Here is a 115343-nt window from a genome sequence, read left to right on the forward strand (position 1 = left end):
CATTAACGGAATATAATAGGCTCATCAAAGCCCAATATTTACTTGATTATATTGATGATGCAAGTCTGCGCCAATATGTTCAACGAGCACTGAACCGAGGCGAAGCCTGGCATTTCCTCAGGCGAGCCATTGCATCGGTCAATCGTGACCAGTTCCGCGGAAAAAACGAATCAGAAATAGTCGTTTGGAACGAGTGTGCCCGTTTGACGGCAAATGCAATTATTTACTTTAACTCGATGATCCTAAGTCATCTACTACTGCACTTTGAAGACGTTGGTGACGAGGAAAAAGCTGCAATAACTCGACAAGTATCACCCGTTGCATGGCAGAATATTAATCTAAGCGGCACTTATCAGTTCGCTAGTAACCGCAAACTACCTGATTTACAGGAAATAACTAGGCCTATTGTTCAAAATGAAGTCTAAAATGAAAGGTAACCCAGCTCCACAAGCCACTAACTGCTTGGGTTATGGCGATTTATGTTACTTTAGAGGGGAAAATCCCTAGAACCCCATCATGGTGTTAACAATCATTCTTAAATGCTCAACAACTACCCCCTCAAACTTATAACCCCTTTATTAACTAACTCTGATACTAAGCTCGCCCACTGGTCTATGGGGTAAAAATCTGTCTCCATTACATCCCAGTCTTTAGCCCAGGCAACACCTTTAATAAGATGAAGTGGTACTTTCTTAATAAAAACAACTTCGCCCTCTCCTTGATGAAGATAATAAGGTGAAAAGTAATCGTTTACAGATATCGAATTATGTGATGAAATTTTATAAACCCAACGACCGGGGTGTTGGCAAGCAAATTCGCGAGCTATTTGCATGTTGGTAGTTGCACTTATATAAATGCTTTTTATCGTTGATTCCTGGTGTTTCATTAAGTTTGTCTCACCAGAATTATAATAAAACCCATTCGCTCTTATCACTTGCTCAGGATTAATCCCGCAGCCTCTATATACATGTTTAGGTAAAACACTTTTAGAACTTGGCTCTGGTAATATATAAATCCCTCTAAAAACAGATCCTAAAATATAGTCGTCTTTTTGACCTGGTATTGACTGGCCATCGCTTTCAAGATATTGCCCCAAAGATGGTCTTACAAAGCCGCTGAATGCTTTTTTAAATGCTAAAACGCCCTTGTTTCCAAGGTTGTTTATTTGCTGGATAAGGGCGGCTAGTGAAACATCGAAAAACTCCTCCCCTTCGTTTGACGATCTTAATTTTTCTAAACTTTCTAACATTCTATCTAAATCAGAATTTACCATTAACACATTCCTATATTGTTAAACTATTTAATTTTATATTGTTGGAAATAATGGCATAGCTCTATCCGTCACAGAAAAGAAATTCAAATCGGCATCTACGCAGCGCCAATCGTCAACTGCTAAAATCCAATCATTATCCCCTTCGACATTAACAAACTCGAACCGCTCCTGATTGTGTGAAGGCTTATTAAATTCGCCATAACTAAGATTATCTTCAATAGCCAATTTTTTTACTGAGTTATACCTAGCTGACGTACATTTAACTTCACCATTCAATTCTAAATATTCATGAATCAAGTTCAGGTAATGCTCCTTTTCATAATCATCAGCTGCTGGAACGCCAACCAGACCACCAAATTCGCTGTTATACAAACTAATAAATGCTGTGTATTCAGACGCAACGATTTTTTCATCTCTAATCATTGAGTATGTCAGTCGTCGCAATGGCCGTTCTTTCGGATTTTCCGTCAATACTTTGTAAACATTTGCGTAGGTAACACCACTACTGTCCATAACATTGTTCATATACCAAGGTACAAATTTGTCGGCACTGTAAAACACGGCTAAACCGCTAGCTAATAACAACAAATATCTTTTCATCTTGTATTCCAACCTAATCTGTATCAATTTTAATGACAGGTGCATCAGGGTATTTTTGAACATATTTCTTATATTCATCTACCGAAAAAACACATTGCATGCGACAACAAAGCGGGACAAATCATATTCCTTGGTTATGACTGGTTCAATGGGCTAGGAAAACCAAGGCATTTATGAATTCCTGTATTTAGCTCTTTTAAGAATAATAAGTTTGCACTTAGATTTTGATCTTCCGCTTTAGATTCCAAGTATCGCCATTCTTCAAATGTTCTTGACGAATTTTTGAGTGTTGCTTCAAACTCAGTGGACGTTATATTTTTTTTAATCCTATCTTGAGTATCAGCGTCTAGCTCAGTAAATAGTTTAAATAAATCATGAGTTTTTTTAGGTTGCTTATTGCTTTTTAGTAGGAGAGATTTCAACCCCGCTTCGCAACTAAAAGAAATCAGCACCACCAAAGGCGTCACAAGCCAGCCATAACTTACATTATTTTTTGACAGCTCTTGATTCAATTTATCTTCTATGACTTTTCCGGCCACACCAAACCAATATGAAGTGCCGCTTCTACGATCTTCTTCGGTTTGCATTCTGTGATTATTAATTTCTGTATTGGACATATACCTTCTGCCCCTTATTCCAACCGTTATTTATAGTGAATAGCAAGCTAAATTTAATAATTGTAAAAATATATTCCAAGGCCACAGAGCCCCCACAATATAGCAATCATTAGGTGAGTATTTCTAATAAAGAAATTGTCATTTTCAGAATTTGATTTGAGCTTATTTTCTTCGTTCGCCATAACTTACTCCCGTATTCCAACTTCATTAAGTAGATATTTCAATGTTTAACTGATCCAAAAAACCACGCGACCAATCTTCATGAGCTTGAGTGTTCTTTGGATATGGATTATCAGTTATTTCAAAATCTGCACAGAAGTTCTCACGGCCTCTGTCGTATGGGTTATTAATATAATCAATAGCCATGTGATGCTGTCCCTTATTCAAGTACTAAAACTCTGATTCAGTGTCATCTGCATCAACAACCCAAACTGGAATGCCATTTATGAGCTGGCCCACTTTCCAACCTGTATTTTCCAGAATTTCGGCTGAGGCAGTTTCAGGGACGTTAAACCAATATGAGTAAACCATTTCACCACTTGAGCCAGTATCTTCATTTAGCTCAATGTCTAGCTCATCATACTGCTCATCCGTTAAACCTAAATATTCCGCAAGTTCATTCATGTTATCACCTAGTTTGTTTGGCAGTCCGTTCACTGCGTCAATGTCTCTTTGGTTTCCACTATTTGCAATCCGTGACATTTGACGCTCAGACACACCCCATCGTTCACCAATATCTTCAAACGTCCAGCCTTTACGGTTTGCGATTTGTTTGAAGACTGAAAGCTTTCTACCTGTCATATGTGTCTAGTATACCTTGCATTAAAGACCTGTCAAATATGTCTAGTAAGTTAACCAGAAATATTTTAAATTACTGGGTTTTGGAGTAGATTATTAACTTGTTCTATTTGTTTAAGCCAGTCTTTAGTACTTGCACACCGCATTTCAACTGTTGTTTCAATTAGAGGATATACATCTAACAAGCTATTTTGATTAAAAATTGGTTCATGATGTGCAATACGGTTTCTCAGTTTCCTTATGGTAAAGCAAGCTTGTTTTAATAAGGATCTAATCTCTCTCACTGTTAAATTTCCAGCGTTAGGGAAAGTAGTATGAATATAATCGTTCCAAATACGTCCATCATGCCTACTTGTTAACATCTCTTCCCACCAAGATAGCTTTAGTTCAGGCAATACTTTACCTAGCCCTTGGTATTCACCGCCTATTGCAGCTAATAAACCTCTTTTATTTTTAAAGGTTAGTGAGTTCTGAAATACTGTATTTGTAGGCCAATCTACCTCATACCTTGAAGCAATCGCATCACTAATAGCATTGCGTATAGTTATTTCATAAATATGTAACGGAAATAGAAAATTAGATGACAAATTAGCGTTCCATTCATATAACGAAAGAGCTTTAATATTGCAATCAACACCAGTCCTTGCAATCACAGTATTTCGGTATGTTGAAAATCGACTTATTGATAGAGTGTTTTCAATTGCTTCGTATCGCATTATCTTTCCATAAAACATGTTTTTCTTTGCTTTAGTAAACCCAAAGCAGACTTTTAGTTGATCAATTTACTACTTCTGGTAGTATTAACCTTGAGAGCTTTGGATATCCCTGCTAACGCAGCCCACCAAAGACATAAGATAAAGACGAAACCCATGCTTAGGCGTGGGTTTTTTCGTTTTAATGCCCTGTAACTTTGATTCTTGCATAAACGCTATTGATAGCATCTGACAATTTTAGCAAATTGCCGTTGTATTTATCTGCTACCACCTGTCTCGATGAGTAGCCAAATAAGTCAGCTACCCCCATGCTCCACATTTTTTGCAAGATGAATGACTAGTGAATCTTCAAAGGTCTTAGCAGTAGCCCATTCAATACCGCCTTTTTTAAGCAGTGTAATTACTTTGGTTCGCAAGTTTGTTGGCTGTTTATTTATGCCGCCCTTAACGGTTCTCTCACTCATAGCAAACTCATTTAGCCTGTCATTTAATAAAGCAGGAGCGTATTCACTAAAACCCCTATATGTGCCTAAGTTGTGCTTGAATTCGGCTGGTAATTCTTGCTTTTCGTACCAATCAAGATATTGCTCAAGGGCCTGGCAATACACTTCAGGTACTTCAATAATGCGATCTTTCTTATTGCGGCTATATGCCGCTGGCAAAACCCATTTACTATACACTTGGCCTTTGTCATTTATCAGCTGATGCAGCTTCAATAAATTATGTTCCGTAAGTGACAACGGAACGTAAGTTAATTGGCTTATTAAATACCTATCCTTTAACCAGTATTTTCCAGTACAAGCCATATTTAAAAGTGTATCTATGTCACTTTCAACGAATATTTATCTCAACATTTATAGGGTTGCATAACCTTAAAGTTAAATAATGCAATATAGATTACACTATTCAAGTGCCATAACAACTATTAAAGACAATTGAACTAGGGCGATATTGGAATAGTGATTTAAGGTTTAGCGTCTTCATTCACCAGGGCATGTGAAGTATTGTAAAGTTGAGTTAGACTAAGAAATGACCTAAGTAACATTCAGTAAGTTTTATAATGACAACAGTTTCTTATTTTCAGCCAGTTTTATGCAAAGAAATTTGGTTTTATATCGAAAGCCACTTCCTCGGTGCTAAGGGCGTAGCTGAGCGTTGTGGTATTACAATTAAAGCTTTGCGTGAGTGTGTGTTCAACGAGAATTTAGATCTTGATTATTTAGAGCACATACTATTTTGCTGCTCAGCAAAATACGAAGTGTCAATCACTGAGGAATTATTTGTACAATCCGATTACAGTGTGTGTTCAGGAAGTTTTCGTCACTGCAAAGGGCGGCAATCGATACGTAATTACATTCCATTTTTAAGTGAGACTAGTGGTGGCGGAGATATAAATGAGGGTGATTTTCTAACGACTTTAAAATTCGAAGATAGAGTGTTTATTTTCTGCCACCAGCAATACCAGCATACACACGTAATAGAAGTTCACCCTTGCTGCAAAAGCCGCAAGAACCTTGAGGCTTTTCTAGATAAAAACTTATGTAACTATCAAACACAAAGCAACCTTTCGCCACTCAGTCTTAGGGTACTAGAAACAATGATCTTATCATTTGATGACATTTTTAATAGGCACGAATATTCTAAAGCGGTATTGAATTTACATGATTGGGCAAATCATTTAGAGCATAGGGCAGACATACAGCCTAACCTAAAAAGAACACTAGGGTTCGAATAATCTTAAACGGTCTATCTTTACCTGTTCACCGAATAGACTAGCTACTAAACTGCAGTAGAAATTTATTATTGGTTATAAGAAGCACTTTTTTATTGTTTCTACCTGTTCGCTAGGTACCATCGCTTCCACTGATGAAAAGCCGAACTTATGTAACGCAATAATACGATGCCTACCGTCACCAACATGCGGTAATTTATCTTCTGATAAATAAACCATTGGCATATCAATTACACCGTTAGCAATTGCATTTTTAACTTTATCGTATCGTTCAGCGTGCAAGCTCAAAAAGTGCTTTTCATCAAACGCTATTAGCCGATCTATATCAACACTTATGGCCACCAGCGTTGAATTACAAAAAGTCTCATCTGTTTTGATGAACCTTAACTTAGTTGGTCGCTTATATTTTTTGCATATGGGGATTTCTTGAACGGAGTTAAAATTGAATTTCTCTATTTTAGTTCTTTCTAATCGGTCAGGGAACGAAGAAAACAAAGCAAAATTTTGAGCCCTGGCTTCTGGCGATGTTTCTTTCTGGGTATCAATTGCGCCTTCACCAAAAATATCATCAATGGTTAAATTGCATTTAGTTACTGTCATACTAAAAATTCCTTTTTTAACTTACTATTCAAAAGCTTCTTCAGGCATCGGCCACACAAAGATCTGTTTCTTATGTTCAAACAAAGCACATATTTCAATGAGTGACATGTCGTAGCCGGTTATAGCACTCAATGCTTTTTTAGGGTTTGAATACACTTGTGCAGACTCGGGATTAGTACCCCAACCTCGCTTATGCTCACGACCGGTTAATTCTGAGAAAGTTAAATATTCATCGGTGTCTGTTTTATTTACAACAAACCCACATAATATGACCCCCGCTGAGAGCCCTATTCGCTTCAATTCACCCCTGCTGGGTGCGCGGACATCAACATTTGGCTTCTTTTTCCCGTAAATCGTCACTCAATATCTCCATTATTTGCGCGATAGACCAAGTTATAATAAAAGCGCTTTATAGTAAACGATTAGCATAGCTATAAGCCTTTGGCGCGAGCATAGCTATTTGAAATAGGATTTTGATTATTTGAATCTATGACTTTGGAGCCTTTGAGTTCAGACATATCAATAAACTCAGGTCGATTCCTGCTGTGGTAGTCAAAGTCTGCACGTAACCTGCCTATATTTAATAAACCTCTTTTAAGCGCTTGAGTGCAACCTCTTTCAAAGCTATCAAACTCCGCACTACCTACACTGTAAGGGTTCTTAGAGTAATTGCCTGACTTTAATCCATCACCAAAAGACATAAAACCACCGTTAACTGTTTTTTTATACAGTATAGCTTATCTAGTGACTTCCTCCACTTTACAAAGCGGTAAAGACGTTAATGATTAATTGCTGGTTTAGTTTTTGTATAGCTGTTGGTTACCTTAATTTTGAATGAGTAGCGCGGTTTTTGATAGGTGATAACTTGGATAAAAATTATTATTGGGATGCATAATCAAATGTCCAAGGTTAGTAAAACCATTTCTACATTAAGAGATTTGTATTTGAGGGGCTACGTAACCCAAGTAGGTATAAGTGGCAAAGACTCCTTTTGTGTAGCACACTGTGCTGCGGAAGCGCTGAAGCAGGCGATGATGGTTAATCCTAATGTTGGGCCGCTACATGTTACTACGGTTGATACAACAATAGACAATTTTGAAATAATGGATTTTCTAAAAGATTGCCATTTAGCTTTAGAGTCGTACGGGGAAGAATTCAACTTACCAATTGTTTCAACTTTTATACAGCCTAAGACGCAATCAAGGCCTCTCGTTCAGTATATCGGTCGCGGCCTTTTGTTAAGAACAATGAATAATCAGGTTGGCAGAAGGCAATGTACATCAGATTGGAAAATTACCCCCTTAATAGATTTTACTAAGCAACTGAAAGTTAAGTATCAAACAGATAAAATATTAAATCTGTCAGGCTCCCGATCCTCGGAATCCCAAGCACGAGCTGCAGCGCTTGATATGCGAAGTGAAACAATTGACGTAGTTACATTAACAGATATGGGCTACAAGCTTGCGCCGATAAAAGATTGGACGCTAAATGATGTTTGGGAGCTTATTAATAAAATTGAAAATGGTGATGTTGAATCTTTTGGTGAAGATCTAACGGCTAATTTGAGGATGCATTATAGCGCAGGAAATTCTGGAGCATGTGATCTACTTGTAGGTAACTCGACTGTAAATAACAAGCCGTGTTCGTCCCGATTTGGCTGTACGTTGTGTAGCCTTGTTAAAGAAGATTTAAGCTTAAAAAATCAAATTCAAACGTCTAATAAACAATACGGGTATATGTCAGGAATTTTAGAGTTGAGAAATTATATGTTTAATACTCTCAATGATTTAGAGCTAACTCGCGCTAGATATAGTAAGAAATTACTAAACAATAAATTCATTAAACTCTCTTTTAATGACTACTCAATTGAATACCGTATGAAATTGCTGCAATTCACATTAACATTAGATGCACTGGAAATTGAAAGGGCGGAGGAAGCAGGCGAGGATCCAAAGTTTCAGCTGATAGACTACCCTAGCATTGTTGCAATTCAATTTTATTTTGCAAGAGAAGGTGGTGAAACTTCGCCTGGTCAGGCAATCAAAGCTTGGCATGATGTACACACATTGGGTAATCGTTACCATATACCTAAAACTGAGTATACTGAACCTAAAGCAGTAGCGGCCAGTGATAATGAGCGATACTTTGATATTGCAGACGCAATAGATAATATCAGCGCAAAGGGTTTAGTCACTGATGAGGAGGAAAACTTACTACAGAGCCCTCATCGAGTATCCAGTGCTTATGACTCTTTTTTAACGCTACCTTTTGATAACGTAAAGAAGTTCACTATTGGAGAGAACGGGAAAGCTTGGGAATATGTTGAGGAAATTTTTCCAATATATTTAGATAATAATGCACTAAAAAATGGGGTATGTCCTACTGTAATATTGAAGGATATGATTAACTTGGGTGTTATTCAGATGCCTCAAAGTCAACTCTATAGGCTCCACAATCAAAGCAAGATTGCTCAAGTAGTTAATTATTTAACCGCAAATAATATAAAAGCTGATGAATATTACAATAACTACCCTTCAGCTGAGAAGGCAGTAGAGTTTCAATCAAAACTTAATCCGAAGCCTCAACTAAGCTTGTTTTAATGCCATATATTTTTACATTAAGTAGCGTGCTCTAAATGCAACATTGAGCTAAATATTTACGAAATCTTATAAGTAGTTTGCACATTAAAGGAGTTAAAAAATGAAACAATAACTTTTTAGAAGAATATATCTTATGTCAAATTAAAAACAATCTGCACAGATAAAAAGTGTTAATTTGCAGGTCGTATAGTTAAAGTGAAAAAGAGATGTGCCTTAGGTGCAGGCCGTGCTGTGGCAAACGCATCAAATTGAAGGGCTTTCATTTAGGGGTATAAAGAATTAAATATAGTGGTTCTGGCGCAGCCTGCGAAGACAAAATAAGCGCCAAAACCAAAAACGATGTTTAATTTTAATCTTTTATGCATTATTCCTCAATAAAGCCCAAATTTTCTTCTACATTTATTATAAAATACTCATTAGTACAAGGCCTATAAAAACCATCAAAATCTATTTTCCCTACATTATATATTTGAACAATATCTTTATGTAGCTGTGAATGAGACCATGCTCCACCATAAATCTCCTTTAAGATCTCTACATGATTCCCAGGAAAGCTTAATAGCTTTAAATTTTTTTTTGGTTGAGCTTTAAAAACAATCGGCTCAAGGTCTCGTATATAGCTACTCCCAAAATTTGCGTAGCTATATGCCTCATCGTAATTATCACTTAGCCATAAAGTACCTTTAACAGGCAACCCTGGTTTATGGGCACCTCCGTGATATAAATGCAAAGGTAGCTGTCCATCATGCATTGAAAGCTTTGAAAAGTGCTCATATAATTTTTCATTGAAAGGGACTGGCTCTGCAATAGATGAAGTTTCTTCTTGATAGTTAATCTTATTTTCAACTTGAACAGTATTAGCTGCTGGTTTATTGAATAACTTCCTAATGAAATTGAGTAGCATCGGTTTTCTCCTGTTAATTGGCCACGTACTATCACTTAGCAAATGCAACCGGTAATTCTTTTAAGTTTGTTGTGTAGCTCTTTGGCGCTAAATCATCTTTTGGCTTCCACTCCTGCTTAAAGCCCTGCACGCCAAATCTGATAACATTGTTGCCAAATTTACTGTTTATTTCATCACTTACTGTAGTCTTTTTATTGACGAGTGAAATGCCTGAATCAACAAACAGATTGAGTTGCTGGTGGTCATTCTTTGACAATAACTGGTTGAAGATCACACCAACTTTTTTGAATAAATAACCTTCCTGATATATCTGACTTAAGCCAAACATTGCGTATTTGATCAACACATCACAGTCAGCACAATGGAATGGCAAGTTAACTTGTATGCTCTTACTCAGCTGTGGTTGAGAAGATCTAAAAACATCCGTTGAGACAAATATTGTTATGCTGTTGGTGAATAATTCAAACCGTCTTAACTTACCAGCTCCAGTTGAAACATGTGAAGAAAGTGCGCTTTTAAGCTCATTTAAATCAGAAACAAGCTTACCCATGCTTTTAGAAACACAAATACTATCGCGACCTTCGTTTAGGTCCTTAAGCTCCACTGCATTCACACCATTGAGTTCTTGTATAGTTCGAGATAAAACAACACCGAATTTACGTTTTGCTTCTACTACATTAAAATTCTTTAATTCTAATCCTGACGTTATTCCCAGTGAAGAGAGCTTTTCGGATGTTTTAGAACCTACCCCCCAAACATCTCTGGTCTTAACTCTTTGCAGTACCCAATCGACTTTAAGGGGGGTATCGAGCACAGCAACCCCATTTGTTTTAGCTTTCCATTCGTTAAGTTTCGCAGCATGAGAAGCTAACTTGGCAAGTGTTTTCGTATGAGCGACACCGACACCAACACCAATACCCAGGTTCTTAGCCAACGTATTTTTAATATGTAATGCGTATGATTTAGGGTTTGGAACCATGGTTGAATCAATACGACCAAAGCTTTCATCAATTGAGTAGCGGTGGCAGTCAAACATTAGTTCTTCTAGTTCTGTGTGAAACCGGTTACTCATATCACCAAATAAAGTGAAATTACTGCCCCACACATGGCCATTACTGCTTTGAATCAATTCTTTTATTCTAAAGTGGGGCTCGCCCATTTTTATGCCTAGCGCTTTCATAGGCTGATTTCGCGCTATAACATTGCCTTGGTTTGAACTTAACACACCAAGCGGAGTGGAATTAATGTCATATTGAGGGTTGAATAGCTGAATAAATGAAACATATGCAGCGTTAATATCACAGAGAACCCACATTAAAAAATACTGATAGCGCTGGTCACAACGCCCCATATAATATTTTCATCCCAATTATTCTCATCATCAAATTCGACCACGATTGGATCGTACTCTGTGTTCGAACTTACAAATAGTGCCCTGTTGTTTTCAGGTTCTAACTTTAAACGCTTAACAACAAACTCATTATCAAGTGTTGCAAGCACTATTCGACCGGTAGTGGCTTTTAAAGATTTATCTACGACGATAATTGCACCGTCTTGAATGTCGGGGATCATGCTATCTCCAGCTACCTTGAATAAAAAAGAACTGTTTGGCCGCGCCATCAGCAATGTATCCAAGCTAATTGGTTTGGATAAACAATCTTCTGCAGGATTTGGAAAGCCAGCTGCGGCTTTAAAGTCAGAGAGTGAAAATAAGCTATTGGATTTCATAATTGAAATTGGTTGCATATCGAGCACCACTGTTTAAATATACAGTTATTTTATGTGTAATTATTAATACAAGCAAGTATCAAATGATGGGTGTATAGTAATTCAAAAAGTAAAAATTAGATTATAAAATGATTCTTTCACGTTCACTTACTAACTGAGCGTGCTCATGGGTTAACTTTAGGTTTTAATGTAAAGAGGTTGGGTTGTTTATGAAGGAAAAAAAATTTGGGTAAGTTTAAATGACGCTTTAAAATCCGAAAAAGTAAAAGGTTTATGCTCATTCTGTAAAACAGAAATTAAGCCTAAACTCGTCTTAGCAGGCTTACAGGGAAGAGATTTATCTTATTGTCCTAGAAAAGAATGCGGAAAGCCAATAGTAGTTTGTTTAGCCCCAGGTTGCGAAAATTATGCAAACGGTTCCTTAATGCGCAGGCCGCTATGTCATTGGTGTTTTAAAGATTCCACGCCAAAAATTGGTAGTGCCATCCTAAAAGCTGGATCTTCTATCGCCTCTGGCGCAGCGACGATTTATATCAAAAAAAAGCTGTCTGATGATTGATTGTAACTGAATTAAAGAGGGTGAACATGACCCTCTGATTAAATAGAATAAATACGTTTTTAAAAGAGGCTGAAACAGTAATAATTAAGTGGTACCCATGTACGTTTGATGGCCGTGGTTAGTTAGATTTTAGAGCGTTATTTTTATGAGCTTTATAGTAAGTTTTGGATGACTTCGTTATAAAGATCTTCATCGTCTCTACGCACATAAATTTCCGTGGTTGAGATATTGTTGTGACCCAATAAAAGAGAGATATTTTTTATATTTGCGCCATTTTTATATAGATTTGTTGCAAAGCTTCTACGTAATGAGTGGGGTGCTGGCGCGTCATATTTATTGCATAATTTAAAAATAGCGTCGGGGCTCAATTTTTCATTTTGTATGTGGCCACCTTTTAGAATACGGACGAATAACGGTTTGCTTTTGTTAGAGTACGAATAAACAGCAACCCATTTATTTATTGCCTCCAACACAACCGGGTGCATGGCAACTTTACGCTCTTTATTGCCCTTCCCTATTACTCGAATTGCCTTTTCTTTTACATCACTCACTTTAAGATTTGTCACTTCTTCACGCCTCAAGCCACAACGTAACAAAATAGAGAATATTGCATAGTCGCGGCATTTAACTACATAATCTTGATTATTTCCAGCCACTTTACTTAAAAGCGCGTTTACATCCTCATGATTTAACAATGTATACTCTTTTGTTCTTGAGCCTGTTTTCACCTTTTTACTTTTAATTGCATCGCGTTGTCTTGTGGACATTTGACCGAGAAGATACGCATGTTCAACAACTTGCTTCACAACCGATATGTATAAGGTGATAGTGTTTGGCGCATAGCTTCCATTAGACTTCAAACTATCTATTAATGTGTTGATAGTGCCGGAATTAAAATTTCCCCATCTGATTTCGTAGATTGACTCTCTTCCCATATGCCTTGCTATGGTTTGTAGAACCCGACTAACTGTATGTTGAGATGATTCGGAGTTGAGCGATAAAAGGTAATTGTATATCGGACATTTTAAATCTTTGTAAATTGCTCTCTTTTTATACCTACTGCTGGCAACCACTAAATCGTGCCGCACATCAAATAACTCTTTTGCAAACCTTGCCACAATCAAACCTCTATATATATGTTTTTGTAGATTTAAATTAAAGCGTTTTAGTTTAAATCTGTGAAATCAAACCCGAACATCATAATTGCTTGCTTTATCATCACTGAGTAATGGGCAAACTTTAGTGCTAACGGGCAAACTATTAAGTCGCATTCACCCACTGTAGCAGCTAACCTCTACACAGTGAAAATAACTCTTGTAAATTGCTATTTACGATACCTATTTTTATGTTAAATTGGGCTTTAAATAAAAAACTCAGGCCAACTCACCTAAGTTTTTAAAATGTTAATTTAACTATTTTTTTTACTTTTAACACTAAAAATCATTACATTAATGGTGGTGAACAAAATCAAACCTAAGCACGCAGTAAAATACTCTGCAATTCGAGCAACGAATAAATTTTGTGCCACACCCGACAATATTAAGGATAGTAGCAATATAAACAAAGGTATGATCAATTGACTTACATAACACGATAGTAAATAAATTGCAGCGTTCGGGCCACCCATAAAATTACACTTTTTATAAATATAAAAAGTAAATAAATGACTAATCAAATAAATTGTAACAAATAAAAAAACTACCATGAACCAACCCTTCTGGACAGTTTGTTTCTAAATTATGTCACAGTTTTTTATCTAGGCTACTAAGCTAGAAAGGGCGAATATAATGGTTCTAATTCATTTTTCAGAAAATTAGAATTCTATTAATGCTAACTATAAAGCACAAGGGTTTAGATAGCTTGATGTGAATGGCTTCGTGAGGATTATTAGATTTATCCTGGCATCAGGATTTATTTCTGCGATAGATGAAAATGTATGACGCCAAAGTGATTAGTGTTTAATTTTATTCTTTAACGCATACAAACCACCAGCAAGTGTAAATATTGTAATAGTTATAACAATAGCTGTCGCAATTTGAATTGTACTCATAAATATCTCCAGTCAGGTCTATTAATAATTATACACAACTCTATAAATATAAAAAGCGCGCTGAGATTAGCAATCTTTTCCGCCTTCAAATTATTAGCTTGTGGCCTTAACTGCAAATAAATATAACCCCGAAAAAATAGATACAACAAACGTAAGAATAGCTACTGGCAAGTTAAACTCGCTTAATGCATTTGAAGTTGTTTCAAAAATATTGGTGGCATTGGTGTAAACATCAGTAGTGAAATATCTCCAACTGAAGAACACGCAAGCTGAGACAGAAAAGACAAACATACCCAGCGCTCCACTGATCAGCTTTGATAATGTGTAAGAGCCGGTTGCTAAAACCGATAGAAAAACCAACATTAATAACATTTAAATAAACACCTAAGTTTGTTACAACCAACTGTTTATATTGATAATACCTCCAATATAAACCATGAAATTATTGACCTACTTATTTGACTTGCCGACTGCACTAACCTTTCCATTTGACCATCTTATGAAGAGGGTGTTCCCTACTCGCCATTCAGTAATCTTTTTAATCATTCTTCCAATTTTCCTTTATTAACATTCCCAAACCACAGAATAAGCATGCCAAGCGCTGCACAAGCGACGATACCAAAAACAACCCAGAGAGGGTCATCATTTGCCGATATTGAACAAATCATATTTACTAATTTCTACTTTCTTTTGCATAGTAAATCTATAGCTGTCTTCTGTTTTTTTACTTCAACTAACAAGTTCATCTTATGCGTGTAAGCATCCTGTAACTTAGCATCAGTCTCTTTGAGTGCAGCTTTTACAGATTCGAGTTCTTTACTTAATGCTAAATTAGCATCATTTAACGCAGTTAAATCTTTATCTTCTGATTCCGCTATCTCATTTAAATTAATGTTATTAGGGCTTATATCATTATTATAAATTTCAAAATTGTCAGTTTCTTCCTGTAAAGCTAAATTAGAAGCTTTCAGCGTTTTTAGTTCGTTTTGTAATGCAGTTTTTACTACGGTGAGTTCATTAACTTTATTTTTATTGTCTTCTAGCGCCTGGGTAGCATCTTCAAGCCCTGCATTAACTTTTTCATTCTGCTTTATAAGGGCTTCATTACTTAAGAGTAATTTAGCGTTTCTTTCATCTAGCGTTTGTGCGTGAGCCTTGCTTTCACTAGCTAATGCTTTCTGTGAAGTTAGCTCTTCTACTAGCTCTTGGTTCAACCTACTACTAGACAGATTTTTTGTTCTCAACTGTTCAATTTGTGTATCTAGCTCCTTTACGGCCAGAGAATGCGTGCGAGTCAGCTCCTCCAGAGTTTTTTGATATTGTGCATCATTTTCTTGATTTTCATTAGCAAGCTCTCGACTCTGCATTAACTGCCTCTCAAGTAGCTCTATCCTTGTTTCGCTTGCCACTTGCTTAAGACTCAGTGCCTCATATTCAGCTTTGAATTGTGATAGTTCTTGCTCGGCTATTAAACGCTGACTATTAGCTTCATTAAATTGGTTTTTATAGCGTAGTTCTGCCTCTTTTTCCTTTAGCGCCAATTCATCCATAAACGTTTGTGCAAAGTTAGATGATAATGCAAATTTGTTATCAAACCATTCCTTTTGCTCTTGGGCCCTAATAGTCTTCCAAGATAGTAAGTGTTTATGAGCTGTGCTCGTGCTTTTAATTTCAGGGATCAACGATAAAAGCATAGGAATGTTAGGCTCAATACCTTTTTTTACTAAGTTATTACACAACTCATGAATCATTTTTTTGTGATTTAATGAAGTGGTTTTTGCAGACATTGGTATTACCTACTTTTAAACATGATTGAATTATACACACGCTTGTTCATATAGGCAATTACGGCAAATAGTATCGCTCTTATCGCGAAACAATTTCGCCATTAGCGAGGAAATAGTTTCGCAATTAATTACAATATGAACGAGCTTAAAACTAGACGCAAAAAGGAAAAATAAGAAATATAAACCATTGTTTATATTGCATTTTATACTTAACCACTAACTGAGTTAGTTATTTAAATTTACAGAAATAAAAATATTAATAACTGTAAAATATCCATGTTAAATACAGAAAAAACGCGAAAGCTTTCGCACTAACTTTCGCAGTTTTTACGAAATTTTGTTAATAAATTCCATGATAGTTTATATCTGTAATAAGAGCTTTTATATACAAATACATACTAATCATGTTGATTAAAATACATACAAGTCTGGCTATATCTTCACTATTTCCAAACTTTATAATTGCAGCGTAAAAAAAAATTGGCAAAAAATTGATACAAAAGCATAAGCATAACGCTTTGTTATAATAGACATACATTTCTCCTGTTTTGTTTGTCACATACTCAATTCTGCAATAAGCCAGCCACATTTTTTCAAACGATCAAACAAGCATTTAATGTGTTTTAAATCAGGTTGTTACAACATTAAATTTATGAGTGTTTTAGACGTATACATATTTAATGTGTAAAAAGTTTAAGAAAGAAATGATAGTTTAATAAAAGTGTAAAAAATGAAGACACTTTTCTACTTTTCTGCAAAAAAACTGTAATCAATACAGAACACATGCTCTACATTTAAACGTCTTTTGATAAGACACGATGACAAATGCAATAACCAATCGGCTCTATTTTTTATGGCCACTGAGTTGCCTGACGTCATTACGCACGGATAAATCCACTTTACAGAATTGACTAAGTAGTTTATTTCAATAGTCATAATCATTTTATTGCGTTTTCAGCATTTTGGAATCGCGATATATATGGGAATAATTGCCCACACACCAATGCACGATTCATGTATCAAAAAATGACTCGCATTACAAAAATCGGTATACACAGTTATACATATTATGTACTATCACTTTACTAGAATAATTGTTAAGTATGAGGTTTTTCATGAGTTCAGAAAAAGTAGCTAAAACTGATAGAGATTTTTATAATTTAAGTGTAGGCGCAACCAATCATAAAGAAGCGCGTAATAGAAGATTGTTGAGTAATAACCAAAAACAACTTCGCAACTTTACTCGTAATGAAAGCAAAGACTATTTAGGTGTGCATGCGGCTACTATAGATAAATACACAAAATTAGCTAACATCGACCCTCGCAGACATGATGATTCTCAGTGGTCACTGGACTTAGAAGAAATATACAAGGTACGTGATCTAATGCCTCAAGATTTGAGAAAAGCGGAAAAATTCAACCGTGGATCAAATCAAAAACTCCAAGTAATCGCGATACAAAATCAAAAAGGTGGCGTAGCTAAAACAGCTACTGCGGCTACACTAGCTTCTTGCCTAGCAACTGAGTTCCATCAAGAATTTCGCATTGGCCTAATTGATATGGATGCACAAGCAACATTGACAACCTTTTACGCTACGAAGTCAGAGGCGTTAGGTGAGCTATCATCTGGTGATTTGATTACTGGGAACTATGAGCTAGACGAAGGTGAAACAAAGCAGCAAGTGATCTCAAATGCATTCTTACCAACAACAATACCAAATTTACGTATCCTACCGGCTGCACAATCAGATAGAGCTTTAGACAACTGGTTTCACGAACAAGTTATTAATAATAAAATTGAAAACCCGTATTCAATTTTAAAAAACATCATCAATGAAGTTGAAAGTGAATTTGATATAATTATCATAGATACCCCACCGAGCCTAGGCTTCCCAACGTATAATGCTTACTACGCGGCGACGGGTATTATCTACCCATTAGGTGTAACTGAAAGCGATATTGATGCCACAAGTTCTTACTTTGAATTTATTCAGCAAGTGTGGGCTATTTTAAAAAAAGCAGGTCATCCCGGCTTCGATTTTATGAAAATGTTACTTACTAATTTTAAAGAAGGCTCAACAACAACGACAGGATTGATGACTGGTTTGTGTGATGATTTCTCGGACTATTTATACTCAAAAGAGTTTAAAGCATCTGAGGCTGTTTCTAATTGCCAAGCATCAATGGCTACTGTCTTCGATATGTCCAAAAGTGAATACGACAAAAGTAAATCTTCATTTCTAAAAGCTCAAGTAAATGGGTATGAAGTAACAAGTCAGGTATATAGAGATATTGCAAAAGTATGGCGTGAAAGCAGTAAGGAGGAAAAATAATGGCAAAAAAACGTGGCTTTAACAATCCGACAGGTGGTGTACCAGGTGGAGAAGATGCGATAGTAGACGCAGCAATAAGTAAAATACAGCATCTATCAAAGGATCTAAAATCTGCAATTGAAAGCTCAAATCAAAATACAAATGCAGTGCTTAAAGAGTTCTTTGGTTTAAGTTCAGTTGGGGAAAGTAAAGTATGGACTTTGAAGTCAGGTAAAAAAGTAGAATTCACACCTGTTACATTGTCTTATGAAGAAGTACGCGATAATACCACCGTCACGTTTGAGGTTAACGGACGATTCCAAGACGATTTAACCCTTGAGTCATTACAAGATCTAAACTCAATTCTTACGCAACAATATACACCGGCCATTGCAAGGTTACTTGATGGGAAGATGGATATATTAGACGGCTCACGTAGGCGTGCCCGGTTTTTATATGAAGAAGGAGCGATTAAGGAGTTTCACCTTCTCGTTTCTAGCGAAGATATAAGCGTCAGTGATGCGAAAGCGTTAGCAAAAGAGCTTCAATCAGCAAAAGAGCATAGCTTAAGAGATATTGGTTTGCGTTGTCAGTTGATTAAAGATAATCACTTTAATGAGACTGGCGAAACCTTAAATCAAACTGCATTAGCAGAACAGCTCGGTGTTAGCCAAAGCTTAATAAGTAAAGCGCTCACTGCTGCTTCGGTAAAAAAGGAAATGCTAACGCTTTTCCCTGATGTGAACACGCTCGCTATTGCTGACTATAAACTTCTCAAGCAAGTGCAAGACGAACTTGAAAGTAACAACTTTCTTGATGGATTTATAGATGAAATCGAAACTGAAATTATTAGCATAGATGATAACCTTGCGGCCGATGAATATAAAATTGCTGTTTTAACTCTTATTAAAAATGCAAACAAAAAACTTACTGCCAAACCGAAGGATAAAGCGGTTACAACTAAACTGTTTGACTGTAAGGGTAATCAAAGAACAGCTAAAAAAACTGAAAAGGGTAGAAAGGTAAGTTATACATTTGACAAAATTACTGAAGAGGCTAAACGAGAAATCGAAGAAGCTATAGTAGCGCTCTTGGAAAAACATAACCAATAGCCTTGATAAAAACCTGCTGATTAGCAGGTTTTTTTGTGTTTTTTATACAAGAGTTATTTATTCTTTATTTGCCTTGAAAACAATAACTTACAACAAAATATAGCAAATTATTCCAGCGATATAATACACGTTATTCCTTTACTTACTCTGTTCACCCTACTCTCTTAACAACCAGGTAATACATCAGTTTACGGTATTTTGATTTTGACAACCTATAAACTAATATAAACCTTATCATAAAAAATAAAAAGAAAGTAACTATGAAAAACGTAAAAATAACACCTGCTCACTCTATAGAAGCGAGTGCATGGGCTGATGCTCTTTTTTACGAATGGAACGAATCTGGAATACCGTTTGATGTAACCTGCTTCGACTCAGTGCCGCCAACGCTCAAAGAAGTGCATGAAGCCCTTTCTGTTGCATTAGGTTATGCATCGTGGGATGAGCTTATAGAGCATGTATCATGCCCACATGAACCAATTTACATAACAGCAGAAAACAACGCCCATGAAGCTCTAGGCGAACGATTGTCGCGCTACATTAAGTATAATTACTCTCATGGCATGGTGCTAAACATGCTGGAAAATGCAGGCGTTGGATATTCACCGTCAGACCGAAGAGCGATACTTGAGCTGACCTCACCATGGGGGCTTATAGTAGAGCAAAGACAACTCGCAGATGGAATAATGGTTGTTAAGACTGCCGGGCATGGTGGTTTAAAACTAACGAAAGAGCGTGGTGATGCTATTCCCTCACATCTAACCCTTAATAGTGAATATTATGAAGAAGATGAGGCATTTGCACTTGTCTACCTTACATACCCACAATTATTCCCGTCTGCTCAAGACAAAGCCAATGGATTAGGTAGGCTCAGTATATTTACATCGCATTCAGTGCCAAGAAAGAAAAACCAAGCCGAAATCGATTTTCTTGCTGAGTGCAATGTAAGCTTTGACCCTGAACTTGACTTAGTTTCTAAGCCCCACGTTGAGGATGAAGAGCTCAATAGGGATTTAACTGGAATGGAAAAACATGTTATTCGCTATCTAAGTGAATGCGTTCTCATTAATAAGCGGCCTATCGCTATGCCCGATACTGAATACGTGCCGTCATTAGCTGATTGGGTTGAGTGTTTAAATAGAGTGCCCAGAATTGATGGAACTTGGAGGAAAAAAGATAAAAGCTGGAAGGAACATTTCTACACTACTCCTGGTTTAGATTAGTGTTTAACAAATTGGTTTTCCGGCAGTAAAATTTAAGCAAAAAAAAGCGCCCTAAAGGACGCTTTAATTAAACAGGTTTATTTCAAAATCAACTAGAAGACCTATTGGCTACCAAGTAAAGACCTCCAGCAAGTGTGCTGAATGTCACCAAAACCACAATTAACGTAGCTATTTGATAAATACTTGTGTCCATATTATTTGTCCTCTTTGTTGTATTGCTTTGAAATAGTAAATGAAACGACAACCGCAGCTACAGAACAAATTAATGCTCCTATAGCTTTAACTAAACCTTGAATTTGTAACTGGTGGCACACATCTGCAACTTGGCTTATGCAAACTCCAAAAGAGTCTTCTAAAGCTCCTACAATTAAGCTGGGTATGAAACCAACTAATATAGCCATCAGAACAAGTTCAACAAGTATCTGGTCGAAGTTTTTCTTATTATTACTCATTGCTTATCCTCATATTTGAGGGGGAGCAATCCCAAAAGGGAGAGCGACCCCCTTTTGGGTTAATGTTTAAGGCAATTATTTAATTGCCGGTGTTAATTCTCATATTAATGCTGAGAATGTATTTCGTATTGTTCTGCTAAGTAATCTATTTCACTTACTGATTCAGTAAGATCATAAATCGGCTCTAAAAAGTTATTAGCTTCATTGTAAATATTAAAAATCAAACCCGATAATGCTGGGTTGTTTTCAATAATCAATGCATCTAAATGCTTTAACTCAGTACGAGTTATCTGTTCACCATAAGATACAGCGCAGTAGAAACTTCCTACTTCAATATCTAATGATGTCAAATCACTTTGATGAATAATTTCACCACATACAGTAGCTGCAATAACTTGAACAACAGTTTTTGCATAGCCTGAAACAATTTCTGTTCCATCCATAACACGCTCCTACATACGATATTTTACAGAGTTAAAATATGTTTGATTTTACTATTTTTGATAACGCAGTTTTTAGGTTTGAAACGCACTCTAGATTCGTAAAGTATTTATCGTCTAAACCATCTATGTTATCTCTAGTCATACCCACACCTAATACAGCTATGCTTATACCCAATATCTTTGCCAGCTCTAAGGCCTCAATGAATGACCCCGGACAACTAGGCTCACCATCAGTTACGAGGAATAAGCACTTCTTATCTTCAGATTGGCTATTTAGTCTCATTAATGCAGACTTCATTGCCTCACCGCTTGGAGTGTATAAATCAGAACAAACTTGAAAGCGTTTTACATCGATATATTTTTGGTTGAAAGGTTTTGCTATATATAGGCACATCTCAGACGAGTAAAAACCAATCTCATTTGTAACTTGTAAGCTTTGCAAACCCTTAGACATTGCTAATGCTACCGCGTTAGCAATCTCTTGATAGCCACCAGCCATAGAACCTGACGCATCTATTAAAATACTAATAGCGGCGCTCAGTTCGTTTTCTATTACTGGTGTTTTGAAAATGCGATCATCACCTAAAACCGATCCAACTAGTTTTTTGCTAGATAATTTTCGGCCACGATTTCTAAAACCATTCAACTCCTCTGTGTCATCAATTAACGCTCTGTGTAGGGTACGGTAAACCGCCTTGCCTGCACTGGGTATTAATTCAGGATTATTAAAAGGTAACCCCATCTCTTTCCATTTAGTCGTTACAGGTAACGTATTACTAAATATATCTCGGAGTTCGGAATCATCTTCAGAAGGGCTAAAGTTTTCTGCTTCTTGTCTCAATTCTTCGGCTATCATTTCATGAAAGTCAGGTACTTCAATATTATCGTCTTCGATAGCATCTATAACTGACTTAATGATTCGTGAAGTTTGATTACCGTTTTCTTGGTCTTCAGCAGAGGCTTCATTTCCATTAGTATCCGTACTTGAATCGTCTGATTGCTCACCATCTGATTGCTCATCGTCTGATTGCTCATCGTCTGATTGCTCATCGTCTGATTGCTCATCGTCTGATTGCTCACCATCTGATTGCTCACCATCTGATTGCTCACCATCTGATTGCTCATCACTTTCTGAATCGTCGCTATCATCACCATTTTCAGGTTCTTCTTGCTCCTCTTCATCTGTACTTTTCATAAGCTCAATAACTTTCCAAGCCATATCTGCACAATCACGCGTACTACGAGTGTTTGTAATTCCATGTACTATTTCAGTTAAACTATGTATAAAGTTATTGTCATAGGTTGCTTTTAAATACGCTAAAGCTTGTTCAGCATATTGATCTAGACAAAGGTTGCCTGCACCAAGTACACGGCCTTTATATAAGCAGTATGTTAATACTAGTGATAACGGATTATCAGAACTCACTGGTTCACTAAACAAGCCTTTCTTAATTGCAATTAAAACAAGTTTTTCAAGGTTTAACTTAGCGCCTGGATACTCTGAACCTACTAACTTCTCCATTCGTGCATCTTCAAAGATATTGCATAAATTTGAATGTAACTTACTCTTAAAGTTGATTGAAAAACTGGTGTGTTTTTCATGGCCAATTTCATGATCAATATAACCATGCGTCATAGACACATAATCTGGATCAGTAAAATCGCCAAATGGAATATTAATTCTTCCACCACAACTATAAGCCGTACTACCACCAACAGTGACCTTAATACCTTCTCTGTCACTCATTAACTTTGATAATACTCTAGCTACTTTTATAACTCTGTTTTTTGATTTCATGGGTGGTTACTCTCCATAGGGGGTTTAACGGCTAAGCCGTATAGGGTTTTATTTAAGGGTTTATAGCCGGAGCTATTAAGTTCTATATCATCTGCTTTTCGTTTTACTGCTTAGAGAAACAATAAAATGAAAAATAGAGGACCAAAAAGGACTTCCCTTTTCAGTTCTCTATTTCTATATTTCCATTAGCAATTGATATACATGGCAAGATTTCATCGTTTGACATAAAGCCTAAAGGCTCAGTGACGTAAGTCACTGAACCCGACTTTAATTTGCACTTACAATAGCCACAAATTCCAGTTCTACACTGTGACTTGTGTACAACGGAGCCTTGTTCAAGACTCTGAAGTATTGTGCCTTTGCTTTCTACGCTGTGATGTTGACGCGACGAAGTGATGATTTTAATCATGAATAACAACTCCAGTATCAAGTTGAAATTCCGGCCTAAGAGCTGGTGGAAAACCATCAAAGCCCTTTGACTGATAAACATCATTCCAATCAATTTTATCAACACCTTCAGGACAATTTGGTACAAAGATTTCTGCATTTCTGCCCTCTTTTTCCAAACGTTCCTTCAAGCGCTTCGCTGCAGCAAGACCAGCCCCACTAGGTTCAATATCAGCCCAAATTAGGACAAACGTAACGTCATCTGGAAACTTAACAGCTTCCATTAAACGATCCGAAATACCGACCCACATAGGAGTTCCTGTAGCTTCACGAACACTAAGTGCATTTTCAATGCCTTCAGCTATACCTATAACTTTTTCTCCAAAACCTACGTCTATTGGTTGGTCTAATTGAATAGAACAGCCTCGAACATCAGATATAGGCGCAAAAATCATTTTGCTGCGCATAATATCTGCCTTAACCGGTAGTTTTGTGTCGAGAAAAGTGCGGTGCATAGTGACAGGTTTACCGTTCACATCACGTACCATGGCAAGCATTCCGGGGAAGTGCTGCCAATTTGTTTCATCGCTTTCCTTATATGCAAGTTTTGGATGAAAGCCCAAATCAGACATATTAGTAAGGTCCGAATTAATACCACGATTGCGAAGGTAATCTTGCGCATGAGTGTTCAAAATTGGCTTAGCTTGAGCTTTATTGTTCCTAAGAACTTTTTTAGCTTTTGCTAAGGCCTCTTCTGACGTTTTGTATGCGCTTTGTTGGGTATGCTTACGTTGTGCTTTAGCTGCATCTGATTCAGTAACTCGTGATAAGTCACCGCCACAAATACGTATAATTTCATCTAAAGCCTGTGAAACAGAACACCCTACATACCAAGACACAACTGATATACCATCTGGTAAAGGCCCAACATCATTATGATATGCCCCACCTGTATCTCTGTAGTCTCGAAACCATCTAAACTTAGTACGGCCACCACCGGTTAAAGGACAAGGCTGCTGCCTAGTACCTTTTTCAAATGATTGCGCTAAACCATGGTAGTTTGAAAGAACACTTTCCCAACCGCCACTTTGGTCTACTAATGCTTTAACATGGTTAATTTTGTCGAAATTGTTGTAGTTCATAATATTACTTCCTCATATATCGAAATCACGGTGATCCCAATACATCCGAGTCTCAGGTGTATTGGTGATCACCGTGACCCGGTAAAAAGAAAGCTCGCCACCCAAGCGGGCAAAAGCGAGCTTGGATGGTGGTTATGCAGTTACTAGTTCACTACTCTCAATTCTTCGAGAACTATTAGTAGTGACTGAACGAACACCTACAACAATATCTTTACCTTCATGTTCAACTGTTTTAAAAACGTAATCTCCACGGACTACAGTTTTAATAGTTTTACCTTCAAGCATTTTCTTTAAATCGGTTTTCATGGTTACTCTCCAAAATATCTAAATTTGGGGTACAACCATGCCCAAGCGGGTAGGTGTACCCGCGTGGGTTTATATTCTTAATCTTTAAAAAAACTTTCCAAAAAAAGTGTTTTTAGGGAGTAAGCCACCAGCAAAAGCGCTAGGCTTTTACTGGTGCTAACAATTGATAAAATTAATTACCAACCATCAAAAGCAAAACTATCAATAGCCACATTCTCCTGCTGAACTATGAATTCAGAGTTAAATGGGTCACTACTTGATTGTTCTACTGCTTCTCCAAATGGGTTATCACTGAAAGGGTTATCTTCAGTGTTTATACTAGACTCTGCAATTAACGCATTATCCACTTCTGGTACTTCTTCAACTTCCTCTATTTCTTCAACTTCGCTTAGCTCATCACCACCTTTTCCATAAGCAATTACTTTTGCTCGATCACTTACAAGTGTCAAAAAATGACAAACTTTGTGATAATCACCGCCCATTAAAGGGTAGGTCAAAGGTAATTCATTAAGCACTTCAGAAAAGCGCTCAGCTACACGGGCAACAGTTGAATCCAAGAAAGATAAATTGATCAATTTATCGCGTAGAGCGTAAACTGGTTTTAACTTCTTGCTTGTTGCTTTTTCTGCCATAAGAAACGACTTTTGATAGATTTCAGCTGCTTCGCTAGAAATTTCATCAAACAAAGTTTGACTAGCTTCCTCAGCGATAACATTTTCATCACCATCAAAAAGAGGTTGAATTGCCATTGGTGGGTGCACCTTGAATGTGAATCGACTAGCAAATTTGCTGGCTTCATCTGAACATTTTCTAATATAGGCCTCTACAGGCTTGTTATTTAAAATATGGTCTTCAATGGTGTTTTCATACTCACTTCTAAGGTTCTGCACTTCTGCTTTAAACTCAGTATCAATTTCATGTAACTCTGTAATCAAATCATCTAATTGACTGATTGGTACAAGGGTAGCGCCTTTTGCAAAGCTAATACCTCGTTGATTAAGAGCACGACGAGCTTGCGCTGAACACTTACTAACAAATCTAAGTTTTTCTTTCGGGAACCAGCGTAGCTTAGTACCTGAAAGCAACTCAGAGTCGAGCACTTGTCCATCTATTAACGATTTACTATCAGAGATAATACTTTCGCCACATGCTCCTTGAACTTCTACTGAAATTAAACAAGCGCCACTTTTAATATCTAAGTTGGCATTGCTTGCGGCTAGTTTAGAAGCTTCTTTTGCTGAATCGACTGTATATGTTTGGGTTGTCATGGTTACTCTCCGGGGGGTTTGATAAATTCGGAGCATAACAACCCTGTTCAGGGCTATTATGCCCCTGTAGGGTTTAGGTTTAGAGGTGTTAGCCTCTACTTACAATATTCTAAGTTTCTAGTTTTGTGATCGAACTCAAAGCTATTAATGGTAGTTAAATAACCATCATCCAGCTTTTCTTGAATACGATCTCTTGAAGAAACTTTACTATCTACTATTTGCGGTATCCAATAATCACCATAACGTTTGCTCTTTTTGTAAAAAACATAAAGAGCATTATTAAAGTGACCAATGGCCCAAAGTTCATCTTTGCTTTTACTTAAAGTAATAACATCGAAAGACTCTGTTGGGTACGAAGACGGCTTACATGCTAGAAAGCCTAATTCAACCGCTTCTTGTCCTTTGTATTCAGTGCTGTGTTTAATCGTAAAGTGTGTAACAACATCATCAAGATGCGTATTGTTATCCACCCACTCAATATCACTAACTTTTCTGTATATACTATTAAGACCAGTAAATACTCCAACGCAACTAAATGTAACCGATAATCTCTTTCCATTAGCATTAGTACCGATAGACATTGCTTTAAATGAACCGTCTGGAAACTCATGAGCTTCAAAAACGGAACAATCTAAACTGTCTGTCATATCGTAAAAACTAGCTACCGGTTTTATGGAAGAGCTTGTTACTTTTTTGCGTGTGAGGCAAAAACTTCTCCACTTGGTTTATCAAGATCTAAACCTAATAGTCGCTGCAATACTGCATCAACTATTTCTTGGCTATCACTATCAACACCGCCTTGCATAGAGAAATCTAAGGCTTCGCGCCATTCCGCATCTTTACCAAATACCATCGTATGAAAAGCCCAATTAACCAATGTTCGTGTACTAAAAATACAACCGATTGGATCATCAATGCCTTTACCATCATCACCAACACGTAATTTTCTTAATTCGTTACCGACTAAGACCATCTTGTGTGCGAGAGCATATGGGATTGCTGGGAATTGCTTTTGTATTATTTTTAACTCTTGTGCTGGTTGTGGGTAATACGTTCTGTACCAACCAATACGTGAACGTAAGGCATCATCTAACTTCTGTGAAGAAGTGTAGAACTCTGAGCCGCCCTCACCAGTCGTGTTACCTGTGGCAACGATACGACACAATGAGTGTTTAGTTAGTGTTTTTCCAATTTGCTCTATAGGCCAAGGTTTACCTTCCAGTAATCCATGAATCGCAGCACCAGTGTTGCGATTTACCTTATCAAGTTCATCAAAAATTACTAACCCACCGCTAGCGTAAGCTTTAGCAGCTGGACCAGGATTAAAAGGTGTTTCACCATTCATAAGAACTCGTGAACCCTCTAAATCTTCTGGCATTAAGCTACCGTGACATTTAACCATGTATACAGGTTCATTTAAGTGATCTGCTACAAAAAGTAACATTTCAGTTTTACCTGTACCTGTCTCACCATGCAAACCAAAAGTTTGAAGTTGAACAGGCGCCATCCACCAAGATAATAAGCGTTTAAGCGTCTTTTCTGTCGGAATGTAATACTTGTTAGAGCCTTGACAATCAGGGTGACGATTTTTACGACGAGTAAGACTTCTTTCACCGGGAGTGAAAAAATCAGGGAAAATGCTATGTGCATCGACTTTCTCTAATTCGTTGTAGTTTACTTTTGCTGATTGAATTTCTGTTACGTTTTCTGCCGTGTTTGTGTTTGACATGGTTACTCTCCAAAAGGAATTAAGTTTTTTGGAGATAGATCTTCCCTATCAGGGAAAACTATCCCCGATTAGGGTTTTAAATTTAATCTTTAAGATTAAATAAAGGGTTTAGAACTTTATATACGCATGTAAGTACATTGTTTAGAGAATGCTTAGTATTCCCTTTTAGGAACATAAGTAACTCCAGAACGAGTATATACAGCTGATATTTCTAACATTTCTAATGCAAATTCATTTACGCCGCGAAGTCTAAGCTCATGATAAATTCCTTTACGGAGTTCAACATGATCAAAGCCAAACGCTTTACAAATCAAAGCAAAATAGTTAGAACTAACGAACTCAAGCTCAACAATTAAGTCGTCGCTATCAACAGCAACATCACGAAGAATTTCTAAAGAACGATCAACCATCCATAAGCATAGCCTTTCAATTTCCTCATCTTTCCATTCAACATGAGATATACAATTAACTGCATCAAGTTCAGGGTCGAACAAAGAGATAATTGAGTCTTCATAAGTGGGATTTCCCCGCTTAATTGCCTGCAATATATCTAAATCCAACGGATGTTGAATTACATTTTCTTTATTCCAACTTGGTGACCACTGAGTATGTTGCTTAATAAGTTCACCTTTTTCGTGCATCGAAAGCCAACTAATTACTTTTTTATCAGTAACACCAAAACGTTTAGCACAAGCTTTAATAGTAGAGCCGTGGTGTTGTATACGATAAACGCATTCAATTTTGTCTAGGTGGTTAACTTTATTTTTCTTTGCATGGGTTTGCATGGTTACTCTCCGGGATATAAAAAACGGGAGTACATGCACCCCAAAGGAGTGAATAAATACTCCCGTAGGGTTTAGGCTGATGCCTTGGGTTAAATTTAGTTACGATTTAAGTGGTTGGACTTAAAAAGAAAACTTTCAAAAATTAAAACAAAAACAAAAAACCAAACTTAAAGAGCTAAACAAAACAAAAGAATAAATATTGTTAGGGTTAGTTAATAAGTGCGTAAAGATAGCCGTGGTAGTGAAAGCAATAGAAAAAATATTACAGTCAAAACTAAGATAATCAGTACAGCAGGGTTAAATATTGTTTGATATGAAAGTGTGTTAACTAAATGGTGTGGAAAATAAAAGTATTAACGAGCAAATTCAACGAGGTTGAATGGGTAGCTAATGGTGTTTTATTTGCCTTGGGTTTATTTAGTTACGATTTAAGGGGTTAAACTTAAAAAGAGTCTTTTCTAAATTGAATAATTAAAACGGGAACTGCACTTAAAAGACCAAACGAAACAATAAAGTTACTAAAATTGGTTAATAAGCCTGTTGTGCTTGTCATGGTAGATGAAATAAACATTAAAAATATTACATTCAAAAGCCAGATAAACAAAACTACGAGTCGCCCAAAGAAATTTTCGCTATGAAAAAATTTTGAAACTAAATAGGTCGGCAGATAAATACATTTATTAACTAATCCAACGAGGTTGAAAAAATTACTAAAGATGTTTTTATTTGCCTTAGGGGTTAGTGCGCTTTTTTTAAGTTTTCGCATGAGTGGTTACTCTCCGTTTTTTTAATTTACAAATAGCTGGACTATTTGGTTGGGTTTGGGGTTGATGCCGTAGCATATGATTCATTGACCTAAAAAGGTTGAACCGTCGCGATACAGGGATGTAAAGCCGCTAAGGGTTATACTCCATGCAAGGAGTCGAAGTTAAAAACTTCAGTTAAAAAAAACGGTAAAAATTATTAAGGACATAACTAGGCAGTTATGTTTTCAATAAATTTTAAGCATGACAAATACCAGATAAGCTAATGCTCACTGGGGGAGGGGGGTTGGTATTCTTATTTAAATTCATTTTTTTGGCTTAGCCAAACCGTTCGCGGGTGCGAAAAGGGTATCGCCGTAGCGATTTATTTTCGCCTTAGCGAAAGAGGTTTATCGCCGTAGCGATTTATTTTCGCCGTAGCGAAAGGGGGTTTATCGCCGTAGCGATTTATTTTCACCGTAGCGAAAATGGGTTTGTCGCCGTAGCGAATTTCGAATATATAACGCATTTACTTTTTTTACAATGCTTGTACTGTTTTTTATTTAAAAAATTGAAGCAAGGCCAAATGGTTTTCTGACCTCGCTGATAAAAGACTACTTCCGTTAAAGAAACGCCTAAGCTGGCTGCATTTCTTCTATAAATTGCGAGTGCTTGCCCTGGCGATAGCTTATATGTAAAAGTGACTCAGCCCTAGTGATCGCCACGTATAACAAACGCCTTTCTTCTTCCAAAAATGCTAACTTACTGTCCTCATTGTCGCTATCGCCTCTAAATTTTGTTGGTACTCTATTCTTTTCAACATCTATTACCCATACTTTTTCCCACTGGAGTCCTTTTGAGCCATTCATGGTGGCCAGTATCACCTTATCTTTATCACTATGGTCTATTTCGTCTTTCATCTGCATGAGTCGAATCAAGGCTGAAACCCTCATTCTTAGTGACCCGCTATAACCTTGTAGTCGGTCTGAAACTAACCGCAGCTTATTAACCGCGCGTTCGTGATCCTTTGATATTACTGACGCAACATTAAAAACTTTACTGATAAACTCATCTATTCCTTCTTCATCGTCATTACTGGGTATGTTTTTGGCCAAGTCCAAATAAATACTTAGGTTTTTGTTTTCTGGCAATGATAGTGAGCTAACCTTATTTATATCGCCAACTTCTACAACATGCTTATGGGTTTCACTAATAACATTATTCGGTACACCTATAAAGCTAAGTGCATCATCAATAAACACCATGCTTTTCGGGTTCGATAAGCTTCTGTATAAGCTAACTAAACCAACAATCAATGGTGACTCCCATATAGATTTACCACCAATCCTTTCGACAGGAATATCTAAGTAAACTAATTCTTCCTGCATCAAATCCAATAACTTATTGGTTCGAGCTAGCACAGCCCAGCCTTTGGGGTTTTGAGCTATTTCTAGTGCTACTACGCCTTGGCATTCAAACGGTACCGAAGTTTTACTCATAATGACTTTATCAGGCTTATTGGCGTACACTTTTTGATTGATGAGGTTAAGATAATTTTCAATTGCTCTGCGGTAATGCCAAGATAATCCACTTGGTACGATTCTATTTGTAACAGTTTCCTTTTTGTATTGGTGGATACGTTCTGGATCAATTTTAAGTGCTTTTTCAATATCTAAACGTGTATAGTCTTTGAAAACGACTCTGCCACCCGGATCTTTTGCAGAGTTCATGCTTTTTGGCATACGTTCTACATTATAGTCAATAAGCTCTGCTGCATACGCCAATATCTCTGGTGCACATCTAAAACAAATACTTAACAGGAAAGCTTTGGCTTTAAATTCTTCTTGGAATTTAACCATGTTTTTGTAACCGAAACCGCCACGCCAAGAATAGATGGCTTGGTCATCATCTCCCACGACCGTAAAGGATCTATTCTCTTTTTTGTTCTCTTTTATCCAAGCATATTCTATTGCTGACGTATCTTGAAATTCATCCACCAGCATGTGAGTGAAATCTAAAGGCTCAATTTTCTTAGCTCTTAGTGCAAAAATAAGCTCTATACTTAATGTTGTTAAATCAACTTTTTTGTACTGCCAAAGTGCTTGTAGATATTTTATTGAAATTTCAGAAAGCTTGCCAATATCCCCATTTGATTCTAAATATTCTACAGGGTATTGAGTATCTATAAATTGTAGATTTTTTTCATCTGTACCTACTGCGCGGCGTTTAAATGAATCGTGTGTTGGTCCCATTATTAAACTACGCCCATCTAATAACGGTCGAGCATGGTCGAGTATTAGTTTGGCAAACGTTCTTATATCTATTCGCTTTAAGTCATTTTCACTGATTAATTTTGAAATACGATGCTCTGTTTCCTTTGTTGAGGAACGAGTAAAAGTAACCATTATTAGTTTATTAATTTCATTAGCCTTTATAATCTCACTGGCCAGTTCTATTGATAAATGGGTTTTCCCACTTCCGGGTAATGCGAGTACAAGTTTGTTTTCGTCTCTGTGTTCAACTACCGCGTTTTGATCGTTTGTTAATGCCATATGTAATCTTACAAGTGCCTAAAACATACATTCTAATATTTCCTGTTCAGTAGCCTAAATTTTACAATAGGTAAAAATGACCTCTGTAAATTCGAAGTAGGATAAATATGTATATGAACAAATACAGTCGCATTCTTGGAAGACGTATCAAATCACAAAGAGAGAAGCAGTTACTTTCGGCAGAAACTGTTGCCACTAAATTAGATGTACAAGTAAGCGATTACCTTAATTGGGAAAGTGGCAAGGCAAAACCGCAAGAGCGTCAACTTATTAAATTATCTTTCATATTGCGAAGTCATGTTTCTCAATTTAAGACAGGACTTGTATTGGATGAATTACAGCAATGATTAAAATTCAAACAATAGGCAAAGAAGATTTTCTTTGTTAGAGCATTGACGAGCTTTCACAAGCAATAAAAAAAGTAGCTGGTTGCCATGCTTCATTTAAGTATCGCCAGATAAGTGGGCTTAGTAGAGTTTTGTATGTGACAGTCACCGCTGGTGGCGTAATTCAAGATACCTATACTAAAAAAGTATTTGAAATAGAAGAGCTATGGCGATTACATCTCATATAATCTCTAATATTGATTTCAATCGGTGGCCTATTTCTACAAATATGTTTTAATACATACAATTAAACATTTGGATTAAAAAAATGAACTTCATAAAAAAATCAATCTTAGCACTATCAACGCTTTCATTGGCAGCTTGTATGTCTACTCAGCCACCAGTTATAACAATGGAATCAAATGAAGTTTATCAATTTGACGATGATGCTAGCTTTGCATTAAATGTGGCTAAAATGACACGTAAAACCGCAGGTTTGTCTGATGTAGCGTTACCAGAAGAGGCTCAATTCAAAGCTAATGGTGCATTAGTTGGGGCAGAGTATGCAATGTCTTTCCTAACAGGTGGCTTAATCGATTTAGCTGGTAGCATGGGCGCTCAATCAGAAGCAGACCGAGCTTTTAATTGGAAACCTATGCTTGTTTTTTTAGGTGATTTAGCTAACCCTAATGTTGATGCTGAAGCAGTAAAAGTTGTAGAAGCTGGATTAACAAAAACTTTTGAAAAAATAGAAAATTCCAATTACATTGGGATTATGAGGCTTAGTGCTGATGGCAGAGATAACAACTTTATGTTTATGTTTGATGGAGCGCTGTGTGATAAAACAGGGCAGCCAAAATTAAAGTATGATCTTGCTAATAACTCTGGGCAATTCATTAACGTAAAACGTGAATACGAAGGCTCATGCTCTACGCCAGTAAACATAGAGGTAACTGGAAAGGTAAACTATCAGGGTGAACAAAAAAGTGTTGTTACAGTAACTTTCCATGGTGGGTATGCAGGTTTCACTGATATGGCTATTGCTACTTCAGGTTTTGCGGTAGTACCACAAACATTCGGTCGTTGGGGTAGTGGGGTTAAATACACTGTTCCAGCTCCTTACGTAATCCATAACGACACAATGCATTTATTCACTAAAGAAAATTCTTCTTTTAAATTAAACTAATATTTTTCTAAATTAGTTATTCATTTTACTCTAGTTGCCAGCCTATTAAGGCTGGCATTTTTTCATCCTAACGAATATCAGCCGCCTTCCTCACTACCAAGGGTAAACCCGAACTCACAAATTTGTGGACGCGGGTACTTTGAACAATCCAATGGTTCGTTCATTTTTTCCTTAATAGCCTTTGCTCCCTCAGCGGCATTGCTTGTTCTTTGTAGAGTCCTTTCAGTGGGTGTCTCTCTGTATTCAGTGTTTTCATACCTACCACCAGCGCTCAAATCATCTTGATTCGACTCGGGAATTAAATTTGACTCAATCATTACGCCAATCCATTCACTTAGATCTATTTGATTGAAGTCTAGTGCTTGTAGTTCCTCATGCGTTAACCCTGAACACTCTGTCATATCTTTACTCAGCAATACATGAGCTTGCTCCATAACTATTCGACTTAAAATAGAGCCATAACAACAATAATCCTGCCTTTTCATATAGCAAACTCCTAGGCCTTCTTTAGCGCAATATTTATCTTCCACCGCATAGCATTGACGCATTTCAAGTTTAAGTGCCGTATCACTATCAACTTCATCACATGCTGTTAATAAAGAACCAACCAGTTGTGCTAACTGATACATAGAATACCAAAACATTACCGCACCCAAGAAGTTAGCGGCGCTTGCCATCCCATCACTTAAACCAGTAACAACTGCATCACTTCCTGCCTCAGTTGACACAGCTGTTGAGAACATAAGTTTACCCAACTCTTCTGGTAAAGCGTCATAAATTAGTTGATATATATATTGTGTCATAGGACCTAAGCCCGCTTCTGCTACAGTTGAAGCAGCAGCTCCTGCAGAACCACTAGCCGCTCCCGGTACAGCGGTTGCAACATTACCTGTAACTGTTTCCACGGCACTAGTATAAAATGAGCTAACACTTTCCCAAGCGTTTGTAGAAGTCACTGAGTCAGATACCGTAGACCAGGCCCCATTAATAGCCTCTGCGGCAGGCTCTGAAAACACACCACCCATTTGCTGATTTTCAAACTTGAGCATCATTTGTGTCATGTTTAGGTAATCAAGAAAGTCGATACCCTCCGGTGCTTCGCAACAGTCATTACCCCAGTCTGAAGCAGTAGCCCATGAGCAATATTGCCTTTCACCTTCAAAAATACGACAGGTTGATAAATCGCCCGGCACATCACACGAAGCTTCGCCTGGTATTTGCTCCATAACGTTTGCTATAGCCGCAGCTTTAAGGAAGTTTTCGTTTTCTTCTTTTTCACCCCAGCTACATTCACCACCTGAACATGGCAACATACCTTCACATGATGATTCAGTTGTCTCGTATTCAAAGTCAACGTCATAGCCTGTATCACACTCATAGGTAACTGTTTCATTTACGCAGTAATTCCAACCGTCAATGGTAAAACCATCTGTACACTCAGTTTTAATTTCGACGCATTCATCTTTTTCCTCATAAGCTTCACACGTACCACCTGTAGATTGAATTTCGTCCCACGACCTACACACCTCAGCAACCGAGCCATCGGGTTGCTCAACGTTAGTACATACTTTTTCACCTTTAAAGGGATCGCAAGTATATCCATCTAAGTTAACTTCCCACGATATATTTTCTATATCGCCTTCATACCATGGCTGGGTAGAGGCTAGCATTTCTTCATCATACCCCTGTAAGCCACCTTGTATTGTCTGGTAACCAGTAAACGTACATTGTCCATTTACTTCGAATTCGCCCGTAATTGGATCTGGTGGGAAAGAAGTTAGTCCCTTTGTTTTTTTATCTTCACTTGTAAGCGCGTCATAGCACCCTTCTGGAATTTGAGTATCTTCACCAAGCTGGCCTACAAATCTATATTTTGCTTGAGCATTTAGAATCCAATCTGTATCTCCGGTTTCCTCCGTTGTTTTATCTTTAATGCTAATTATACCCACTAAGCCATTTGCACAGCTTGGCGCTTGAACTTCAGTAATTATCGTAGATTTATCTATTTTACCCGGCAGGCTAGTTCCTTCCCAAGTATCTAATGTAACACGGCTAAAAACTGCATCTGGATCAGTTGTACACATGTTCTTAAAGGCATCATTTGCAGCTACATTAAAATCAAAGGCAATCGAATCCGTTGGTTCTATGGCTTTAACAATTCCTGTTTGAAGATTAAACTCTACTGTTAATATATTTCGCCCTTTACCTGCTACAGTAAGCACTGCATCTGAAATAACAGGGACGGCTCGCTTTACTTGACAGTGAAATGGATTATCTTTTTGTATCCTTTGACAAAACCTCTCTTCAATATTTGGGGCGTATAAATTTCCACTTTTAGCGACAGTTGTTGATCCACATGAATCAAAGAAACCAGCACCGCCAGTTTCTAATTCATCTAATGTTGCATAGCTTTGTGCCATTATTGCATCGGGCACAGTTTGTTGTGCGCCCGATTGGGCATTACTTAAAACTGTTCGATAAGCAACAGCTTCGCCTGTATTGTTAGCCGTTGAGCTAAGTCTCGCATTAGAATCACGGCCAGCTTGATAAAAGGCATCTTCATCTTCATACGTTCCTTCACCTTCCCATTTTGTTTGTCCGTGATTTAATTCAGAAGAATATATTTCATCTGCTGATACGCTTACAGGTGAAAGTGAAGAGTCTGCCCCTGGTTTAAGCCTTACTTTGATTGCACCACTTGAATCGCGGTACGTTTCAAAAGCTCGGCTTTTGTTTAACTTAACATTTACGTCATTTGTAGTAGGGTCAACACTGGGCATTATTTGGGTAGAGCTAACGGCATTTGCATTCTTCACTGCCGTTGTCATATCCGCATTTGCGCCTGTCGTACCTTTTATATCAAGCGTGTTTGTCCTTGAGTTAGACTTTAGGATCATAGTCTCAAGCTGGCTTGTCATATCCCTTGAAGCTCGCGGCGCTAAATCATAGGTTTTGCTTTCTAAATTATGGCGATACGGATTACTAATATCGTACTTATTATCTAAGTCCTTTAGTATTTTGTCTTCATCTTGAGCGTAACTTGATGTTGAGTATGTACTTAAAAGCATACCTACCGTTAACGCACTAGAATTTATTAGCATCGTAGAAATGATAAGAGAACCATAGACCCCTATATTTTTTATCATTACTCACCACCCTCTGTGCCGCCAGAACCACCACCACCGGGTAAATCTCTTACACAACAATCACGATAGTTCCAAATTAGATATAAAAACGTTTTATCTTTACCTGGTCGTTTCCTTCCCCCAACGGGGACACACCAACGCGCTGTAGACATACCCATAGGATGACAACAGTTTTCATACGCCTCTATGCTTTCACCTTCACCAGCTGTTGCTTGAATAGAATCGGGACCAGTGAGTTCATCATCTACTTCAAAATTAGGTACTGGTGTAGTGCTTGATTCAGGTATTGGATACAGCATAGAGAATTTATATTGAGATCTAGGTGTCATTGGTGCCCACGTAGGCTCACATTGAGCTTCAGGCCCCATAGTCTTTCTAGCTAAACCTTTACGATGTAGTGAAGCAATTGCTCTTTGCGATATTAATGACGTTGCTGCTACTTGGTCTGGTTGAGGATATACAAAGCCTGTTAACGGGTATAAGTTTCCATCACAACCGGCACAAGGAAATGAGGACTCAATCGGTGCATCAGCTGTTGCGCGAACACAATCTAAAGAGCAATAAGCTTGTGCAATTGGATTAGAAAATATAATTGCTTCTGGATTTAACAGTAGAGCAAGTAAATCATTGTGCCACAATGGGTCAACTTCGCTCAGATACATTAAATCAAAGTCAACATATTCAGAGCTACATGAAGGCATAACAAACATTTGTAGCATCACCATTATTGGGTATGAATAGTAATGATATTGATAAAAGCCACTCGTAGAGCGTGTGCCATCTTTAGGCGCTTCGTTTGAATGACCAAGCCCCTCATAGCTATTTTGCAACCTAATACCGCCCAAACCACCACTACACCAAGGGATAGTTGTAACTTCAATTACTCGTTGTGGCTGCCAAAATGCAAGCGGCCAACCAATCTGAGGAACACCGGCTCTATCTTCACACGCACAAACGGGAGAGCGGGGCGCTGCACCGTCTGGAGGATTACCAATACCAAGTAATGAAACGTTATCTAAAAAACAATCCCAGCAAATGCCTGTAAATACACTCGTAAATAAGTTTGCATCTTCACAAATCACAGATGAAGCACCTACACCGTCGGTACTTGTAGCAGTGCCACCGCCGCTAGGAATTACATCTTCAGCCTTTGCAGTACAAGCTATAAGAGCTAAAAAGAATAATGCTGTATACATTATTTTTTTGGTCATTCCACTTTTGTAACAGTTTTTAATATTAAAGAATGACATTAAGCCCCCCTTAAATCATTGAGCATTGCGAGCGCCCAGTTAACACCTACAACTATGTAAGAGTATGCTTGCTTGGCAACATCAGGGTATGTGTAAGTTATCCAGATGCCGACGGCCACGAAAAATAAAGCGGGTATAATTTTCATTTATCTTCCTCATTAATATCGAATTGTGTAACGTGTAGCATTGATTTTTGTAAATCAGTTTTAACGACTGCTGGTAAGGCGGATAGTTGGAATCGAGATGCCAGTTCTTTTGGCATTAAAAATATTTTTTGTTTAAACTGATTTTGTAGAGCTTCAATATGTGCCCAACCTTTTTGCTTACTCACTTGTGAGGTGATTAACATCAGTTGGCCAACCGTATTCATTTCATTTAACTTTTTAGACACCCATTCAACTTGCTTAATATCAGTCGCATTAAATATAACTGTCGTAAAGCCAACACCATGGCCTTTAAGTGGGTTCATTACTGAGCCTTGCTTAGCAATCAGTTCGCCACGCGGTGTGCTTATATCTTTTGATGCCGATATTGTTGGATCAATTAACCATTCTTCTGTGCTGGTGGCTCTAGGGAGTGGGGTATAATCTTGTCGTGACCAAAAACTATCTATTGTGCGCTTACGCTGAGCTTTCCAATCATAATTAGCCATGCGCTCTTTCATTTCATCAATAATGCTTTTTTCAATAACTTGGCTAACAGGGCCTGTTACACCATAATTTACGCTTTCGGTTTGATTTTTATATTCCATTTCTAACCAATCAAAGCTAGTCACACCCGAGGCAATGATATATCTATCAAGTTCACGATAAAGAATCGTAGGTACTGAATTTACATCGTACTTTTTAAAGGCAGTTGGGTTAAAGCGAACAATAGGCGGTTCTTCAATGCCTTGAACAATTTCGCGCAGTAACATCATCGTTTCATTAACCATTTTATGTTGTGGGTGTAGCCCATTTACATAGACCTCAGCTCCTTCCTTTTTGGCTAAATAGATAATATTTTTTATTGTTTCTCTGTCCATTGAAAAACTAATAAATATAGCTTTTTCATTGGCTTCATTTTGGCGTGATTTTGGTGTGTCAGCACTTGCATTAAAGTGGCTAGCTTGTTCCTTTGTTAGTCCAGCATGCTCATGTAACGCACGCTCAAGAGAGCTGGTGGATTGCTCACTAAGCATTTGCGCAGACGCTCGGTATTGATCAACTTGCTTGTTCACCGTTTCTTTATCAAATGCATCTAACCAACCCTTTGCCTTCATTTCTTCTGTTCTTGCTTTAACATTATCAACCGCTACTTTCATTTGTTCACGTTGCGCAGGTGTCATCTCTTGCATAGCACTATTACTGCTATCTGGCAGAGCAAAATCACCTTTATTCTGAGCAGCTTGTCTAAATTTTTCCTTCATACTTTCAGGAATTTCAAACGGGGAATTGTTAAGATCAATTGATTTGACTGCATTGGCTGCATCTTGTTTTACCTTTGCTGCATGTTCTTCTGCAGTTTGTGCGTGAGCGCCACATGATAAAACAACGATTAAAGTCATCAATTTAGAAAATCGCATAAGCTGTTCCTTTTATTTGTTCTTTCTTTAGAGGCCCCCAAAAGCGCCCGTCAAAACTGTTAATAGTCTCTCCAATCATGAATACTTCATCATTTTCAAGTTGAATTACTTTTGTATAATCTTCAATTTCGCCAATACTGTTATCAGCTAAATTTAATGCGGTTATGATGTGGCTTAGTGACAGAGGAAACTCTGTTAAATTGTCTACCACAACTTTATTTTCCTCGACTGATACGACGCTATTAGGCAGTGCAGCAACTTTTTTGATCCAACGTAAACCCGTTGGGTAGAATTGATTTTCAACATTCATTTCAAAATAAGCTAAATCGCCTTGTTCAATGTCTGTATCCCACTTATCTATCAGAAAAAAAGACGCATTAAGGCACGCACTGTGCCCTGGTGGGTATGCCAGCGTGTACCGAGAAGAAAAATATAAAAAATAAAATATGAATGAAACTGCAACAAGAATTGCTGGAACATGCTTTTTCATTTAGTTCGCCCTTGATAATTTTCACTATTATCAAGCATGAAAATTGAAAGGTTAAAAAATAGAGAGTACAAATATAGGTGCTGTAAATTTACTGAATGAAATTAAGAGGGCTTGAAATGAAAAAACCCCACCTAATATTGCATTAGATGGGGCTATTATTTTTGGCTTAACTACCAGCTAAATGAACCTTTTGTACGTCCACCAGCATCATCAATTGCTTCATAGTTTACTGTCATGCTTGGGTATTCACTCAATCGTAACTGAGTAGATGCAGCACCACGGCCTACGTATTCGCCATCAAACCACCAGTCGTAACCTATTACATAACCATCACTGTCTTTACAGTTAGCTGTAATTCGGATTGTTCCAGAACGAACAAGTTGATCACTGACACACTCAGGTAATGAATTGGCATTAACTGTATAATTTTCGATAACCTCAGTTACTTGGCCGTATTGACTCGTTGTAACTGCTTTTATCTCATAATTGCCCGGATTTTCAATTTCAAAGCGGAACATTGGACTGCGTGATTGTAGTGTTTCTTGTTCAACCCCATTAACGAACCATTTGTAATCTATTATATAGTCCTTTGGATGGCCTCCTGTCATTTGGGCTCTTGTTACAAGGCCTAATGGAGCGCGACTATATCGGTTCGACGGAAAATAGATAAAAGTACCTTTCGTTTCATCTGGCTCAATTACATCAACAAATTTGCTTAATATCCGACTCATACCACGGCTGTCAGTCACTTTTGCTTTAAGCTCATGCACTCCTGCATCTTTAAGGGTTATCTCACTGTAAATTCTAGTTGGTGTTCTTGCTTCAATGCCATTTCCTTGTATCCATTCATAATCATATGTAATGCCAGGCATAAATTTACGCTGAACCTCGATCATACCCGTGATGGTAGCGGGTGCGACCAAAATATTACTTCTCACAGCAATATTCATTTCAGGAAAAACATATTTCCACGTTTCTAAATTACGTTGTGTTTCTCTAAATGTTTCAGACTTATATCCTTTTATCCATGCCCTTAATTTGAAGTTTAACCGGCCTTGAGCATCTAAGTCGCTCTCTAAAGGTGTGTAGTCAAATATGACTTCATCACTCGTTTCACCATTTGGTTTAGTCCATTGATAAACAATTGGTAAATCAACACCCCCATTTAAATTTAAAACTTGCGCTTCTACTTTAATGGGAACGCCCAACTCAACTAGATGTGTTGCTTTAATTTGAGCCATAACGGTTCTTGGTCCGACAGGCCTCACATAAAAACGAGAAAGCGCCCATGCTTCATCACCCGCGCCAGCTGTTGAAGAATGATATTTAAACCGTCCTAAAATTACTTCTTGCTCGCCGGTTGCTACTAATATTTGTTGTGGTGAGCCATCAACCCACGTAGCACCATTATCACGCGACCATTGAGCTATGCCGTCGTAATCGGTTAACTCTTTTACATAATCAAGCATATTTAATTTCATATCTTGTCCATCATAAACCTGCGTAGGCCCACTGATTACAAGGCTTGCTTTATCATATCCGCTTATTTTGAGTGATTGCGTTGTCGTAGACTCATTTGTGTTTTTGTTCGTAATTTTAGCTTTAATATAGTAATCACCTGCTTCGGCCATAAAAAACGGTATTGCACTTCTGCCACTATATTCAGCCATCGTCTCCCAGTTTTTATTGTCTTTGGATTTAAGCCACACTGCATCATTACCGGCAACCATATCTTCTATCGAATCATAATCATAGCGAACTAATGTTGTAAAAGGCACTTTACCACGCACTTGATTACTCGCCAGCTCACCACTTACACCGGTGCCTAGCACAATACGCATAAATATCGGTGTAGACGTTAATTTTTTTGTGTATTCAGGGTGAGGCGACTTAACTTCCGCTACCGCATAAAAACCGCTACTTTTTCTAAATATATCCTCAATACTTAAATTGAAAATAACCTGTCCATTTGCTGCATTGGTTTTTACATCTGAAATACGTTGTTCTTTACCTTTATTGTCTTTGTATGCAAGGTAAACATCCCACTCACCCATCGATAACACATCATAGTCACTTTGCTTTTCTTGCCAGTTCCATGCACCTATATGAGCCGTTACTTGTACATCATCGGTACTTAAAATAACGTCGTTACTTTCCATAGTTAAATTTAAAGCCACTCTGCGTGAAGGTAAAACAATCACTTCACCGTATGTTCCCGCGTTGTGTTGAGGGGATAAGTTGTATGCAGCCTCTACTTTAAATGGGTATCTATCAAATACGTTACGCTTGTTAGCATCATCATCACGTATCACACCTAATAACTCGTATATGGGCTTATGACTACGTTGAGCCATAAATTCACTATTAGAATATTCACCTCGCGTAACATTTATATTCACTTCACCGGATACATTTTCCAACGTATATCTAGCTAGCACTGGATTTTCAGGAATGATCCCGTAAACGCTATCGTCTAGCTTTATTATTGGTGACATTTCAAACGTCATTGTCTCTGCAGGTTTCATATCGTAAGAAAAGGTTTCATTACTTACTCTAACTTCTTGCCCATCTGGATTAACGACATAGGCGCTGTATTCTATTTCGTTATCAGATAGTTTATTGATAGAGCCAGTTACTTTAAGAGCCCAACCTTGCCAAACTGTACTCATACCATCAGGAAGTGAATCAATTTTAACGTAGCAGCCTTTACGTGCTTCTCGTGAGATCACTCTTGCCAGCTCTTGTGAAGCGACATAGTTACAAAGGTATCTGCTTTGAGATACATACGCAGTACCACGCTGAACATATTGGTATAACTCTGCTGTACCTGTACTAGATTTGATATTGAAAAAAGATGGTGCATAGGTCAACTCTTGGTTAAATACCCCTATATTGCCTGCTGTATCCTTAGCTTTAATGATAAGGGGATATAATTCACCGGGAGTTAAAGTGGCTAAGTCTCCAGCAAAAAATTTAACATTGGTTCGTGGATCAGCGGGGTCATCGACTAAGGTTAAGCTTTCGCCGCCAAATGTTGCTTCAATTATCGTATTTTTACTATCCCAGCCCGGATTTGTAACAGCCCCAAAATCTGTAGCAAAGTAAACGCCTTCTACCATTCTCGCCTTATCACGTAAGTAACTTAGCTGAATCTCTGGAGCGGTTCTCTGTAAAATAAAAGTATCATGAGTGTAGTCTTGTCCATTTGTATATTGATCACGTAAATCAATATCAAATGTAAACGCGCCATCTGGTAACGATTTGAAGTTATAACGATAAACAATGTAATTACCGTAGACATTAATATCATCTGCCAAAATACTATTATCTTCATCTATATTTTTTTTGTCGTGTACAAAGAAAAAATGATTTTTATCTATGAGTACAGATTGTTCAAACGTTATCTTTTCATCAGAATGAACGAGTAAACTTGAATTATTTAGCTTCCACGTTTCATCATCTTTTATCTCTGTGAATGGGCTATACAATATTACTGCAACTTCATCTTCATTTAGTTTTATTTCTGTACCATCAACATCTTCAACTAAAACTGTCCCATCCTTTTTATTGTTTATCATTACCTTCGCTAATTTCGGCGGTGTGTAGTCCCAATCTAGCTTGTGGATGAAACTACCTTCATTTAATGACGTAAAATAAGGAATTATAGAATCAATTAACGTATTTAAAGGGATCATTCCGGTAATGATAGTTTCTTGTTCACCTAAAGGACCAATATCGAGTGCTATACGACATTCATTAATACCAATTGGTACATTACAAGTAAGTCCATTTAGTTTTATTACTTGAACAAAGTCTCTAGGCTCTACTTCGAATTGGATGCTCTTAACTTTTGCGTTGCTATCTCTAAGTAAATGCGTAATACCTTTAGTCTGCCGACCATTGCTATAGCTTAAAGTGGTTTCGAGTAATTTAGGAGTTTCTGGAATGACAACGTTGCTTACAACCGATCCTGAAGACATCACTAAGCTTTGATCGCCATCATGGAAAATTGATAGTCTCCATGAGATTGTGTTAGCGCCAACAAGGTCAGCATACCCTTTGGCTGTAACACTACTACCAACTTTTGATATACCAATCGGTAGTTTTGTCCATTCAAGGTAACACTTAGTTTCGCCAACACTATCAGTTTTATCAAATGCATAATCCATGGCTATACCTTTATCTCCTGTAATAGAGCAGCCTGTAAAGGTATCGAATGAAGCTGTAAACTCAGTAAGTTCAATTTTATGCAAGATTCTTGAGGTATCTATATTTAGTGATGACTTAATCGCTCCCTCTGGACTTTTCGGGTGTATTTCATAAGTATATTCGCCTAAAGTGTATGTATTTGAGCCTGAATAAGCAGTAATTCGAACTTTTAGATTTTCATACGATAGAGAATCCATATATCCACTAAACGAAACTTTCCCGCTTTTCGTTACTTCCTTTTTATTTACAGCATTTATAACGTGTGTCACTAAGCACACCGCTGAATTATAAGGATCGCTTTTTTTCGCAACTTGAACATCATGTGTTAATGATTTACAAAACTGACTCACTTCAGACAAAGACACATCCGAAGTCATCTTTTCGACTATCGCAAATGGTTCAGTCATGACCTCTCGTTTAGTCTCAAGAGTTTTAAAGTCGTATCCAAATACTAAAACGGGCGCGTTAGGGGCCGTTGTGCCAATGAGTAAGCTACCCTGTGTATTAGTTGAAGTATCAGATGGATAAAAATCAAGATTATATTTTCCAGAATTACTCGAAAAGTTGTAACTTCCGGTAATAGTTTTAGTATCACCAGGATTTAAAGTAATACCTTGTATAACTACACTGCCTACAGCATCACTCCTTAATGTAGCAAAAAGAGGATAAGAACCACTAAGCACATTACCATCATTAACCGTTAACTCTTTTGATTGAATAGGTTTACCGCCTGAAGGGCGTAACAGGTTTTGACTAATACTTGGTAAAACAATTGACGAACTACCATCAATGAGTGATACACGTGGAGGATCATAAAAAAAGCTTTCTTCTATAGTGGTAGTATTTTCTTGGACATCAGTAACACTTACCCTAAGTTTATAATTACCCGCTGTATTTTCTGAGGGAAACAGAACTGGATATAGAAGCCCATACTTATCTGAGCCCAATGAAGAGCTTGCGAGATATACGTTTTCATTTGCAGGCCCACCAATAAGTTGTATATCACTAAACTTTATATCTGATTGATTATCGTATGCAGTGATTACAACATTATCAAGGCTTGGAATAGTAGAACTATTATTACTAAAGTTGATTTCAACTATTGGTGAAGTCCTATCTGAACTAAAAGTTACAGCTAGTTCTTTTGATATAGGGCCATGATTTTCTTTTGCGGCAACAACTATATCGTGTGAGCCTTCAGGTAGGTCTTTCAATTCCCACTGGTAAACATAATAGCCCCCATTTGAACTTATTCTTTTTTTAGGTACGTTAAATACAGAACCCGCCTTATCTTCAATCCATACATTACTTAACGTAAGCCTACCAAAATAGCTGCCTTCCCCTTGTTGGTAAATTTCAGCAGTTAGTTTTGTCGAACTTTCATCGTAAGTTGTAGTAATCTCAGGGTAGTACGCATCATTCCATTCTACTTCTGCCCACCTTCTTTGCGCGTAAAGTGTTTTTTCAGCGTTATATATATTTATCTCATTATGAATATATCCTGTCGTTCCTTTTTTTAATTCTAATGGTGCTGTAAATGTAATAATACAAGATGATCCACCTGTGGGAACTGTACATTTGTATCCTTTAAACTCAACAGTTTGTTCAAATGCTCTGGGGGATACATTTACTTTCAATTTAGGAATCGAAATAGGAAGACGATCGTTATATATATAATATTTCCTCCAAGTATCCCAGCCAATATCAGAATAATAGAATTGTGCATCAGCACCAAATTCTGGAGTTTCTGGAACGCCAGGTGCCAATACCAAATCATACTGTATGCTCCCTCCAGCCCATGCCCCGAAATTTACCCATTTAACGTCATTTTGATTAAAGGAATTTATAGGAGATGTGAAAGTAATATATGCATATTTGTCATCGGAATATATAAGACCGGCGCCACCAAAACGGCTAGATATTTTTAGGCCTGCTTCATTAAACGAATACCAATTATTCTTATCAAGTCGGTAAATTATCTTGATTGGATTCGTCTTGACACCCATACCAGCAACATAAGGCACATAACCTGTAGTACCCGGTACTATGCTTGTCTTAGAATCAGGGTCGTAAACTGCGTACGGTTCTGATGGAGCGCCGGCATAGTTATCATAATAAACTGGCTGAGAAACAGTTTTAATATTTCCTGCTAAATCATATATATCAACTTTGACATTAAACAGCTCATCCAAATTAGATACAGGAAAAAGATCGTGATAATTATATTGAATTGTTTTAGTAGTTTTATTATATCCGAGTGTTGCTGATTTATATTCACTGCCATCTTGTCTAAAAGTCCGAATAGCTATTTTTTGAACACCAATATCATCTTCAATATCATCTAAAAAGACATAATGGTCTGAGCTACCTGCGATACCAATTTTCCAAACAGCCGATGTAGTGTCATTTGAATACCCATGAGAATTTGATCTCAATTTAGCGCTACTGGTTGGGCCTACCGTATCTATGATAATTTCTTTACTAAAAGTTTCTACAATTGTGTTTTCTTTAGTTAAAATCTCTTGAACAACCGTATAACGACCATCTGAAGGTGCGGCAAGCATAACGGTATCACCGTAGTAACTTTTGTCACCAACATTAAATCTATCTGATGCACTTATAATTCCAGTCTCTTTCCACGAAACAGTAGAACCAGCACTGTTTACAAGCTTTATTTTTATTTTTCGATCTAAGCCTGCAGAAGAATATACAGCTAGTGTACTCTTAACGCTAAGATACTCAGTAGAACTAGGTGACCCCAAAATGACGTCTGAACCATTCTGCGAATGCTTAAATGAATATTGAACAATATCGGCATTAGCTGATGTTGCAGATATTAATGCACATATACCAAATAGAAACCTACATATAAACTTATTTTCTGATTTCATGATTTTTCCTAAAATCCCCAAATTTACATCATGGTATTTAAATTTAACCAACAGCAGAAATTTTAGAGCACCCCAAAAGGGCATCTCTAAGTTTTGAGTTTTATTCAGTAACAGAGTAAAAAGTTCATATTGATGGGTTTAGTCAGTAGCGCGATTTTTCGAATTTGATATAAATACTTATAAGATAACTAATGTATTTAGGAGTAACCAATGCAAGCAGACCCTTTTGAGAATTCACCAAGGCAGAACTCATTTAACAATAATTATGGTAGACAGCAAAATATTAATAATACCGAACAAGTGCCTGTCGCTGGTTATGCTTCTGAGCAACCTAACAATCCACTACATAGAACAAGGCCGCATTCGCAAGCTCATGGTCATCCTCACAACAATACACAAGGTCAACAAAGTGCAAATATTGAGATGGCGAACAATCAACATTATCAAGGGCAAAATCAAGATAATGACAGTGGAAACGAAAGAGATTACACAATGTTCCCCGTGTACTCTAAACGAGCGGCATTGCAATTTAAGTTAAGTGAAACTAGAAAAAGCCAAGGTAGAAATTTTAGCTTTGATACGATTATGATTGAAGGGGCTGTTCGCATTAACCCAAATGACAATAATGATAAGCGTTACGACTGGAGTAAAAAGCTTAGTGTTCAGATTATGCTTACAGAATTACCTGTAGTCATAGCTGTTTTCTTAGGTATTACAAGTAGTTGCCAGTTTATGAACCACGGTCAAAATAAAGACAAAGGCTTTAATTTCGAGCGTCAAGAAGACGGTTTATTTGCTAGCGTATTCCATAAAGGAGGCTCAATGGCTGTCAAAATGGATTGGCCTACAACCTTAAATATTGGGCATTTTATGCTGGCTCAATATACTTCAAATTTCGCAGGCTTGGGATCGGATATAATTTTGAGAAATATAAATCGTATGTGTCAGGATATGATTGCTTGTAATAAATTCCCTGTTAAAACCCAGCAAAGAAAATAATAATTTCAGTGCCGTAAAAGGAATGACTCTTGCGGCTTTATTCTTCTGTAAAAGGCAGATTTCAGTTTGATTCAATTCAATCATGTATGTTCTCCACAATCACTTATATCAATTTTAAAAAACGGGCAGTTCAACCTTCATCAAGACTCTATACACGGTGGAATTGGCATTTATGGGTTCATAGAGGGCTACCCTGTATGCCCAAACCAAAGTATTGTAGGGCGGGGGGCAGAGTTAGTAATTAAATGGGAAGGTGATTTCATAGACCTAGGAACAAAACCACTGCCGATAAGTTTAAATCCTAATTCGATTTACAGGCAGGGTGCTTCTCGTTCAATTATCCCTGCACTACCAAGTTTAACCAGTATTAAAGTAATTGATTTTACAATCCATGATTTCGCTCTACGAAAAATTGGAATTCGCGACCGAGTAAGACTGCATCGCTTAAGATCAAAACTATCTAAAAATCCTATTCTTGTGAACGTTGCTGCATAAACGCTATTTCGTATTCCTCTAACGACTCTCAACTACTGGCATTAACTTTACAATTAATGCCAACTCAAGCTTTCAAGCTAATTCATGAATTTTAACAGGGCTGGTGGATTGGAGTATTTTTTCTCCCTTAGCTTCAAAGTATTCAATTGCAGAAGCTAATCTTCCTAAATCTATGCTTATATTTTTAATTAATGAGTCTGTAGAGCCGTGTTGTTTTTTTCCGCCACTCAGTAACTCTCCAGCTCCACGTATTTCGAGATCTTTTTCAGAGATATAAAAACCATCACTGCTCTGCGTTAATACATTCAATCTAAATTCAGTGCATTCAGAGGGCTTATTAGGTAAAAATAAGTCAAACTTCCCCCAATTACTTCCGCTTTGCGGTTGTGTGCGTGCTAATCGACCCCGTATTTGATGTAGAGTAGTAAGGCCAAAGCGTTCTGCCCCATAAACTATACAGTGGCGCAAATTAGGAATGGTTAACCCTACTTGTATTTTTGACGTTGAAACCATTATTGGTATGTGTGTCTTAAACTCATTAAGTACAATTTCGCATTCCTCATCATCAAGCGCCGAATGATATACACGCACCAAGCCGGGAAAGTGTGAATTTAGACTGCTCGCTAACGACTCAGCATCAATCATTTTATTGCTATTGCCTTCGCTATCTCGCTTTGGGCAAACAATTAAGACTTTACACCCATAAGATAAAGTTTCATGGATTGAGCGCATAAGTTCAGAGCCTTGCTCTTTATGTACTATTCGAGTGTATATTTCTTTCGGTAAATGCTGCTGCTTGAGATAAAAAACATTGTCACTGCTGTATTTTGTAAGCGCCAGTGTTCTTGGTATCGGTGTAGCTGACGCTTCAAGATAGTGTGTGGACTTTATTTGGCGTCGCTGCTCTACTGATAATTGCTGTTGTTCATCAATTATGAGAAGTTCAACATCATTAAATTCTTTAAAGAGTAGGGCTGTTGTACCAAATATCAAACGCGCTTCATTAGCGTATGAGTTATTACCAGCGCATATTAATGCACTTTGAACTTCAGGTATCATCGCGCAAACTTCTTTTCTCAGTTGTTCACACAATGAAACATTAGGGGCGAGGAATATCACTTTGCTGTTAGTCTGTGAAAGTACAACCTGTCTAGCCAACATTGCCATTATAACCGTTTTACCTGTCCCAACATCTCCTATTAGTAGGCCATCAAGCGCAGTAGGCCCATTACACAAACGCTCTATGATTTGGCTCGCAACGTAGAACTGTTCACCGGTTAGTGTGAACGGTATGTATTTGGTAAGTAATTTATCATCAATTTTGGTGGTAACATGAAGCGGGGTGGTCGGCACGCATTTTCGTTCTTTTAATATAGCTCCGGCCATTAATGCGGTACTTAGTCGCTTCAACATCTCAATTGATTTATAAAATTCATATACTAATTTAGGGTTGTGAGCGTTATATAATAGGTTATCGACTGACATAGTACCGGCAATCCCTAATTCAACTAATACGCTTTCAAAAGATTTGCCAAACAAACGATCTAACTCTAAGTATAATTGGTCTTTGCCTTTTTTAATTTCGCTTTCACCTATATTGCTCTGTAGTGATTTATTTGCGTCTGCCTTTATTAGCTTACCTTTAATTCCATCGTATACAGGTACAATTTTACCGGCCTTTTCATCATCAATAATTGAAGCTTTGTTGATTTGGTACTTACCATTTACAAGCTCGATTACACCCTTGATATGCATTGGTTGATTTTCTTCTTTAACACGGGAGTTTTCATCGCCAAACAAAACAAAAGAAGCAAAATCGTCCGAATCAGTTAAGTGGTAACTAGTGTATGGCACACCTCTTTGTGATGTGTGCTCGCCTTTCTTACTCGCTAACCCATAAGCTATTATTTCATGGCCAATACACGCTTTTAGGTTAGAAAAATTATCAACTACATAGGTGTAATCTTCTACCTTTGTTGGCAAATACAAAGCAGGGCACTTGGAATAAATTTCAAATTTTGTCATCTAAATTCTCCTTCCCATTATTAAACCACAATCCAATAACCTAGCTACCGTTCTGCAAAGCTAACTGGGCTTTACTAAGCCAGTATTTACAAAGCGGGTTACTGTAAAAGCTCGAAATCTTAACGCTCGCACTCTGTTTTCTATTTGCAGCCTTTATTGCTTGATATAAGTTCATGCATAAAATTGACAGCGGTGTATCTTCGTGAAGAACAGGTTTTGAGTAACTACTCTTTTGCATTAATTCAGCAAGCTCACTCTCCAAGTTAAGAAATTCTTGAAATTGGATATTCCCTACAACTAATTGGGTGAGTAAATCTTTTGTCTTTTCCATTCGTTTTTTTGTTGATTGTGAATTAGGTAATTTTACCCTGCATATTTATAGCTTCAAAAATTTAGAGGACACCTATTTGCACTCTCTAACTTTTGCCGGCTTCATAAAGTATGGATAGCATAGTGTTTTTAATGAAGAGGTCTCAATATGAATAAAAAAATCTTCCTCGTAGCCATGTTATCGATATGTGTAGCTGGCTGCGACTCCCCACTTTCTGATGAGAAAGAAGCACCTGGTCTACGCTTTATAAATGTACGCGATAACGACTTTGAAAAACTCAGTGGCCACTGGGTATATAACCCGGCTAAATGTGAGGGAAAAATTAAAATTCATGGACTATTAGAATATAAATTCTCTGAAAACGGGCTGTCTGTAGGTGGTGCTCAAATGCCGCTCACAGGTACTTTAATTTCGAGAAAAATAAGCGCTGAAGTTCAAGACTTATTTTCAAATATGAAAACGTGTTCCGGTAACCCAGTAATATTGGCAAGTGAAGCAAGACATCTGCAATTTGAAAGCAGAAGCTATGATCTTGCTTTTGTTGTAAGTGGGGAAGATGTTTGGGCTATTGAGGACAATGGTAAGCCATACTTACTTGAACGATTTAGCGACGTAGATTTTAAAGGCTCAGAGATTATTGAGCCAACACAAAAAGAGTTGAGCAACATATGAAAGCTTATATAGATAGCGCTTTGAACACTATAAACACACCTTTATATAGGAATTTATGCCTTCAGATTATCAAAAATCCAACAGGTTCAACAAAAGAAGTGAGTGCAATAAAGAAGATGCTGCTTAATAGCTATTATTCTTCAGCCATGCGGCCTTTTGAAAATATAGAACTCACTGAGGCAGATTATGGTGTCAGCATTTTATTATGGTTGGCATTTTCTGATCACCCAAACAAAGTAATGCAACGGGAACAGTGCTTATGGTTACAATTTGCCGAGGATGATTTAATTACTTTGACAGTAAAAATGGTTAACTCATTGAGTAAGCAATCTTCAGCCTTAGAATATACGGGTATTTGGAAGTCTTTTATAAAAGATTTAGATAAAACTACTAAGCTAGCTACTAATAAACAGCCAGCCTAATGCAGTGCTTAATTTAATTTCTATTTTTTAAAACAGTTAGGACCAGAACTGCAGTTACTTGATATAGGGTTAATACCATAAGATGCGGTGACACCACTTCTAGTAGGGTAGTCAATTCATAAGAGGTAATACTTTCCCACCTAACTGGCAACATAAGGGAAGTTACAACGAGCAATGTGAAGGTGATACAAAGGCCCTTTAGCGCTATCTTTATATCTTGCCATGAGGGAATCATGCTTTGCATAACAACCACAGTAGTTAAGCCAATACCTAGATAACTTAGCGCATTTGTATCAATGTTTTTTTCTTGGTTATATAAAATGAAAAGTATAGCAAAACCAAGAAGCAGGGGGGCGATGCCTACCAACATATTGGTAAGAGCGCCCACAAGTCCTCTGTGTGGTATGAATTGAACAAACCCCATTTTATTCTTATCTTTGAAGTTTGGTAAAAATTGCGTCTTTGTGACTTTTAAAAGTAGGATTTTTGCAAAAATGTAATGCGCAGCTTCGTGCAAAGGTACGCCAAGTGTAAATATAAGCTTGAGTAACCATGAAGATGAAGTAGACCTAATTTTTAATCTTAGAATAAAGTTAACCAAAACAAGAGTTACAAATAGGGTGATAGGGCTCAAATATCACCTATGGTGTTCAAAACTCTTCGTTTAAGCACGTCATCTTCACAGAATGCCAATATAAAAAATGCCCCAAAAAAATCCAAGATTTTTTCATAATCACTAATAGGCATTTCTCCACTTTCTATAAATTCAATCGCTGTTGTGGCAAGCGAAAGTCTTTCATTGAAAGAGTCTGCATAAATAGAGAGGCGTCCATTTAAGTATGGATCTATATAGTTACTGTCTATCCCCATGTTTTTGCTAAATATTGCTGTCAGCAAGGTTATCATCCAATCTGAATCGTATTCCAACCATGCTTCTATTTCTAATTCAGTTAGTTTTTCTATATCATTTTGTGCGGCAGGTAAAGTAGCGGTATTTTCGATTTTTAAGGCATCTATTAAAATAAATGAAAACTTTTCTAAAATCTTTTCTCTAATAGTAACTCCAACATAAATGCCTTGGTTTGTAAGCTCTATTGATTTAATAGGTGTGCTCTCAAGCCATGCTTCTATCCACTGCTGGTGGGGAGCATCTTGCTTATCAAAATCGAATTGCTTTAAAGTGTCAGTATACGCGATGTAGAGACTTGAACTATGAGGTTGTTTTAGTTCTTTTAATAAACAGGTAAATTTTTTTGTAAGCATGCTCAGATAATTTCCATATTTTATTTTGGTTTTTAGGCTCAAAAATCCTTTTACAAGCACTTGTAATTGTAATGCATAATTCTACGTATAGGTCTAAATCTAAATCTTTTTCCGAAAAAATTAAGCTCAACAAGCTATTGTATTTGTTGATAAATAAAACAATTAATTGCATGAATTATTTTTGAATTTTCTATATTTTATTTTAATTTTAATGCCATATATGGCATATATATTCATTTATTATAACTCAACTTTTTTGGTTTCAGTAATAGATATTACCAAATAAGCTCATTTAGACGGACACTTTGTGTGTTATGGGTAAGTTTATTAGTAATAGAATATCTGTAATTGGGTGAATTTGAGGCTGGAAATGTAATGGTTAAAAATAAAGTTCTTTAAAAACAATGCCTTATGTCCAATACTAGGCAGTATCGGACATAAGATGTTGATTTTGAAGTGTTTTTTAACCCCTTGCCGTCTTAATAGCCTCGTGACGTAAGGCTAAAATAGAACGTAAAATATCAACGTCGTTTAAAACATCTAATATGTCGCGATTTGAACTTTCTTTAATTTGTTCCTTAAGCCAATAGCTTGCTGCAGGATCACTCATAATTTGACTCTCAATAAATTCTACATCGTCTAAATTAGTTGTTATGTTCATCATTACCATAGTCCTTATTTACCAAATATTTAGTTAATTCATGAAGCTCTTTAAAAAAATTACTCTTATCCAAACCATCAAATTTAACAACATGACGACCGTTTATAATGATGCGTGGAACTGTACTCAGCATACCTCTCGATGACATCAACCTTTGATTTCCAAGAGTGAATTTAGCCACTTCGTTTGTTTTCGGGTTGTTATATAGCGCCCAAATATCTGCTTCATACTTTTCATCCACAACCTTGATTAACTTCTCCACTAACGATGGTGTAATTGTCACTTTCTCTTTGTGTATGGCCACAAATATCAAATCGACTAAAGAATTACCAATCTCTGGATAAAGCTCATCACTAACTGCCATGACTTTAGATAAAGCTAAAAAACCATCAGGACTGGTTTTTGATATAATATCGACACTCACCCTTCTCTTAATTACACCCTTTGGTACAGAACGGTAAATCTCATCTTGAAACGTGTTCAAATTTTCACAAGCCGGGCAAAAGAAACTCAGATATTCAATAAATGTAGGCTTACCTGTTAATTTTGATGATGCATATGTATCGTAGTGCAGCCCTTCTTTGAAATCTGTCGCATTGGCTGGGTTCGCTGTCATTGCAGTTAATAATAAAACCCCTGCCGTTATGATCACTTTAAACATCATTTCTCCTCGTTATAGTTTATGTCTATGAAGTCAATTATCCGTGTTCAGTTAGCTAATCTCAAAAGATAGAGATACCCAAAATCCCCTTTCTAAATAATTTTATTCCAAGTGATAGCCTAAAAATCGAATATTGATATTGTTCATATAAATTAAGGGGGAATTTATGCATAAAATATATTTCGATGGGGCATGTAATCCTAATCCTGGTCCAACCGGATGTGGTGCAGTTATATTTGATGGGCAAAACAATGTGGTCGCCGAGGTTTCAATATTTAATGGGCACGGTACTAACAACCAAGCGGAATACAGTGCGCTTATATATGCTTTAGAGAAAGCAATTGAGCTTGGCATTCGTAAAGCCACAGTCTATGGCGATTCAAAGTTAGTGATTAATCAGCTAAATGGAGTATGGAATTGTAATGACACTGCCCTACGCGTCCTAAATAAGCGGGCTATGAAGCTATGTTATGAGTTAGAGTTTATTGAATTATGTTGGATCAAGAGAATTAACAATAGTCATGCCGACAAGCTTAGTCAGGATGCATTAGAGGGAACTGGCCTTGCAGATAATCAAGTTAATACTAAAAGAGAGCAGCTTGATAGTGTTATTGATAGCAACAAAGGCAATAATAACCCGTCCAACGTCGTAGATATAAATGAGCAGCGATTAAATGAAATAACTGCGGTTCATTACTACAAGGGAGTTGGATTTAGCGTTATACAACACTCTAAATTATATGCTATCAATTTAAATCCCCTTTCGTGTTCATGCGCGAATTTAAAATGTGAACATATAAATGCCGCTATTGCATATTCCCAAACACAACAAATTCATAAAAGTGTATAAACCCATTCGGTAGCGTGAATTTTCGTTCTTTGTATTGTGTTCTTATTGAAACAAATCAAAGGCACAAAAAATGGGTATAGCTAAACTTATTGAAGAAGTAAGAGAATTTGGTGATTTTGAATTTTATCCAACATTAGATTCAGATATTGCATTAATAAAAAAACACATCGACTTGTTAGGCTACGACAAGCCCTATTCTGTGCTAGATATTGGTGTTGGTGATGGTCGTGTGCTTAATGCAATCGCACATGAATACGGTGAAAAGTATGCAATTGAAAAATCATTGCCTCTAATTCGAGCTTTACCCGCTGATATTATGATTGTTGGCACTGATTTCATGGCTCAGACGCTTATAGATATTGAAACATCTGTTATATTTTGCAACCCACCATTTACCCAGTATTCTGAGTTTGCCTCAAAAATTATTGCGGAATCTCTAGCACCGGACGTATATTTAATTTTGCCTACACGCTGGAGTAATAACCAAGCTATAAAAGACGCATTAGCTCGCCGTAAAGCAACTTTCACTGTAATTGGCAACTCTGACTATCGTTCTGCAGATCGGCCAGCACGATGCGCCGTAGACGTTATCCATATAAGCTTATCTAAATCTGCTTCGAGAAGATGGGATAGAGCCACCGTTGATGTAGACCCTTTTGCAGCGTGGTTTTCTGATAACTTCGATATAGATGCACAAGGTAGTGCTGCAAGAAAAGCAGACTCACTCCATCAGAAAGTGCAACCTGATAAATTTGAAATAATAGCTGGTGGCGACCTAATAAGCACTTTGGTAAGCCACTATGATGCCAGTTTAGAAAAGCTTATTAACACTTATAAAGGCTTAGAACATGTAGATGGAAGCATTTTAGATGAGCTTAACGTTTCGATCGACTCTATTTATGCTGCTATTAAACTTCGTATTAAATCTTTAAAAAACAAATACTGGAAAGAGCTATTTAATCGCTTTACTCCAATAACTGATAAGTTATGTACAAGCACTCGAGAAGAGATGCTGTAGTGGTACAGTGATTTTGGCCACCCATTAAGAAAGAAATGTTATGCTAATAAGCATACAAATTTGGGTGAAAAAATGACGAAATTAAAACGCGCAACGTATTCTGCGGCAATCAAATTAGAAACAGCTCAGCTTGTAGTTGACCAAAGTTATACTCAAGAAGAAGCAGCCAAAGCGATGGGGGTGGGTAAATCAACCGTCAGTAAGTGGGTTACTCAATTAAAGCAAGAGCGGAGTGGCCAGACACCATCTGCTTCACCAATGACGCCCGAACAAATTGAAATCCGCGAACTTAAAAAGCAAATCCAACGCATTAAATTAGAAAAGGATATATTAAAAAAGGCTACCGCTCTCTTGATGTCCGACTCCCTGAACAATTCTCGTTAATTGAGAAACTAAATCAACGAGAGCGTTACCCAATTAGCGTGCTGTGTAACGTATTCAATGTGCATCGTAGCAGCTATAAATATTGGGCTATACGGGATACAACGCCGACGCCAGAGCAAATAAGGCTAGAAGCTGAAGTTAAAGCCATACATGCAATGAGCGGCGGCTCAGCTGGGGCGCGGACAATCGCGGCAATAGCAACGAACAATGATTTTGAATTGAGTCGTTATCGTGCTGCTAAGCTAATGGTTAAATTAAAGCTTGAAAGCTGCCAAGTACCTCAACATTCATATAAACGCGGTGGTAATGAGCACCTTGAAATTCCAAATCTGCTTGATAGACAATTTGATGTTGTTGAGCCAGATACCGTGTGGTGCGGTGATGTGACGTATATTTGGACAGGCAATCGCTGGGCCTATTTAGCGGTCGTTGTTGATTTGTTTGCACGTAAAGTCGTTGGTTGGGCAATGTCGTTGTCGCCAGATACTAACTTAACGCTAAAAGCGCTTGAACTCGCGTATGAAAGCAGAGGTAAGCCAAGTGGACTGATGTTTCATTCAGACCAAGGTAGTCATTATACAAGTTTAAAATATCGTCAACGTTTATGGCGCTATAAAATTACACAAAGTATGAGCAGGCGCGGAAATTGTTGGGATAATGCGCCAATGGAGCGATTTTTTAGAAGCTTTAAAACGGAGTGGATGCCAAAGGTTGGATACGAAAACTTTAAAGATGCTAAATATAGTGTGAGTGATTATATCAACGGGTATTACAACAACGTTAGGCCACATCATTATAATGCCGGTTTAGCGCCAAATGAATCTGAGGTTAGATACCAAGATTCTAAAGCTGTGGCCAAATTTTATTGACCACTACAAGTATTAGCTATTTGATGTTTTGAGGTGTTTACCAAAGTAACCGATACATATCTTATTTTCTTCATAATCAGGCAATATATGCATTCTCTTCCCCCCACTAAAGTTTTTTATGTGTATTTCGAAAGCCTTTGCTCCTAATGTCGGGTGTTTGAAAGTTCTTAACCTTACTAATGTTCTATTGGCCATAGTGCTTTCACTTTCACCAGATATATCTAATCCTGAATTGACTATTAATGCCTCTAAGCTTTCTGAATCAGAAATAGCTTTGTCAAGCTTACAGAACACACCGGTTACTTTTTTGAAGTCTAGAGGTTGAATAGACTTCAATGACTTAAGTACTGTGTCGGTAAAAAGCAAATTTTTAAAGTCTGGATTATCCTTGCTCTTAAGATCATCTAAATATTTTTTATTTTGTAACCTCTTAGACTTAAAATCATCTATCAAGGGCTTTAAATGCTCTAATTTTGATATATTTGGAACATCTAGTAACTCCGTATTTTCTTCACTATTTTCACTCCATAGCTTTACAATAGATATGAGTTGCTGTCGCCAAATGTTGTTTGAATTAAAGCTAATACCATGAGAATCATTTAATGACGCAAAGGCTAACCCTAGAACCTCTTGATTTTGATCTTGTTCTAACACAAAAAGAATATTTTCAACATTCTCTTGTTGTTTATTATCGTTCATATTTAATAACGGGCATTTCACGCTACTAAGTACACTTTTAACTTGTCGCTGTCGCTCTTTATCTTCAATTCTGTTTAGCCAATGACCAAAAGCAAAACCCTCAGCGTAATTTAAATGCGTCCAAGCGCCCTCCGTATCATCAACCCTCGTAAAGTGAATGTCATTTAACATAGCGTTATGGAGTAAATCAAAAAAACATTCAATGTGTTTCTCGCAATCATCAGCCGACTTAAACGGCAACGACGCTTCATTCAAGACTATTGAGTCAAACATTATTTATTTCCCCTCAAGGAGGGTATTCAAACTCTTGTCCCATTCATCAAAAAAACCATTAGGCCAGCGATCTATTCTTCCATCACTATCAATTTCAATTTTTTCAACATCAACCTCATGTTCTTCCGAATTAATATCTCTAGATAGAAAATAAACAATGACATTATCTTGAGAGATTTTATTATTTTTGACAGCGCCTCGTACTCCATTCAATATGTGATCACTGTGAGTTTCAACTAATATTTGAACGCCATTTTGAGAAGCTATGGCCATCATTTGAGCGATAACTGACTGCCCTGATGGATGCAAATGTGATTCTGGGTTTTCTATTAACAATAAATCACCGGGCTTTGCACTCAATAATGATGTCACGACAGGCAGAACATAAGTTAAGCCAAACCCCGTATTTTCAGGCCTGAACTTATTTGTTAATTCTGAAGCTGAAGCAAATTGATAATGTAGGCTTGCTTGATTGATTTCTGGGATTAGCCTAGTAATTACTTTTGTGCCCGGTGTTATCTCGGACATCCATGCGTTTAGATTATCTATTAAAGTTTTTGTTGCAGAATTCACGTGCAACATATCTGAAATCACTATGTTTTCATCACCATGCTGTGATAAAAAGTGTGCTGTATACTCACCTTTAGCCCCTAAAGTTCTTCTTTGATTTACGGCATACTCTGAAACATCGTAAACACTTTTGGGACTAATTCTTTCAGCTGATAAATATTGGAAATTCGCTACAAAAAGTGATTCCTTAAAAGCATCTTTATCAACAATAGATGAAGAATTTAAGGGCTGCATATCTGAGTTTTCATCGTAATCAAAGTTTAGTATTAGTTGCGTATCATCCCAACATGTTTCAATTTTTATTCGTTCATTTTCTGCATATGCGTATAATAAATCTTTACCATTGCCTAAATTAACAAACTCTCCAGAGAGCGATAACCCTATAGATGGAAGTATATGTTTATCAAATGATTGCCTCAATAACAATAACGACTGTAAAGCCGAAGATTTACCCATACCATTAAAGCCGGAAAACAATGTTAAATTAGCTAACTCAAAATCTTCATCTTTGATAGATTTAAAGTTCTCTAAGCTCAGTAGGTTTAACATCTTAGTATTCCTCGAATCAAATTATCTAAAGTCTTACGAACTTCCTCAAACCTAGTTTGTACATTATCCGTGTTAGCTGTAGATTTACTAATTGATAACTCAAATTCTTTATCTTTTAATAGTGATGTAAACTCAGAAACAACCTCCAAGCGATGACTAACTAAGAGTTGTCGCTCATCATCTGAAATTTTTGATAAACAAACTGATATCGATTCAAAAAGTGGCTTATTAACAACTTTTTTATGATCTGGAACTGCGAGACTTTTCTTGAAAGCATCTTTACCAAAGATCTTATAAGCTACATCCATCGATTCAATAAAATTATGTTTTAATTTGATAAGTTCATGATCATCAACTTGACCTAGTTTTACCATTCCTTGGTTGAGAAACTTAGGAAGTGAGGACTTATAGCTTTCAGTACCATACAAACTAAAAGTAACGTGTCTAAGAGCAAGTTCTTCATGAGCCATACGGTAGTTTTTATTAACGACAACAGACTTAAACTCTTTGGATTCAATTAAACCTTTTAAAAATGATGATGCAGCCCCTCTATTTATAGACTGACTCATAGCATGCCTTATTTCTTGAGGGTTTAGCTTTAAGCCTCCCGTATTTATTCTATTAAATAACGAATACTTCATCAGAAATGGAGTACCCGGCTTTATCAAATAAACAGAAGTCTGAAACTCATCTATTCTTCTTTGTAAAGGTCTTGGTAATTCATTGTAAGAACACCCTTCATACTCATGAAGAAATTCCAACTTAGTTAAATTCAAACTTTTTTTCACTACAAAGTTATTGATAGCAGATAAGCGCTGAAGGCCATCAACAACCTGCCATTTATCGTCAGCTAATGCATCAAAATAAAATGCGGGTATTGGTAATCGTATTAAAATTGATTCGATTAGTCTACTTTGTAACTGCTTACTCCATAAATCACCAGAACGCTGAAAATCGGGCATCAAGTTTATTTCGTCATACTCAAGCCTAGAGATAAGAGTTCCTAAATTTGGAGTCGAAATACTCACATCAACTTTTTTAGGATCAAATGGTTCTAACGATTCATCCGATTCTTCACTTTCACCTAGATCTTCATCTTCAAATTCATCGTCAGTTTTTGTTTTATAGTCGTTATCCATTTAGCAACTCTTTAATATTGTTTGATTACTGTTAACCGTAAGATTATTACACCATACCGTAAGAAGGTCTACAAAGTAGCTTTACACAGGAATAAATTTAACTTTTTCAGTGTCCGGTTATCGCTATTTGCCGAAGTACGCCTGGGTGCCATGAGCAGACATTGATAACGCCCACCACAGTCTCTTGTTAGGCATTCGTGATAACAAACTCGTGGTAGCCTTCTGTTTCAGGCGGGTCAACTTTATCAACACGGATAATATTTAATTTAGCAAACATACTATTCCAAAATTTTAACGCTAAACTATCGTTTAAATGAACTGCTACATGCCACTGATTTGTTTCAACAGGCATCAAATTTTGAATAACAAATTTGGCAATGCCTTGTCTTCGATATTTGGGTAGAATAAAAATATCAGCCAACTCAGGTATTTCTTTGCCAACGATCTTTGTTGGTTCTACGGTAGCAAAACCAGCAATTTGGTTAGAAACGAGTACAAGATAAATAATGCAGTCTTCTTCACCACGAACTACACATTCTAAATATTCTTCATCAATATCATAGCAACCATCTAAACCAACATCTTCTAAGTCAAATATACTCTGATGATATTGGTAAAACTGCCACAGCATTTTTATTGCAGCGATATCGGTTGATTCTGCTTTTCGTATTGTAGTGTCCATATTATACCTATTTCCTTATGTGTGGTCCGGCACTAGCTATCACTATAGATATGAATATTCGCTAGTAGTTATCTTTAAAAAATCATGTTATTAAACGATAACTACTCGAAAATAACAACAAAATAAATTTTAATAATGGATTGAAAAAACCGCCAACAAGCTGATAGTCATACGGATAAAACTTCACGTCAAACAAAGAAGCTCGATTGACTGCTTATCGCTCATATCTGTCAGATAAATCTAACCCTATTAGTCAAAACTTTAAGCTCTGATATGAGCTACTTCACTCAAACTCACCTTTTTTAACAGGTTTAATGGGGTCTTCATTGAATTGACAATAAAAAAGCCGGCAACAGGGGCCAGCTTTCTCTTTATCAAACATAATCATGTATCTATCACCGTTGTACTTCATTAGGATTTAACAGTTGATTCTAACGCTGCCGTAACAAGCATAATCTAAGTGCCTGTGCTTTCAGAGCCTTTTAATAATATAGCTTCAGCAATCTCAACAATTTCTGCTCGTGAATGTAAGCTTGGTTTTATTCCTACACTTTTAAGCTCTTGGTGTTTATCACTTTGTTCTTTGGTTCGTAGCGTGTGCCCTAGTGCTTGCAATATCTTCCCATCTGCCACGGTTAAGCCTCCAAAGAGCAAATCTTTATCTACAATTAAATTCCCTAAGTTATGGACTAACTCTCCAACAGCACATGACAGCTTTTGCTCATCTGTAAACATTAAAATTCCTTCGTAGCTCAATTTTTAACAAGCATTTAAGCTGCGTTTTTTTTTGCTGGCTGCTTGCTAAGCAATAACCCCCAGTTTGACGATATTAATTCTTTAATATGTGGGTTTAAACTTTCATCATACTTAGTAAACGCAAGCGTTCTCTCCTCTTCTTCTACAACTTTTTCAACATACTTTCTGCGCTTAATTCTAATTGATGCTGTACATAGGTTACTTGCAAACTCCTTATTGTATCGTCTCGTTAACTCATCGGCAGTGCAATTTGTATTGGCCAGAAAAAAGGCTTTAAGGGTATCTTCACTTATCCCCGCTGGCTTGGGACGTTTTATATTGTTGCGATACAGCGTGTTTTTTATAGCTAAATCTGATTTGTAAGTTCTAAATGTTGAATTGAAAAGCTTAGTAAGCTCTGTCAAAGAATATTTATTCACATTCAAACTTAAAAACTCGACCTGATCATCTGAATATTTAGAATTTGTAGGTTTTTTCACAATAATTACCTTTTAGGAAAGAACAGAGCACTAATTTATACTAAATGTATATTCAGGCTACTAAGCTGGGATGGTAAAATAAGTCGCGGCCTTATCCTTCGCCTTATTTCTTTTATAAACATTTAATGCTTTGATGTAGTGTCTATATCTTTTGTGCATACAAGCTCTTTAATCATTTTCCGAGCACTCTGCAAATCAGTCATGTAAGAGTGTATTGCACCAATCAAATGCTCTGTAGTGACGCCTTCTAAAATCAAAGGAAAGCAAAAGCAAAGCTGGTTTTCATTATTAATGAATACTTTTAAAAGTTTGTACCGTAGGTTGAACTCAGAAAGTAGCTGATAATCAAAGAATGATAAATTCTTTACTCTGCTTTCAAAATAAAGACTGCTAACAGTCTCTTCACCACTCCAACTAGTAACTGATTCAAGAGGTCGAACGATTAAATCGAAATAGTCTAATTCATACAAAATTCTGTTTTTTTTGTAAATTGCATCCTCAACAACAACTTCTTCTATTAATTGAGTAACGTCAAACATCGTAACGTTCTCAATTATTTCGCCGGGCTGGTAGTGCCCAGAAGACATTATTTGGCAAAGGTCATCACTCAGATCAGTACCGAATGGATTATTCTCTTTATCAAAAGATTTTTTATTCATAGAAACACCCATAGAAAACATGCAACTAAAAAAACAGTGACTAATATTGGTTCACCAATAGTGTTAGTTTTAGTTACTAATAAAAATTTAAACCGCTTATTCGTTATCGGATAACAGAGGGGTATCCCGCTATCCGTTAGGTAATCCCCGACCAAATGCATGGCATACCCGAAGCAAAGCCATAGCAGCCAGTACGGTGCAGATTGTCCATATACAAGTAGAATCAAGACCAAAGGGATTATGCTATGTGTTATTCCTCGATGGCCAAAAACAAAGCTTATTGGCATAGAGATAAATTTAAGTCGCTTACCTATGAACGAACCTGGATGGTCTAGATCGTTTAGCGAAGCGCCGATTAAAGTTAAAGCGCCACCAAGTATCAATTGTGCGTTCATTTGGTCGAATTTATCACTTAAATAGTCTAAAGCTACAAGGTAGCCACCAGCTGCTATAGCAAGGTGGCTTTTAAACATCATTGTCTTTACCCCTTGTTAGAGTAGTTTTTAGTGTCAGTGCTTGGATTTAACGCTTTGGTTCGAGCTTCAATTAATTCTAATTCACGGTTGTGCTCTGCTTGAATGGCCTTTTCCTTCTCAGCACGACGTTTACCTAAGCGTCTTTCCAAATCATCAAATTGCTTTTGAACAGCGTTATTATTAGTCTTCGCTTTCAATTGCTGTAATGCTTTATTAAATTCTTCATATGGCAACTTCAGCAAGGTATACGCATGGAATTGGCCGTTAATAGTCGAGAGCTTTTGATCCACTATTTGGTAACCCACTACCGGAATTGAATCAACTATTTGGTCAATCAAAAATGTAGTTTGCGTATTAACATCACCGCTTGCACCACCTTGCTCAAACGAACGTTCTGAGCCAGACAACTCTTGTCCAGTTTGTTTAGCTAATTCAAACTCAGCCTGTAATCGTGCGGCACGACGAGAGTGATTTAGCTGTTTTGATTGTGCAATACCAACACCATAAAATCCGGTTGAATCTGACGCTGGTGGTGCTAGTACCCACTCAGGTAAAGCTTCAATTTCTTTTTCTTGCTGTAGTGTTGATTTTTCTAGTTGCGCAGCTTCGTTTGCAGCACGTTGATTTTCTAGCGCTTCAAGCCTATCTGCCATATCATCATTTGATGAACAACCAGATAAGATAGCTAGACCCATCGCTAGCGAAGTTATTTTCAATTTCATGGATGTATACCTTGTTTTAAAGTTAAATATTAACATTGAGCTGCTGCAAGTTATAAAATTACAGCTACCCAAAAAGTACATTGTAAATTTTTTAGTCTAATTCTATAACTGATCCGCTATAGCGGCTTAACCATTTACCCGATCGCTTACATTCGACGAATTCATCTTTGGCTAGATGCATTTCTGCAAACGCTTTAGCAAGGCGAGTATCTTTAATTTTGAATAGTTGGCAATAATCTGCTGACGCATATTCGACAGTAACGAACAAAAAGCGACGTATATTAATGCCCACTAAACTTGCAACATATGTATAAAATGCTTGCTGTAAATCGTATTTCAACGAGCGCATTTGTCTTGAAAAATCATCTGGATTAGCGGAGCGAGTAGTTTTTACATCAGCCGCTTCATCGTCAAACCTAAGCCAATCGAATTTAACCTTCAAAAGTAAACCTGAACGTGGGCAGCGTGAAATAATGGCAACCTCTGGTAAGCCATAATTAATGTATGCATCAGCTTGAGGTTCATTTTTTAAAGATTTAACAATTCGTATAGCGCTATCCCACACTTGGCCATCAACACCCAGCTTACCGCCATACAATGTTTTTTCTTCGCCTTCTATTACTGCGGTGCTTTGTGCGCCCTCTTTTTCGCGATTAAGTCGTAGTAAATGTTCAAAAACTCTAGCATTTGGATCATGTTTAACCAATCGCTCAGCTTTAACAGCCTTAGTTCCTGTCGTTTTTAGATTATGCTTTTCCAGCTCAGCTTTAATTTGCGCTTCAGTATGCAAAGCATCCGGCTCATCAATAGGTAGTAATTCTCTAAAGTATTTGTTGTAAAAGTCTTCTGGCTCAAGAATTAGTTCATGGCCAAGTGTGCCTGCATCTAATGTGCGTTGAGTTTGAAGCGTGCGCTTAACTTCAATACCTGATAAATATTTACGGTAGTAATGAGGTGGTGACTCCTTGAATTCTTTAAGTTGAGATGAGCTTAAAGCAGGGAGGCTATGGTACAAATCGTTAGGCATATTAATGTAAATGCCTTCAATTAACTCCCCTTTAGAATCAACATAGTTAGGCTCGCCATTAGCATCGAAAGCTTCTATGGCTTTTTCTACCCAATTACTTAACTTAGGTGCAAGTTCTTCATTAGAGATAGCTTCTTGAATCTCATCAAGACCATAACTTAATTGTTTTGCTGCTGACATTGGTTTAACCCTTTAACTATTTATGCCGACCATAATGCCATAGATAGAAATTCAGGCTACTAACCTAGAATTGCATATTAATCAGGCATTTAATCTTGCTATAAGCTAAACTTAATCAGTACTAATTTCATAGAGTATATAATTTTGATTACACAATTCTGGTATTACACACCAAGATTATGTAACGCATACGGCTTTAAACACACAATTGTGGTGTTGCTCACCAGTAATATGTAACGTGAACGGTATTGAACACACAATTATGGTGTCCCACACCAAGAATGTGTAATGTGCACGGCATTAAACACACAATTATGGTGTCACACACCAAGAATATGTAACGTGTACGGCATTGAACACACAATTATGGTGTTACACACCAAGAATATGTAATGTGTACGGCATTGAACACACAATGAAGGTGACACACACCATAAATATGTAATGTTCACAGTATTGAACACACAATTGTGGTGTCACACACCAAGAATATGTAATGCCAACGGTGTAGAACACACAATTATGGTGTCATATACCAAGAAGATGTAATGTATACGGCATTGATTACATAATTATGGTGTCGTACACCAAGAATATGTAACGTGTACGGCATTGATTACATAATTATGGTGTCGTAAGCCAAGATTATGTAACATATACAGCATTGATTACATAATTATGGTGTCGTACACCAAGAACATGTAACGGTAAATCTTAATTTGACAATCACGGTGTGGTACACCAAGAAGATGTATTGTATACAGTATTGAACACATATTTATGGTGTACCACACCAAGAAGATGTAATGTAACTAGCATCGATTACACAATCATGGTGTCACACACCAAGAATATGTAATGTACAAAGCATTGAATACACAATCTTGGTGTGAAATATTACACTATTAGATTAAAATTATTTAGAACCCAACAATACTGGCGTCCGACTATGAGTAAAAAGCTAAGTGATATACCTATTTCAAGAACTAACTTACCTAAACATATTAAACAAGGTCATAAATTGGTATTTAGTCGGAAAGACTTATCACCACGCGAGGCCGATTTATTTGCTCTAATGATGGCTCAAATGAAAAGCTCTGACTGGGTTAAATCAACACCACAATACACTTACACTGCCAACCAATTATCTGAATGGTTAAACATTGATTCAAAACATATTGGTTCGGTGCTAGCTCCTGCTGCAGAAAGGCTTGCAGGTTATAAAGTGGGCATCAAAATTGAATCTGAAACGGAAGATGATGAATTCGATTACAAACCTCTATTCAAAAATATCAAATATAAAAAGGGACTATTAACGATGGTTCCTAATGACATGCTTGAGAGTGAATATATTGAATATCACCATGGGTTCGCACTGATAACTACAAAAACATTCTTAGATCTAAAACAAGAGTATTCTAAGAGGCTTTACGAGTTGCTAAGCCGCTTTAAAAAAGATGGATTTGAGATGCATTTTATTAAGGTTGATATACTCAAAGGCTTATTTGGATTACTCGACGAAAGAGGAAAACTAAAAAAGAATAAAAGCTCATTTAAAAACAATGGTGTTTTTATGCAGCGATGCATAAGAGATAGCATTGATAGATTAAGCAATCACCCTATAGTTAGGAAAGAGCTGCTATTTCTGGAAAGTAAAACAGGTGATATTGGGTATGAAGTTAAAACACAAGGAAATCGCATATCTGAAATTAAATTTCTTATCAAATGGCATGAGAAAGGCACGTACCATGAGCTGAACACTCAAGACGCTCTACAAACAGTGAAAGAAATGATTGCAAAAAAAGTTACTCTTAAAGAAAAACTTAGTGTTCCCGAGTTAACTAAACTTATGATGGCATATCGTTATTTAGAAATAGATGAAGAAGCGGATAAAGTAGAAAAAGCATTACAATCTTATACAGAAAAAGAAAATGTAGAAAAGACTGTAACTGAAGATGAAAAGAGTGAGCTTGAGTCACTATTAGAGTTAACTAAAGATCTTGATTACTAAAATTTAGACACCATAAATGTGTAAACTATAAACCGGTTAAGTGATCAGCAACACCATTTAAGTGATCAGTAACACCAGTATTGTGATCCTAACCACCAACTTTGTGATCAGCATTACCATAATTAAGATCTAAATTGCCTTTTTTTATTTTTTAAATCAAAGAGATACAAACTCTATAGTTTTATATCTCTTTCTAGTATTTATACATTTAATATAAATTATAGGGTTTGTGGATATGTGTATAACTTTTTAAAAGCAATAAATCCCAGTTTGTAGCCAGAATTTTCAAATATGTTTAACTACTGAAAAAACTGGAGTCAAACAATGTCACATAACAACTACATCGATTTATTTTTAAATAAAGAATTTAGAACTCAACTTATAGCCACGTATGAAACTAATAAAATTGACCGTTCATTTGATGTAAATGAAATCAATAGCCAATTACGTGAACTATTTGCTTGGATAACCTCTCAAGTTAACAAACAAAAATTATATAGCAACCGTAAACCTAGCTTTGACAGCATAAAACCTAAAGAGTTAGCTCGCTGCATTCTTGAAATAGCCAATATGGGCTTATCTATTAATCCATATGACAAAGAAGCCTATTTGTTTATACATTGGGAATCTCACTGTGAACAAGTATTTCCAACTGTTCAAATTGGTATCCAGGGCATGAATCAATTTTACGGCGCCTGTTCCAAAATAAAATCTACCAACTTCAGTGTTGTGCATGAAGGCGATCAATTTGAATGGTACGGTGAAAACACGCCACCGCGATTCATACACTCATATACAACCGATGGAAACGCCATTGTAGCCGCTTTCTCTGTTATCACCTTTACGGATGGTACATTCTATTGCTCGTACATTGGTACAAGTGAAATTCAATCTATTATTTCTGATAAGACACATATGGCAGATGATGCTGGAATAAGTGCTTGGGTTAACTTTACGAGTCGCTGTGTGCGCAACGTCATTTTACGCAGGACATTTAATAGTCTCGCGAACCTATTGGGCTTACTACCGAATAACAGAAGTATTAATGACTCTGGGGTTGTTGTTAAAGTTGAACAACAAACGCCGAACGTGCCACAAACTAAGAGTTTTACTGAGGAGTCAGTGAGTGATGAGGATTTTGCCGCTCTCTTGGCTAATCAATTAGAACAGTAGTCAAATTATTGATATGGCCTATAGTGGCCATATCAACATGATTAATTAAAGGGTAACTATCGTGCGTAGAATTATTTTAGCTATAGCTGAGCACTACAAAAGTAATAAAACAGCAAAAATCACTCAGTTTATTCAAGGTGAATATAACCGTGTTGTAATTCACGAGAACACGCCTATTTCATTGCACGATGTCAATGAATCGGACGTTTTGCTTGCTCTTAATGAAACATTGTTAAAATTAGAATTGGATTTTAACGAATTACTTGATTTTGTGAGTATTGTGCCTGCAATTGACCGCAATACTAAGCAACTGACGGCTGTTGTAGAGCTAAAATCGGGCTACTTTCGTCACCTGATTAACTCAAGCGCAAAGACAAAGGTTCATGAGGACTTTATCCTATACACCACTGATATGTACCAGCTTTGCGGTAACGATAACCATATTAATTATCGTGAATTTCCTAAAAAGCCTGACAGCGAAGTTATCGCTGCATGTATCAACTTCAACATAAACAAAGGTAAGGGTTCGTGTGGGCTCTCTCTTAAAGAGCTGGAAGCAATTAAGAGACTCTACATTGATATTAAGTACGGCGGCTTCAATGCATTTGATGATGATGAATGGCTTGATATATACAAAGCGTCCACTTATCGCCGCGCATTAGAAGATGATGCATTACAATGCCCCGAAAACATTCTCGGTAAACCTGTGACTGCTAAGTATAAAATAGCGGTAGAAATGCATAACGTATTTTTTCGCAAACAAGAAAAAGCAGACTCTTTGATTAAGAATGACTTTGGACGGGTAATTGGTAGAAAAACCAACCTTTTCTCCCCTGCTGAATTAATTAAACAGAAAAACTTACCGCGTTATGGTGGATTTAAAATTGCTGCATCGCGTGGCCAAAGTGCCACCAGCACTCTTGATAATAATGTGGTTACTTTAGACCCATTTGATTTTGGTAATTTCAACCATGAAATATTGGTTAATAACAAACGCAGTGAGATTGAGCCGGTAAAAACTATATCACCGGCAGAGCATGAACATATTGAATCATCTGAAGAACTTATTGTTAGCGACTTTCTTTGTTAAATAATTAAAAGTGAAATAAATGAATATTAAAACTCGTGTCATATTGAAATGTAATGAAAATGAGCGCAAATCAGTACGCATAATGGTGTATGAAAACGACTCTGAATTTTTCATACGTTTAGATCTGTGTGGTATGGGTTTGAACTTTGAGTATGAAGAATTTACTGCTGGTGGCTTTAAACGTGAACATTTGGCTTATGAGCGCCTTGAAGAAGAAATTACATGTTTAGAGCAAATTGATTTTGAAGTTGCAAAACGTAATGACAATCCAGTCCAAACATTAGAGCTAGAACAACTAAAATCGAAGCCTATCATGCCTCTGTCGTACTCAAAGTTAGATGACAAGCAAATCGATGGCCTAACAAATCATCCGTGCTTAGAAGTCTATTCAGGCATTCAGTCAGTCATTGTATTTGATGAATTTTACAATGTTAGATTCTATCCAGCTAACAAAATTGGTATTGAAGGGGCTGTACTACCTTTACCAACGACATATACGAACATGATCAAGGCTGCTTTTAAGCGACTTGGCTTGGGATACACTATTGTAGAAGGCTTCTATTCAGCTAGATTTGGTTTTACGGCCGTTGATGCTGCGATAGTGAATGGTAAAAAGCTAATAGATGTTCGTTACAGCGAACGTTTTAAATTAATGAATAGCTTTGTAAGTAAGGTTAATTCCAGTTTATTTAAAGCTGGTGACTTAAAAACCTCCAGTCGTACTAATTTGGGATGCAGCGCATACTCAGTTGTGCATAGTTCAGTTTTATACCTTAAAAAAGAAAATTCAGTTCCATTGTCATTGATGAATGACGTTAATAGTCAAATTGATACTCTTATTATTGATGATTTAATGCCTGAGCGTGCCTCTTTGCACTTAGATGGGGAGTTTATCGAATGTTTGAATGTTACTACTGGTGTTATATGTAAAAGATCTAGTGTTTTTTACAGTCGGTCTAATTACAATTTTTTTGAATATGCTAGTGTTGCGTGTGTTCGGACTGAGAGTGATCAAAGGGAGCCTTTGATTTTTTTCTAACTACGCTTGTATCACGTTGCACTATTTGTGATAACAGTTGCGCAGAAACAGTAAAATCCTCAATAGTTTTACAAAGATTGTCAGATCGGACGCCGCCATATAAATCAAAATGCCGACGCGCCTCTAAATAGTTCTTATCTCCATCTTGAACTATTAAAAGTTTTATATCGTGGTTGCCTTCGTTTTGTTCGTTTACCCATTGGTACGGCAGCGATGACAACTCACATAGTCTTATACGCATAAGAAATTGTTCTATATAATTATCATGATGCCATTGCCCCGAAACTGAGTTTAAAACTATAAAACCGGCCTTTGGTCTGTCGATGGTAAAGTGATACCCACTGGCCTTAGAATAATTAGCACATATTTTAACTTTTCGCCCTTTAAATGCATTCTCTAAGAAGGCCATCATTTCCAAGCTTGAAACTGCATCGATTATACTGTCGTGGTTTTCAAAGTATGAAACCCCAGCCTTTATAGCCTCAACATGTTCAAATATATCTACACTCATATTACTCCCTATGGACTAAATTCAAGGTTACAGACTTGTTTTGGGTTGGCTTCCCCGGATACCTCTGCCCATGCTGCAGCAGCAATGTATGAACTCTTTGATATATCTTCTTCAGAAAAACTTAGTATTTCAACACGAACCCCCATCGACGTTTGAATTAATTCAGCCATCACGGGCTCTGGCGTTAATACAAATTGAAGTAACTCTTTCGTCATCTTAATGTCGATGTTAGAACATGCAATAGCCTTGGCGTAACAAGATAAACTGAGAAGTAATGTTTTATTTGTTATTTCAAATAAGTTATTACTTTCGTTTCCCTTATTTAAATTCATTGCTTCTAAAAGTGCTCTTCGCGTATTGGACTCAATTTTGATGAAAACTTTTTTCCAGAAATCATTTAGCTTAATGCTAAGGGATTCTATTTCCAAATTAAGAGCGATGCCTTGCATACATTTTTGACCTATACGAGCGACGCATTGGGCGGGGTCTATTATCGGCGTTTTTCTTTTGTATCTTACAGATCTATTAGCTATTTCAATTATCTTTGATAGAACTGCGCCGTCAGTATGGGCCAATTGTACTATCTTTGCAGTGTTGTAATCCTGGTTAAAGCATGCATTCTTTAGCTCACTTATCACTTTGTTATTAGCTTTAACCAAGCTGCGCCCAGCGCCAAAAAGACGCCGGACCTCCAAAACAACAAGAGATTCATTGCTCAAATTTAACATTCAATTTTCACTATTTACTGCCGGTGGTCTTCTAATACCATTTGGTCAATTGCATCCATGAAAGAGTAACCGTTATCAATTAACTCCTGCCTGCGCTGCTTTTCGTCGGCATTAGTGGTTAATGTAAGCTGTATGCGTCTATCAGTATATAATCGACAGACTTGTGATTGTCCTTCATACTTTATAAAAATCTCTGAGTAAGCAATATCAGTTCTTGATGGATCGGGTTGGACCGTATGTGTTGATTTTATCAGTTTAAAATCCAATTCACTACCAGAGTATGCTTTTTCATTCTGCAGTTTTTCAACGGCCTCTTCTCTTTGTTTAAGTAAAAGTAGCCAATTTGAGTTATCAAGAATTGCTCGACCTACATCTGAGCTATAACCATCCATTACAGATTGAGTGATTAGCCCACCAGCAGCATTATATTTTCTGAAGCGTCGCCAAGCTGTTTCTAGGAATTGACTAAAAAAACCAAGCCTTGCTTTTGTTGCTTCATCTCCCTTCAAATATTCCCACGCTTCGTCTAGCAGGAACATCCGACGACGTGCTTGCCCACCAAGGTACATTGTTTGCTGTATTGACATAATTACAGACATTAAAGCAATTGTTTGTAAGTGCGGGTCGCCTTTAAGCTCTTCTAGCTCAACTACTACTAGGCGAGAAGAAAAATCGACTGGCGGCTTTTCGGGATCAAAATATGCGCCATAGTAAAACCCTTTACAAAATGGTTTAAGCTGGTGGCCAATTTCTCTCACCGCTTCATGTTCACTTTTTACACACAGTTCATAGTAATCATCAATACAGGCCTTATTACCTTTGTCATTCCATAGCGCTGTTAACAGGGTCAACATTTGCGAGCTTTGAAAGTCTGAAATTTTACCTGAAGGTGCTGCCATTGTTTTTAGTTGCGCTAGGCATTGTATACCTTGACCTTCTTCACCATCAAACTCATGAATATATGAGAACGGGTTTAGTGTATAAGCCAAGTCTTTATTGAAGACTAAGAATTGCGCTTCATGCAGCTGCTTTGCTAGACCTTCGTAAGAACGCCCCACGTCAATTACGAAAACTTGAGTTCCATCATCAAAATCTTTGTTTTGTGCTGGGTTATCGGGATCATCTTGTAATTTAACGCCAGAAGAAAGCATGTTTGCAATGAGGTATCCCGTAAAGAAAGACTTACCTGCCCCGGAAGTAGCTGCAATATAAAAGTTATAGTTTGTCTGTGATTTAAAAAAGTCGATATTTACCAACTGACCTAATCGGGACGTTAATAATAGTCTAGGTTCCGAGGTGTTACCCGCCCAGCTCCCCATGTGAGGTGTTAAAAAAGGAAGTGCTTTTGAAGTACATACATTATAACGGCCAGAGAGATTAACAACTTCTTCGCTAAGCCCCATTGGGAGTGAGCTTATGAACATCGGTACTGTGAAAAAATTATTATCAACCAGCGTACAGCCCTTACGCTCGTAGAATGCAATAAGTTCTTCTGCAAACACGTCGGCTCGCTCTTCATTTTTAGCAAACACATTTACTTGTAAGGCATACTTAACAATAGTTGATTTTTCTTGCTCAATTTCGCGATTTATATCGTTAAAGTCTTTATTTTGGAAGCGTAATCGGTCAACCCATTGCACTAACTTGCCTTTTGCCTGTGAGTTTATAAAACTACGTTTAGATTTAATATCTTTAATAGCTTTTACTGCGTCTTCATAATACATATTAAGTGTGATCATGAAGTGCTCTGTCAAAGGTGCTCCCTTACCTTCGAGCCAATCACCAAGCAAGTCCATCATTTGACCATAAACCATGTTTTCTGGCATTTCAGTTACAGACAACGATTTAATGTATTCACATTCGTTATCTTTATCATCTAGTATTTTTATGCCACTACCTTCTATCTCAACTCGCTTGCCAGGATCTAAAATCTGATCACGCATTAAGCCCGAAGCTTGTGACTTTTCTTTAAAATGCGGGCGTGTACGCCACTTGTCTTTATTGAACATGTTGAACATAACGCGTAAGCGGCGACGAAAACCTACATCATCAAGCTCTACTGCGCCTAAAATTGACAGTGAGCGTAAAGCGCGCTTTTTAACATCTTTGGCTACCGTTAGTTCATTACTAGTTGGTACAAGTTGTTTAATAGGTATTTTTATAGTAAATATGAACTCAAAAGTTCTAAATATAAAATCCGATTCATTTATTCCTTCGTTTGTACCTTTGCGGTAGAAATCATGAACAGCTTTTGCTATGGATGAAACTTGCTCTTGGTCTTTACCTAAGTAGCGTCCAGTTCGTGCAGCACGAAAACCATAGAGCTGATTTTCAATATCAGGGCTTGAAATTAAAGATGCCTGTATAAGTGTTCCTTTGGGAAACTTTGTTTTGTAAATACCGGTTAAGCTATTTAAAATTTCACGATTACCGCCGTTTGTGGGCATTGATCTAAATGCAAAGCCAAGATAAGGCCCCTCTAGTAAAAATAATTTTTCATCCTCCCAGTATTCTAAGTACGGGAATAAATCAGCAAAAGCTTCGTGCTTTAATAATTTTTCGTTACGGCGGCGAAATGCAGACATTTTTAAAATACCCCTTTAATTACTTTCTACGGTTGATTGGGTTTACTACTTCCATAGCATCGACTCCGTTTGAGCGATTACGAGCACGGTTGAATTGCTCTTCACTACGGCGTTTTACTTCTAACGGTACTACCCGAGAAGGTCTGTCGTTGGCAGCTTCGCCATAACTCCACCGTCTAGGTGTAACCTCAACAAATGTATATCCTGGCATATGTAATAAACCGTCTGAATCAGTATACGAGGCAATTAATACACGCATAACTTGAGCAGGCTCAAGCGTTGCTAATGGCTCAGGTGCGAGTGGTTCATTATTGCTTGGCCACTGTTCATATTGATTTTGTTGGTATGAAAAACGGGTTTGCGGTAATGCTTCCGGTGTTTGGTAATTATCGGGAGTTTGCTGGCCGTCTCCACGCGCAGCATAGGTAACGCCATTGTCCGTATTACGCTTACTAGATTTATTTTCAAGTTTAGTTGTTTTGTTTTTATTGCTAATAACTTGCTTTGTTTCACCATCACTTTCGTACAACGAAACGTGATTTGTGTTTTGGCCATTGCGGTATGCGTTTAGCTCTTCTTGGGTTAGGTTCTCAAGACTAACGCGGTTATTAGTTAATTTATAAACATCACGAGGTCCACCACAGACACCGCCTTTTTTTAAATTTGGGCAGGTAAATTCTTCTTTACCTAGTGAATTAACACACCCTTGAAGGCTTAAAGCACTCATTACCAGCGTTAAAGTAGTTAAAAGCTTAAATTTCATTGTAAGTCCTTAAATCTGAATGATTACACATGTTATTTGTTTGAGTGAGGTAGCGTGGGCATTGGCGCGGATCAGGTTCACTGCCAATTGGTGACATACAGCCACCTAATGCACTTACCAAAATTATTACTGTTAATGTTTTAATCATAATGATTCCAACCATTTATCTAACTCAATGGGCGCGCCTTTCGACACAAGGCCATCTTCTCGTACAACATGCGGTAAATTGGTGATTTTAAAAATTTCCTGCATATAAACAGTAAACATTAAATTTTGGTCAGGGCAGCCTTCATTGGTGTCCAAGAATGATTCGCTTGTGTTGTTAGCTAAATCTTCTATTGCAAGCTCTCTATCTGGTGCACAAAGTATGCTCATGCTGCGTTTTACTGCATCCTCTCCACCAATCAGCGGCATCATGACAAATACGAAATGGTATTTTTCTTTGTTAGCGTTAATCTTTGCTACAAATTCTTGGGTATGTTTTGCTGTTGGGTCCCCAAAAATAACTCCTTGGCGCGGTATATCAGGGTTACCCAAAACAAGTGAAGCTAGGTCTTTTTGGAAGTCGAATTTCATTTCAGATAATGGCATACGTAGTGTATCGCGCACATCGTCAACGGTTTTGAGCGTTTTTCTATGCCATACGTCCTTTATTGTTCCTTCAATAGCAAAACGACCGTCAGAACTAATGATATAACTTCCACTTTGAGCTTCGACAAAATACAAGCGTGAGATTGGTAGCTCTTGAATGGCGTTTACAGCTCCGTATTTTCCAAGGTCACGTTTTGTTTGCTCTGCAAATTCAGTGCGTGACGGTATAGGTAACTTAACTTCATCTTTATTTACTTTTTCTTCTGCAAAAACAGAACCGCTTAGAAGTGCCGCAATAATGGGGAGGGTTAGTAATTTCATTTACTTAACGCCTCTCAGATTTTTAATTAGATCATCAACTGGTGCATATCCTCGTTGAACTAGTTGCCCATCAATTGAGAAAACGGCAGGCGTTCCACTTACACCTAAACTTAATCCCAGTGCAAATTGTTCAGGTATTGTATTTTCGCACGTACTTCTTGGCACGTTCGCTCTATGTGCTGCGGCATCTAAGGCCGCTTTAGGGCTTTCAGCACACCACACATTCTCTAATTTGTAATAAGCACCAGTGTACTGCGTTTTATTTTGTTGGTTGTATACGCCTTGTCTTGGCCATGCTGCATAGTGGACAGTTACACCCGCTTGGTTGAAGTCTTCTACTTCATTATGAAATTTTGTGCAGTACGGGCATGAGGTATCGTAGAAAACGACTATTTCACTTGTTTCGTTTTCAGCCTTGTATGTAATAAAGCTATCTTTTAATTCAGCAATTTTCTTTCCATTTTCTTTTGCTAAACGCGCTTTAGTTAAATTAGGAAGGCCTTCTTTAGCTTCATGAACATTGCCAGCAACAATATATTTTCCATCTTTGGTGGCATAAAACACGCCTTTTTCGGTAACAACTTGCACCATATTTGGAAGTGGTGATTCTTCAATTGCGACAATTGGAATTGGTACAAGCTTTGTAAAGTTGTCTATAGCGGCTTGTAGTACGATTTCAGCTTGGCTTTTTTCAACTTTTACGCCTTCAGCATTCGCTGCTAACGAAAATGTAACGCTTAATGCAAGCGTTACCATGTTCTTCATATTTAACTTCATAATTAAGGCCTATCTAATTTAATTAGGTCTATTTTTACACCCTATAAGTTGCTTGGCTAAAATTACAGAGGGTATAAAGTGCCTCTCTAATTATTTAAATACTCATTTTTAAATACTCACTTTTTAAAATTAATCTGTAAATTTAAAAACCCGATCAACTAATACGCTTCTACTTATTGGCTCTTTAACGCTCTTACTTTTATCCACACTAACCAACCCCTTTATTTACGTGGGCTTCAACCTAATTCCCGTTCAGTAGTCAGGATTTCAAATAAACGTATTATTGATTTAACTTTTACGGAGAGTAGCCCTTATGTCTTTTATTAAATTACCCTGTGCAGACTTTATATCAATTTTAAACCCTATCGCTCGCCTTGCTTGCTCTAACAAAAAGAGTAACGGTGTACTTGAGTTCGCTCGCATTCTTATTACGAACAAAGGTGGCAAGCTTGCCGCTTACGCGAGTGCTTCAAATGGTGGGCAGTCTATGGCGCGTAGAATAGAAAATTTTGAAAGCGATATAGATATGTTGGGTGAAGATAAAGAGGTTTTACTTTCTGGTGAAAAGCTTTTATCCATTGTTAGTGCTTATACGTCTTTTGATGCAAACGAGCCTGTAAAAATCTCATGGGATGATTTTAGCGAAAATGGTGGGTTAATTACTGCTAAACGTTCAAAAATGAAAATTGATACCGCAGACCCTAGCGCATACCCAGCACCACCAAAATTAAACGCTGAACATTCAGTATTGACGATCCCCCTAAAGCGACTTCAAGACGTACTTGTTCAAGCGCGTGGCTCTGTGGCGGTCAACAACAGCACAAGACCTGCTATAAATGGCGTAAATATAAAGCTAAACTGCTCAGCAAAAGCGATTTCTTTAACAGCTACCGATGGATACCGTGTTTACGATAATAAGCTTGATGTTACAAATTCTAAGAATGATTTCAATATCGTTATCCCCACTAAGTTAATTGATATGATTCAAGGGCTAAAAGTAAGTGATGCAAGTGAGTTAGTACGCCTACGTTGCGATACCAATTCATGTGAAATCACCTTCAAAAGCACACTTATTCGCTCTCAGTTACTTGATAATAAATTCCCTGACTTATCCGAATTATTTTTAAATGAACCAGATTGGTTGATGGATTTAGAGCAAAAAGATATGGCTGATGCATTGGGGCGTTTATCTGCGGCCATTGATAAGCGTCTACCCGCTATAGAGTTATTGATTGACGATGAAACACAAGAAACACATTTACGTACAGTACAAGGCGGAAAAACGCTTGGTGAGGACTACCTGAAATCAAAGGTAACTCTTAAACCTGAAAATGCGCTATCTGTAAATTTAAACTTCTTAATGCAAGCCGTGGCTAACGTAACAAGCAAGGTTGCGCGAATTGGACAACACCCGAAAGATAAGTATCTCGTTATCCAAGGTGATAATGAAACTAGCCGCATGATAGTGCTACCACTGCGAACCTGATCAATAGCCAGAAAATAGAAATTGGTTAGCATACTTATAACTTATTAAGTCTTGGGAAGATTATTAATGAATACTGTAACTGATAAAAATGAAACCGTAGCTACTGCGCCAAATACGTCTATTGCTTCACGTAGCATCACTGTTAACCCTGCTGAACTAAAAGAGTTTAAAGGGGGTAACACACGAAGAAAAAACGATGAACAGGCCTTTAACGAGCTTTGTGAGTCAATTCGCAATATTGGCATCATTCAAAAACCTGTAGTACGCACAAACAGTGAAGGTGAGCTTGAAATCGTTGTTGGTCACAGACGCGTTTCAGCGGCTATCAGTAACGGCTTAGAATCAATTGATGTTGAGCATAAAGAGCTTACAGACCGTGAAGCTATGGAGCAGCACCTTTGCGAAAATACAGTTCGTCAGGACTTAGACTTTGTTAGCCAAATTCAAGCGTCAAAACGCTGGTTGAGCTTTTTTAATGGCGATAGAGAAAGTGCAGCCAAGCGCCTTATGTGGAGTGTTAAAAAACTAAACGAACGACTTGAGCTTGTTCATTGTTGTGATCAAGTATTGGACGCGCTAGACCAAGGCAAGATTAAAGCAGGTCATGCTTTGATTTTATCTATCCTGCCAGAGAAAATTCAAATCGGCACATTAAAACGTGTTATTGATGAAAAATTGACTGTCGCTGAGTTAAAGCAACGAGCAACTAAAGTTCAGTTGCCATTGGGTACGGCCAAGTTTGATAAAACAGATTGTAACTCATGTAAGCATAACAGTGAGCGCCAAGTGGGTTTGTTCGATTTAGGGGATGAAAAAAGCTCTACGTGTTCGTTTGGTACATGCTACCGAAATAAGACACAAGCATATTTAAGTGACCAAAAAAGTAAGTTAGAAGAAAAATTCGGTAAAGTTTTATTTTTTAGTGAGTCTAATCCAGCCGATAGACGAAAAGTTGATACAACTACCGTGGGTGAAAAACAATTCACTAGCGGTTGCGCCCTTTGCTCTAAGCGCATCAGTATACTTGATGACCGCCCAGCACATGAAGGCATTGTTATTGAAAGTCAGTGTATTGATGTTGACTGCAATGATAAGTGTGTTTCGGCACTCGCTAAAGCTAAAAAAGCAAAAACGAAAAAAATTCAAAAAAGTATTCCGAAATCCGAGAGCGACAATAAAAGTATTATTAATGAAGCGGATACTGAAACAACTAGTGCGCCTGTCGAAACACAAGAAACGGTTGAGCCTGTTGCTTGCCAACCTTCAAACGTGGTCATAGAGTCTCATAAAAAGGAACTGGTGGACTTTGCACGTAATGAGTTAAAAGATAACGAACTATTTAGATTGAGCCTCGCTGTTGCATGTGTAACCAGCGCGCACTCTAAACAAAGAGGGTTTAATAATGTTGGTAAAATCGCTGCTGAACTTGCTTCAACCAAAACTAAAAAAGAAATTTTGGATGAACTTTCAAAATCTATTACTAATTTTATATTAACAAGTGATGGCGCTGATAATGCAAATGCATTCCAATTTTATGAATTAGCATTTCAAAGCATTGATGGGCTTGCTGATAAAGCAGTGCAAGAATGGCAACCGAGTAAAGATAACATTTCAAGCTACACGATTGAGGGGCTTAAACAACTATGCTCTGGTAGTGGCTTTGCACAGGCCGCCAATGAACAAGCAGAGCACAGTTTTAAAACAATGCACTCTGCCAAAAAAACCGATTTCATTAAATCAATTTTAAGCACTAAATTTAACTGGCAGAAGTACGCACCACCAGCGTTATTGACACTACTTAAACGTTAATCCCTTTTTACATAACTTCCCAACCCAAACCGCCACTTCCTGATCAGTAGCGGTTTTTTTCGTTTGTTTTACTATGTAGACACTTAAAACATAGATACTAACTAAACGAGATAACCATGTTAAACACTCTTAAAAAAATCATTGATAGCGCGACATTAGCGGGAGTAGCAATTAACGTTACTTCAAAAAACGACACTGAGCTTGCTATCGTTTTTACTCCTAAGTTAGCAGCATTAAGCAAGTCTGGTAAATCTGACATATTAGAAGATGGTAAGGCTAACGCTGAGAGTCATTTTAACCTTCGTGCAGCCCTATCGACCCCTTGGGTTATGACAGGCACACCTGAAAGCATAGAAACGCAATTAAATGACTTTTTGCATAGTGCTGGCACTCCATTAGAACAAGCAAATTCAAATATGAATAACTCAAGCTTTATAGATGCCTTAAATAGCGCAACGAAAGCCGTTGAAGCCAACAAAGCCCCTGCCGTAGCGCTTAAAGAAAAGATTAAGCCTAATACTGCAACCACTCCAACTACTAAAGCACCAGCTACTACAGTAGTTGAAAATGAACCAGCACAAGCACCTGTTGTAGCTCAAGAACCACCAGCAGTTGCACACGATTTATTTAATGATTTCGATGATATTGACAGCATTTAATTTTAATAAGTAAGGAATAAAAAATGAATAAATTAAAAAGAATTTTCAAAGTTGGTGCGCGTGAGATTGATGCACCATTACCAAATGGTTCTCTACAAGAAAATGTTGATCAATTAATGGTTAATTTCCCTATGTTTCGCTTCACACATATTCTCGAAGTAGATGGGATACCGCAATCGGATGGCTCAATTCTTTACGAAGTGGAGTTACCGCCATGCAAAACGAACGGGTAACACCGCAAGCTCAATCAAATTTAGATTATTTGATTGAGCTTAACAAAACCGAACACAGTGATAACTCAGTAAAATCAAAAGCTAGTAAGCCAAGTGCAAGCATTAAATTTAAGAAGGAATACAAAACATGCGATTCATCGAAGGTTGTGGTTTTGAAACAAAAATTAAAAAAGATACACGCGCCAATAAACGTATTAAGAATGTTTGCACCGCCATTAATGTAACTAACCCATTAGTTAGCCTTACTGGTGAAACACTTGTTTATGAAAACTCTAATTACTTTAATTCGTTAAATGAGAGTTACTATTTAAGCCAAGTATCTGACTTTATAGAACATTATTCAGATACTATTATTAGTGCTATTAATTTTAATTTGATTCACCCAAATCAACTTCCTAATCTACGTCCGACAACGATTGATGAAGCAAAAGAGTCAATTAGTCATGTTCGCAACTTACTTGCTAACGTCCCCGTTAAGCTTATTGAACAGCTTATGCCGCATATACACGCTGCTAAAAAAGACTTGATTGCTGGTGGTGTGCCAAGTGAGCTAATTGAGGAATTTGACGCTCAATTTAGCCCTGATTTTGACTTTTCTTACAACAATTCTGAACTTGTATTTGAGACACCTAATATTGAAGGGTGTTTGATTGTTAACATTGATAGTTTTCGCGCTAACTCTAAAGCCGCCAGTGCCTTAGTATCATTATTATGCAAGGGTAACTTATTCGATCAAGGCCATAATGCAACTTATTACAACCACATGGAAAGTTGTGAACCAATCACGGACACCAAAATAATCGCACAAGTTAATAAACTGCTATCGAGCAAGTTGGATTTAGACGAATTACAAGACCAAGCTGCGTGGGTTAAGTTAGCGTTACCTTTACTAGCACGTATTCAAAATGAATATGATATTGAAATATCTGAGTTACTTTTAATGCATTTTAATGACTTGGATGCAGAGCGATTGATGGCGTGTGATGAAGGTTATGTAGATGAACTTGCTAACAGCCGTATAAACATAGACTGTGAATTGGAGTCTCTGGTGACTTTTTTCCATCAAATGCTTACTAGAATCGCCAGCTTTAGCCATGTAGCATCAAGATTTCAAGACCCTGATATGTTTTCTAAGCTTAACAACAAAAGGGCAAGTTCAGCTAAAATACTGACAGCAATTTATGATGTAGCCAGTAAAGCAACTGACAACGGTTACTTAGAAATTGCTAATGAAGATCATGTTGGGCTAAGAACCTTCGTTTTGACTGATTACGTTACTAGCGATAATGAAGCTGCTTACGGTGTGATTGACGATGTTTACAATCATGCTTATGAAGTAGACGAGCTAACATTAAGCTATAAAATATCACTGACAGACAGCAATATAACGACCGTAAAAAATACGTTGATTAACTCGTATTGCATGAACTTTTTATCTTTCCTTAGTGAGCGAGCAAAGCAATTTAATTTTTAGTTTGGGTATTCCCGTTCGGTAGCCTGAATTTTCAAATATTTTATTATGAACCTATATTAAATGTAGGAGCGAATAGAATGTTTGCACAAAAGAGTTCTGATGATTTTATAAAGCAAATCACCAATATCGAAGAAATCGGTGGCATGAAAGGCCATTGCGCCATAGTTGTTAATCAGTATGAGTCATCTACCTATCTTACTTACCATGACATTGATACGAATAATAAAATCAAAGATGGTAAATTCATCGACATTGCTCAAGCAGTAAAAGCACTCGCTACCTTGAATGACGAGCCTATAGAAAGCGAATGTAACTGGATAGATACAGACATTTTGTATTCAAGTGACAATCAATTAATCTGGTATGTACCCGCTCAAAAAAGAACGCTTTGGTTTGTAGCTAGTGAAAATAAATTTTCACTGAAAGTTCATACACCATCTTTTGTTTTTGCCCTAAATCGTAATGCCCGAAAGTTGAGGGTATTTAGCTGTAAATCAAAATCTCGCCCCACCCCTGAATCAAAACTCTATAACGCCCCATTGATGAATGTAAGTCTCGATGGCTCACTTTGCTTAGGCTCTGCGACATTGCCTGATAACGTTCAATCAGATAGCAAGCAAATACGTAATGCGTGTGAATCTGCGTTGTTTGATACCAATTTTAGCCATGTAAATAACTCTAAAACGTTTAAAAGTAAAAAAGAGGTGACGACAACGGGGCATGTTGCTTTTTGGAAGAAATTTGAAAAAGAAAACCGCGAACCTAAAGCGAGTGAACTTGTATTGTCTACCGTATCTTTTAAAACATTAACTCAAGGAGCATAAAATGTATAAATCACCGCAATGGCTAACGGATAATGAATTTCAAAACAAAAAAACTAAAGTTGTAATTATTGGTGCTGGTGGCACTGGCTCTGAGTTAATAAGTCAAATTTTCAAAATTAATTACACCCTAATGGAGCTTGGCAGCGCGGGTTTAGACGTAACATTAATTGATGATGATGTAGTGAGTGCATCTAATATTGGCAGACAATCGTTCTACAATTTTGATATTGCTCAACCAAAAGCCAAAACGCTTGTAGATCGTTTTAATACGTTTGGTAACTTAACGTGGAAGTATGTAGTTAAACGTATAACTCCCGAAAATATAGCCAAGTATATTCCAAATAATTGTGTAGTTTTTACATGTGTTGATAATCCAATTGCGCGTGTCACCGTGGGTGAGCATTTAGAAAAACGACTAAACAGCGAAGTATTATGGATTGATGGGGGGAACAGCAGAGCAGATGGACAAGTAGTGTTTGGCTCATATGAGCAGAGAAAAGACTTACCATACAGTCGCTTACCTTCTGTTTTCGACTTATATGGAGAGCAGCTTAAAACACAGGAGTATATTGCGACCGAGAGTTGTTCGCATCTTGAAGCTATGAGGTCACAAACACTCGGTATAAATAATGCAATTGCTTTACAAATGACTCAGCTATTTTGGCAGTTAGTCCGTGAAGGTGAAATTACGGCACATGGCGCTATCGTTGATTTAAAATCTTTTACTGTGAATGCCTTGCCAATCGACCCTGAAATCTGGACAATGTTTGGCTTCACTGATAAGCGCACTTAATTTGGTGATGAAGGGAGCACACAATGAAAAGTTATAGTTTTATTTTCCTCTGTAAACAAAGTGGCAAAGATATTCGTAAAACAGTTAATACTCAAGGGGAATGTGTTGGTTATGCTCTGGAACTGGCGGCAAAAGAAGCGGTTTCAAAGTTTGGTACAAAAGATATTTATTTAGAATCATTTTCACTCAGTAATTTTTAAACCCATTTCTGTAAGTGTTTTGCATCTTAATTTAGCCCATTCCCAATCATTTGCATCTTAATTTAGCCCATTCCCAATCAGTAGCGTGATTATCTTATTCTGGCAAACTTAACTCATATTCAATCTAGTTAGGTTTGTCATTATGAAGATAGATACTTACCAAGAGCGTATTGCTCGTATTAAAACCATTCCAGACTTACACAATGAAGTCGCTGACGCAAAGCGTACAAGCATGAAAGTTCGATTACATGCTAAGAGCCGCATACCGCTAGAACATCGTCACAGTAACGCCCTGTTGAAAATGTACCCTGAACTAAACGCGCTTTATACAAAAGCTAAAGCGGTAGAGCAGAAACTTCAAATTAATTTTCTACGCATTAAAGCTAACTTACGTGAAGGCGACATAAGCGACCCTATACCTAAAAATGCAATTTGCCACATTAGGCGTAAAGCGCGTAGCTATTTTCATGTTTTAGGCAAACTTCCTAGTGCAGTCACTTTTGAGGGTTGTGAATACAAAAGCAATTCGTTCATGGCTTTTGTAAGCGATATTTCAACCACCAGCTATCAATAGAGGATTACCCAATGCTTGCCATTAAAACACCAAAAGAAATGAAAATATCACTCCTGCAATTGGCTAATATCTTACTGCATAGAGACTTTATAAAGTTGCTCTTGAATAATAATCATCGCTTTGAGCAATTCCCTTTCGTTAGTGAGCTGGTGGAACGCGAGTCATTAAATGCGCTGGCAGAATTAAAGGTAGTGGCCAAAAGCGTAAGTGAACGCAGTGAATTTAGAAAAGCGGTATCGTTAAGTGATAAAGATTACATTATCAGCATAATCACTCAAGCATCGGCAGCTATCAATACACTCGCTGACTCAATGTGTCCAGACCCAGTAACAAAGCAATTATCTTCTTTTTCAGTACGCAAAGATGAAACATTTTTAGAAAAAGCGACTCAGTTCTTTGGTACTGACTTTGGGTTGAGCGTGAGTTCTTCAATCAGTATTTGCACAAGTGGGTATGAGGCAAGAGACAACTACAATGTACCTTCACTCTATTACTTTATAGGCTCTTATTTAAAGCTTAGGCATACAACTGGCTATATAACACATAGCCCCATTGCGGAAGGTTTAATAAATCATGTATTACTTCGAGGGCGTGATTACATGCTTAATGGCCATCCCGCAGATCTCTTTGCTCATGATGTTTCAAATATTACGACCGCTAAAGTAAATGGCCTACAGGGTATTTATTTGCATGATGATGCGCTTATTACTAAAGCCTCTATCGAGGGCACAGCAAAGCCAGAAGGCAACTACTCAACCTATTATGATTTCTCTGAGCTAAGTCAAACTCGTTTTGAGTTGGTGGGATAAATTTACAGAGGGTGTTTTGGCCCTCTCTATTTTTTTCACTTTCCCTCAATAAAGGTAAAACTAAGTTTAATTATTTTGTACTTCGAGAGAGAAACGAATGAGTATTTTAAATTACATATATAGATTTTTAAGATTTTTTATTGCTGCAACCTGCTTTACGATCATCTTAACAGCGTCAATTATGTTTATTTGGTTATCTATCCTCCCCCCAGTTCATATTGAAACAGATGCTAATGTCGCTATCAACGAAACTCAGTATGTTTTTGCTGTATTTAAAGAGAGCGTTAAATATGCATTATTGCTTATTAGCCTTTATTTCATAGCAGAACGCTGTCTATTGAATGCAGAAATGAAATCAGCCTCATTCCAGAATTGTAAAAAGGCCAGAGGGTAAATCTAGCTTAGTAGCCAGAAATGTAAATGATGCTTTAATAACCAAATACACCAACAAACTTTATAGAGATTTTTATTATGTTCAATCAAACGCTTGTTCTAGGTAACTTATTCCAAGACCCAATTCTTCGTTATACAACGCAAGGCACAGCTATCGTTAATATTCGTATCGGTACAAATACATATTACAAAAGCGATGGTGAGAATAAGAAAAAAACTGAAAGCCATGATGTTTTTTTCACAGGTGCAGTGGCAGAAAATATAAATACATATCTTAAAAAAGGGAGTTTGGTGTTTGTACTCGGTGAGCAAAGCACTTCTATTGAGAATAATTCAGTGAAAGGTAAAATTTATCATAAAAATATTAAAGGCCACACTATCAAGTTTTTAGATGGTAAAAAGAAAGACCATGCTTATACCGATAACAATGCAAACGAACTTGACGATCAACACCAAGATAATAACCCTGCTCCCACTACTCATAACGAATATCAACAGAAAAGCGCGGGAGTTCAGCAGCAAGAACCACACAAGAGCGCCGCAAGACCTAGCAATCAATATCAGGCAATGCATGCTGAAGGCTTTGCACCTGACTCAGATTTTGAGTAAAACCATCAAAGAGTGCCACTGAGCACTCTTTTTTCATTCTTATATCTAATACCTACCGGCGACCCGAACTTAGCCCTGTATCTTTCCCTTACTAGTTTACCCCCCAATAATATATTGGCGAACAAGGGTTATTTATAAAGAGAATGATTTCCCTTGTTCTTGTGTTGAAATACTCATTTTACACATTGAATTAAAGGGAATGTTGTGTAAAATGAAGATCTGCTCTAAGGGTTTGAGCAGAAAAAACTTTTAGTTTTGGTGTCGCGCCAGTTTTGAATTGGTTACTCTCCACTGGTGCGCCATTTCCCCATCTATTCTAAATCAAATATCAAACATTTAAATTTACACACCCCTTTTTAGGCATCTCTAATTTTTAACTTCCTAGATTAAAAACGTTTTAATACGCTTATACATCTCATAAGCGGAATAAATAATGTTAAAGAAGTTAATCTACACGAGCCTACTGGCTGCAATCTCATTTAGCGCACTGAGTATTGAGCAAAACGAAATCATAGACCTACAGCAAAAAGCCAATGTGGGTGATACTTCAGCCCAACTTTTACTTGGCCAGTTAATGCTAACAAAGCAAGTGAATGTCGCAGGTGATTTAACCGAAAAAGGGTCGGAATTAATACTACGCGCAGCTAGATCAGGTAATCCAAAAGCACAATTCATGGTGGGCGTGTTGTATGAAAAAGGTGTTCTCGGACAGGTAGACTTAGAGAAAGCCTATATCGCTTACCAAGATGCGGCTAATAATGGGTATGTAAAGTCGTTAGTTAACATGGCCTATATAAAAGAACAGCAAAATGACTTGATTGAAGCTCGATATTTGTATTCTCAAGCGGGTGAAAAAGGGGATGCACTTGGCTACCTTAATCTATACATTTTAGAAAAGCGTGAAGGGAAAACAAAACAAGCTGAAAAAGCGCTTATCGCAGCCGCTCAAGCGGGAAATGCTACCGCGCAATACATCTATGCCTCAGAATTATTAAAACTTGATACAGAACAACCGTTGAATGATGCCTCTCCTGCTATTTTGTGGCTTAAAGTCGCTGCCAAAAATGGTAATACAGACGCAATGACTGATTTAGTATCACTCTATGACAGAGGGACATTCATCAGTGCAGATCACCCTTTCATAGAATCAATTCTGAATAAGTTACATTCAGAGGGCGACAATAACGCATCGTTCACCCTGGCAAAGTATTACATCAATTATTACAAGTCGTACAGTAAGGCGTGGCCACTACTAACACAGGCTATTTCAAATGATGTCGATGGAGCGTTACCTTACAAAAACTTGATACTTGATTCAAAAAAAGTAATAACGACCGAAAAAGATATTTATGTAGCATCAATCGCGCAGGAAAACGCCCTTCCCCCAGTTCTAGTTAAAAGCGGTGCTCGTTTCAATGTTGTAGATGAACTTCAAAACGGCAGTGTTTTTGTTGTTGAAGATGAACTAGGTGTTTATGGCTTTGCAGAGCAATCTTTATTAAATGCTGCGCGAGTCAATGAAGGTATTCGACCAATGGCCATTCCTGCTCCTGTTGCCATTGAAACTGACTTGATTGATATAAAGTCACAGAGCGAAAATGAAACCAGTGAAAATGATGTTTTAGAGTTACAGAATGACATTGAAATTGATGAAGAGGTTAAAGTTCAGCTAATGGATGGAAATATTCAAAAGGTCGTTGCAGTTATTAATCGACCTGTTAACTTTAGAGAGAATGCACACCCACAAAGCAATATTATCGGAAGTTTAGATGCTGGTGATGAGGTTGCTTTAATTGGTTTGGATGATTGGGGTTGGGCGCAGGTGGTGCATGATGGCACTGCTGGTTTTGTTATGTCACGAGCCCTTGATTATGACGACTAAATTTAAGTGCACGCTATTATACACTTTCAGCCAGTATCGTTGTTTTACAATTGAGGAAGCGAATCACACATTCACTTCTTGATTATTAAATTAAAATTATTCTGCAACAACGAGTTACCAGCAATTATTACAAGAGAATTAGAATGGAAAAAGTACAGAGTAAAGTTGAGAGCTTAATAGCTCAACCAATCAAAGAATCGTTCCTAAGTAATAGAAGCGCTAATATAGGTTTTGCATGTTCTAATGGTGTTCAGGTACAAATAGCTAGACCCACTTCATGTGAGTGCTGTGGCGAACCAGTTAATGTTTTTAATGTCCGTGATGCACACCATCCAGTTGATAATAAAGGCTCTATCTTTCACCGGGTAATATATTGTTCTAGGACAGATTCTTATCATCAAGATATATACATCGTTTTTAGTTATCTATTGGGTGCTAAGCTTCACTACTTAAATAAAAACAATGAATTAAGTTTACCATTAATGTCTTTTTCACTGCCGATAGGCAAAGCAATTACCTTTAATGCTTTAAGAGGCTTAAACGCGCTGAAGCGTAAGTTAGAGCTTAATAGCTAACATCTACCATTAAATGTAATCAAATGCGCTGTTCAGCGCATTTTTTTTGCCTATAGCGATACTATGCTTTCATTGACTAATATCAGTACATTAATATGTATGTTCTTGCCTGGTATTCTTTTCCGGCAGTTTCAAAACCAAGACTACACCTTATTCTAATTTATAACTCAATAAGCTTGTCAACATAGATCAGTGAACCAAATAGTATTTCGGCTATAGGTAACCGAATACTTATCAGAAACCCTTTCAGTAACCGTTTTCCAATCAGTAGCCCAAATATCGAATATTGATACTATTATTTCATCAACTCACGACAGGCATTTAAGACAATGGAATCACTTTTCAACAAACGTTTACTTGAGGCACAAAAGCAACTTGGTTTAACTAAAGGCTCTAGCCAAGAATTAATCAAATCAATTAAAGCTAAGTCTGAACGATTTACTAAACCAACAGTTCACTAGGAGAGCTCTATGATTATTTTCGTCGTAATTTTAATGGGTGTGTTTTTCTTGATTACTACTAGCTCATCAATGTTTTCTGATACCGCTACTGATGAGCAAATGCGTGAGGTTGGTGTGCTGTTACCCAATCAAAATAACAGTGTTAATTCTGACGATGGCGATGACGATGACGATTTTTTGTTAGAGTTTGATGACACTTTACCTACAAATTACTATTCAGATCCAAATAATCTAGTAGTGATGTCTATTAATGATAGTGAAGAATTTTAATAGTTAAATTAGATGCTGGGCTTAAAAACCAGCTCTAATAAATTTATTTAAGTATGTGTGTTAAAAAATCCCCCAATTAATTGTTCTAAAAATAATAGCACTCAACTTTAGTATCATTAAGAAATAATTAAACTCGTATTTATAGGTTGGTTTCGTCTGAAATTAGGTGTTTTTTTTATAGATCATTGATGGCTGGGTAGCCGTGTGCTTTCACCTAATTGGTTATAGGTGACTTTCTTTAAGTAATGTTATTAACAGCTCGTAGTAAGGGGGGGAGGCTTTCTCAATATAGGGATGTTCTTTCTTTATGTTTTCTTCTAATTCATAAACTTTAAACGCAGGCACATTCAATTGTACAACTAACCGGTTAAATACCTGTTGTTGTGTTGCCCCTGGTTTTTGTTCGTTATCAGCTTCCTTTTTTTTCTTTTTAATCAGCGACGTTACCTTTTCTTTCATCTCGCGTATATCGTCAGGAACATTGAGTTCATTTTTAAGACGGGCCTTAAATGCTTTTAAGCTATGGCTGTCGTGTTCTTGTATGGCCGCATTATTCTGCGCGCGTAAGTGCTCCATTCTATTTGATTTATTTACATCAAATCCATTTTTAATATCGTGCTTATTTTGTGAGTGTATAAGCTTTTTAACGGTTTTTTTATTGACACCTAGGGATGCGAATAACTCAGGGGTGATGAAGATACGCATACTTTGATAGCGCTTTAGTTTAACGCTGTAATTCTGTTGTAGCATGACCAATCCTGCAGCAGCTAAATCCTTTAAAGCATTAATTACAGGGTTGTAGTTTTCACGGCCATGGCGGTATTTGGCTGTTGGCTCTGATATGTGAAGTTGATTAACCATTTTAGCCAAAGCTTTAATGGACATTTTAATTTCAAATAGGGAATCTGAATAGGGTTTGTATGAGGCGCAGTAAACTAATGCTTTCATCGTTTCGCGAAGGGTTTGCTCTCTTTCTATACGCATACGGTTAGTTCGCGCTGCGAGTACGAGGTTACTGAAACCTAGATTTACCATGCCACCAGCGTATCGCGCTTTGTTTAAGAACGTATTTAGTTTGAAATCATGGATTTCAATGCGAGCAATAAGCAGCTTCGCAATTGGATTTTTAGCTTTAAAATCGAAATGCGGAGTCAAATGCCTATGCACAGAGCGACCCGTTATTACAGTGTCGCTCATGGCCTGACACTACGATCAGATAGAGTAATTTTCATAAAAAAACACTTATAACTTAAATTTTAGCCAAAAAAGCCCTTGACCTTATTTTTATGTAGTTATAAGCTTGTCCTAAGTTACGTGGGACTTACCAGTTGGCGCTGGTTGCTTACAACATTACATAAATATAAAACCTTCCTAGAACCGACTTTTATGTCGGTTTTTGTTTTTCTATTGCTTAGCAATGTTATTTTTTTGTTATTTCTTCGTTGTGCTTTGCCTTATCTATATGTTAATTATTCAATTATTTATCGAAAATCGACCAAAGGATACTTCGCTTAAATAGTTAGATCAAGATAATTCACAAATGATGATCACTTTTTTATGCTTATTTGTACCCTTTTCTAATCAGTAGCCCAAAATCTCGAAATACGTATTATGTCTCTCAAGGGTTAGGCCGAGTATCCAACACTACTCTCCGTTGGGTATTTGGCCTTTTTAAATCTACCTTTGTAGTGCTTCTAACTCCTTTATCATTTTGTCCGCTTCCTTCTTTGCTTGTTCAATTATTTCATCCCGAAACTTAACTATATTTATACCTTTATCTTTAGCCATTGCGTTTATATCGCTTACGCGCAGATCTTTAAATTGCTTGTCAGTAGGAGCAGTTATTGTTTGGTTACTATCAATAATTAATACTCCCTCATCCTCCATCATTTTTATTAATAGCGCGAAAGCCTCCATTGACTCCGCTTGTGTGTTTCCATCACGCTTAAACTTATCAATTAATCGCTTACCATTTAAGGCGATCACTTGAGATGATTTTTTGCTTACTTGTTGCTGCAGCTGAGCTATTTGTTTTGACTGCTGGTAAGTTTTAACGCTTACCAATATTAAAATAGCAATGCTGGTGGCTAAAATTAGTTTTGCTAAATAACCGGCCATTATTTTAGGTCCTTAATATCGTCTTGGTTTAATTGTAAGGTCATTCCCTTCTGAACTAAGAAATCTACTTCAATACCTGCTGGAATCTCTATAACAGGCCACATAGCCTCAGCAATTGCTAAGTAATATGAAGCTACACGCTCCATTGCGCTACTTGCACCTTCCATTATGCCTGCTCCAGCGTACTGGTTTAGGTTTTGGCTTTGCCATACTGTTGATGCAGAAAGCTCAGTATTAATCGAAGGTACTTGCTGCGGGGCAGCTGCACTTGCAAAACCTGACAAAAAGCCTGCTTTGATAGAGTTACCTATCGCTTTACCACTACGCTCGATTACCGTGCCACGTATACCGGTTAAACCATCTGAACTAGACACAGCGTAAGCCGTTAAAGATTTTTCAATGGCTTGGCCATCATTGGTAATACATGAAATTGCTTCTGCACGAATTTCAACACGTTCGCTTGCTAGGTTTCCAATACCTGCACCAAGAACCATACACTCACGTATATCGAGTGAGAAAAAGTTAGGCATAATCGCTTCGCGCTTTACACGGAGTAAAATAGGGATTGGTGTATCTTGCGAACCTACTTTGGTTGGCGCCGCAACACCATTAATTAACGTGCCCGATAATATTGAACCCATTGCTAATGTAAATTCACCTTTATCACCTTTTGCAGATGGGTTTCTTTCGTCATTACTTTTAGCAATTTGTCCTTCACGACTATCGTCCACATTTTGACTGTCATTCGTCAAACGCTGAACTTTAATATCACTTATAGTTACTTCACCAGAGCGCTGTACTTCACGTATGCTGCGTTGAGTAATTGTTCTAATAACGTTGCCTTTAATTTGAGGTGATTGCGTTATTATCTCAGTTTGTGGTCTATATAGAACATTTTTGTTTTGCTGATCTGCTTGGTAACTGACGGGCTCACCTTGTACTTGAAACTGTTTGTTAGGCAACTTAGTGCTTATATCAATTGGTTTCGTATTCGTAGCGTTCTTTCTTTTTAGCTCAAACATTTCATTTTGCATTTGCTGCATTGAAAGTTTCAATTGCTCAAGGTTTTCTGCGTCTTTGTTGTACTTAGCCTCCATCTCGCGCTCTTTATCGGCTAAACGTACTTTCATTTCATCTACAATACCTTCTGCTTCGCGTTGATCCATTGTGCCTAGTGTGTCGGATAGACCCAGAATTGATGTAACGGATTGACTCTCTACTTGCTGTTCACTCATCGTGTCATCTGTAAACAGTGATCCACCAACAAACCAGAGAATAACAAGAAATATGACTCCAAGAATGCCCTTGCGTAACCATGGATTGTCTTCAATATAGGTTTTTATCTTTTCCTGCATCATTCGCCTGCCCCCATTGTTAAGCGTGGTCTAGTCTGACCATATGAGTCCGCACTTGCCTTTTTCAGTTTACGAATAATATAAATCTCTGTTTCTTCACCAGGTTGTAAATAAGACTTTGGATATAGCGCAACCGATGTAACACCATCATTTAGACACATTTCTTCACGTACTTGGTAAACACGATCACTATCATTGTGCACAAGGACTACATCAATAAAATCTTGGCTTCCACTTAATCGTTGGCCCGCTTCATGATATATAGCTATACGGCACGGATGTTTAAGGTAATTTGGTATATCGTTTGTTATTGAGTATCCAGCAGGTGTCTTACCTTGCGCTATCGGTTTTAATATTGAAACAATACTCTTTTGATAACTTGATGAACGCAGTACCGGTGCGTTTTGCGCTTCAAGAGTCGCTTTATCAATTTTTTTCTGTTTTTCCATTTCGTTAAAATGATTCAGTGCTTTTAACGTCATTTCTGCTGGCATATCTATATCAATATCTACCATGGCTGGTGGTGAGGCCATTGGTACTAATACGATAGAAATTTCAGATTCAAGAACACCGTCTTCAGATAGTAATAAACTAATTGGTTGCATTGTTCTTAACGTCACATACAAGTGGCCATCTTCAACCTCAAGTAAAGCTTGCTCTGCGTTGGCACTCGTTTTAACAGATAAACTTCTAAAGTTGGTGCGTATGGCATTACTAAAACCCTGTCCGACTGGAATAACTATGTTTCTTCCCGGCTTTAGATTGTACGATTGTTCTGGTTTAAAACTTTGTTTCACCTTTTGTAAGAAATCAGGTTCATTACTACTTTTACTTACAGGAGCGTTCGATGTTGCTCTATTAGTTTCATTAGGTACAAAGCTATTAGTTGCAGCGCGCAATTCAGCGGCACCGTTGTAAACTGGTTGACCCGCCGGTGTTGCATTCATTGGTTTTCTACCAAAGTTTGTTTGTATTGGTATGTCTAACCCTTCGTCTTGCGCATAGACTGCTGGCATTAAGCTCAGTGATAAACAGATAGATGCTGTTATTTTATTTATTAGTTTCATTTTCATTCCTTAATCGTCACTTATGACTTTTTTAAGCTCAGCAGTTAGCATAGGGTTTTCTTCAACCAGATATTCAACATCACGGTTCTTTGGCAGACCTTTGTATGAGTTAAAATGCGTAATAGCTGCACGTTCAGAGAAAGGTTTAACTCTGAACTCATACGTCCATCTTTGAGGTAAGTTGATATTATTGGCCGTTGCTTTTAGTTTGATAGTCCTGTCACCCCAGATCCAAACTAAGTCCTTTACTGGGTCGTAAATCGCGTCTTTAATAACAAATGTTTGCTCTGCATCCCGTGCTATTAAAATTTGGACCTCTTTTTTTAGTGATGGCAATATTTGCTGCCGTAAGTAAGGTGAAAGCATGCTATCCAGTTGATTCAATACAAAATCAGCATTGTCCTTCGATAAGTTCCCTGCTATCGACGCTGCCGCAACTGCCCATCGTAATTTATATTCTTTATTGGCTACATTACCTGCAACGACTAAAGGTTGAGTGAAATTAGGTGGCGTGGCGATTACTTCAGTATCTTTAAAAGCCAATGCGCAAGCTAATACCCCTGCAATGGCAAGTAGACCGTACTGAATAATTGTGTTTTTAGTTTGATTTGTTTTAATCTCGCTAACGGATTTTAAAACTTTGCTTTCACTTCTTTTCATCTAAAGAGTTCCTATTGAAAATATTCACGACTATATGGGTCAGGTATATATTTACTTTTTTTCAAAAAAGGCAAAGCGCCATGCCACCATAGGAAATGAAGAATAAACCCTCGTGAGTAACGCTCTTCTGTGTATTTCAATGTGAAAAACCAAATTAAACCAAAAGTAAGCAATTCCATTGGTTTGTTGATTAATATGCCAAACCCAAAACACATGATCGGCATAAGTACGTAGTGCATTGGCCACAGTATGAGAGTTAGCGGCTCGTTAATGCGTTTTGGCATTCTGTATTGAAAAGGATTGTCTGACATTAGTTTGTCCTTCATTAAAATGTATTCGCTATTATTTACCGTATAAATACGAATGCATAAAATTAGAGAGGGTGTATTTGATACCTCTAGTTATTTAGACCAAAAAAAAAGGCTCAAAATGAGCCTTTTATTAAGGAGGGAAACTAAGTTTTTTATTAAAGGCCTGGGATACCCGCAGTAAAGATTAAATCTAATACTGAGCCAGCATTTACCATTAATACTGCACCAAGGAATGCACCAGCAGCCATAGTGTAGTTTTGTTGAGTAATGTTATAAACAGAGTAACCAAATGCTAAAAGTGAAATTGTTTTGCCCGGAATACCTTTTACCCAACCATCAAACGTTGTATATATCGAGTTCCATTCAGTACCACTACCTGCAGCAAGTGCTAGTGATGAAAACACTACACATGCTATAGCTAGTGCTAATAAAAGGTATTTAGTTTTTTTAGATGTCTCAACGTTATTCATGTTGTCGATGTTTGCAATTGCTATACTCATGGTTATCTCCGATTAATGAGTGGTTTTAATTCAAAGTGATTATTCACTGTAATTGATTCATTTTAAAATTTTAGAGCGTACTAAAATGGCCCCTCTAAGCTATGCTAATTTTAAAGGAGCACATTAATGTGTTCCTAGTCCTTCTCAGCAAAATCATTATTACCTTTAATTTGGCTTATTTTAAATTTTACAGAGGGTTAAAATCGCACCTCTAAGGTATACATTTATAGAATTCCACCTATTAGACGACTAATGCTGAAACCTTGAGCACTAACTGACTTAGCATCCTTAGTCTCTGTCATCTCCATTAATTCATTTTCAACTTCTATTGTGCTGCTTATCCCGTCGATAAAACCTTTTGACTGAGCATCTTCACCTAGCCATACCATGCCATTAAACAGTTTTGCATCGTTTGCTAGTTTGTCTTTTCTCGCTTCAAGCACTGATGAAACGAAATTGTTGTGCATTGGCATCATTAACGAGTCTCTTAATAGCTGTTCATCTTCAACTTTCAGCTTTTTAAATGGATCAATGATTACCTTTTTATCCACGGAAGTTAAAATTTGTTTTTTAACTCCCAACTTTTCAGCTAGACCCGTTAAATCCCATGAGTCCATTCGCACCCCAATAGAGCCAACCATCGAGCTTTTGTGGGCATATATTTTATCTGCTGGCGATATAGCTTGGTAACACGCAGAAGCACAAATGGCTTGAATGCTTACATAGAGTGGTTTTCGTTCAGTTAACGGTTTTTCTGTGTAACTTTTTATAAATGAATAAGCCGTTTCTCCTTGTACGGGCGAACCACCACCTGAATTAACAATTAGCATTATTGCACTCGCCCTTTCGTCTTTATCCGCACGTTGTATTTCCTTCGCTAAATTGTAGCCAGAGCCTCCACCAGCATCAGTCATCTCACCCTCAAGCATTATTTGCGATACATACTTAGGCTTATTTATTTCTAATGTATCTGTCTTCCAGTTGATTAATATGGCTGTTAAGAAGCCTCCAAATATAATGAATGTTTTAAAAACCTGTGAAAATGAATAAGCCTTCGCTACTGGCCCTAACTTAGATTCAACTGTAGATGTTAACTCTGATATGGCCTGTGTTAAATTTTCCGGAGGAACTTTAACTTGCTCAACTTTTTTTCTTTTAAATTTTCTTAGTAAATTTGTAATCATTTTAACTTGTACCTTTATGGAAATTACGGATTATTCCTGAAATCAATAGGGCAATACCTATCAAATAAATAAATGGGAAATAGGGCAACACTCCGCCTACAAAATTTGGCGCTAACATAAAAAATGTAAATAAACAGAATGAAATCCAAATGATTTTTATATATAAACGCACCAAATTAGGTTTAGCCCCGCCAAATCTATATGCGTTGGCTTTGTGTCTGTTAACAGAGCCGTAAATTAAAGCTAAACAAAGTGGAAGTGATACAAACAGCCAATACTTAAACATCATTATTCGCAAAGCGATTTGATACGCTAGTATCTGCCCGTTTATTGCTAGTCTTTCTTGGAATGTACTACCTATGACACCATCCCATTCAGTGTCCTTTTCAGGCATTAACTTTGATAAAAACCATTTGTATAGCCCACTCCCATTTACCCATTTATCTTGTAAAAAGAGGGTTTCGTTATGCAATACGTTCCAATCATTCTCTGAAATCGCATTTTTAATCTGATATGACTCTTGCAGTACATTCGTTTTATATTCGTCAGGTTCTGTTAGTAGCAGCATGAGCAGCATAGCCGCCACTGATAGTGAGGAAAGCAGTAATAATATTTCTAAACGAGTATGTTTACTTGTAATTGCAGTCTTCATACTGCATCCCCCCAAAATACAGCCTGCCTTTTGCCTGTGGCCGGCACTCCCCAGATACTTAAATCAATGCGATTGAATACCAATAGATTGAAAATTAGATGTAGTTTTTTATTCGTCTCTTTCGTTGGTGTATGTAATGTTATTAAATTGTCTTTTGGGTGTTTATTTGACCAGGCACGCAAGCTTTCTTTGGTCCAATCCCACACCTCATTTTCACATTGAATTTTCATGCAGCATAATTGAGTTAATTGATTTGAAATATATTCACAAAAAACCAAATACGCAGCCGATTGTCCTTGTATCTCAGCCTTGGCGTAATATGCGCTCAATGATGTTGTAATTATGGATATGTAAGTAGGTGCCCCACTATTAAATATATCAATGTTGCCCATGTACTCTTTTACTTTGTTACATATTTTTACTACTGCCGGGTTGATGGTATCTATCATCGACAATTGTATTTTAATATTCGACTCACCAATTGAATCAACTATTTGCGCTTTTTCTGTCAGTGATTTATTTTTAACGGCGTGCATGAATTTTAAAATTGATTCAGCGTCAAAGAATTTATTTAAAATGAGTAGTCCTACTTCATCTTTGCGCAGGTACTCTAACTTTACGTTAAGTTCAGTCGTTGAAATTGACTCAAAGTTATTGTTTTCAATCCACGAATATAAACTTTCATTCGTAAAATCCCACGTTACTGAGGCAGACAATCGCTGGCCTTTTGGTCTGCCCGACACTCTTGCGTAAATGATTGGGTATAACCTTTCGGATACTGCCAAAATTAGACTTTCAACTTTTGTATTTTCAAGATTGTCTATAACGCCGTTCATAATGAGGCTAAATACGTGTTCTTTGTATATCTTGTTTTTTAAACCAACATACAGCGCTATGTTTCTAGCCAATTCCAATACTGCTTCATTATCACTGCATAACTTTAAAAACTTATCCTGATTTTTTTCACTTAGTCGTGCTCGTATCTCATTCTTAGATGATTGCTTTTCAATGTCATTCAGTGAAAGCCATGTTTTTTGGGCAGTTAAACCATTAAAGTTATCAATTCGCCACTTATCTATAACCATTTGGCTCGCTCCTCTGGGCAGCTGTTAATTACAATTGGCAGTCTCATTTTAAGTTTTCGGCCATCTGCTAACCGTGCTATGTATTGAAGTTTTGGTAAATCGCCCATTAAGCCCATTGGAAATGAATCATCCATCTCTTTAGCTGAACGCTCACCATGCATAGAGTTGAAGGCAAATATACTTTCGCTACTTGATGCACCAGATGAACTCTGATTTTGAACTTTTGTGATTGCTGTCTTTGAAAATTGCGCAGCAACATACTCTTGGGTCTTTGGGTCAGTTGTTCTAAATGAAATGAAGTTATTACATAAACCTAAAACTCTGTTGGCTGTAGGTTCATCGGTTTTAGCTGCAATGTCGCTTATTGTTTGTGTAGCAAGATAAAGCTCGATTGATGATGCGCGACCAACAGCAAGGAGATTTAATAAGCTGTCATTATTTTCAAGTGCGGCATGCGCTTCATCTAAGAAAACAGCAACTCGTGATGCTTTCTTGTCGTTATTGTTATAACGACGACCTGACACAGCAGCAATCTCAGCCATAATTAAACGAGCTAAAAAACCTGCTGTTTTATTATCAGTCATTGAATCTAAACTTATATATAGACACCCCCCTTTTTCCATGAGGTTATCTAAATCTACAATTCTTCGCTTATCTTCACTTTCGGGATCATCAATAGGGGAAAACAAATCATCCATTGGCTTTGATGTTAGCGCCGTTAAAACTGGGCGTAACGATGTGATCATCTTTATAAAATGCTCAGAAGGGTGTTCGATTAATTGAATAATACCTAAAATAGCCGCGTTCTCATGCGACTCGCTTAAACGAGCTTTATAGTATTCACTCATTACTTGCCATGCCTCTACACCTTTTTTAAGGTACTCAGCCATATTCAGCTTTGTTTCGTATTCTGGCCCTAGTGTCCTTTCAAAAAACACACGCAACACTTTTTCACAGAAAGGTATTTTCCCTGAAGACAACGCTTTTTGAATGGAAGTTAAGCGAATAGGTGTGCCAATGTACTCCATGCCTGCAGCTACAAATGTTATTTGTTCATAGGCGAAGTCTTCAAAGGTTTTACTGCCCCCTGAAGTTCCCATGAGTGGCGCTACTCTGTCAGCAATTTCTGAGACGCGTACAAAGTTCTTTAGTAACGGTATACGACAAGAGTCACTTTGTGCAGCAGGGTGTACACTGAAAAACCTATCGCCATAACCTAAGTGCTCCATTTCCTGCTTGATAGACTCTTTCCAGTCAGTGTCGTTTTTTGGATCGATAACGACGATTACTTTGCTGTTATTTTTTGTTTTGTCACCGTTTATGATCTTATTTTGTTGGCCGTTTATATTAAAGCGAGCTGAACTTTCTTTTGCACCCATATGTATAGCGTTGAGGCTAAGCAAGCGTAATAGTGTTGTTTTGCCTGTACCTATATTTCCTGATATGAGTGTATGCCCAAAATAAGTATCTTCCACAACCTTTATTTCCGTTTCATCGCCTACAGCATGGATAAAGGGTTTTCCACCAAGCTCTTCAGTTTCATGCTGAAATTCGTCTGTTGCTTTGCGTAGAAAAAATGGAAGCTTTATATCCGTTAATTTTGAGTCCATATTCATAACTTGATAAATACGATTGGCATGTTCTGAACCCCATTCAAACCCATACCCCATAAAGTTGTGTCTAGGGTCAACAAATTTGTCATTCGTTATTCTTGGTTCAAGCGAGTTGATTTCCCGTAATTTTTTACAATCCATAAACTCTTTTCTATTGAGTTTTAGTTTTAACTGACGCTCAATTAATGGTTTTGCTTTCCTAGCATACAGATAACTTCCACCAGCCAGTATGCCAGCAATACCGAATGAAACGGTTGCTCCTGGTTGGAATGCACCTAAAGTCATAAACGGAGTTGTTATGGCACCAATGCCATAAGCTATTGCTGTGTTTACTTCATAGATAGGTCGAAATAGAAACTCAACGTATCGCCCATCTGTTCTATTGTATTTACTACTCACTGAACACCTCTGTATTTGATACATCTTGTATGTGGACTTGTATGGAAAATGAACTCATGTCGTTAATTTTTACGTCATGTTTATAGCGCGCTTTCATTAATTGGATTAGTTTACTTATACGTATCCCTTTTATAAAAGATGGGCTTGAATCGCTAACTAACGCTACTTCTTTTAATGTAATGTCTATGTGTTCAGGACCACCAGCTACATTAAATTTGTGAGCTAGCAGGATTTCGCCAAGACTTCCTTTGATGCTTGTTGTTGTGAATTCAAACTGTGTTGGGTCGGCCAAAGGCAAACTAGATTTATCTTTACCGGCAGTGGCTTTTTTCTTGATAGTCTCACTCTTTGCTTTAGGTGAATTGGTAGCAACACCTTTTTTGGTTTCTGAACTGCTTTTAACAGCGCCAGTTAACGAGGACTGACCTAAAGGTGTTAGTTCAAAGCAAACGACAGACTTTGCTTTTTTACGCCGAACAAGTGTTGCAAGGGATGAGCTACCTAGTTTTTGCCGTATAAAACCTTTGCTTAATAGCGTATGTCCAGCTTCGATTTGATTAGTGTTGTAGGCTTCAACATACTTATTTACGTCTACGTACCATTTATTATTGATTTGCAAAACATACTCGTGGAGTGTTGGTTTTTCGTTCTCCAAAGCTGGTGGTATTGCCTTTTCAATTAATTCCACAGGTACAGCCTGTTCTGTTTTTTCCGCAGGTAATGTTTGTTCATTTGTTTCAGCAGGTACAGCCTGTTCAGTTTTCTCTGCAAGTGTCGTCTGTTCAGTTTTTACTACAGAGGTATCGGTGCTGTTCTCAAATAGAATTGGTGTAACATTCGCTTTTTCCGGTTTTTTAGGCTTTGGCATTTTTTTCTTTTTGGCCGCGACTTGATTTTTTTCCCCTGTATTTACTTCAGCTTTAGGCGGAACTGTTTTTTCTGTTTTGGCGGTACTGGGTTTTTCCTCAGCATGGTTTACACCATTGTTAACGGAAACGGTTTTTTTAGTCGTGCTAATGTTAACTTTGTCATGTAATTCGTTCGTACCTTCAATTACCGTCTCCTTTTCTTCGCTAAGCGCTGTAGTATCAAAGCTTAGCTCTGTAAAGCTTCCATCTTCTTTCGTAATGAAATATTTGTTTGAGCCACTAAGGTAAAGTAAACCTTCTAAGTTTGGGTGCACTGGGTCAGAATCATATATCCACTCGCGATAGACCACTTTAATCAACTCAATCCAACTAATGCTGATTGTTTCGTCAATGATGTTTATTACATCTTGTTCAGTGAACTTGCCTATAGCAAATAACGCAAAGCGATTTTCTTTATCGAATGGCTCTACTATTCTGAAATCTTCCATCATTCCTAATAGTGACTTTGTGTCATTTGGTAGAGCATCGAACTGGTTAGCCCGTGCAGCTTTTAGGATTCCATCAAACGCTGATTGCCAACGAATAAAAACACAATCACCAATTACAAAAGCATGGCTTTTTTCAGCATTAAAATTCCATTTGCTTTTAAGGCTTCGCATCGTGTCGACAATAGACATCATTCTTGATTTTTTTAAGGTACCAAAAGCAGAAGTTGCCATTGTTTTGACATCTTTAGCCGTTGACACTGAATCTCCAAAACGAATTGCTGTGGCAAGGTATCCATTGATGTGAGCATATCCGTTAAGTGCAGACGTTAGATTGCTATATAAGTCATCTGGGGAGTCCATAATGAACTCTAACCCTTCTCCTTTTAATATGTGTGGTAACAGAGTGGCACCTGAAGACACGTGCTCCTTGTGTACACGAGATGCCCTAAAGTGGACAAAATATCGTTCTACTTTATTGCGGGTAGCCCATTCAATTAAAGTTTCAATTTGTGGTATCCAAGGCTTAATTGGTTTCCCCCAACTCGCGATTGGTACACTTGTATTTTTTTCATCATCAAAAATTGTATACGCACTCACCTGCATATCTGTCAGAATTTTACCTGTATCATGTAAAAGCGCCCCAACCCACGCTGCATACATGTAACGGACACGACGTTGTGCATCTAAGTCCACTTTACCAACGGTCGGAGGCAATTGATTATCTGCTTTACGCAAAGCGATTAAAGCAGCATCTAGCGAGTGCCGAAATAATCCACCTGGTTGTGAATGGTGGTGGTATTCAGATGCAGGAAGCATGTGAACATATTCCGCTAGCTTGCGAATTACACTCAAATAACGCGCGTCAAAAAGATTAACACCTTCCTCAGTGGTTCTATGAAACCCAATATCTACGTGTTGCTCAAGCGCTATAATCTGGTCTTTATAGCGCTTTAAAATGGCGTCTACACAAAACACGCTCAAACCATTTACTTTAGGTGGGTAAAATTGAGCTTCAGCATCGTGTACTGGCCTGTTATAAATATCCAAATAAATTTCTCCACTTACATTGGTCTGTAAGTGGATCGGCTTAGGTTTATCTTTAAGAACTTCTACGCCACCTTTAACCGGCTTAGTAGAAGTGGATAAACCAAATAGCATTTTCATGGTGGATACAAATGCCATTATGCTACCTTGCTTTCACTATCTTCATTTTTGGCTTTAACAATTAATACTAATTGTTCTTCAGTAAGTATTGTTTTTGCTACCTCATAAGGAATGTCACACAGTGAAAGCATGTTAAATTGTGGATCACGTAAAAACTCCAAATAGTAACGCGGATTAAATTGGCCACCTTCGCGCTTACCCGGGGAAGTCACTTTCATTATTCTGTCAGTTACGCCAGTAACAATTGCTGCTGCCTGTTTGCATGCTTGCTCATACTCAAGATCATCTAAAGCACCAAACATAAATAATTTTTCAATTGCGTTTAACTCTTTGTCCACGGCAACAATTAACTGAGTAATTGTGAGTCCTACTGGGTGAGATACTTCAAATTGCATGGCGTAGTTTTCTGGTGTATTAATTATAAAGTCACCCATAACCGGTAAACTTTTTTCACGTTCCACTCGGTGATCATGAAGTGTATCCAACTGGGCTTGAGCAAGACTTAAATTAATATCTCTATGCCATTCACTTATTCTTGTGTACGCAACGCTAGAGGTTTTTGCCATCCGTAAAATTGCAGCTAAGCGTTCGAATGCATTTAGAATTTTATGCTCGTTTAGCTTTAAATATGAATGAGTGTGGTCTGTTTCATACTTAATCATAGTAGTGATTGTTTTCATTTTACCAGCATGCTTTGTGGTCGCTCTTTGCGCCTGCTCATTCTTGACATGTTCAGCTGATATTGAATTTTCAGTTTTACTCTGCATTTTGTATCTCCTCAGTTTCTAAAGTTTTTGTGTTGTTCAGTAGCTTTAAGCTTTGATGAATCATATTAATAAGAGTGATAATTGGTTCCGCTTTAATTAGGAATTCATCAATTAAACTAACTTCCCAGCTTTCAGCGTTTTTCACTAATTGGAATCGACTTGTTGTGCCATCTTTATTCCGCTTGAGTTCTTTTGCGTAGCGAAGTGTCTGCTTATTGCTTTTAGCAACATTGAGCCTTGCCCAACTGTTTTCGTAAATTCGCCACCTGAGCGTGACTCGGTTATGGTTTTTGGTTTTGTATATGCGAATGCTCGGTGCAACCTTGCCGACTTTATCGGTTCGGTCCGGATTAGCGGATTGACTTATGATTTGTCTATTAATGTCACGCCAAGCACCCCAATATCCATCCACTAACGAATCAAGCTTTAAAGCTAGGTCGTCCTTTTTATCAGTTAAATACTGGCGAACTTCAAATGCATCTTGGTTCATTTTTTAAAACTCTTGTTTCTGTCGTGATGCCATTTTCGCGTAATTATCTTTAAGAGAAAAAAAATACAGAGGGTATAAATGCATGCTGTAAATTTCGGGCACCTTCCGGTGAGGTATTCTTTTACTATTGATGCCCTAAAATCTAATTGAGGGCAGTTTCAACAAACTGCCCCTAAACGGGCGGATTAACCAAAACTGCCCTCAATTAATTAGGGGGGAATTAAGTTTTCGAGGTTTGCTTATTTGGTGCTTTTTTTTGGTAAGTACAGATTTATTTGTAAAATGCCCTCAAAGGGCGTTTTGAGTGACGTCTTAATTAATTGAGGGCGCTTTTTATTTTTTGTATCAATTAAATTTAATATCCCGCCCTAAAAATGGGCGCAATAAATATCTCACTCTATTAATTGAGGGCGGTTTCTGTTTTTTGTTGAATGACTATTTTGTAAACTTTAATTTTGGAGAAGCATGAAATTTAGCGTAATTCTTCTAAATAAATGGAGTTGCGCCATTGTGGGTAGGTTCTAAGGAAGTGCACTATTAATTGAGGGTAGTTTTAATAATTTTATATTTTTTAGACTAGGAACAATGCCCTAAAGTGGGCGTAAAAAAAATCTCACCCTATTAATTGAGGGCGGTATTAACCTTTATATTTTTGTGGTTCTAAATTATTGAGGCGTATTAGGCTTAGTCATATATTATAAATCTGCGATTTTTTTATTGTTCATCTTCTCAATCATAATGCTGGATATACCAATCAAGAAGAATTGAAGCTCGCTTTGTGAAAGCGCAAACGCATTTAATTAGAGGGAAAGGTAAAATTAGTAGTGCAGTTCATCAATTAAAGCTGCATGCGAACAATATGGAATTTACATAGTGATAATTGCTATGCTGTGCCGCTTTTGTGCCTCTTTCATGCCACATACCGATCAGCAATCGACCTACCCAATATACTAAACTATACATCGCCATATTGTGCCTTTTTTGTGGCGGTTTCATGCCACTCCTCGATAAGCGATTGACATACCCAATACCATAAATTGCGAATCGCCATATTGTTCCGTTTTTGTGCCGCTTTTATACCGCTAGTCGGTAAGTGATTTACATATCCAATATTATAAATCGTACATTGCCATATTATGCCGCTTTTATGCCGCTTTGCTCTATAGCTTCGTATTGGTCTGTGTTTTTGGTTTTCGTTCACTCAACTTATAACTAATAAGTTTTATAATTAAACCTTAGAGGTGTCATTTTGGGGTGCTCTAATATTTAAAGCTTTTGATTGCTGGGTGTATTCTCTGCCTGAACAATACATATAGGAGTGTAGAGAATGGCTAAGAAGATAGTGAGAGCTGCTGAGGTTGGGTTTGGAACAGTAAGTTTTACTGTGTCGGGTGACGATAAGCCAGTGATAAAAACGTTTAGCTCTTCTGTTGGGCGAATTAATGAGAGCCGAATTGGGCAAGCCGATATGGGAATTGGTAAGCGTGAAACGGTAGAAGTCGATATTGATGGCGACATTTTTGAAGTTGGGCCTGACGCTTATTTAAGTGCTCAAGATTCTGACGATGTTTTAAGTGATCATTATGTTGGTTCCAAACAATATAAAGCATTATTAAAAGGCAGTCTTTCACTAATGCATGATCGTGTTATTGATTTGCTTGTTGTTGGCCTACCTGTTAATCATTGGTCAAAAAAAAATGAACTTATAAAATTAACTGAAGGTGTGCATGATTTCAAAGGCGGTAAGCAACGAATAGTTAAAAAGACTATGGTGTTACCACAACCGGTTGCTGGATTAGTTTCTTATGCGACAAGTCTACCTAAACAAGAGTTTGAAAAAAACTTCAAAACAGCAAACGTTGTTTGTGTAGATGCCGGATACTTAACACTAGATGTGTGTACATCTCGTGGACTAACGCCAATAGAAAAAAGAAGTGGTGCAACTGAGAGCGGCTTTTCAACTGTGTTGAATGAAATTATACCGACCTTATCTAAAGCTTTTTCATTAACTAACAATTTATCAAGACGCTTAGTGGATAATGCTTTTTGGAAAACTAATGGCAAGCTAAAGGTTAGAGGTTACGAATACCCATTCCCAATTTGCAAAAAAGAAGATAATGATCTCGGAATTGAATATGACGTAACGGGTAATATTAATAGTTCGACAAGTACGGCTGCAAACTATGTAAGAAACATTGTAGGTAGCGGTGATGACATTGATTATTTTGTTTTATTCGGTGGACCAATTAAAACTTTTGAACCAGCTATTAGAGCGCAATATCCACATCACAAAATGATTGTACTAGAAAATAATCTAACTACCGTTGTTGAGGGGCTGTTCTACGCAGGCAAACAAGTCGTTAGAGGTTAATCTATGAGTAGTATAATTAAAGTAACAGCGAGAATAAAAAGAGAAAGTAAACTTGGGATTCATTTGGTCAATGATTCTCAGTTATCTGGCTACCCTAATGAGTTAATTAGGTTAGCCATACAAGGTTTGTTATTCGAGAGTCTAGTTAATAATGGGGGGCAGGTAAAGTTATCAGTTAACCAACCGAATTACCCTTTGGTTGACAGTAGCTTGAACAAAGCCTCTGTTGCTGTAGAGAAAACCCAAAGTGAGCCTGTAGAACAAACTCAAAATGAGCTTGTAGAAGAAGTTGAGGAAGATAAAAATCAACTTGACCTCGTACCTTACTTGGATAAATACATGGAAGATTTGGATTTGGATTTTACAGAATCAAATGGAAGTCCTGATTAAAGGTCTGCTCATCCAATGCTTTAGGGTGAGCTTTTTGAAAGGTGATTAGAAAAAAATATTATTTAATTTTTTTTACTTTATATAATTTAAGTTAATGTCTCGTTAAGCATTGAATCTATTAGTATTTATATAATAAATTAAAAATCACCTCACCCTAAGTCACAAGTAGTGACGTTATTTTTATTGAGATGTTCCTTTTATGAATCTATAATTCAAATTCATTGAATAATTTTAAACGGAACTAGAGCAATGCTAGAGAATGCAAACAACCTTGCCGATCAAATTAATAACTACTTTAATTGCAATGTGGAGCTGTTATTAATAATTAAATCACTTATTGATTTTGATTGTGATATTGAGGGTGTCATTGGCATTGATTCACAACTTGTATCAGCTCTTAAAAATGCTCATGTTCAAGATATTGCATGTTTAAAAAATGCAGATTCTCGCGTTCCTTTATTCAAATTAGCGTGCTCACCAAGTGACCTAACTCAAGCTATTGCTACTATGAAAATAAACAAACCAAAAGCAGGGTCAATAGACCACATATTTGCATCTGAGGTTAAATAGAATGTCTATATCGCTGACTAATATTTATAAAAATGAAATTGCTATTTGCGCTTTAGCAGTGTTAGGTACTGAAAAGAAAATTCTACTTGCTCTGTCTCATAGACGAAAAGACAATATCAAACACTTTTGGAAAGACCTCCCTTTTTCAAGACAATTTCGCCGTGGTCAAGGTGGTTGGGTAAAAGATACTGAAGGACGGCTGATGGCCGACAGAATTTTATCGTTATATAAAAAAATGTATAAAGATAGCCAACTCGACAGACCTATAACTGGTGTGCAATTATTGAACATGTACTATGCTTATAATGCATTATACCCAAACTCTAAAATTCACCCTACTCGTATATTTTACTTTTTCCCACTAGTACGTGAACAGCTACTTGGTATTATGCCGTCATGTGCTTGCTGTTCTAAGTCTTATGTAGTTCATTATGATGACAACTCTGACATAAACCTTTGTGCATCTTGCCATATTACTGGTGCAAAAGCTCCAAATGCTAAACGTGAGAAACATGGGCTATTTGAAGATCAGATAACTGACGTTCCAATGCATGATAATTTACCTCAGCGACAACAAGTTTAAAAGTTAATGTAAGAGACGCATTTAAAAAATTTGATTTTTAATATTTGAAAACCAATACTAGTAGCAATTTCAAGTGCCAAGGTGTTGGTTTTTTTATGCGTAAAGCTTTTTTATCATTACTTCTTATTGCCACACTACCTTTGCAGGCTGTCGAATGGCTTGATCCAATGACTCCTATGAAGTCACAAGTAAGCATTAATTTTGTTAACTTACTAGGTGATGAGCAGGCTTCACTAATCAATGTTGGGCTAAACAACAATGCTGGACAAAAGCATTATGTCGCGGGTGTGCTAATACAAAAAGAGAAACCTAAATATTTAGCTTTAATAGTAGCTAACTTCGATAAAAGTTTGTCTGGATTAAATTTTTATTTCAATCACGTAAATGTAAAGGCAGCATGTTCTCGCCTAAAAGGTGATGTTGCAGATGAAATCTTAAAAACTAAGGCATATTTATCACAAAGCGTGGAACTGTATTATAAACAAATGTCATTTTCTGCTCCATGGCATCACTTTCTGCAAGCGAGTAATGCCAGGCATTTTGTTCAACAAATCTCGGATGTTGGTAATATAAATTCAATTTCTTTGTGTGAAATACCAAATCAATTTTTATAATTTAAAAGAGGCTCATAAGCCTCTTTTTTATTACATAATTATTTATTTCTTCGATTAACTCTTTCCTCCACTTTTTTTGGCTACTGAATGATTAGAGGTGGCATATTTGTACTCTCTAATATTTCAAAATTCCCTATATTAATAAGAAAATGGCTCAATTGAATATTGGGGGTCATTTTGAAAAACACTATATTAGCTACTTTACTACTTGCAACTTGCTTTAATGCTTCAGCTGCATCATCAACTTCAACAAACTCTCCTTTTTATGGTGATAAGTACAGAGGGTGGTATTGGTTTGAAGATCCTCCTGTAGAACCTGAAGATGAGCCAGAAAAAGAAAAGCCGGCAGCACCAGCAGCTGAAACTAAGCCAGAAGAAGAGAAAAAAGAAGAAAAAGTACGCTTAGATGTTGCTTGGCTCAAATCAAAAATACCTGAGTATCAAGAAGCCGCTATTAATAACCCAACGAGGGAAAACATTGCACGCTACTTGTATGTGCAGCGTTATATGCTCGATATTAGCTCTCGATTTGCTACCAAAACAATGGAATTTACTCAGTTCGAATCTGAATTAGATGAATCAAAACGTCGCCCTATGTCCACGTTTTCATTAAACGTATTTAAAGATGATACAAAAAAAGCCATAAGCAATGTTATTAGTGCAATCAATGAAAAGTCTCATTTATGGTTTTTCTTCTCGTCTAATTGCGCCTATTGCAAACAACAACTTCCGTTATTAAAAGAATTAAAAATCCGCTTTGGTATGAATGTACTTGGTATCTCAATGGATGGGTCAGTATTGCCCGGCATGGAAGGTATTGAAGTGGTGGTTGATACAACAAATGTTGCTGAACGCTTTGGCGTTCAATTCACACCAACCATGTTCATGGCTCTTAATGACGGTAGCGGTTTCACCAAAATAGGCGAAGGCTTAACTACGTTACCTCTAATGCAAGATCGTATTCTTTTATCCGCCCGATTAAAAAATGTAATTACCGATGAACAGTATCAACAAACTCAAAACGTTCGGGAGATAAATGTGCTGACCGATACGGATGGAACTATGTTAGCTGATGCAGAATTAATTGAGAATGACCCTGGTTATTTAGCTGAAATACTTAAATCGAAATTAGCCGATTCTAAGCCAGTAGGTGCTCAATTATTTAACTCTCTTTCAGGGGAATAATGATGAAATTAAAAAGAATTGGAATTTTCGTTAGCTTGTGCATGTTAACAAGCTCTCTAAATGCTAATGCAGGAATGAAAGACTTATTTGATTCGTATCAAAATGATTTAGGTCCATATCAAGTTGACGTTGCTAGTGGCAATAACTGGGGGTTAGGTCAATTTTCTGCTCGTTGGAATCAGCCTACAATTGATGTTGTTTCATTGGAAAGTCCATCTATGTCAGTAGGTTGCGGAGGCGTAGATCTATACGGAGGTTCGTTTGGCCTAATATCTGGCGACGAACTAGTTCAAGTTGGTAGAGCGGTAGCTCAAGGTGCAGCAGCTTATTTTTTTAAACTAGCAATTAATAATATCTGCTCAACATGTGCTGCAGAAATGGAAAACTTACAAAATAAATTACAGCGATTTAATGAACTGGCTCGAAATGCCTGCGCTGAATCTCAAACCTTTTTAGCTAATAACGAATATGTTGGTGAAGATAGGTTAGTAATGCAAGAAAGCCTTATTAGTTCCGATATGGCCTCAAAAGTTGGTTCTGTTACTAGTTGGGCAGGTTCTATTCTTGGCGATAAAAATACAAATGAAAAGAAAGATTTAAACACCAGAAAGCTAACTCTTGAAGGTAATTCAGTCTATCAAGCGGTTACCTTATTAAATCCAACTTCATCAACACCTTTTTTGGATGCGCTTGAGTTTAAAGGTGATACGCAGAAGAAAAAAATGGCATCGATGTTAATGACTTTATTAGGTACCAAAGTTATTAAGTTTGAAAATGGTGCCACTGATGTAGATGCAGAACCTGGAGTTGATAACACTGGACCTGCTAATTATTCAGATTTCATTTTTGGGAAAACAGCTGTACCGATAAAAATTAGAAGTTGTGGAACTGAAACTATTCCTACAGGTGGCGAATATCGCTGTTTAAATGTTGAAACAGAAACAGTGAGCTTTACTCCATTAGAGATGGTAGTAAAAGCGAGACTTGTTGGAGAAGCAGGTAGCCCTGGTATTTTTGCTAAATATTTAAGTCAAACACCTCTTAACGCAGAGGAAAAGCGCTTTGCTAAAATATTTACTTTCCCATATGTACGTTGGGCAGTATTTGCTAAAGAGAACCATATAAACATAGACGATATTGCGAACTATGCAGCTACATTGTTGTTGAGACAACTTAACGAGGAAATCTTTAATCAAGTCAGCAAAGTTTATGCAATGACCGCTTCGGCTAAAGAAAATATGTATAACTCAGGTACATCTTTAAAAAAGGAGTATGAAATTGCATACCGAGACTTTAGCAAACAGTATGAACTTGTAAGCAAAAAGATATATGCAAGTAATACAGAGAGCACCCAAGCCCTCCAAACAGTAGTGCAAATCTCTGCTATAACCAAACAGACTAAAGGGTGATATATGGACTTGAATGTTTATTTACAAGGTGATTTAGAGTTTGCGAATGATACTCTTGTTGCTGTAGCCCGTATGTTTAACGCTGGTTCGACTTACGATCAAATACAAACTGGTGCAGGAATTTTAATATTCCTAACTTTATTTCTATCATACTTTAAGTATATTCTAGATCCAGAACGCTCACCTTACCCTTTTAAAGAGTTTGTCTTCGGTGTTATGGGCTTTATTATGTTTGTAGGCCCTCTATCACCGCGTTTTACTGTTCATCTACAATCAGTTTCAACTAGTTCGCTTGATGTTCGGACTGTCTCAAATGTACCGTTCTTAGTAGCTGTTCCTTCTTGGGCTGGTACGAATTTAATTGGTGGTTTACGTGATTTAGCCGCTAATAACTTCACAACACCTTCAATGGGAAGTAATGCACCCGCAGATCCATTAGGAGCACTTGTAAGGCTCCATTCTATTCCTATGTCACCCGTTATAAACTCCTTAGATCATCCGGGACAGTACGATTTTAAGACATCTATCAAAAATTATATAAATGATTGCTATATACCTGATCAGCTATTAAGTACAGGTAATCCAAATGGGAATATGGGTGGACTAGATGCAGCTAGGTTAGACAAGGTAATTGATAAAATTAAGGTAACATACCCTGATTACTACACTAGAATATTTTTAAATAGTAGCCCTGATGGAGAGTATCTATCGTGTGACGTGGCTTATAACAAGATATACGCCCATATAAATACGGGTAAATTCCCTACTATGGTTTCTAGTTATTATGAAGCGCGCGGTGTTGATGCTCCTTCTATAACTGCTGCATATAGCCTTTTGACTGGTGGTGGTATGGCCAGCCCTAATCCATATGAAGTAATGGCAGGTCGTTTTCTTGCTTTTCATACTTATGAGGCTCTACAAGGCCAAGATAGCCCGTGGGTTAATAAAATGGTCTTTGAGTCAATGCAAAAACGTTTGTACGAGCAAGCAGGTGAACGCTCTTTGTTCATGAACTACATGATTCCAATGATTTCTGTATTTGAAATGTTTACGTTCTTTATTGGGCCTGTAATGATTCTATTATCTGTTATGGGGGGCGCTGGTTTCGCCATGATAGGCAAATATATGTACCTTATCTTATTCGTTAATTTATGGGGTTTCATTAAAGTTTTTGTTGATTTGTTTACCTATAAAGCAGCAGAAAAAGCATTCTCAGTATCTACTAGTTTCGCTCAGATGGACCCATTCTCAATGGGAGCTATGCCCGCTGTAATATCGGAAGTTGAAGGGTTCTTAGGTGTAGCTTCGGCATTAACCGCTGCAATACCAATGCTTGCAATGTTTTTGCTTTACGGTGGTGTTCACTCACTAATGGGTGTTATGAGTTCTGTTAATCCAACGGGTAAAGGCAGTGTTGATGGTACAAATATGGCACCAAAGTTATCAAGTTCGTGGTCTGAGGGTGCGCAAAGTATGGGTACGCACAGCAATACATATAACGCTGGCACTGGAGCTGTTGAAGCTAACGTGAAGTCAAGTGATTCGGGTCGTTTTGCAAACGTAAATATAGATTCTGGTATTAATAATTCATTAGGTAATTCAACATCCATTGCCGAGAAAGATGTTCAATCAAAAACCCAAGCATATGAGCAGACTGCATCAACTGCTATGGCGTCGCTTGAACAAAACGCAGATGTAGTTGCAGGATCAAAAAACAAGACTTGGGGTGATATGAATACGGCCGAAAAAACCGTTGCATTGAAAAGGTCACTCGAAGAAGGGCAAAGTATTTCTTCCGATGCAGCTAGCCAAGCCGCATTCCAAATTATGGGGCAAGCAGGAATTTCAGTAGGTGGCGGCGTTAATACGCCTAAAGGTTTTTCTGCGGTAGGTGATACTCCTACTCCTGGTAAGCTTGGTTTGAACGCAGGCGTTTCATCAAATTTATCAAATATGGATATGACTAAATTTGGTATTAAAGATAGTTCAGCCCAAAAGCTTCTGGAAGATGTAGCAGAAAGCCATAAGGGGCAAACAACTAATAGTGAGCAAGATGCTTACAATATTTCCGAATCAAATCAACAAAGCGAAAGTTTTCAAGAAAGTTTAAATAAAGGGCATAAATTACAAGAGCAAATTGCACAATCACGAGAACTTTCAACTAACTTAGGTGAAATGTACAACTCAAGTAATGGTCTTAAATTTAGCCAAGCGCTAAATAATGAAGCTTTAGCACCCCTTGTAGATGACAAATCTTTAGATACTTATATTGATGGTCTATCCGACAATCAAGTTAATTCATTAGTGGGTAATGATGCTGGTGGTACAATTGATAGTAAAAAAGATTACCTCAAAGAAAAATATCAAAAAGAAGGCGCTGAGTTAGCAGGTCCAGCGCAAGCAGGTTACGGAGGCATGCTGTCTATACTTGACGACACATTAGCAAAACAACCGCAGTCTATCGATGATGTTAACAGCCAAGCAGATATGCTTGCTGATTGGAGCCAAGTTGTATCCGACAATGCCCAATCAAATGGCGCAACACCATCTCAGCTCAATGCGCTAAGTATGATGAATGACTCTTATCGTAAACTTGATGAAACTACAGCAGATGGTGGCGTGATAAAAAATACTTCCCCTGAGTTACTAGGATTAGATACAGATACTTCTAATGCTAAACAGGCCGAAAATGCGATTAAAACGTCCAAGTTTGATAAGCCTTT

The 115343-nt window shown here is 37.3% G+C and carries 112 protein-coding genes (1 of these 112 running past the window's edge); 43 read left to right on the forward strand and 69 right to left on the reverse strand.

Going from position 1 to position 115343, the window contains the following annotated elements:
* A partial coding sequence (locus tag QL995_RS17310) for a Tn3 family transposase (protein WP_290294707.1) occupies nt 1-425 on the forward strand: 425 nt, incomplete at its 5' end.
* A 125-nt stretch (nt 426-550) separates the two neighbouring features.
* On the opposite strand, the gene QL995_RS17315 is transcribed toward QL995_RS17310, so the two are convergent.
* The 7 genes from QL995_RS17315 to QL995_RS17345 all read right to left on the reverse strand — a co-directional run bounded on the left by QL995_RS17315 (nt 551) and on the right by QL995_RS17345 (nt 4717).
* Nucleotides 551-1273 carry a hypothetical protein gene (locus QL995_RS17315; RefSeq protein WP_024597488.1) on the reverse strand — a complete coding sequence of 241 codons (723 nt, stop codon included), beginning with the start codon at nt 1271-1273 and terminating at the stop codon, nt 551-553.
* A 33-nt stretch (nt 1274-1306) separates the two neighbouring features.
* On the reverse strand, nt 1307-1873 hold the full coding sequence (locus QL995_RS17320; RefSeq protein WP_024597489.1) for a hypothetical protein: 567 nt from the start codon (nt 1871-1873) through the stop codon (nt 1307-1309).
* Nucleotides 1874-2007: 134 nt separating this feature from the next.
* Entirely contained in the window at nt 2008-2490 is a 483-nt protein-coding gene (locus QL995_RS17325; protein ID WP_024597490.1) for a HEPN domain-containing protein, read from the reverse strand.
* Between the two features lie 207 nt (nt 2491-2697).
* The gene (locus tag QL995_RS17330; RefSeq protein ID WP_158000901.1) at nt 2698-2877 is read right to left on the reverse strand and encodes a hypothetical protein; all 180 of its coding nucleotides are present in this window, start codon (nt 2875-2877) and stop codon (nt 2698-2700) included.
* A 3-nt stretch (nt 2878-2880) separates the two neighbouring features.
* On the reverse strand, nt 2881-3291 hold the full coding sequence (locus QL995_RS17335; protein ID WP_050582135.1) for a helix-turn-helix transcriptional regulator: 411 nt from the start codon (nt 3289-3291) through the stop codon (nt 2881-2883).
* Between the two features lie 65 nt (nt 3292-3356).
* Nucleotides 3357-4004 (reverse strand): hypothetical protein, encoded by a 648-nt coding sequence (locus QL995_RS17340; RefSeq protein WP_024597491.1) that lies wholly within the window; start codon nt 4002-4004, stop codon nt 3357-3359.
* A gap of 293 nt (nt 4005-4297) precedes the next feature.
* The gene (locus tag QL995_RS17345; RefSeq protein WP_290294708.1) at nt 4298-4717 is read right to left on the reverse strand and encodes a hypothetical protein; all 420 of its coding nucleotides are present in this window, start codon (nt 4715-4717) and stop codon (nt 4298-4300) included.
* Nucleotides 4718-5061: 344 nt separating this feature from the next.
* Between QL995_RS17345 and QL995_RS17350 the strand changes: the two genes are divergently transcribed.
* On the forward strand, nt 5062-5736 hold the full coding sequence (locus tag QL995_RS17350) for a hypothetical protein (RefSeq protein ID WP_024597493.1): 675 nt from the start codon (nt 5062-5064) through the stop codon (nt 5734-5736).
* Between the two features lie 72 nt (nt 5737-5808).
* Here QL995_RS17350 and QL995_RS17355 read toward each other — a convergent pair whose 3' ends face one another.
* From QL995_RS17355 to QL995_RS17365, 3 genes are all read right to left on the reverse strand, one after another.
* Entirely contained in the window at nt 5809-6333 is a 525-nt protein-coding gene (locus tag QL995_RS17355) for a hypothetical protein (protein ID WP_024597494.1), read from the reverse strand.
* 24 nt (nt 6334-6357) lie between these two features.
* Entirely contained in the window at nt 6358-6633 is a 276-nt protein-coding gene (locus tag QL995_RS17360) for a hypothetical protein (RefSeq protein WP_156520104.1), read from the reverse strand.
* Nucleotides 6634-6764: 131 nt separating this feature from the next.
* Nucleotides 6765-7034 (reverse strand): hypothetical protein, encoded by a 270-nt coding sequence (locus QL995_RS17365; protein ID WP_024597496.1) that lies wholly within the window; start codon nt 7032-7034, stop codon nt 6765-6767.
* A 156-nt stretch (nt 7035-7190) separates the two neighbouring features.
* Here QL995_RS17365 and QL995_RS17370 point away from each other — a divergent pair, with 156 nt between their 5' ends.
* Entirely contained in the window at nt 7191-8933 is a 1743-nt protein-coding gene (locus QL995_RS17370) for a phosphoadenosine phosphosulfate reductase family protein (protein ID WP_139015558.1), read from the forward strand.
* A 364-nt stretch (nt 8934-9297) separates the two neighbouring features.
* Here the strand turns inward: QL995_RS17370 and QL995_RS17375 are convergent, their stop codons facing one another.
* From QL995_RS17375 to QL995_RS17400, 6 genes are all read right to left on the reverse strand, one after another.
* Nucleotides 9298-9837 (reverse strand): hypothetical protein, encoded by a 540-nt coding sequence (locus QL995_RS17375; RefSeq protein ID WP_024597498.1) that lies wholly within the window; start codon nt 9835-9837, stop codon nt 9298-9300.
* A gap of 31 nt (nt 9838-9868) precedes the next feature.
* Nucleotides 9869-11188 carry a Y-family DNA polymerase gene (locus QL995_RS17380; RefSeq protein WP_084324674.1) on the reverse strand — a complete coding sequence of 440 codons (1320 nt, stop codon included), beginning with the start codon at nt 11186-11188 and terminating at the stop codon, nt 9869-9871.
* On the reverse strand, nt 11152-11583 hold the full coding sequence (locus QL995_RS17385) for a S24 family peptidase (RefSeq protein ID WP_024597500.1): 432 nt from the start codon (nt 11581-11583) through the stop codon (nt 11152-11154). Before QL995_RS17385 ends, QL995_RS17380 begins: the two co-directional genes overlap by 37 nt.
* A gap of 693 nt (nt 11584-12276) precedes the next feature.
* Entirely contained in the window at nt 12277-13242 is a 966-nt protein-coding gene (locus tag QL995_RS17390) for a tyrosine-type recombinase/integrase (protein ID WP_290294710.1), read from the reverse strand.
* Between the two features lie 1025 nt (nt 13243-14267).
* A complete protein-coding gene (locus QL995_RS17395) occupies nt 14268-14546 on the reverse strand; it encodes a hypothetical protein (RefSeq protein WP_024597503.1) in 279 nt (92 codons plus the stop codon).
* A gap of 308 nt (nt 14547-14854) precedes the next feature.
* Nucleotides 14855-15961, reverse strand: coding sequence for a hypothetical protein (locus QL995_RS17400; protein WP_024597504.1), 1107 nt, complete (start codon nt 15959-15961; stop codon nt 14855-14857).
* Between the two features lie 1115 nt (nt 15962-17076).
* Here QL995_RS17400 and QL995_RS17405 point away from each other — a divergent pair.
* From QL995_RS17405 to QL995_RS17415, 3 genes are all read left to right on the forward strand, one after another.
* The gene (locus tag QL995_RS17405; RefSeq protein ID WP_024590316.1) at nt 17077-18294 is read left to right on the forward strand and encodes an AAA family ATPase; all 1218 of its coding nucleotides are present in this window, start codon (nt 17077-17079) and stop codon (nt 18292-18294) included.
* Nucleotides 18294-19385 carry a ParB family protein gene (locus QL995_RS17410; protein WP_024597505.1) on the forward strand — a complete coding sequence of 364 codons (1092 nt, stop codon included), beginning with the start codon at nt 18294-18296 and terminating at the stop codon, nt 19383-19385. The genes QL995_RS17405 and QL995_RS17410 overlap by 1 nt, the downstream gene beginning before the upstream one ends.
* 260 nt (nt 19386-19645) lie before the next feature.
* Nucleotides 19646-20608 (forward strand): hypothetical protein, encoded by a 963-nt coding sequence (locus QL995_RS17415; RefSeq protein ID WP_024597506.1) that lies wholly within the window; start codon nt 19646-19648, stop codon nt 20606-20608.
* Nucleotides 20609-20802: 194 nt separating this feature from the next.
* Here QL995_RS17415 and QL995_RS17420 read toward each other — a convergent pair whose 3' ends face one another.
* From QL995_RS17420 to QL995_RS17465, 11 genes are all read right to left on the reverse strand, one after another.
* On the reverse strand, nt 20803-21060 hold the full coding sequence (locus QL995_RS17420) for a hypothetical protein (protein ID WP_024597507.1): 258 nt from the start codon (nt 21058-21060) through the stop codon (nt 20803-20805).
* A 104-nt stretch (nt 21061-21164) separates the two neighbouring features.
* Complete coding sequence (locus tag QL995_RS17425) at nt 21165-21503, reverse strand: hypothetical protein (protein WP_024597508.1); 339 nt, start codon at nt 21501-21503, stop codon at nt 21165-21167.
* A 31-nt stretch (nt 21504-21534) separates the two neighbouring features.
* Nucleotides 21535-23301, reverse strand: coding sequence for a hypothetical protein (locus QL995_RS17430; protein WP_290294711.1), 1767 nt, complete (start codon nt 23299-23301; stop codon nt 21535-21537).
* 160 nt (nt 23302-23461) lie between these two features.
* Entirely contained in the window at nt 23462-23794 is a 333-nt protein-coding gene (locus QL995_RS21735) for a 2Fe-2S iron-sulfur cluster-binding protein (protein WP_356948000.1), read from the reverse strand.
* On the reverse strand, nt 23703-24830 hold the full coding sequence (locus QL995_RS17435; protein WP_024597510.1) for a toprim domain-containing protein: 1128 nt from the start codon (nt 24828-24830) through the stop codon (nt 23703-23705). The genes QL995_RS21735 and QL995_RS17435 overlap by 92 nt, the downstream gene beginning before the upstream one ends.
* 132 nt (nt 24831-24962) lie before the next feature.
* On the reverse strand, nt 24963-25136 hold the full coding sequence (locus QL995_RS17440; RefSeq protein ID WP_155945838.1) for a hypothetical protein: 174 nt from the start codon (nt 25134-25136) through the stop codon (nt 24963-24965).
* A 176-nt stretch (nt 25137-25312) separates the two neighbouring features.
* The gene (locus tag QL995_RS17445) at nt 25313-26404 is read right to left on the reverse strand and encodes a DUF3150 domain-containing protein (protein WP_290294712.1); all 1092 of its coding nucleotides are present in this window, start codon (nt 26402-26404) and stop codon (nt 25313-25315) included.
* A 95-nt stretch (nt 26405-26499) separates the two neighbouring features.
* Nucleotides 26500-27051 (reverse strand): hypothetical protein, encoded by a 552-nt coding sequence (locus QL995_RS17450; protein ID WP_024597512.1) that lies wholly within the window; start codon nt 27049-27051, stop codon nt 26500-26502.
* Between the two features lie 38 nt (nt 27052-27089).
* Nucleotides 27090-28133, reverse strand: a complete 1044-nt coding sequence (locus tag QL995_RS17455) for an AAA family ATPase (RefSeq protein ID WP_024597513.1) — start codon at nt 28131-28133, stop codon at nt 27090-27092.
* Nucleotides 28134-28285: 152 nt separating this feature from the next.
* The gene (locus QL995_RS17460; RefSeq protein WP_024597514.1) at nt 28286-28918 is read right to left on the reverse strand and encodes a hypothetical protein; all 633 of its coding nucleotides are present in this window, start codon (nt 28916-28918) and stop codon (nt 28286-28288) included.
* A gap of 1378 nt (nt 28919-30296) precedes the next feature.
* Nucleotides 30297-32213: an ATP-dependent helicase gene (locus tag QL995_RS17465; protein ID WP_024597516.1), complete on the reverse strand. Its 1917-nt coding sequence runs from the start codon at nt 32211-32213 to the stop codon at nt 30297-30299.
* Nucleotides 32214-32326: 113 nt separating this feature from the next.
* Here QL995_RS17465 and QL995_RS17470 point away from each other — a divergent pair, with 113 nt between their 5' ends.
* Together QL995_RS17470 and QL995_RS17475 are read left to right on the forward strand one after the other, a co-directional pair.
* Complete coding sequence (locus QL995_RS17470; RefSeq protein ID WP_290294713.1) at nt 32327-32560, forward strand: helix-turn-helix domain-containing protein; 234 nt, start codon at nt 32327-32329, stop codon at nt 32558-32560.
* A gap of 364 nt (nt 32561-32924) precedes the next feature.
* On the forward strand, nt 32925-33725 hold the full coding sequence (locus QL995_RS17475; RefSeq protein ID WP_033034426.1) for a hypothetical protein: 801 nt from the start codon (nt 32925-32927) through the stop codon (nt 33723-33725).
* Nucleotides 33726-33802: 77 nt separating this feature from the next.
* Here QL995_RS17475 and traN read toward each other — a convergent pair whose 3' ends face one another.
* The 5 genes from traN to QL995_RS17500 all read right to left on the reverse strand — a co-directional run bounded on the left by traN (nt 33803) and on the right by QL995_RS17500 (nt 47275).
* Complete coding sequence (traN, locus tag QL995_RS17480; protein ID WP_290294715.1) at nt 33803-36871, reverse strand: conjugal transfer protein TraN; 3069 nt, start codon at nt 36869-36871, stop codon at nt 33803-33805.
* Nucleotides 36871-38121 (reverse strand): TraU family protein, encoded by a 1251-nt coding sequence (locus QL995_RS17485; RefSeq protein WP_290294716.1) that lies wholly within the window; start codon nt 38119-38121, stop codon nt 36871-36873. Before QL995_RS17485 ends, traN begins: the two co-directional genes overlap by 1 nt.
* A 142-nt stretch (nt 38122-38263) precedes the next feature.
* Entirely contained in the window at nt 38264-39685 is a 1422-nt protein-coding gene (locus tag QL995_RS17490; protein ID WP_024597521.1) for a TrbC family F-type conjugative pilus assembly protein, read from the reverse strand.
* Nucleotides 39672-40175, reverse strand: coding sequence for a S26 family signal peptidase (locus QL995_RS17495; protein WP_024597522.1), 504 nt, complete (start codon nt 40173-40175; stop codon nt 39672-39674). Before QL995_RS17495 ends, QL995_RS17490 begins: the two co-directional genes overlap by 14 nt.
* A 170-nt stretch (nt 40176-40345) precedes the next feature.
* On the reverse strand, nt 40346-47275 hold the full coding sequence (locus tag QL995_RS17500; RefSeq protein WP_290294717.1) for an Ig-like domain-containing protein: 6930 nt from the start codon (nt 47273-47275) through the stop codon (nt 40346-40348).
* A 210-nt stretch (nt 47276-47485) separates the two neighbouring features.
* Between QL995_RS17500 and QL995_RS17505 the strand changes: the two genes are divergently transcribed.
* Nucleotides 47486-48274, forward strand: a complete 789-nt coding sequence (locus QL995_RS17505; protein WP_290294718.1) for a hypothetical protein — start codon at nt 47486-47488, stop codon at nt 48272-48274.
* Nucleotides 48275-48340: 66 nt separating this feature from the next.
* Entirely contained in the window at nt 48341-48769 is a 429-nt protein-coding gene (locus tag QL995_RS17510; RefSeq protein ID WP_290294719.1) for a hypothetical protein, read from the forward strand.
* 72 nt (nt 48770-48841) lie between these two features.
* Here the strand turns inward: QL995_RS17510 and QL995_RS17515 are convergent, their stop codons facing one another.
* Together QL995_RS17515 and QL995_RS17520 are read right to left on the reverse strand one after the other, a co-directional pair.
* The gene (locus tag QL995_RS17515) at nt 48842-50794 is read right to left on the reverse strand and encodes a helicase-related protein (protein ID WP_290294720.1); all 1953 of its coding nucleotides are present in this window, start codon (nt 50792-50794) and stop codon (nt 48842-48844) included.
* Between the two features lie 40 nt (nt 50795-50834).
* Nucleotides 50835-51125 (reverse strand): hypothetical protein, encoded by a 291-nt coding sequence (locus QL995_RS17520; protein ID WP_290294721.1) that lies wholly within the window; start codon nt 51123-51125, stop codon nt 50835-50837.
* Nucleotides 51126-51272: 147 nt separating this feature from the next.
* Here QL995_RS17520 and QL995_RS17525 point away from each other — a divergent pair, with 147 nt between their 5' ends.
* Entirely contained in the window at nt 51273-51797 is a 525-nt protein-coding gene (locus QL995_RS17525) for a hypothetical protein (protein ID WP_290294722.1), read from the forward strand.
* Nucleotides 51794-52219: a hypothetical protein gene (locus QL995_RS17530; RefSeq protein WP_024597529.1), complete on the forward strand. Its 426-nt coding sequence runs from the start codon at nt 51794-51796 to the stop codon at nt 52217-52219. Before QL995_RS17525 ends, QL995_RS17530 begins: the two co-directional genes overlap by 4 nt.
* A gap of 13 nt (nt 52220-52232) precedes the next feature.
* Here QL995_RS17530 and QL995_RS17535 read toward each other — a convergent pair whose 3' ends face one another.
* The 4 genes from QL995_RS17535 to QL995_RS17550 form a co-directional block, all read right to left on the reverse strand.
* Complete coding sequence (locus QL995_RS17535; RefSeq protein WP_139015560.1) at nt 52233-52736, reverse strand: hypothetical protein; 504 nt, start codon at nt 52734-52736, stop codon at nt 52233-52235.
* A gap of 113 nt (nt 52737-52849) precedes the next feature.
* Nucleotides 52850-53482 carry a hypothetical protein gene (locus tag QL995_RS17540; RefSeq protein ID WP_024597531.1) on the reverse strand — a complete coding sequence of 211 codons (633 nt, stop codon included), beginning with the start codon at nt 53480-53482 and terminating at the stop codon, nt 52850-52852.
* A 463-nt stretch (nt 53483-53945) separates the two neighbouring features.
* Nucleotides 53946-54146: a hypothetical protein gene (locus tag QL995_RS17545; RefSeq protein ID WP_290294723.1), complete on the reverse strand. Its 201-nt coding sequence runs from the start codon at nt 54144-54146 to the stop codon at nt 53946-53948.
* A complete protein-coding gene (locus QL995_RS17550) occupies nt 54127-54804 on the reverse strand; it encodes a hypothetical protein (protein WP_290294724.1) in 678 nt (225 codons plus the stop codon). The genes QL995_RS17545 and QL995_RS17550 overlap by 20 nt, the downstream gene beginning before the upstream one ends.
* A gap of 166 nt (nt 54805-54970) precedes the next feature.
* On the opposite strand from QL995_RS17550, the gene QL995_RS17555 reads away from it, so the two are divergent.
* The 3 genes from QL995_RS17555 (at nt 54971) to QL995_RS17565 (ending at nt 57925) form a co-directional block, all read left to right on the forward strand.
* A complete protein-coding gene (locus tag QL995_RS17555) occupies nt 54971-55654 on the forward strand; it encodes a ribonuclease HI family protein (RefSeq protein ID WP_290294725.1) in 684 nt (227 codons plus the stop codon).
* Nucleotides 55655-55724: 70 nt separating this feature from the next.
* Nucleotides 55725-56672 carry a hypothetical protein gene (locus QL995_RS17560; RefSeq protein WP_290294726.1) on the forward strand — a complete coding sequence of 316 codons (948 nt, stop codon included), beginning with the start codon at nt 55725-55727 and terminating at the stop codon, nt 56670-56672.
* 72 nt (nt 56673-56744) lie between these two features.
* A protein-coding gene (locus QL995_RS17565) for an IS3 family transposase (RefSeq protein WP_086007400.1) occupies nt 56745-57925 on the forward strand; the annotation gives its coding sequence in 2 pieces (ribosomal slippage) (nt 56745-57003 and nt 57003-57925; 1182 coding nt in all).
* Nucleotides 57926-57937: 12 nt separating this feature from the next.
* On the opposite strand, the gene QL995_RS17570 is transcribed toward QL995_RS17565, so the two are convergent.
* The 10 genes from QL995_RS17570 to QL995_RS17615 all read right to left on the reverse strand — a co-directional run bounded on the left by QL995_RS17570 (nt 57938) and on the right by QL995_RS17615 (nt 66136).
* On the reverse strand, nt 57938-58897 hold the full coding sequence (locus QL995_RS17570; RefSeq protein WP_290294727.1) for a hypothetical protein: 960 nt from the start codon (nt 58895-58897) through the stop codon (nt 57938-57940).
* 3 nt (nt 58898-58900) lie between these two features.
* Nucleotides 58901-60016, reverse strand: a complete 1116-nt coding sequence (locus QL995_RS17575; RefSeq protein WP_290294728.1) for a DUF3696 domain-containing protein — start codon at nt 60014-60016, stop codon at nt 58901-58903.
* Nucleotides 60010-61155 carry a DUF262 domain-containing protein gene (locus tag QL995_RS17580; protein WP_290294729.1) on the reverse strand — a complete coding sequence of 382 codons (1146 nt, stop codon included), beginning with the start codon at nt 61153-61155 and terminating at the stop codon, nt 60010-60012. The genes QL995_RS17575 and QL995_RS17580 overlap by 7 nt, the downstream gene beginning before the upstream one ends.
* Before the next feature lie 187 nt (nt 61156-61342).
* Nucleotides 61343-61837 (reverse strand): GNAT family N-acetyltransferase, encoded by a 495-nt coding sequence (locus QL995_RS17585; protein ID WP_290294730.1) that lies wholly within the window; start codon nt 61835-61837, stop codon nt 61343-61345.
* A gap of 456 nt (nt 61838-62293) precedes the next feature.
* Complete coding sequence (locus QL995_RS17590) at nt 62294-62572, reverse strand: hypothetical protein (protein ID WP_290294731.1); 279 nt, start codon at nt 62570-62572, stop codon at nt 62294-62296.
* Nucleotides 62573-62607: 35 nt separating this feature from the next.
* On the reverse strand, nt 62608-63072 hold the full coding sequence (locus tag QL995_RS17595; protein ID WP_290294732.1) for a hypothetical protein: 465 nt from the start codon (nt 63070-63072) through the stop codon (nt 62608-62610).
* Between the two features lie 122 nt (nt 63073-63194).
* Complete coding sequence (locus QL995_RS17600) at nt 63195-63731, reverse strand: YbjN domain-containing protein (RefSeq protein WP_290294733.1); 537 nt, start codon at nt 63729-63731, stop codon at nt 63195-63197.
* The gene (locus QL995_RS17605) at nt 63728-64207 is read right to left on the reverse strand and encodes a metal-dependent hydrolase (RefSeq protein ID WP_290294734.1); all 480 of its coding nucleotides are present in this window, start codon (nt 64205-64207) and stop codon (nt 63728-63730) included. Before QL995_RS17605 ends, QL995_RS17600 begins: the two co-directional genes overlap by 4 nt.
* A 5-nt stretch (nt 64208-64212) precedes the next feature.
* Nucleotides 64213-64929 (reverse strand): LPP20 family lipoprotein, encoded by a 717-nt coding sequence (locus QL995_RS17610; RefSeq protein ID WP_290294736.1) that lies wholly within the window; start codon nt 64927-64929, stop codon nt 64213-64215.
* Between the two features lie 91 nt (nt 64930-65020).
* Complete coding sequence (locus tag QL995_RS17615) at nt 65021-66136, reverse strand: PD-(D/E)XK nuclease-like domain-containing protein (protein ID WP_290294737.1); 1116 nt, start codon at nt 66134-66136, stop codon at nt 65021-65023.
* Between the two features lie 949 nt (nt 66137-67085).
* On the opposite strand from QL995_RS17615, the gene QL995_RS17620 reads away from it, so the two are divergent.
* From QL995_RS17620 to QL995_RS17635, 4 genes are all read left to right on the forward strand, one after another.
* On the forward strand, nt 67086-68147 hold the full coding sequence (locus tag QL995_RS17620; protein ID WP_024591264.1) for a replication initiation protein: 1062 nt from the start codon (nt 67086-67088) through the stop codon (nt 68145-68147).
* A gap of 324 nt (nt 68148-68471) precedes the next feature.
* Entirely contained in the window at nt 68472-69320 is an 849-nt protein-coding gene (locus QL995_RS17625) for a recombinase RecT (protein WP_290294739.1), read from the forward strand.
* A gap of 61 nt (nt 69321-69381) precedes the next feature.
* Entirely contained in the window at nt 69382-70410 is a 1029-nt protein-coding gene (locus QL995_RS17630) for a hypothetical protein (protein WP_290294740.1), read from the forward strand.
* A gap of 19 nt (nt 70411-70429) precedes the next feature.
* Complete coding sequence (locus QL995_RS17635; RefSeq protein ID WP_290294741.1) at nt 70430-71449, forward strand: hypothetical protein; 1020 nt, start codon at nt 70430-70432, stop codon at nt 71447-71449.
* Here the strand turns inward: QL995_RS17635 and QL995_RS17640 are convergent.
* Genes QL995_RS17640 through QL995_RS17670 form a run of 7 tightly spaced genes read right to left on the reverse strand, consistent with a single transcriptional unit; the run spans nt 71391 to nt 77725 of the window.
* A complete protein-coding gene (locus QL995_RS17640; RefSeq protein ID WP_290294742.1) occupies nt 71391-71960 on the reverse strand; it encodes a hypothetical protein in 570 nt (189 codons plus the stop codon). The two genes, QL995_RS17635 and QL995_RS17640, sit on opposite strands and share 59 nt — an antisense overlap.
* 8 nt (nt 71961-71968) lie before the next feature.
* Nucleotides 71969-72688, reverse strand: coding sequence for an HDOD domain-containing protein (locus QL995_RS17645; protein ID WP_024591260.1), 720 nt, complete (start codon nt 72686-72688; stop codon nt 71969-71971).
* Between the two features lie 14 nt (nt 72689-72702).
* Nucleotides 72703-75273 carry a TraC family protein gene (locus QL995_RS17650; RefSeq protein WP_024591259.1) on the reverse strand — a complete coding sequence of 857 codons (2571 nt, stop codon included), beginning with the start codon at nt 75271-75273 and terminating at the stop codon, nt 72703-72705.
* A 19-nt stretch (nt 75274-75292) separates the two neighbouring features.
* Nucleotides 75293-76036: a TraV family lipoprotein gene (locus QL995_RS17655; RefSeq protein ID WP_024591258.1), complete on the reverse strand. Its 744-nt coding sequence runs from the start codon at nt 76034-76036 to the stop codon at nt 75293-75295.
* A complete protein-coding gene (locus QL995_RS17660) occupies nt 76026-76184 on the reverse strand; it encodes a hypothetical protein (protein WP_155945836.1) in 159 nt (52 codons plus the stop codon). The genes QL995_RS17655 and QL995_RS17660 overlap by 11 nt, the downstream gene beginning before the upstream one ends.
* On the reverse strand, nt 76181-76948 hold the full coding sequence (locus QL995_RS17665; RefSeq protein ID WP_024591257.1) for a hypothetical protein: 768 nt from the start codon (nt 76946-76948) through the stop codon (nt 76181-76183). Before QL995_RS17665 ends, QL995_RS17660 begins: the two co-directional genes overlap by 4 nt.
* Nucleotides 76949-77725, reverse strand: a complete 777-nt coding sequence (locus QL995_RS17670) for a DsbC family protein (protein ID WP_024595899.1) — start codon at nt 77723-77725, stop codon at nt 76949-76951.
* A gap of 313 nt (nt 77726-78038) precedes the next feature.
* On the opposite strand from QL995_RS17670, the gene QL995_RS17675 reads away from it, so the two are divergent.
* The 16 genes from QL995_RS17675 (at nt 78039) to QL995_RS17750 (ending at nt 90776) form a co-directional block, all read left to right on the forward strand.
* Nucleotides 78039-79211, forward strand: a complete 1173-nt coding sequence (locus QL995_RS17675) for a DNA polymerase III subunit beta (protein ID WP_024595900.1) — start codon at nt 78039-78041, stop codon at nt 79209-79211.
* Nucleotides 79212-79277: 66 nt separating this feature from the next.
* Entirely contained in the window at nt 79278-81020 is a 1743-nt protein-coding gene (locus QL995_RS17680; RefSeq protein ID WP_024595901.1) for a PRTRC system ParB family protein, read from the forward strand.
* Nucleotides 81021-81136: 116 nt separating this feature from the next.
* The gene (locus QL995_RS17685) at nt 81137-81679 is read left to right on the forward strand and encodes a hypothetical protein (protein WP_024595902.1); all 543 of its coding nucleotides are present in this window, start codon (nt 81137-81139) and stop codon (nt 81677-81679) included.
* A gap of 23 nt (nt 81680-81702) precedes the next feature.
* Nucleotides 81703-81912, forward strand: a complete 210-nt coding sequence (locus QL995_RS17690) for a hypothetical protein (RefSeq protein WP_290294743.1) — start codon at nt 81703-81705, stop codon at nt 81910-81912.
* Between the two features lie 127 nt (nt 81913-82039).
* A complete protein-coding gene (locus QL995_RS17695) occupies nt 82040-83386 on the forward strand; it encodes a hypothetical protein (RefSeq protein WP_024595904.1) in 1347 nt (448 codons plus the stop codon).
* Nucleotides 83387-83463: 77 nt separating this feature from the next.
* Nucleotides 83464-84210, forward strand: a complete 747-nt coding sequence (locus tag QL995_RS17700; RefSeq protein ID WP_024595905.1) for a PRTRC system protein B — start codon at nt 83464-83466, stop codon at nt 84208-84210.
* A gap of 1 nt (nt 84211) precedes the next feature.
* A complete protein-coding gene (locus tag QL995_RS17705) occupies nt 84212-85003 on the forward strand; it encodes a PRTRC system ThiF family protein (protein ID WP_024595906.1) in 792 nt (263 codons plus the stop codon).
* Nucleotides 85004-85026: 23 nt separating this feature from the next.
* Nucleotides 85027-85203 (forward strand): hypothetical protein, encoded by a 177-nt coding sequence (locus QL995_RS17710; RefSeq protein WP_290294744.1) that lies wholly within the window; start codon nt 85027-85029, stop codon nt 85201-85203.
* A 142-nt stretch (nt 85204-85345) separates the two neighbouring features.
* On the forward strand, nt 85346-85777 hold the full coding sequence (locus QL995_RS17715; RefSeq protein ID WP_024595907.1) for a hypothetical protein: 432 nt from the start codon (nt 85346-85348) through the stop codon (nt 85775-85777).
* Nucleotides 85778-85788: 11 nt separating this feature from the next.
* Nucleotides 85789-86586 carry a hypothetical protein gene (locus tag QL995_RS17720; protein WP_024595908.1) on the forward strand — a complete coding sequence of 266 codons (798 nt, stop codon included), beginning with the start codon at nt 85789-85791 and terminating at the stop codon, nt 86584-86586.
* Nucleotides 86587-86683: 97 nt separating this feature from the next.
* Entirely contained in the window at nt 86684-86980 is a 297-nt protein-coding gene (locus QL995_RS17725) for a hypothetical protein (protein ID WP_139015549.1), read from the forward strand.
* Nucleotides 86981-87057: 77 nt separating this feature from the next.
* Nucleotides 87058-87588 carry a single-stranded DNA-binding protein gene (gene ssb, locus QL995_RS17730; protein ID WP_024595910.1) on the forward strand — a complete coding sequence of 177 codons (531 nt, stop codon included), beginning with the start codon at nt 87058-87060 and terminating at the stop codon, nt 87586-87588.
* Between the two features lie 433 nt (nt 87589-88021).
* Nucleotides 88022-89470, forward strand: coding sequence for a hypothetical protein (locus QL995_RS17735; RefSeq protein WP_024595911.1), 1449 nt, complete (start codon nt 88022-88024; stop codon nt 89468-89470).
* A 143-nt stretch (nt 89471-89613) separates the two neighbouring features.
* A complete protein-coding gene (locus QL995_RS17740; protein WP_024595912.1) occupies nt 89614-90045 on the forward strand; it encodes a hypothetical protein in 432 nt (143 codons plus the stop codon).
* A 329-nt stretch (nt 90046-90374) separates the two neighbouring features.
* On the forward strand, nt 90375-90506 hold the full coding sequence (locus tag QL995_RS17745; protein WP_259398326.1) for a hypothetical protein: 132 nt from the start codon (nt 90375-90377) through the stop codon (nt 90504-90506).
* A 9-nt stretch (nt 90507-90515) separates the two neighbouring features.
* A complete protein-coding gene (locus QL995_RS17750) occupies nt 90516-90776 on the forward strand; it encodes a hypothetical protein (protein ID WP_024595913.1) in 261 nt (86 codons plus the stop codon).
* Nucleotides 90777-90998: 222 nt separating this feature from the next.
* Here the strand turns inward: QL995_RS17750 and QL995_RS17755 are convergent, their stop codons facing one another.
* From QL995_RS17755 to QL995_RS17820, 14 genes are all read right to left on the reverse strand, one after another.
* A complete protein-coding gene (locus QL995_RS17755) occupies nt 90999-91973 on the reverse strand; it encodes a hypothetical protein (protein ID WP_024595914.1) in 975 nt (324 codons plus the stop codon).
* A gap of 480 nt (nt 91974-92453) precedes the next feature.
* A complete protein-coding gene (locus QL995_RS17760) occupies nt 92454-92894 on the reverse strand; it encodes a hypothetical protein (protein WP_024595915.1) in 441 nt (146 codons plus the stop codon).
* Complete coding sequence (locus QL995_RS17765; protein WP_084324650.1) at nt 92894-94252, reverse strand: TrbI/VirB10 family protein; 1359 nt, start codon at nt 94250-94252, stop codon at nt 92894-92896. Before QL995_RS17765 ends, QL995_RS17760 begins: the two co-directional genes overlap by 1 nt.
* Entirely contained in the window at nt 94249-95316 is a 1068-nt protein-coding gene (locus tag QL995_RS17770; RefSeq protein ID WP_024595917.1) for a type-F conjugative transfer system secretin TraK, read from the reverse strand. Before QL995_RS17770 ends, QL995_RS17765 begins: the two co-directional genes overlap by 4 nt.
* 9 nt (nt 95317-95325) lie before the next feature.
* Complete coding sequence (locus QL995_RS17775) at nt 95326-95976, reverse strand: TraE/TraK family type IV conjugative transfer system protein (RefSeq protein WP_290294745.1); 651 nt, start codon at nt 95974-95976, stop codon at nt 95326-95328.
* Between the two features lie 11 nt (nt 95977-95987).
* The gene (traL, locus tag QL995_RS17780; RefSeq protein WP_024595919.1) at nt 95988-96287 is read right to left on the reverse strand and encodes a type IV conjugative transfer system protein TraL; all 300 of its coding nucleotides are present in this window, start codon (nt 96285-96287) and stop codon (nt 95988-95990) included.
* A gap of 155 nt (nt 96288-96442) precedes the next feature.
* Nucleotides 96443-96787, reverse strand: coding sequence for a hypothetical protein (locus QL995_RS17785; RefSeq protein WP_024595920.1), 345 nt, complete (start codon nt 96785-96787; stop codon nt 96443-96445).
* Nucleotides 96788-97011: 224 nt separating this feature from the next.
* Nucleotides 97012-97971, reverse strand: a complete 960-nt coding sequence (locus QL995_RS17790) for a S49 family peptidase (protein WP_024595921.1) — start codon at nt 97969-97971, stop codon at nt 97012-97014.
* 1 nt (nt 97972) lies between these two features.
* Nucleotides 97973-98623, reverse strand: a complete 651-nt coding sequence (locus QL995_RS17795) for a DUF4400 domain-containing protein (protein WP_024595922.1) — start codon at nt 98621-98623, stop codon at nt 97973-97975.
* A complete protein-coding gene (locus QL995_RS17800; RefSeq protein WP_024595923.1) occupies nt 98620-99708 on the reverse strand; it encodes a hypothetical protein in 1089 nt (362 codons plus the stop codon). Before QL995_RS17800 ends, QL995_RS17795 begins: the two co-directional genes overlap by 4 nt.
* Nucleotides 99699-101720 (reverse strand): conjugative transfer system coupling protein TraD, encoded by a 2022-nt coding sequence (traD, locus tag QL995_RS17805; RefSeq protein ID WP_290294746.1) that lies wholly within the window; start codon nt 101718-101720, stop codon nt 99699-99701. Before traD ends, QL995_RS17800 begins: the two co-directional genes overlap by 10 nt.
* Entirely contained in the window at nt 101713-104259 is a 2547-nt protein-coding gene (gene mobH, locus QL995_RS17810; protein WP_290294747.1) for a MobH family relaxase, read from the reverse strand. The genes traD and mobH overlap by 8 nt, the downstream gene beginning before the upstream one ends.
* Nucleotides 104259-105008, reverse strand: a complete 750-nt coding sequence (locus QL995_RS17815; protein WP_024595926.1) for a hypothetical protein — start codon at nt 105006-105008, stop codon at nt 104259-104261. The genes mobH and QL995_RS17815 overlap by 1 nt, the downstream gene beginning before the upstream one ends.
* On the reverse strand, nt 104998-105498 hold the full coding sequence (locus QL995_RS17820; RefSeq protein WP_024595927.1) for a conjugative transfer protein MobI(A/C): 501 nt from the start codon (nt 105496-105498) through the stop codon (nt 104998-105000). Before QL995_RS17820 ends, QL995_RS17815 begins: the two co-directional genes overlap by 11 nt.
* A 1327-nt stretch (nt 105499-106825) precedes the next feature.
* Between QL995_RS17820 and QL995_RS17825 the strand changes: the two genes are divergently transcribed.
* From QL995_RS17825 to QL995_RS17860, 8 genes are all read left to right on the forward strand, one after another.
* A complete protein-coding gene (locus QL995_RS17825) occupies nt 106826-107869 on the forward strand; it encodes a ParM/StbA family protein (protein ID WP_024595929.1) in 1044 nt (347 codons plus the stop codon).
* Nucleotides 107870-107872: 3 nt separating this feature from the next.
* Nucleotides 107873-108259, forward strand: coding sequence for a hypothetical protein (locus tag QL995_RS17830; RefSeq protein WP_024595930.1), 387 nt, complete (start codon nt 107873-107875; stop codon nt 108257-108259).
* A 249-nt stretch (nt 108260-108508) separates the two neighbouring features.
* Nucleotides 108509-108829, forward strand: a complete 321-nt coding sequence (locus QL995_RS17835; protein WP_024595931.1) for a hypothetical protein — start codon at nt 108509-108511, stop codon at nt 108827-108829.
* Between the two features lies 1 nt (nt 108830).
* Nucleotides 108831-109412 carry a FlhC family transcriptional regulator gene (locus tag QL995_RS17840; RefSeq protein WP_024595932.1) on the forward strand — a complete coding sequence of 194 codons (582 nt, stop codon included), beginning with the start codon at nt 108831-108833 and terminating at the stop codon, nt 109410-109412.
* A 95-nt stretch (nt 109413-109507) separates the two neighbouring features.
* Nucleotides 109508-110026, forward strand: coding sequence for a hypothetical protein (locus QL995_RS17845; protein WP_024595933.1), 519 nt, complete (start codon nt 109508-109510; stop codon nt 110024-110026).
* Between the two features lie 177 nt (nt 110027-110203).
* The gene (gene traF, locus QL995_RS17850; RefSeq protein ID WP_024595934.1) at nt 110204-111211 is read left to right on the forward strand and encodes a conjugal transfer protein TraF; all 1008 of its coding nucleotides are present in this window, start codon (nt 110204-110206) and stop codon (nt 111209-111211) included.
* Nucleotides 111211-112620, forward strand: a complete 1410-nt coding sequence (locus QL995_RS17855; RefSeq protein ID WP_024595935.1) for a conjugal transfer protein TraH — start codon at nt 111211-111213, stop codon at nt 112618-112620. Before traF ends, QL995_RS17855 begins: the two co-directional genes overlap by 1 nt.
* A 3-nt stretch (nt 112621-112623) precedes the next feature.
* A protein-coding gene (locus tag QL995_RS17860; RefSeq protein ID WP_290294748.1) for a conjugal transfer protein TraG N-terminal domain-containing protein crosses the window boundary here: on the forward strand, nt 112624-115343 show its start. The gene runs 3685 nt beyond the window's last position; only the first 2720 of its 6405 coding nucleotides appear in the window; the start codon lies at nt 112624-112626; its stop codon lies off the right edge, out of view.

This window comes from Pseudoalteromonas sp. APC 3358 (genome assembly GCF_030408075.1).
GTDB classification, from domain to species: domain Bacteria; phylum Pseudomonadota; class Gammaproteobacteria; order Enterobacterales; family Alteromonadaceae; genus Pseudoalteromonas; species Pseudoalteromonas arctica.

Bases quoted from the DNA above. Each gene is read 5' to 3' on its own strand.
- QL995_RS17315 (WP_024597488.1), bottom strand. From the start codon at position 1,273: ATGGTAAATTCTGATTTAGATAGAATGTTAGAAAGTTTAGAAAAATTA.
- QL995_RS17320 (WP_024597489.1), bottom strand. From the start codon at position 1,873: ATGAAAAGATATTTGTTGTTATTAGCTAGCGGTTTAGCCGTGTTTTAC.
- QL995_RS17325 (WP_024597490.1), bottom strand. From the start codon at position 2,490: ATGTCCAATACAGAAATTAATAATCACAGAATGCAAACCGAAGAAGAT.
- QL995_RS17335 (WP_050582135.1), bottom strand. From the start codon at position 3,291: ATGACAGGTAGAAAGCTTTCAGTCTTCAAACAAATCGCAAACCGTAAA.
- QL995_RS17340 (WP_024597491.1), bottom strand. From the start codon at position 4,004: ATGCGATACGAAGCAATTGAAAACACTCTATCAATAAGTCGATTTTCA.
- QL995_RS17350 (WP_024597493.1), top strand. From the start codon at position 5,062: ATGACAACAGTTTCTTATTTTCAGCCAGTTTTATGCAAAGAAATTTGG.
- QL995_RS17355 (WP_024597494.1), bottom strand. From the start codon at position 6,333: ATGACAGTAACTAAATGCAATTTAACCATTGATGATATTTTTGGTGAA.
- QL995_RS17365 (WP_024597496.1), bottom strand. From the start codon at position 7,034: ATGTCTTTTGGTGATGGATTAAAGTCAGGCAATTACTCTAAGAACCCT.
- QL995_RS17375 (WP_024597498.1), bottom strand. From the start codon at position 9,837: ATGCTACTCAATTTCATTAGGAAGTTATTCAATAAACCAGCAGCTAAT.
- QL995_RS17380 (WP_084324674.1), bottom strand. From the start codon at position 11,188: ATGGGGCGTTGTGACCAGCGCTATCAGTATTTTTTAATGTGGGTTCTC.
- QL995_RS17385 (WP_024597500.1), bottom strand. From the start codon at position 11,583: ATGCAACCAATTTCAATTATGAAATCCAATAGCTTATTTTCACTCTCT.
- QL995_RS17395 (WP_024597503.1), bottom strand. From the start codon at position 14,546: ATGTTATTAATGTTGGTTTTTCTATCGGTTTTAGCAACCGGCTCTTAC.
- QL995_RS17400 (WP_024597504.1), bottom strand. From the start codon at position 15,961: ATGTCTGCAAAAACCACTTCATTAAATCACAAAAAAATGATTCATGAG.
- QL995_RS17405 (WP_024590316.1), top strand. From the start codon at position 17,077: ATGAGTTCAGAAAAAGTAGCTAAAACTGATAGAGATTTTTATAATTTA.
- QL995_RS17410 (WP_024597505.1), top strand. From the start codon at position 18,294: ATGGCAAAAAAACGTGGCTTTAACAATCCGACAGGTGGTGTACCAGGT.
- QL995_RS17415 (WP_024597506.1), top strand. From the start codon at position 19,646: ATGAAAAACGTAAAAATAACACCTGCTCACTCTATAGAAGCGAGTGCA.
- QL995_RS17420 (WP_024597507.1), bottom strand. From the start codon at position 21,060: ATGAGTAATAATAAGAAAAACTTCGACCAGATACTTGTTGAACTTGTT.
- QL995_RS17425 (WP_024597508.1), bottom strand. From the start codon at position 21,503: ATGGATGGAACAGAAATTGTTTCAGGCTATGCAAAAACTGTTGTTCAA.
- QL995_RS17430 (WP_290294711.1), bottom strand. From the start codon at position 23,301: ATGAAATCAAAAAACAGAGTTATAAAAGTAGCTAGAGTATTATCAAAG.
- QL995_RS21735 (WP_356948000.1), bottom strand. From the start codon at position 23,794: ATGATGTTTATCAGTCAAAGGGCTTTGATGGTTTTCCACCAGCTCTTA.
- QL995_RS17435 (WP_024597510.1), bottom strand. From the start codon at position 24,830: ATGAACTACAACAATTTCGACAAAATTAACCATGTTAAAGCATTAGTA.
- QL995_RS17440 (WP_155945838.1), bottom strand. From the start codon at position 25,136: ATGAAAACCGATTTAAAGAAAATGCTTGAAGGTAAAACTATTAAAACT.
- QL995_RS17445 (WP_290294712.1), bottom strand. From the start codon at position 26,404: ATGACAACCCAAACATATACAGTCGATTCAGCAAAAGAAGCTTCTAAA.
- QL995_RS17450 (WP_024597512.1), bottom strand. From the start codon at position 27,051: ATGACAGACAGTTTAGATTGTTCCGTTTTTGAAGCTCATGAGTTTCCA.
- QL995_RS17455 (WP_024597513.1), bottom strand. From the start codon at position 28,133: ATGTCAAACACAAACACGGCAGAAAACGTAACAGAAATTCAATCAGCA.
- QL995_RS17460 (WP_024597514.1), bottom strand. From the start codon at position 28,918: ATGCAAACCCATGCAAAGAAAAATAAAGTTAACCACCTAGACAAAATT.
- QL995_RS17465 (WP_024597516.1), bottom strand. From the start codon at position 32,213: ATGGCATTAACAAACGATCAAAACGCGGTAGTTGAACACAGAGACGAA.
- QL995_RS17470 (WP_290294713.1), top strand. From the start codon at position 32,327: ATGAACAAATACAGTCGCATTCTTGGAAGACGTATCAAATCACAAAGA.
- QL995_RS17475 (WP_033034426.1), top strand. From the start codon at position 32,925: ATGTCTACTCAGCCACCAGTTATAACAATGGAATCAAATGAAGTTTAT.
- traN (WP_290294715.1), bottom strand. From the start codon at position 36,871: ATGATAAAAAATATAGGGGTCTATGGTTCTCTTATCATTTCTACGATG.
- QL995_RS17485 (WP_290294716.1), bottom strand. From the start codon at position 38,121: ATGTCATTCTTTAATATTAAAAACTGTTACAAAAGTGGAATGACCAAA.
- QL995_RS17490 (WP_024597521.1), bottom strand. From the start codon at position 39,685: ATGCGATTTTCTAAATTGATGACTTTAATCGTTGTTTTATCATGTGGC.
- QL995_RS17495 (WP_024597522.1), bottom strand. From the start codon at position 40,175: ATGAAAAAGCATGTTCCAGCAATTCTTGTTGCAGTTTCATTCATATTT.
- QL995_RS17500 (WP_290294717.1), bottom strand. From the start codon at position 47,275: ATGAAATCAGAAAATAAGTTTATATGTAGGTTTCTATTTGGTATATGT.
- QL995_RS17505 (WP_290294718.1), top strand. From the start codon at position 47,486: ATGCAAGCAGACCCTTTTGAGAATTCACCAAGGCAGAACTCATTTAAC.
- QL995_RS17515 (WP_290294720.1), bottom strand. From the start codon at position 50,794: ATGACAAAATTTGAAATTTATTCCAAGTGCCCTGCTTTGTATTTGCCA.
- QL995_RS17520 (WP_290294721.1), bottom strand. From the start codon at position 51,125: ATGGAAAAGACAAAAGATTTACTCACCCAATTAGTTGTAGGGAATATC.
- QL995_RS17525 (WP_290294722.1), top strand. From the start codon at position 51,273: ATGAATAAAAAAATCTTCCTCGTAGCCATGTTATCGATATGTGTAGCT.
- QL995_RS17530 (WP_024597529.1), top strand. From the start codon at position 51,794: ATGAAAGCTTATATAGATAGCGCTTTGAACACTATAAACACACCTTTA.
- QL995_RS17540 (WP_024597531.1), bottom strand. From the start codon at position 53,482: ATGCTTACAAAAAAATTTACCTGTTTATTAAAAGAACTAAAACAACCT.
- QL995_RS17545 (WP_290294723.1), bottom strand. From the start codon at position 54,146: ATGATGAACATAACAACTAATTTAGACGATGTAGAATTTATTGAGAGT.
- QL995_RS17550 (WP_290294724.1), bottom strand. From the start codon at position 54,804: ATGTTTAAAGTGATCATAACGGCAGGGGTTTTATTATTAACTGCAATG.
- QL995_RS17555 (WP_290294725.1), top strand. From the start codon at position 54,971: ATGCATAAAATATATTTCGATGGGGCATGTAATCCTAATCCTGGTCCA.
- QL995_RS17560 (WP_290294726.1), top strand. From the start codon at position 55,725: ATGGGTATAGCTAAACTTATTGAAGAAGTAAGAGAATTTGGTGATTTT.
- QL995_RS17570 (WP_290294727.1), bottom strand. From the start codon at position 58,897: ATGTTTGACTCAATAGTCTTGAATGAAGCGTCGTTGCCGTTTAAGTCG.
- QL995_RS17575 (WP_290294728.1), bottom strand. From the start codon at position 60,016: ATGTTAAACCTACTGAGCTTAGAGAACTTTAAATCTATCAAAGATGAA.
- QL995_RS17580 (WP_290294729.1), bottom strand. From the start codon at position 61,155: ATGGATAACGACTATAAAACAAAAACTGACGATGAATTTGAAGATGAA.
- QL995_RS17585 (WP_290294730.1), bottom strand. From the start codon at position 61,837: ATGGACACTACAATACGAAAAGCAGAATCAACCGATATCGCTGCAATA.
- QL995_RS17590 (WP_290294731.1), bottom strand. From the start codon at position 62,572: ATGTTTACAGATGAGCAAAAGCTGTCATGTGCTGTTGGAGAGTTAGTC.
- QL995_RS17600 (WP_290294733.1), bottom strand. From the start codon at position 63,731: ATGAATAAAAAATCTTTTGATAAAGAGAATAATCCATTCGGTACTGAT.
- QL995_RS17605 (WP_290294734.1), bottom strand. From the start codon at position 64,207: ATGATGTTTAAAAGCCACCTTGCTATAGCAGCTGGTGGCTACCTTGTA.
- QL995_RS17610 (WP_290294736.1), bottom strand. From the start codon at position 64,929: ATGAAATTGAAAATAACTTCGCTAGCGATGGGTCTAGCTATCTTATCT.
- QL995_RS17615 (WP_290294737.1), bottom strand. From the start codon at position 66,136: ATGTCAGCAGCAAAACAATTAAGTTATGGTCTTGATGAGATTCAAGAA.
- QL995_RS17620 (WP_024591264.1), top strand. From the start codon at position 67,086: ATGAGTAAAAAGCTAAGTGATATACCTATTTCAAGAACTAACTTACCT.
- QL995_RS17625 (WP_290294739.1), top strand. From the start codon at position 68,472: ATGTCACATAACAACTACATCGATTTATTTTTAAATAAAGAATTTAGA.
- QL995_RS17635 (WP_290294741.1), top strand. From the start codon at position 70,430: ATGAATATTAAAACTCGTGTCATATTGAAATGTAATGAAAATGAGCGC.
- QL995_RS17640 (WP_290294742.1), bottom strand. From the start codon at position 71,960: ATGAGTGTAGATATATTTGAACATGTTGAGGCTATAAAGGCTGGGGTT.
- QL995_RS17645 (WP_024591260.1), bottom strand. From the start codon at position 72,688: ATGTTAAATTTGAGCAATGAATCTCTTGTTGTTTTGGAGGTCCGGCGT.
- QL995_RS17650 (WP_024591259.1), bottom strand. From the start codon at position 75,273: ATGTCTGCATTTCGCCGCCGTAACGAAAAATTATTAAAGCACGAAGCT.
- QL995_RS17655 (WP_024591258.1), bottom strand. From the start codon at position 76,036: ATGAAATTTAAGCTTTTAACTACTTTAACGCTGGTAATGAGTGCTTTA.
- QL995_RS17660 (WP_155945836.1), bottom strand. From the start codon at position 76,184: ATGATTAAAACATTAACAGTAATAATTTTGGTAAGTGCATTAGGTGGC.
- QL995_RS17665 (WP_024591257.1), bottom strand. From the start codon at position 76,948: ATGAAATTACTAACCCTCCCCATTATTGCGGCACTTCTAAGCGGTTCT.
- QL995_RS17670 (WP_024595899.1), bottom strand. From the start codon at position 77,725: ATGAAGTTAAATATGAAGAACATGGTAACGCTTGCATTAAGCGTTACA.
- QL995_RS17675 (WP_024595900.1), top strand. From the start codon at position 78,039: ATGTCTTTTATTAAATTACCCTGTGCAGACTTTATATCAATTTTAAAC.
- QL995_RS17680 (WP_024595901.1), top strand. From the start codon at position 79,278: ATGAATACTGTAACTGATAAAAATGAAACCGTAGCTACTGCGCCAAAT.
- QL995_RS17685 (WP_024595902.1), top strand. From the start codon at position 81,137: ATGTTAAACACTCTTAAAAAAATCATTGATAGCGCGACATTAGCGGGA.
- QL995_RS17690 (WP_290294743.1), top strand. From the start codon at position 81,703: ATGAATAAATTAAAAAGAATTTTCAAAGTTGGTGCGCGTGAGATTGAT.
- QL995_RS17695 (WP_024595904.1), top strand. From the start codon at position 82,040: ATGCGATTCATCGAAGGTTGTGGTTTTGAAACAAAAATTAAAAAAGAT.
- QL995_RS17700 (WP_024595905.1), top strand. From the start codon at position 83,464: ATGTTTGCACAAAAGAGTTCTGATGATTTTATAAAGCAAATCACCAAT.
- QL995_RS17705 (WP_024595906.1), top strand. From the start codon at position 84,212: ATGTATAAATCACCGCAATGGCTAACGGATAATGAATTTCAAAACAAA.
- QL995_RS17710 (WP_290294744.1), top strand. From the start codon at position 85,027: ATGAAAAGTTATAGTTTTATTTTCCTCTGTAAACAAAGTGGCAAAGAT.
- QL995_RS17715 (WP_024595907.1), top strand. From the start codon at position 85,346: ATGAAGATAGATACTTACCAAGAGCGTATTGCTCGTATTAAAACCATT.
- QL995_RS17720 (WP_024595908.1), top strand. From the start codon at position 85,789: ATGCTTGCCATTAAAACACCAAAAGAAATGAAAATATCACTCCTGCAA.
- QL995_RS17725 (WP_139015549.1), top strand. From the start codon at position 86,684: ATGAGTATTTTAAATTACATATATAGATTTTTAAGATTTTTTATTGCT.
- ssb (WP_024595910.1), top strand. From the start codon at position 87,058: ATGTTCAATCAAACGCTTGTTCTAGGTAACTTATTCCAAGACCCAATT.
- QL995_RS17735 (WP_024595911.1), top strand. From the start codon at position 88,022: ATGTTAAAGAAGTTAATCTACACGAGCCTACTGGCTGCAATCTCATTT.
- QL995_RS17740 (WP_024595912.1), top strand. From the start codon at position 89,614: ATGGAAAAAGTACAGAGTAAAGTTGAGAGCTTAATAGCTCAACCAATC.
- QL995_RS17745 (WP_259398326.1), top strand. From the start codon at position 90,375: ATGGAATCACTTTTCAACAAACGTTTACTTGAGGCACAAAAGCAACTT.
- QL995_RS17750 (WP_024595913.1), top strand. From the start codon at position 90,516: ATGATTATTTTCGTCGTAATTTTAATGGGTGTGTTTTTCTTGATTACT.
- QL995_RS17755 (WP_024595914.1), bottom strand. From the start codon at position 91,973: ATGAGCGACACTGTAATAACGGGTCGCTCTGTGCATAGGCATTTGACT.
- QL995_RS17760 (WP_024595915.1), bottom strand. From the start codon at position 92,894: ATGGCCGGTTATTTAGCAAAACTAATTTTAGCCACCAGCATTGCTATT.
- QL995_RS17765 (WP_084324650.1), bottom strand. From the start codon at position 94,252: ATGATGCAGGAAAAGATAAAAACCTATATTGAAGACAATCCATGGTTA.
- QL995_RS17770 (WP_024595917.1), bottom strand. From the start codon at position 95,316: ATGAAACTAATAAATAAAATAACAGCATCTATCTGTTTATCACTGAGC.
- QL995_RS17775 (WP_290294745.1), bottom strand. From the start codon at position 95,976: ATGAAAAGAAGTGAAAGCAAAGTTTTAAAATCCGTTAGCGAGATTAAA.
- traL (WP_024595919.1), bottom strand. From the start codon at position 96,287: ATGTCAGACAATCCTTTTCAATACAGAATGCCAAAACGCATTAACGAG.
- QL995_RS17785 (WP_024595920.1), bottom strand. From the start codon at position 96,787: ATGAGTATAGCAATTGCAAACATCGACAACATGAATAACGTTGAGACA.
- QL995_RS17790 (WP_024595921.1), bottom strand. From the start codon at position 97,971: ATGATTACAAATTTACTAAGAAAATTTAAAAGAAAAAAAGTTGAGCAA.
- QL995_RS17795 (WP_024595922.1), bottom strand. From the start codon at position 98,623: ATGAAGACTGCAATTACAAGTAAACATACTCGTTTAGAAATATTATTA.
- QL995_RS17800 (WP_024595923.1), bottom strand. From the start codon at position 99,708: ATGGTTATAGATAAGTGGCGAATTGATAACTTTAATGGTTTAACTGCC.
- mobH (WP_290294747.1), bottom strand. From the start codon at position 104,259: ATGGCATTTGTATCCACCATGAAAATGCTATTTGGTTTATCCACTTCT.
- QL995_RS17815 (WP_024595926.1), bottom strand. From the start codon at position 105,008: ATGCAGAGTAAAACTGAAAATTCAATATCAGCTGAACATGTCAAGAAT.
- QL995_RS17820 (WP_024595927.1), bottom strand. From the start codon at position 105,498: ATGAACCAAGATGCATTTGAAGTTCGCCAGTATTTAACTGATAAAAAG.
- QL995_RS17825 (WP_024595929.1), top strand. From the start codon at position 106,826: ATGGCTAAGAAGATAGTGAGAGCTGCTGAGGTTGGGTTTGGAACAGTA.
- QL995_RS17830 (WP_024595930.1), top strand. From the start codon at position 107,873: ATGAGTAGTATAATTAAAGTAACAGCGAGAATAAAAAGAGAAAGTAAA.
- QL995_RS17835 (WP_024595931.1), top strand. From the start codon at position 108,509: ATGCTAGAGAATGCAAACAACCTTGCCGATCAAATTAATAACTACTTT.
- QL995_RS17840 (WP_024595932.1), top strand. From the start codon at position 108,831: ATGTCTATATCGCTGACTAATATTTATAAAAATGAAATTGCTATTTGC.
- QL995_RS17845 (WP_024595933.1), top strand. From the start codon at position 109,508: ATGCGTAAAGCTTTTTTATCATTACTTCTTATTGCCACACTACCTTTG.
- QL995_RS17855 (WP_024595935.1), top strand. From the start codon at position 111,211: ATGATGAAATTAAAAAGAATTGGAATTTTCGTTAGCTTGTGCATGTTA.